This is a genomic window from Agromyces sp. Root1464, assembly GCF_001427265.1.
GTDB classification, from domain to species: Bacteria; Actinomycetota; Actinomycetes; order Actinomycetales; family Microbacteriaceae; genus Agromyces; species Agromyces fucosus.
Genome location: NZ_LMFU01000003.1, coordinates 398859 through 512839, shown reverse-complemented (window position 1 = coordinate 512839; position 113981 = coordinate 398859). Strand labels below are relative to the sequence as shown.

The following is a 113981-nucleotide window of genomic DNA, read 5'->3' as shown; positions in this document are numbered from 1 at the left end:
CCGGGCGACCAGGGCGAGAAGATGAACCCCTGGGGCCAGGCCGTGTTCGACACGCTCGGCTCGGTGGTCTCCGACAACGTGCTCGAAGAGGTCGTCGAACGCGGCATCCTCGAGGTGCTGCCGCTCACGCACATCCGCGGGCGTTCGCTGCACGACGCGTTCGTGATCGTCGACGAGGCGCAGTCACTCGAGCGCAACGTGCTGCTGACCGTGCTCTCCCGCATCGGCCAGAACTCTCGGGTGGTGCTCACCCACGACGTCGCCCAGCGCGACAACCTGCGGGTCGGCCGCCACGACGGCGTCGCGAGCGTGATCGAGACGCTGAAGGGACATCCGCTCTTCGCCCACATCACGCTCACCCGCTCGGAGCGCTCGGCGATCGCCGCCCTCGTGGCCGAGATGCTCGACGGGCACGAACTGGCGTAACCGTACGTCCTCGAGCCGCTCCCGGTCCGTGGAGCGGCTCGAGGCTACCCGTACAGCTTCGCGTCGTAGGTGCGCCCGTAGTACGCGTCGAGCGCTTCGATCGACTCGTTCGGGCGCTCGAGGGTCTGCGCGATGACCGCGCGACGAGGTGCAGCCCCCGGGTTCCAGGACTCGGGCTTCCACATCTGCGACCGCAGGAACGCCTTCGAGCAGTGCGAGAAGACCTCGTCGATCGCGACCTCGAGGACGATCTCCGGTTCGTGCCCCCGCACCTGCATGCGATCGGCGTAGGGCGCATCCCGCAGGAGACGGCCCCGGCCGTTGATGCGAAGGGTGTCGCCGCGACCGGGGATGACGAACAGCAGCCCGACGTTCGGGTTCTCGAGCACGTTGTGGAAGCCGTCGGCCCGTCGGTTGCCCGGACGTTCGGGGATCGCGATCGTCGTCTCGTCGAGCACGATCGCGAAACCGGCGGGGTCGCCCTTGGGAGAGACGTCGGCGTTGCCGGCGGCATCCGCCGTCGAGACGAAGCAGAGCGGGGATGCCGCGAGCCACTGCCGATCGAGGTCGTGCAGCCGGGCGCGCGACTTGTCGCGAGCAGCGGGCAACGGTCGGCCGATGATCTCCTCGAGCTCGGCGGCGGTCGTGACGGGGATGCCTCCATGATCCATGGCTCCACGCTACGCCCGCAGTCGAAGTGGATTGCGCCCGCTATCTCTATATAGCTAGAGTTCGGACATGGAATCACTCAGTCGCATCACGGATGCCACGGTCGACGTGCTGCGGGCGCTGCTCGACGCTCCAGGCCCGACCTGGGGGCTCGCCCTCGTCACGGCCTCGGGGCGACCTGCGGGCAGCGTCTACCCGATCCTCGAACGGCTCGAGCGGGCGGGTTGGCTCGAGAGCGAGTGGGAGCAGGACGCCTCGCGCCCCGGGCCGCGTCGCCGGTACTACGCGATGAACGAGGACGGGGTCGCTGCGGCGAGGCAGGCGATCGCCGTGCGGTCGGCGCGCCGAGCGACTCGTCCTGCTGGATCGATCGCGACGACGAGCACGTCCCTCGTCGCGGGCGGTTCCGCATGAGCGGGCGGGTCGCGCGAGGCGCGCTCGCCGTGGCAGCGAGGCTGCTGCCCGACGGCCGACGCGAGCGCTACCGAGAGGAATGGTCGGCCGACCTGCGCGACGCACCGGCGGCGGGCATCTCGAGCACGCAACTGGTCTCGGGCGCATTCGGCGTCGTGCTGCGCACCCCGCGATCGGCGAAGGCGTTCGGGCTGACGCCGAGTGCCCTGGCCGGTCGGCGGCTGCGCTGGTCGGTCGCCTGGATCGCGGCCGCAACGGCATTGGCGCTCGGCAGCCTGTTCACGAGGCCGTTCCTCGCCGGTGGCCCGATCGGAGGCACGCCTGCCGTCGACCTCGTGGTCGTGGCGCTGGTCGGGTGCGTCGGTCTGATCTGGCTCGCAGCGGCGACGCACGGACTGCTGGCAGCAAGCGGACCAGCTCTCCGCTGGGGCGGGACACTCTGCGTCGCCGTCGTTGCCGTGCCCGCGCTCGCGGTGGTGGCCGTTGCGGTGATGCCGATGATGATGCTCGGCGGCATGTTCGCCGGCGTCGCGACCTTCGTGTTCGCATGGGGACTCCCCGCCGACGCCGATCCCGAGCGGCGCCGCACCTGGCCGGGCCTGCCCGCGCGTCTCGGCACCCGCGTGACGGCCCTCGTCGGCGCGCTCGTCGTGCTCGGCGGTGCCGCGCTCGCCGTCGCCCACATCCTGGTCTGGAACCCGTCGGCGAAGGTGCCGGGCCTCACCGTCCCGGAGATCTACGCGCAGATGGCCGCGCGAAGCGAACCGGCCGGGGACGCTGTCATTTGGGCGGTCGTCTGGGGCGCCACGTGGGTGCCGCTCGGCCTGCTGTTCCTCGCGACGGCGATCTTCGGAAACCGCGGCCCGCTCCGTCGCCTCGACGCGCGTCGCGTCGCTCGTGCCGCGCTCGTGGCCCTCATCGGCATCGGGTTCACGCAGTGGGTCGCCGGCTTCTCGATGGGGATGTCCGTCGCCGACGCGTTCGCCGTGAGCGGCGGCGACAGCGCGCTCAGCGGATTGCTGCTCACCGCGGCGGCGACGGTCGCGGGCGTCATCGTCGCACTCCGTGTGCTGCCGCCGGCATCCGTCGCCGCAGCACCGTCCGCGACCGGCTGAGGCTCCGCGCCTGAGAAGGCCGCGCGCCTGCGATGATCGGATCATGCGGGTGAATCGGGCGGTGCTCTTCGATGTCGACGGCACGCTGATCGATGCGATGGCGGGCCAGCGACGGGTTTGGCACGAGTGGGCCGAGCGGTTCGACCTCGACCCGTCGGTCGTGTACGAGACGGCGTTGCGCACGCGGCCGGTCGAGACTGTCGCCGAGCTGCTGCCGGGGCGCGATCCGTCTCCGCTCGTCGCCGCGTTCGATCGACTCGAAGATGCGGAGGCCGAGCATGGGCCGCTGCATGCGATTGACGGAGCTGCGCTGCTCCTCTCGTCGCTCGAGCCGCAGACCTGGGCCCTCGTGACCTCGAACGCCGAACGGCGGGTGACGGCGCGGTTCAGACGGCTCGGACTGCCGTTGCCCGAGGTCATCATCGACAACCTCGCGACCCGCGCAGGCAAGCCGGCCCCCGACCCCTACCTGCTCGCGGCGCGGCGTCTCGGAGTCGATCCTCGCGACTGCCTCGTGATCGAGGACGCCCCCGCGGGCGTGGCCGCCGGTCTCGCCGCCGGCATGACGACCTGGGGCGTCAACGGCGAGGTGCCCGTCGCGGGTGCCCATCGGCATTTCCGCACGCTCGCCGAGGCGGCCGCCGACATCCTCGCCTTCGTCGCGGGCCACGGCGTGCACGCGACATCCGCCTGACGTCGTCGACCCGTCGACGACGAAGCGCCCCACCGGATCGGAGGGGCGCTTCGGTTCGGCACAGGTGCCGAGCGACTACTTCGCCTGCGGCGGACGCGTCATCGACAGCAGGTCGAGGGCCGTGTCGAGCTGCTCGACCGTGAGGTCGCCGCGCTCGACGTAGCCGAGGTCGATGACGGCCTCGCGCACCGTGATGCCCTTGGCGACCGAGTGCTTCGCGATCTTCGCGGCGGCCTCGTAGCCGATGAGCTTGTTGAGCGGGGTCACGATCGAAGGCGACATGCCCGCGAGGGCGGTGGCCCGCTCGACGTCGGCCTCGAGGCCGTCGATCGTCTTGTCGGCCAGCACCCGCACCGAGTTCGAGAGGAGGCGGATCGACTCGAGGAGTGCGGTGCCCATGACCGGGATCTGCACGTTGAGCTCGAAGGCACCGGATGCACCGGCCCACGCGATCGTGGCATCGTTGCCGATGACCCGCGCGCAGACCATCAGCACGGCTTCGGGAACGACGGGGTTCACCTTGCCCGGCATGATCGAGGAGCCCGGCTGCAGGTCGGGGATGCGGAGCTCGCCGAGACCCGTGTTCGGGCCGGAGCCCATCCAGCGGAGGTCGTTCGAGATCTTCGTGAGGCTCACGGCGATCGTGCGCAGTGCGCCCGAGGCGTCGACGAGTCCGTCGCGGTTGGCCTGCGCCTCGAAGTGGTCGGCGGCCTCGGTGACCGGCAGTTCGGTCTCGGCCTGCAGGAGCGAGATGACGAGCTGCGGGAACCCGGCCGGCGTGTTGATGCCGGTGCCGACGGCGGTGCCGCCGAGCGGGACCTCTGCCACGCGGGGGAGCGCCGTGCGCACGCGCTCGATGCCGAGGCGGATCTGGCGGGCGTAGCCGCCGAACTCCTGGCCGAGCGTGACGGGGGTCGCGTCCATCAGGTGGGTGCGGCCGGCCTTGACGACGCCGGCCCACTCGACGGCCTTCGCCTCGAGGGCGACGGCGAGGTGGTCGAGCGACGGGATGAGCTCGTCGATGAGCGCCGCCGTGACGGCGATGTGCACCGAGGTCGGGAAGACGTCGTTCGACGACTGCGAAGCGTTCACGTGGTCGTTGGGGTGCACGGGGCTGCCGAGCTTGCCCGTCGCGATGGTGGCGAGCACCTCGTTCATGTTCATGTTCGAGGAGGTGCCCGAGCCCGTCTGGTAGACGTCGACCGGGAAGTGCTCGGTGAAGCCGTGCACGCCCGAGATGACCTCGTCTGCGGCGTCTTCGATCGCCTTCGCGATGGCGGGGTCGAGCACTCCGAGCTGGGCGTTCGCCTGCGCGGCCGCCTTCTTGATGCGTGCCAGCGCCTGGATCTGCTGCGGCTCGAGACCGGCGCCGGAGATCGGGAAGTTCTCGACGGCGCGCTGGGTCTGCGCCCGGTAGAGCGCCGATGCGGGGACCCGCACCTCGCCCATCGTGTCGTGCTCGATGCGATAGTCGGCGGCGTTGTCCACCACGGTGTGATTCCCTTCGATGTGCGGTGCCGGATGTCCCGGCCTTGCCGCTGGTTCAGTCGGCTCGAGTCGTGGGCCCGCGCCAGTCAGACCGAACCGACGACGATGTCGGTCTCGACACGACCCTCGAAGAGTCGGTAGTTCGCTCCGACGATAGCCAGCGTACCCGCTGCGATCGCGTCGCTGATCATCTCGGACGCGGCCACGAGTTCGGTCACGGTGTTGCGCAGGTGCTCGCGGCCGACGAAGCCGGTGTCGACGTGGGCGGGGTCCACCGGCGCGTCTTCGGCGCCGCCCGCGACCTTGCGCACGGCGGGCACGATCTTCTCGACCAGGCCGGCGATGTGCACGGGCAGCGGTGCGGCGTCGGCGGCCTCGGAGTCGATGGCGGCGCGCACGGCACCGCACTCGTCGTGCGCCAGCACGATGACGAGCGGCACGTTCAGCAGGCCGACGGCGTACTCGAGCGAGCCGAGCGACGACGGCGTCACGACCTGGCCGGCGTTGCGCACCACGAACGCGTCGCCGAGCCCGACGTCGAAGATGATCTCGGCGGCGAGACGCGAGTCGCTGCATCCGAAGATCGCGACGAGCGGGCGCTGCGAGTGCGCGAGCGACGCACGGCGGTCGACGTCTTGACGGGGGTGGAGCGGCTTGCCGGCCACGAAGCGGGCGTTGCCGCTGCGCAGCTCGCGCCACGTCTCAGCCGGAGTCTGCGGACGTTCTTTCGGCTGCGTGGTCACGTGGTGCCCTTTCAGTCCTGTGCCTCGATCGTCGGCGTGAGCGCCGACGCGAGGGTCTCGAATTCTTCGGGAGTCGCGGTGCCGAGCAGCACGAAGGTGCTGCCGCCCGCTTCGGTGGTGAGGCCGTAGCGGGCGTTGCCGACGTCTTCGGGGGAGTCGCGGTTGTCGTAGACCGTCCACTCGACGCCGTCGACCGTGGTGGTGCCCACGGCGAGCGTGCGGGCGAGGAGGCCGGCGACCCAGGTGGGGTTCGCGTCGAGACCCTGGTAGAGCCCGATGAACTCGTCGCTCGGAGTGAGGTAACCCACGTACCACGCGGTCACGTCGTCGGCCTGGCTGACGCGGAGCTCGGCGGCGTTGGCGCGCCAGCCCTCGGGCAGCTCGGGGACCGCGAGCGGGTCGGAGCTCGTGGCCTGCGCCTGCTCGGCGAGGGATGCCACGTCGATGTCTCGCTCGATGGGGGTGTCGCTGCGCGGCACGAGCAGCACGATGACGAGCATGATGGCGAGGCTCGCGCCGAGCGCGAGCAGGAGGTTGCGCAGCGTCTGGCGCTGGCGGTGCTTCAGCGAGTTCTCGGCCTTGCGGGCCGCCGTCTCTTCGGGGGTCTCGGGTCGGCCGAGCTCGGCGACGACCCTGGGTGCGCGCTCCGCCATCAGCGGTCGCCGCTGTCGTCGGACGCCGCGCGGGATGAGCCGGCGCGCGCCGCCTCGAGACGGGCCTTCGCACCGATGAGCCACTCCTCGCAGCGGGCCGCGAGGGCCTCGCCGCGCTCCCAGAGGGCGAGCGACTGCTCGAGCGTCGCGGAACCCTGCTCGAGCTCGCCGACGACCTGCACGAGTTCGTCGCGCGCCTGCTCGTAGCTCAGCTCGGAGACATCGGTGGGGGAGGGCATGGCGTCCATTCTATTCGGCGTGTTCGTGAGCGTTATTCAGCGAGGTCGTACACCGAGGCCACCGCTCCGCGGGAGACGGCCGCGAAGGCCCCCTCGGCCAGCGTGACCGTGAGCTCGGCGCCGTCGGGTGCCCCGGCCGGGCCGCGCACGACATGGCCGTCGGCGCGCTGCACGATCGCATAGCCGCGGTCGAGGGTCGCCTGCGGCGAGAGCGCCCGCAGGTGCCCGCGCAGCTCGGCGACCCGGTGCGTCTGCCGGTCGATCGTGCGCTCGACGAGTTCGGCGCCGCGCGCGACCCACCGGGTCAGGTCCTCTGCGCGGCGGTCGACGATCCACGAGGTCTCGGCGAGCGCCGGGCGGGAGCGCAGGTGACCGATGCGGTCGATCTCGCGGTGGAGGATCGCCTGCAGCCGCATGCCGAGCCGGGCGCGGGCCTGCTCGACCCGTACGAGCTCCTCGTTGACGTCGGGCACGACGCGCTTCGCGGCGTCGGTCGGGGTGGAGGCCCGCAGGTCGGCGACCTCGTCGAGGAGGGGCCGGTCGGCCTCGTGCCCGATCGCCGAGACGATGGGGGTGGAGGCGGAGGCCGCCGCGCGCACGACCCGCTCGTCGCTGAACCCGAGCAGGTTCTGGAAGTCGCCGCCGCCGCGGGCGATGATGATGACCTCGACCTCGGGGTCGGCGTCGAGCCGCTCGATCGCCGATACGACCTCGGAGACCGTGCGGTCGCCCTGCACGGCGGCGTGCACGACGCGGAAGTCGACGGCGGGCCACCGGAGCCGAGAGTTCCGCAGCACGTCCTTCTCGGCATCGCTGTCTTTGCCGGTGATGAGCCCGACGACGCCCGGCAGGAACGGCAACCGTCGCTTGCGCGCCGCGTCGAACAGTCCCTCTGCCGCGAGCTGGGTGCGCAGGCGCTCGAGGCGCTCGAGCAGGTCGCCGAGGCCGACGTGCTTCAGCTCGAAGACCTGCATCGAGAGCGAACCGCCTTTGACCCACCAGTTGGGCTTCACGAGCGCGACGACCCGGTCGCCCTGCTTGAACTGCTCGTCGAACCGTGCCCGCACCGACGACCACACCTGGAATGAGAGTGTCGCCTCGGCGTCGAGGTCTTTGAGCTTGCCGTAGACGTTGCCGCCCGAGACCCCCCACTGGGTGATCTCGCCCTCGACCCACACCGTGCCGAGCCGGTCGATGTATTGCTTGAGCTTGCCCGAGAGGAGCCCGACCGGCCACGGGGTTTCACGCGTCGCCGGTGCATCCGTCATGTGTGGCCTCCCAGCCGTCTGCCCGCGTCAGCCGCGTAGGATGGGGACCGTGACGAGCACTACGGAAACCCCGCGAATCGGCCTTGGCATGCCCCGAGTTCCGGGCGTGCGCGGCCGGCTCAAGGATAACCCGGTCCCCGGACAGAAGCGGGTGCTGCTCGCGGCCCCGCGCGGCTACTGCGCCGGCGTCGACCGCGCCGTGATCGCGGTCGAGAAGGCCCTCGAGCACTACGGCGCCCCCGTGTACGTGCGCAAGCAGATCGTGCACAACATCCACGTCGTCACCGAGCTCGAGGCGCTGGGCGCGATCTTCGTCGAGGAGGTCGACGAGGTGCCCGAGGGCGCCAACATCGTCTTCAGCGCGCACGGCGTCTCGCCGGCGGTCGTGAACGCCGCCGCCGACCGCGGCCTGCACGCGATCGACGCGACCTGCCCGCTCGTGACCAAGGTGCACCGCGAGGCCGTGCGCTTCGCGCGCGACGACTTCGAGATCCTGCTCATCGGCCACGAGGGCCACGAAGAGGTCGAGGGCACCGCGGGCGAGGCGCCCGATCACGTGACGATCGTCAACAGCCCCGACGACGTCGACAACATCGTGGTGCAAGACCCCGACAAGGTCGTGTGGCTCTCGCAGACCACGCTCTCGGTCGACGAGACCATGGAGACCGTGCGCCGACTCCGCGAGCGGTTCCCGAACCTGCAGGACCCGCCCTCCGACGACATCTGCTACGCGACCCAGAACCGCCAGGTCGCGATCAAGAAGGTCGCGCAAGACGCCGACCTCGTGATCGTCGTCGGCTCCGCCAACAGCTCGAACAGTGTGCGCCTCGTCGAGGTCGCGCTCGAGTACGGCGCCAAGGCCGCCTACCGGGTCGACTACGCGAGCGAGGTCAAGCAGGAGTGGCTCGACGGTGTCGAGACGGTCGGCGTGACGAGCGGGGCATCCGTGCCCGAAGAGCTCGTGAAGGAGCTGCTCGACGCGCTCTCCGATGCCGGCTACGGCTCGGTCGCCGAGGTGAAGACGGCTGAAGAGGACCTGATGTTCTCGCTGCCGAAGGAGCTGCGCAAAGACCTCCAGGGCAAGACCGACGAGCGCGCGCTCGGCGGTCGGGGTCGCGCGCAGCGCTGATCGTCGTTCGGCGACCGGCCGCTGGGTGCCGGTTTCCGACGCGCGAGCGAGCGGATGTCGCGGCACCGCGTTCCGCCGTCGGCGAACTTCGCGTCGTGGGGCCCATTTCTGACGCCTGCGGTGATGGAGTGAGCGCTCACTCCGCGTAATATCGCCCGCATGACCTCGAGTACCGAGCGCACGATGCGCGCGAAGCCGATGCCGGTCGAGGAGCGTCGAGCGGCGATCGCGCAGGCGACCCTGCCGTTGCTCGTGGCACACGGCCGCGACGTCACGACCCGGCAGATCGCCGATGCATCCGGTGTCGCCGAGGGCACGCTGTTCCGCGTGTTCGACGACAAGGAGGCGATCATCGACGCCGCCGTCGAGCACTTCCTCGACCCCGAGCCGTTCCGCGCGGCGCTCCGCAGCATCGACCCGTCGCTGCCCCTCGAGCTGAAGGTCGAGCTCGTGCTCGCCCGGTTCCTCGACCGCTTCAGCGGCATCTTCGGCGTCTTCGCAGCCCTCGGCAATCGACCCCGACCGCCCGCGCAGAACCTCGAGATCATCACGGGCATCTTCGACGAACTGCTCGCCCCCGACCTCGAGGCGCTGCGCGTGCCGCCCGCCCAGGTCTTCAAGTTCGTGCGCCTCGTGGCATTCTCGTCGGCGATGCCGCAGTTCGGCCCGACCATCGGGCTCGACACCGACGAGCTCGCGCACCTCATCGTCCACGGCATCGCGGCACCAACGGGCGCACCCGCGCCCGCAGCATCCGCTGCCGCAGCTGCCGACGCATTCGCCGAACCGAATCTCCAGACCGCCTCGACCAGCCCGATGGGAACCACTCCATGCTGATGAAACTGCTGCGCCGGCATCTCCGGCCGTACTGGGCGCTGCTCCTCGGCGTCATCGTGTTCCAGCTCGCGCAATCGATCGCCTCGCTGTACCTGCCGACGCTGAACGCCGACATCATCGACGACGGCGTCGCCACGGGCGATACCGCGTTCATCATCTCGACCGGCGGCGTGATGCTCGCCATCACGCTCGCCCAAGTCGCGTGCGCCATCGCGGCGGTCTACTTCGGCGCGAAGGCGGCGATGGCGTTCGGCCGCGACCTGCGCGTGGCCGTGTTCCGCAAGGTCGCCGACTTCTCGGAGCAGGAGGTCTCGCGCTTCGGCGCGCCGAGCCTCATCACGCGCTCGACGAACGACGTGCAGCAGGTGCAGATGCTCGTGCTCATGTCGTGCACGATCCTGGTGTCCGCGCCGATCCTGGCGATCGGCGGCGTCTACATGGCGCTCCGCGAAGACCTCGCCCTCTCGTGGATCATGGTCGTCGCCGTGCCCGTGCTGCTCGTCTCGGTCGGGCTCATCATCAGCCGCATGGTGCCCCTCTTCCAGTCGATGCAGAAGCGCATCGACGCGGTGAACCGGGTGCTCAGGGAGCAGCTCACCGGCATCCGGGTCATCCGCGCGTTCGTGCGCGAGGGCGTCGAGAGCGAACGCTTCGACGAGGCCAACGACGCGCTCACCGACACCGCGCTGAAGGCGGGCCGGCTCTTCGCGCTCGTCTTCCCGGTCGTGATGCTCGTGCTGAACGTGTCGAGCATCGCGGTGCTCTGGTTCGGCGCCTACCGTGTCGAAGACGGCTCCATGCAGATCGGCTCGCTCACCGCCTTCCTCAGCTACCTCATCCAGATCCTGATGGCCGTCATGATGGCGACGATGATCGCGTTCCTGCTGCCCCGAGCCGCGGTCTCCGCCGGCCGCATCGGCGAGGTGCTCGAGACGTCGTCGAGCGTCGTCGATCCCGAGCAGCCCGTCTTCGCGCTCACGGCGTCCGGCACGGTGGAGTTCCGCGGCGTCGACTTCGCCTACCCCGGCGCAGAGGAGCCCGTGCTGCACGACCTGAACTTCGTGGCCGAGCCCGGCCAGGTCACCGCGATCATCGGTGCCACCGGCTCGGGCAAGACGACCATCGTCAACCTCGTCGCGCGGCTCTTCGACGCCACCGGCGGCTCCGTGCTCGTCGGCGGCGTCGACGTGCGCGAGCTCGACCCCGAGGTGCTCGGCGCCCAGCTCGCCCTCGTGCCGCAGAAGCCCTACCTCTTCGCCGGTACCGTCGGCTCGACGCTGCGCTACGGCGACCCCGACGCGAGCGACGCCGAGGTCTGGAACGTGCTCGAGACCGCTCAGGCGCGGGACTTCGTCGCCGCGATGCCGGGGCAGCTCGAGGCACCGATCGCGCAGGGCGGCACGAACGTCTCAGGCGGGCAGCGACAACGACTGTCGATCGCCAGGGCGCTCGCGAAACGACCGCCGATCTACCTCTTCGACGACTCGTTCTCGGCCCTCGACACGGCGACCGACGCCCGCCTCCGTGCGGCGCTGTCGCGCTCGGTGTCGGAGGCCACGATGATCGTCGTCGCCCAGCGCGTCGCCACGATCGTCGGGGCCGACAAGATCCTCGTCGTCGAAGACGGCCGGATCACGGCCCAGGGCACCCATGAAGAACTGCTCGCGAGCTCCGAGGCGTACGCCGAGATCGTCGAGAGCCAGCTGAGCGTGGAGGAGGCGGCATGAGCGCGTCGCAGGGACAGTCCGAAGGACCCGCCGACCAGCAGGAGACCCCGGTGGCCCAGGAGGCCTCCGCAGCCCCGGCGCGCCCGGTCGGCCCGCCCCGCCGCGGCCCGATGGGCGGCGGCCCGATGGGCGGCATGGGCATGCCCGCCGAGAAGTCGATGAACTTCTGGCCGTCGGCCAAGCGACTGCTCCGCCGGCTCAAGCCCGAGCGCGCACTCGTGGTCGCCGTCGTGCTGCTCGGCGTCGTCAGCGTCGTCTTCTCGGTGCTCGGCCCGAAGATCCTCGGCGAGGCCACGAACATCATCTTCGAGGGCTTCCTCTCGTCGCAGATGCCCGCGGGCGCAACGCAGCAGCAGGTCGTCGACCAATTGCGCGCCTCGGGCGACACCCAGCAGGCCGACATGGTGTCGTCGATGAGCCTCGTGCCCGGGCAGGGCATCGACTTCAGCGCGCTCGCGACCGTGCTGCTCTGGGTGCTCGCGCTCTACGTGCTCGCGTCGGTCTTCGGCTGGGCGCAGGGCTACGTGCTGAACGGTGTGACGCAGCGCACCGTCTACCGCCTGCGCCAGGAGGTCGAGGACAAGCTCCACCGCCTGCCACTGTCGTACTTCGACAAGATGCAGCGCGGCGAGCTGCTCTCTCGCGTGACGAACGACATCGACAACGTCTCGCAGTCGCTGCAGCAGACGATGAGCCAGTTGCTGACGTCACTCCTGACGGTCATCGGCGTGCTCGTCATGATGTTCGTGATCTCGCCGCTCCTCGCCGCCATCGCGCTCGTCACGATCCCGCTCACGATCCTCATCACGACCGTCATCGCGAAGCGCTCGCAGAAGCTCTTCGTCGCGCAGTGGACCCACACCGGCACGCTCAACGCGCAGATCGAGGAGGCGTACTCGGGGCACGCCCTCGTGCGCGTCTTCGGCCGCCGCCGCGAGGTCGAGCGCGGCTTCGACGACAAGAACGACCAGCTCTACGAGGCGAGCTTCGGCGCGCAGTTCGTGAGCGGCATCATCATGCCCGCCATGATGTTCGTCGGCAACCTCGTCTACGTCGCGATCGCCGTCGTCGGCGGGCTCATGGTCGCCGCGGGCGGCATCAGCCTCGGCGACGTGCAGGCCTTCATCCAGTACTCGAGGCAGTTCACGCAGCCGCTCAGCCAGCTCGGCTCGATGGCGAACCTGCTGCAGTCGGGCGTCGCGAGCGCCGAGCGCGTGTTCGAACTCCTCGACGCCGACGAGCAGGTGCCCGACCCGGTCGAGCCCGAGGCCGCGGCCGATGCGGACGGCGCGGAGGGCGCGGCATCCGGCCGTCTCGTCTTCGACGACGTCGCGTTCAGCTACGACCCCGAGAAGCCGCTCATCGCCGACCTCTCGCTCACCGCGGAACCCGGGCAGTCGATCGCGATCGTCGGCCCGACCGGCGCGGGCAAGACGACGCTCGTGAACCTCATCATGCGCTTCTACGAGCTCGACTCCGGCCGCATCACCCTCGACGGCGTCGACATCACGCGGATGACCCGCGACGAGCTGCGCGGCCGCATGGGCATGGTGCTGCAGGACACCTGGCTGTTCACGGGCACGATCCGCGAGAACATCGCCTACGGGCGACCGGATGCCTCGGAGGACGAGATCCTCGAAGCGGCCCGCGCGACCTACGTCGACCGGTTCGTGCGAACGCTCCCCGACGGCTACGACACCGTGCTCGACGACGAGGCGTCGAACCTGTCGGCCGGTGAGAAGCAGCTCATCACGATCGCCCGCGCGTTCCTCGCCCAGCCCGCCGTGCTCATCCTCGACGAGGCGACGAGCTCGGTCGACACGCGCACCGAGCTGCTGCTGCAGCACGCGATGAACGCGCTGCGGAAAGACCGCACGAGCTTCGTGATCGCCCACCGGCTCTCGACGATCCGCGACGCCGACCTCATCCTGGTGATGGAGGACGGGCACATCGTCGAGCAGGGCGACCACGCGGAGCTGCTCGCCGCCGGCGGCGCCTACACGCGCCTCTACGAGGCGCAGTTCGCCGCACCGGTCGACGCTGCGGCGCTCGTGGACCCCGAGGACGTCGGCGGCCCCGGCCCCTCGACGGGTGGCATGGAGGCGGTGCCGGAGGGCGCCGCGACCTGAGGCCCGCCGTCGAACGAAGAAGTCCGCCCTCCGGTGATCGGAGGGCGGACTTCGTTCGTTCGGTGCGGAGTTCCGGGTCGGGACCGACGGCGCCTACTGCGGGGCGGGCGTCAGGGACTGCATGAAGCCGGGATCGCTCGCGAACACGAGCATGCCGACGACGACCACCACGATGAAGGCCGCGACGCCCGCGACGAGCGGGATCCACCAGGCCAGGCGACCGGCGCGAAGCCGCGCGCGCGACCAGAGCAGCGCCCCGAACCACAGCACGAGCTGGAGGGCGATGCCGACGAGGACGAACGTGGGAACGGCGGGACCGGGAACGAATTCGGCCGGTGCATCGATGCCGAGCATCGACGCCGAGAGCTTCGCCGACTCGAGCGCGGTCGTCGGCAGCTGGAAGATCGCCAGGCTGTTGTAGAGCGCGCCGAACACGCCGATGACGAGCAGCGCGATCGTCCACATGCGGTCGACCGGGTGCGCGCGGCCGGTACCGGACCGCTGGGCGTCCGCCGGTGCCGCGGGCGACACCGCAGCCGCTGCGGCGGCGTTCGCCTCAGCGGCGGCTGCGGCCGCGCGCTCATCGACGGGCGGCGTCCACGTCCACCCCTCGGGGGCGTACTCGCCGTACTGCGGACGAGGCCGCTCGTCGCGCGACGACGGCGCGGCGGGCGGGTTCGCCCCTCCGCGCGTCGACTCGGCGCCGCCCGACTCGGCGGCACCCGACTCGTCGGGTGTTCGAGCGGCCTCGTGCTGCGACATCCGTGCCCTACGCGCTGATCGACTGCGCGGCGGAACCGAGCTGACGCGTCGACTCGCCGACGCGCACCGCCATGGCGGTCTCCGCGACCTTGCCCCACGCGCGCGGGTCGTACTGCTTCTTGTTGCCGACCGAACCGTCGACCTTCAGCACGCCGTCGTAGTTCTTCAGCATGTAGTCGGCGACGGCCCGCGTGTACGCGTACTGGGTGTCGGTGTCGATGTTCATCTTCACGACGCCGTTCGCGACGGCCTCGGCGATCTCAGCGTCGGTCGAGCCAGAGCCGCCGTGGAAGACGAGGTCGAGGGGCTTCGGGGCCGTGCCGTACTTGGCCTGCAGGCCGTCCTGGATCTCCTTCAGGAGCGCGGGGCGCAGCTTCACGTTGCCGGGCGCGTAGACGCCGTGCACGTTGCCGAACGTGAGGGCGGCCATGTAGCGGCCCTGCTCACCGAAGCCGAGCGCCTCGACGGTCGCGATCGCGTCGTCGAGCGTCGTGTAGAGCGCGTCGTTCGAGCCCTCGTGCTGCACACCGTCCTCTTCGCCGCCGACGACGCCGATCTCGACCTCGAGGATCGCGTTGATCGCCTTCATGCGGGGGAGGATTTCCTTCGCGATCTCGAGGTTCTCGGTGAGCGGCACGGCCGAGCCGTCCCACATGTGGGACTGGAAGATCGGGTTGCGGCCGGCCTTGACCTCGGCCTCGGAGGCCTCGATGAGCGGGAACACGAAGTCGGCGAGGGCCGGCTTCGGGCAGTGGTCGGTGTGCAGCGCGACCGTGATCGGGTAGTTCTTCGCGACCTCGTGGGCGAAGCGCGCGAACGCGAGCGCGCCGGTGGCGCGGGCCTTGACCGTGTGGCCGGCGAAGTAGTCGGCGCCGCCGGTGGTGACCTGGATGATGCCGTCGGAGCCAGCCTCGGTCAGGCCCTGCAGCACCGCGTTGAGCGTCTGCGAGGAGGAGACGTTGAAGGCCGGGAACGCGAAGCCCTTGGCCTTCGCGGTGTCCAGCATCTCGGCGTACTGCTCGGGGGTGGCGATGGGCATGGTGCTCCTTCGGACGACGGTGGGGTGTGGAGTCGAGTCTATCGACTAGCCGAGGGGTGCTCAGGTGTCGGATGCCGCGGCGCCCGCAGCACGGCAGGATGGACGCGTGCCGACCGACCAGACCGACCAGCTCCGCCTCGCCGACCTCGGCCTCGTCGACGGCTTCCGTCGTGCCACGGCCCTCGCCGCGCTCGCCGCAACGCCGCTCGTCGGCTCGGGCGACGGCCACGCCGTCGACGCGCTCGCCGTGCAGGCGCTGCGGGCGGCGCTCGGCGAGCTCGACGTCGACGGGGTCGTCGTGGTCGGCGAAGGCGAGAAGGACGAGGCGCCGATGCTGTACGTCGGCGAGCGGTTCGGCCGCGGCGGCGGGCCCGCCATCGATCTCGCCGTCGACCCGGTCGACGGCACCCGACTCGCTGCGGCGGGCGCACCGGGCGCCATGGCCGTGATCGCGGTCGCGCCGCGCGGCACACTCGCGGCGCTCGGCGCGGCCCACTACCTCGAGAAGCACGTCACGTGGCTTCCGGATGCCCCGGCCGGCGCTTCCGTCGGCGAGCTCGTCGCACGCATCGCCGCGGCGCGCGGCGCTGCTCCGGCCGAGGTGCGGGTCGCCGTGCAGGAGCGGCCGAGGAACGAGGGGTTCGTCGCCGAGGCGCGGGCGGCAGGGGCATCCGTCGAGCTCTTCGTGCACGGCGACGTCGAGCGGAGCCTCCGTGCCGCGGGTGGCCGCGCGGGACTCGACCTCGTGTCGGGCATCGGCGGAGCCCCGGAGGGCGTGCTGACCGCGGCGGCGGTGCGGGCGCTCGGCGGGTCGATGTGGGCCCGACCGGCACCGCAGTCGACGAGCGAGCGGGAGCGGGTGATCGCCGACGGTCTCGACCTCGACCGCGTGTGGTCGCTCGGCGATCTCTGCGGCGCCCCCGCCTGGGTGTTCCTGAGTGCCGTGACCGAGTGTGCACCCGGGGACACGGTGCTGCCAGGCGTGCGAACGGTGCCGGGCGACGGCGCCCGCGTGAACACCTGGCACGCGGGGCCCGGCGTCGGGGCTGCGACCGGCGAGGTGCTGCTGGCGTGAACGCCGGCTTAAGAATGCACATTCTTTCATCGCCCTCGACCTGAAAACCGGCGAGATCGGCGGGCGTGCTGCATAGGCTGGAACCATCGTTCCAAGGCCGCCACGACTGGCCGGCCGCCCTAGCGTCCGGGAGGACCCTCGATGGTGAGCACCGATACGGCAAGCCTGTTCTTGCACCCCGACCGAAACATCGCGATCGAGCTCGTGCGTGCCACGGAGGCTGCGGCGATCCGCTCGTATCCGTGGATCGGCAAGGGCGACAAGCTCGGCGCCGACGGCGCCGCGGTCGACGCGATGCGCGCGTTCCTCGGCACGGTCGACTTCGAGGGCGTCGTCGTCATCGGCGAGGGCGAGAAGGACGAAGCGCCCATGCTCTTCAACGGCGAGCGGGTCGGCACGGGCCGCGGCCCCGCCTGCGACATCGCGGTCGACCCGATCGACGGCACCTCGCTCACGGCAGCCGGTCGCCACAACGCCCTCTCGGTCATCGCGGTGTCCGACCGCGGCACGATGCTCGACGCCTCGACGGTCTTCTACATGGACAAGATCGTCACGGATGCCTCGGGCATCGGCGTCGTCGACATCCGTAGGCCGATCGGCGAGAACCTGCGGGCGCTCGCCGCAGCGAAGGGCAAGGACGTGAGCGAGCTCCGCGTCGCCGTGCTGAACCGCGAACGCCACGAGCAGCTCATCGCCGACATCCGCGAGGCGGGCGCCGGCACTCGCCTGATGAGCGACGGCGACGTCGCCGGCGGCATCAACGCGGCCCGCTACGAGTCGCGCATCGACATGTGCGTCGGCATCGGCGGCAGCCCCGAGGGCATCACGACCGCGTGCGCGATCAAGGCGCTGGGCGGGTTCATGCAGGGCGTGCTCGCACCGAAGGACGACGCCGAGCGCGCGCGCGGCGAGGCCGCAGGACTCGACTGCGACCGGGTCTACGAACTCGACGACCTCGTGCGCGGCGACAACACCTTCTTCGTCGCAACGGGCGTGACCGACGGCGAGCTGCTCGACGGCGTGCGTCGCAAGGGCCCTGTCGTGCGCACCGAGTCGATCGTGCTCCGCGGCAAGTCGGGCACGATCCGCCGCATCGTGGCCGACCACCTCGTCGACAAGTGGCTCGTCGACGACGTGCTCTGACGCTCGTGCGCGGGTGACCGTGTCGGCGGGCGTTGCCATGATGGACGAGTGACCGCCGCCGCTCGACTCCCGCGCGCCCTCCGCCCATTCGGATCGGGCCAGTACCGCCTGCTCACGGCGGCACTCGCTGCGTCGCTCCTGAGCGCCGGGGCCTGGATCGTGTCGGCCGTCTGGCAGGTCGTAGAACTCGGCGGTACGCCCGTCGACCTCTCGTTCGTCGCCGTCGGATCGAGTCTCGGGCTCGTACTCGCGGTGCTGTTCGGCGGGGTCGCGGCCGACCGCATCCCGCAGCGGCGCATCCTGCTCACGGTCGAGGTCGTGCGGGGTGTCGCGTTCTCGGTCGCCGCCGTGCTCGCCGCCACCGGGCTGATCGAGGTGTGGCATCTCGCCGTGCTCTCGTTCGTGCTCGGGCTCGCCGACGGGTTCTTCTACCCGGCGTACTCGGCGTGGCTGCCCGCGATCCTGCCCGAGGGGCAGCTGCTCGCGGCCAACGGCATCGAGGGGGTGCTGCGTCCCTCCGTGATGAACGCCGCCGGCCCGGCGGTCGCGAGCGCCCTCATCGCCGTGCAGGGCCCCTGGCTCGCGTTCGCGGTGGTCGCGGGGCTGCAGGTCGTCGCGGCGGCGGTGCTGGGCGTGATGCGCACGACACCCGTGCGTCGCGTGCTCGACGGGCCGCCGGTGCATCCGGTTCGGCAGACCTTCATCGACCTGCGCGACGGGTTCTCGTACCTGCTGCGCACGAAGTGGCTGCTGGCGACGCTCGTCTTCTCGATCCTGCTGGTCTTCGTCATCATGGGCCCGATCGAGGTGCTGCTGCCGTTCGCCGTGAAAGACCAGACGGGCGGCGGCGCCGGCGCCTTCGCCCTGGCGCTCGCCGCCTTCGGCGTGGGCGGGGCGATCGGGTCGCTCGCCGTCGCCTCCATGCGACTGCCGCGGCGCTACCTGACGCTCATGATCCTGGCCTGGGGTTTCGGATGCCTCCCGCTCGCGATCATCGGCTATACCTCCTGGCTCTGGGTGATGGTCGTCGCGCTCTTCATCTGCGGGTTGCTCTTCTCGGGTGCCAGCGTCGTTTGGGGCACGTTGCTGCAACGCCGGGTGCCTCCCGCCATGCTCGGCCGGGTGTCGAGCCTCGACTTCTTCGTGTCGCTCGCCCTCATGCCGATCTCGATGGCGGTCGCCGGGCCCGTGGGGGAGTGGATCGGCATCGCGCCGGCCTTCCTCATCGCGGGTGTCGTGTCACCGCTGCTCGCGATCGGCACGCTGGCGATCGCACGCCTCGGCACAGACGAGCTGGCACATCCGCTCGACGACATGGTCGATGCCGAGCCGGTGACCGGTGCCGGCGCGGCCGCCGGGTTCGAGTCGGGGCCTGCCGCGTAGCAGGCCCCGACCAGATCACTCCTGGCAGCTCGCGGCGTCGTAGGCGGCGCCCACGGTCGCCGTGACCGGCGCGCCGTCCTTCATCGCCTGCACCTGGACCTCGACGGTGCCGGCCGGCACCGAGACGGCGCGCGTCGTGAACACGTGCACCGCGTTCTTGCCGGGTTCGACCGTGGCGAAGGACTTGGTGCCGTATTCCGACGCGAGATCGATCGATACCGGCACCTGCTCGTCGTTGACGGCGCGAACCGTGACCATCGCCTTGCCCGCGATGCACCGCGTTCCGGCGGTCGCCGTCACGTCGAGGGCGACCGGCTCGGGCAGGTCGATGACCCAGCCCTGGGCTGTCAGCCCGCCGAACACGTCTTCGGCGGTGCGGTCGCCGAAGGTCGGTGCGACCTCGCCGCCCGAGAGCGAGACGGTGATCGGCGCATCCGTCGTTCCGTAGCCCCAGAACGGCGTCGTCGAGTCGGCGCAGCTCGTGCCCGACGCCAGGTGCACGTTCGCGCCGGCGGCGAGCTCAGCGGTGCGGAACTGCTCGAGCGACGAGAAGGGGTGCTCTGCGCTGCCGTCGCCAGCGGTCGCCGCCGAGCAGTCGAGGTGCACCTCGTCGAGCTTGCCCGGGTCACTGGGCAGCTGATCGTAGAGCGCCAGCGTGGCGAGCGAGTACGGCGCACGAGCCTTGTCGATCGAGACCCGGAACTTCTGGGCCGTCACGGCGTTCGGCAGGGTGACGATGCGGCTGACGCCGATCGTGCCGGCCTTCGCCACCTCGACCCAGGCCCCGTCGACCTCGGCGTCGATCGAGAAGGCCTCGACGACCTGGCCGTGCTCGAGCACGCCTTCGCCGAGCGCGATGCGCCGCACGGACTTCGGCGAGCCGAGGTCGATCGTCACGTCGCCGGCGTCGGCCGTCGGGCTCAGCCACGACGAGCGCGTGTCGCCGTCGGTCAGCGCAGCGGATGCCTCGCCGGCACCGACCGCGACCGGGACACCGAGCGCGTGGTCCTTCGAGAACGCCTTCCGTCGCTCGGCGGCGAAGCCGTCGAGTGCGGCGACCGAGGCAGGAGCGAACGAACCGGCAGTGGTGGGCGGGGTGTTCAGCAGCATCACGGAGTTGCGGCCGGTGGTGCCGAGGTAGTGGCCGAGCAGCGTCGACGGCGACTTGGGGGTGTCGGTCGGATGCGCGAACCAGCCCTGCGTCAACTTCATGTCGGCCTCCGTGGGCCACCAGTGCAGGGCGTTCGCCCCACTCGCGGCGGCGGCCTGAAGGGCAGCCGCCGAGCCGACCTGTTCGAACGTTCCGCCGTCGACGGCACCGATCTTGCCGCCGTCACCGGCGTCGCTGATCGGGACGGGGCCCCATTCGTCCTGCCTGGCCACGCCGGACTCGTTGCCGACCCAGCGCACGTCCCGGCCGCCGACGGCGACCACGGCCCCCGGCTGGAGCTTCGAGATGAGGTCGTAGAACGCCGGGTAGTCGTAGAACTCCTGCTTGCCGGTGTTGCCGTTCGACCCGTCGAACCAGACCTCGTCGACCTGGCCGTACTCGGTGAGGATCTCGTAGAGCGTGTTGAGGAAGTAGGCGCCGTAGTCGGTGGCCGAGTACTCGAACGTCTGCAGCTCGCTGCCAGCGCGGTCATCGCCCTCGACGAGGGTCGGGATCGTGCGCGGGGTCTTCGCGCTGCCGTTGCCGAACACACCGAACTGCTCTTCGTGCGAGTCGGCCGGTGACATGTAGAGGCCCACCTTCATGCCGTACTTGCGCGCGGCGTCCGTGAACTCTCGCACGATGTCGCCGTCCCCGTTCTTCCAGGGCGTCGTCCCCACGTCGTAGTCGGTGTAGCGCGAGGGGTAGAGCAGGAAACCGTCGTGGTGCTTGAGCGTCAGGATCGCCATGCGGTGGCCGCTGTCCCGCAGCGACTTCACCCAGGCATCGACATCGATCTCCCCGGTGGGCTGGAAGCGCGAGAGGTCTTCGGTGCCGTGGCCCCATTCCTGGTTGTAGAACGTGTTGATGCCGAAGTGGATGAACGCGGTGAGCCCGAGCTCCTGCCACGCGAGCTGCTGCTCGGTGGGGCGCACGAGCGCCGCCTTCGCGAGCAGGTTCGCGGGGCAGTCGGCCGACGTCACCTGGATGTAGTTGGCCGGAGAGAGGTCTCCGAGCGGCTCGCACGGCATCGGCACGTCGAGCTCCTGGTAGCGGAACGCCGAGCCGTCGAAGGCGCCGTCGAGGAGTGCGAACCGCGCTCGGTCGATGCTGCCCTTGAATCCGCGGTTGCCGATCGCCGGCACCTCATTGCCGAGCGCGAGCGTCGTGGTCGTCGCCTGGTTGCGCGTGGCGGGCGCAGCACCGACCACTTCGGGCAGTTCCTTCCCGTCGAGCCACGCCACGACCTTCGTCTCGGAGGCACTGGGCACGTAGGCGAGCGAGAGCACGTGAGGCTGGCCGCCGGCCGGCAGGGCCACCTTGCTCAGGTAGTCGTGCCAGGTGCCGTTGATCAGGGCACTGAACCCGTACTGGAGGCCATCCGAACGGTACCGGGCGGTGAAGTTGCCGCCGACGGCGGCGATCGTGCCGAGGTCGACCTGCGTGCCCGAGGCGGTGAACTCCGTCTCGATCACGAAGGCGCGGTCGAGGGATGTCCCGGTGAACAGGTTCTCGGTCGCCGTGAAGTCCGCGGCCTGGTTGCCGCCGCCGAGGTTCAGTCGGCTGTCTGCGATGCTCGCGGTGCCGCGAAGGGCGAGGGCTCCATCGAGCCGTTCGCCCGCCGCGGGAGTGTATGCGGAGGCGGCCGTCGTGCCGTTGAACTGCACGTCGAGCAGGCTCGTCGTGATCTGCGCGGGCTGGAACTCGAAGAGCTCGGGGTCGTATGCCGTGACATCTCCGACGACGCGCACCCTGGACAGGTCGCCCTTCAGGCCCCGAGACGCCCCCGAGAGGTGCACTTCGTGACCGAACCCGAACGCGTTCACCGCCGAGGCGCTCACGCCGACCGGGGCATCGGCGGTGACGGTCGTGAGCTCCTCGCCGTCGAGCCAGACGTGCATCTGCGCGCCGTCGCCCTGCAGGTACTGGATCGACAACTGGTGCGCCACGCCGGCCGCAGGCAGGGGTGCGTCCGTGCGATGCGATGACCAGCTCGTACCGTCGTGCGACTCGAATCCGTAGACCAGCTTGCCGCCCTGCACGCGAGCGAAGAGGTTGCCCGCCGCTGAGAAGATCGTCGCCAGGTCCGTCTGGACGCCGGTGGGCGTGAATTCGACTTCGGCGAGGAATCCGCTCGTCGGCGTCGCCCCTCCGATCGCGAACTCGGATGCCTCGTAGCGGATGCCCTGCGTCCCGCCGGCGAGGCGCACCCCACCGCCAGGCAACTGTTCTTCGCCGCCGGCGGTGCGGCGGACGACGCCGCGCATCGATTCGCCCTCGGTCGTGGTGTAGGCCGTCGTGCCCACGAGCGATCCGCCGAAGCGGATGTCGAGGTCATCGCTTGTGGCCGCTGCCGCGAGACTCGCCGGTGCGATGCCGACGGCGATCGTGCCGACCGCCGCGACGATCGCGAGGAGTCGTCTCGCCCGCCGCTTGGAAGTAGGGATCGGCCGTGGCGGCAGGGTCGCTCGTCGCATGATCAACGTCACTCCATCGGTTCGTTGTGGCAGCGTGGCTGCAGTTGTCGGCAGCGTATTGGATATTCGATCTTCGTACAACCATCTAAAGAAAGTCGAGTCGAGATGCACTGAGCGTGGCTGGATGATCGCGAACGCCGCTCGTGTTTCGAAGGGGTCGACGTCGGCACTTCCTCGTGCAAGTCTGGGCGACGAGGTGCGCCCGCGCACGAGTGGCGCACACCGGTGAGAGGGATCCACGATGGTCACGATTCGAGATGCGTTTCCGGGGTTCAGTGTCGACGACGTCGACGCGGCTCGAGAGTTCTACGGCACGAGACTCGGGTTGCCGGTGGCAGACGAACCCGGCGCCGGAGCCCTGCGCGTCACATTGCCGTCGGGACAGGGCGTCTTCATCTACCCGAAGCCGAATCACGAACCGGCCAGCTTCACGGTCCTGAACCTCGTGGTCGACGACATCGATCGCGCGGTCGACGAACTGAACGCAGCCGGCGTGGTGACGAAGATCTACACCGCCCCTGATGATTTCGGCACCGACGAGCGCGGGATCGCCCGCGGCTCGGAGACGGGTCAGGGACCCGACATCGCCTGGTTCACCGACCCCGCCGGCAACGTCATCAGCGTGCTCACCGCCTGAGCGGTTCGGGAGCCAGGCCAGCGACTCAGATCGAGCGGATCTCGGGGTCGATGTCCGCGACGAAGCTGAGGTCGTCGGCTCCGATCTCCAGTTCGGTATCGCCTGCCGTCGCTTCGGGTGCGGTCGCGGGTTCGAGCGTCGTGAGTTCGGCGGGCTCGGACGCGAGGGTCGAGGTGAACTCGTAGGCGGTGAGCTCGCGGGGGCTCTCGTCGATGCCTTCGAGCTGTGCGAGCACCTTGGTCTCGTCGAGCGCCTTGAGCTTTCGTGCGGTGGGCATGACTCGGGTTTCGAGCGAGCCGACGAAGGAGTTGTAGTCCTTGACGGTGCGCTCGATCGTGCGGCCGAGCTTCTCGATCTGGCCGGCGGTCACGGACAGCCGGGTATAGAGCTCACGGCTGAGGTCGAAGAGCGTCTTGGCCTCCTTGGTGAGCACGTCTTGCTGCCAACTGAAGGCCACGGTCTTCAGCACCGACCACAGCGTGACGGGCGAGGCGAGCGCGACGCGCTTCGAGAAGGCGTAGTCGAGCAGGGCGGGGTCGGTCTCGAGAGCGCTCGAGACGAGCGACTCGCTGGGGATGAAGGCGATGACCATCTCGGGTGAGGCGCCGAGGCCCGCCCAATAGGTCTTGCCACCGAGGGCCGTGATGTGGTCGCGAACCGCCTTGACGTGCTGCTTCATGAGCGACTCGCGGCGTGCGGCCTCGGCGCCTGTGGCCGTGAGGGGGATCTGGCTCGCTTCGAGGTAGGCGTTGAAGGGAACCTTGGCATCGACGGCGATGTTCTTGCCTCCCGGCAGGTGGATCACCATGTCGGGGCGACCCGCCCCGGAGTCCGTCGTGATCGAGTGCTGGGTGTCGAAGTCGACGCGTTCGAGGAGACCCGCCGCCTCGACGACGCTCTTCAGCTGCGTCTCGCCCCAGACGCCACGCGTGCTGTTGGAGCGGAGGGCGGAAGCGAGCGTCTCGGCGGTGGAGCGCAGGCGCTCTTCGTTCTCGGCCGCGATCTTGAGCTGCTGGCTCAGCTCACCGTGCTGCTGGTGGCGCTGCGCCTCGAGCTCGGTGACCTTGGCCTGCATCTCGGTGATGGTCTGCTTGACGGGCGCGAGCGCCGTCAGCACCTTGCTGTCGGCGGCCTCGCGAGCCTCGCGCTGCTGCTGCTCGGACCGCTGGCGCTCGACGATCTCACGGTACTGAGTGCGCGCCGACTCGATCTGCTCGCGCAGGCCCACGGTCGTCGCCTGGGCCGCCGCGATCTCGGCGCGGAGTCGGGCCTGCACCTGCTGCTCCTCGGAGCGGATTCGCGCCTGCTCGGCGGAGTTGTCAGCCTGCAGCGCCGCGATCGCCGCCTGATGCCGCGCCTCGACCAGCGCGGGATCTTCGACCGGGTTCGCGTCGGACGGGGCCTCGGCAGCGCGCTTGGAAGCGAGGAACCAGGTCGCGAGCGCACCCAGCGCGATGCCCACCACGAGGCCGATCACGAGCAGCAGAATCTCCATGCCCACAGTGTCGCAGTGGCCGCAGACATCGGCCGGTTGGGAGCCCGGCGGGCCGTTACTGCAGGGCCATCGGGCCGTGCGCTGCACGGTCGTCGCGTGTGGCGACGGGCCCGATCGCACCGATCTTCACGCGAGTGATGTGCGCGAGCCGGTCGAGGTCGTCGACCTCGTGGCGCGCCGCGGCGTGCACGACAATCGCGGCGCACGCCTCGGCGTCGGCGAGCGCGTCGTGGTGCGAGAAGCCCTCGAAGCCCGCGGCCATCGCCGCGACGGGCAACCGGTACGAGTCGAGGTGGTAGGTGCGACGGGCCACCTGCAGGCTGCAGAGGTAGCGGAAATCGGGCACGTCGAGACCGAGCGCCGTCGAGGTCTTGGCGATGACGCCCATGTCGAAGCCCGCGTTGTGCGCGACGAGCATGTCGTCGCCGGCGAACTCGCGGAGGCGGGGCAGATGCACCCGCCAGTCGTCGGCGTTCGCCACCATGTCGGGAGTGATGCCGTGGATGCGCACGTTCCACTCCGAGAACTCGTTGTGCGGGAACGGCGGACGGATGTACCGGTGCTCGCGCTCGACGACCTGGCCGTCTCTCACCTTCACGAGGCCCACCGAACAGGCGGAGGCGCCAGAGGAGTTGGCGGTTTCGAAGTCGATCGCGGTGAAGTCCACTGGCACACAGGCATCGTCGCATGCCGCGCCGACACCGCCCGTCGCCCGCGCCGCGAACGCCGAGGTTGACGGATGCCCCGGGCTGGGCGTGGAATGGCGGTGGCCGGCGCCCGTTCGTGCGGCGGGGGAGAACGTGCCACGTGAGGAAGAGGATGGCGATGAACGAACGACCCGAGGCGGCGGAGCCGCTCGAGCACGGCCTGGTCGCCGATCCCTCCGACCCCGCGACGCAGGTCAGTGCGCGCTCGTTCGGCGCCGCGGCATCCGTCTACCATCAGGCCCGGCCCGGGTACCCGGCCGAGGCGATCGCCTGGCTCATCGGCGACGCGACCCGCGTGCTCGACCTCGGCGCGGGCACCGGCAAGCTCACCGAGGCGCTCGTCGCCCTCGATCGCGAGGTCATCGCGGTCGACCCGGTCGAGGAGATGCTCGAGGAGCTCGAGGTCGCCGTGCCCGGCGTGCCGCGAATCCTCGGCACGGCCGAGGACATCCCGATCGAAGACGACGCCGTCGACGCCGTGGTCGCCGGCCAGGCGTGGCACTGGTTCCAGCCCGATCGCGCGATCCCCGAGATCGCGCGGGTGCTCCGGTCGCATGGCATCCTCGGGCTCGTCTGGAACAGCCGCGACACCCGCGTCGACTGGCTCCGGCAGGCAGGGGAGATCATGCACGAACGGCACGACGCGAGCGCCACGTTCGAGAGCTACGTGAACGTCGGGCCCCCGTTCGGCGAGATCGTCGAGCACACGGTGGAGTGGGGTGCACGGATGTCCCGTGAGGCGTTCCTCGACCTCGTGCGGTCGCGCAGCTACTTCATCTCCTCGACGCCCGAAGAGCAGCGGGCGACCATCGGCGCGCTCGAGGCCCTCCTCGCGACCCACCCCGACCTCGCGGGTGCCGAGGAACTCGTCGTGCCCTACGTGACCCGCTGCTTCCGCACTTCGCTCGTCGACTGAACGGGGCGTGCCCGTATCCTGACCTGATGCATCGCGGACGGGCGTACCTGGCACTCGCGCTCGCCAACCTCTTCTGGGCGGGCAACTACGTCTTCGGCGAGATGGTCACCACCGAGATCACGCCGATCTCGCTCACCTTCTGGCGCTGGGTGTTCGCCGCGATCCCGCTGCTCGTGCTCGCCTGGGCGATCGAGCGACCCGACTGGCGCGCGGCAACGCGCGAGTGGCCGCTGCACTTGCTGCAGTCCGCGCTCGGACTCACGGGCTACACGTTGTTCCTCTACAGCGCGCTGGGTCTCACCGGGGCGGTGAACGCCGCCGTCATCTCGGCGATCAACCCGGCGACGATCGCGCTCGCCGCGGCGATCTTCCTGCATCAGCGGTTGCACGGCCTGCAGATCGTCGGCCTCGTCGTCGCGTTCGCGGGGGTCACGCTCGTGCTCACGGGCGGCGACGTGCTGGCCGTGCTCGAGCAGGGGTTCCGCATCGGGGACCTGCTCGTCGTGGCATCCGTCATCGCCTGGACCGCGTACTCGATCGTCGCCCGCCGGATCCGCACGCCGCCGATCACGGCCACCGCCGTGCAGGCCGTACTGGCGGTGGCGACCATGCTGCCCTTCGTCGCCGTCATCGGCGTCACCCTGCCGACCACGGCCGGCGGAATCGCGGGCCTCGCCTACATCGTGATCTTCCCGTCGATGCTCGGCTACGCGCTCTGGAACCTCGGCTCTGGCGCGGTCGGCCCAGCCCGCGCCGGCATCTTCCTGAACCTGCTGCCGGTGTTCACGGTGCTGATCGCCCTGGCGTTCGGGCAGTCGCTCGAGCCGATCGCGATGGCGGGCGGCGCGCTCGTGCTGCTCGGCGTGTACCTGACGCTCAGAGTCGGGCGGGCGAAGCGAGCGGATGCCTCGACCGACCTGCCGGTACGATAGACCCCCGTGGCTCTCACTATCGGTATCGTCGGTCTGCCCAATGTCGGCAAGTCCACCCTCTTCAACGCCCTCACCAAGAACCAGGTGCTCGCGGCGAACTACCCGTTCGCGACGATCGAGCCCAACGTGGGCGTGGTGAACCTGCCCGATCCGCGGCTCGAGACGCTCGCCGGCATCTTCGGCTCCGAGCGCATCCTCCCCGCAGCCGTGTCGTTCGTCGACATCGCCGGCATCGTGCGTGGCGCGTCCGAAGGCGAGGGCCTCGGCAACAAGTTCCTCGCCAACATCCGCGAGGCCGACGCGATCGCGCAGGTCGTGCGCGGCTTCGAGGACTCCGACGTCGTGCACGTCGAGGGCGCCGTCGACCCCAAGGCCGACATGGAGACGATCAACACCGAGCTGATCCTCGCCGACCTCGAGACCCTCGAACGCGCCATCCCGCGCTTCGAGAAGGAGATCAAGGGCAAGAAGCTCGACCCGTCGGTGCTCGAGGCCGCGAAGGCCGCTCTCGACGTGCTGCAACGGGGCACGCCGCTCTCCGCGGCATCCGTCGACCTCGCTCCCGTGAAGGAGCTCGGCCTGCTGACCGCGAAGCCCTTCATCTACGTCTTCAACGTCGACGAGTCCGTGCTGACCGACGATGCGAAGAAGGCCGAGCTCGCTGCGCTCGTCGCGCCGGCCGAGGCCGTGTTCCTCGACGCGAAGATCGAATCCGAACTCATCGACCTCGACCCCGCGGATGCCGCGGAACTGCTGGCCTCGACCGGCCAGGAGGAGTCGGGACTCGACCAGCTCGCCCGCATCGGCTTCGACACGCTCGGGCTGCAGACCTACCTCACGGCCGGCCCCAAGGAGTCGCGCGCGTGGACGATCCACAAGGGCGACAAGGCACCCCAGGCCGCCGGCGTGATCCACACCGACTTCGAGCGCGGCTTCATCAAGGCCGAGGTCATCTCCTTCGCCGACCTCGTCGAGACCGGCTCGGTCGCCGAAGCCCGTGCGAAGGGCAAGGCCCGCATGGAGGGCAAGGACTACGTCATGCAGGACGGCGACGTGGTGGAGTTCCGCTTCAACGTGTAGTGAACCCTCCCGCGGTACTGTTGGCCGGCATGAGGAGACTTCGCCTGCTCGGCGTCGCCGCTGCGGTGGCCATGAGCTCGACGGTGTCAGGCTGCTCGTGGGCATGCACCACCATCGGGTGGATCGATGCGGTCAACGTCGAGCTCGACGGGAATGCGGGTGAGGTGGCCGCGGTCGAGCTGTGTACCGACGGCGTCTGCGCTTCGGCGGCTCCGCTTCTGCCGGCGAGCGATGAACCGCTGCACGTGATGACTGCGCTGCCCGAAGCATCCGCAACGCCCTCGAGCGCACCGGCCGATGTGGCGTTGCTGTTCTCCACCGAGCGCGTCGACGAGGACACCTGGCGGATCTTGTTCCCCGCGCAGCAGCCGGACTCGCTCACCGTGCGTGCCGTCACGGCGACCGGCGAGGTGCTCGCCGAGCGCGAGGCCCCCATCGAGTGGCGGCGCGTGGGCGGAAGCGAGCAGTGCGGCGGCCCGAGCGAGGGCGAGCCGATCAGCCTCGACATCCCGTGACGCGGCGCCGTCGCCCTCGTCGACTCAACCGAGCTCCTCGGCAAGGCCGATGAGGATGCCCTCGGGCCCGCGCACGTAGCAAAGCCGGTACACGTCCTCATATCGCACGACTTCGGTGCTGACGAGTTCCACGCCGTGCTCGCGCAGGCGGTCGAGGGTCGCATCGAGATCGTCGACGGCGAACATGACGCGCAAGTAGCCGAGCGCGTTGACCGGCGCGTTCCGATGATCGGAGACGACGGCGGGCTCGATGAAGCGCGAGAGTTCGATCCGGCTGTGGCCGTCGGGGGTGCGCATCATCGCGATCTCGACACGCTGGCGCCCTAGGCCGGTGACTTGTCCGGCCCACTCGCCCTCGACGACGGTCTGCCCTTCGAGCTCGAGTCCGAGTTCGCGGAAGAACGCGATCGCCGCGGCGAGATCCTCGACGACGATGCCGACATTGTCCATCTTCACGGTCATGGCGCCCACCCTACCGAGACCAACACGCGCCCGGGAGGTGCATCGTGGCGTTCCGTGGGAGCCTCCTGCGAGGATGACCTGGTGACGCTGCCGACCCCGACCCTGCACACCGAGCGCCTGCGACTCCGTCCGTTCACCGACGACGACGCCGATGCCCTCTTCGCGTTGCAGAGCGACGCGGACGTCCTTCGCTACTGGGATTCTCCGCCGTGGACCGACCGGGCCTCGGTCGCACGCTTCATGGACGGATGCCGACGGATGGCGGACGAGGGCAGTGGTGCGCGCGTCGCGATCGAGCGCACCGCCGATCGGGCTTTCGTCGGCTGGTGCACCTTCAACAGCTGGAACTCCGACTTTCGCAGCGCCTCCCTGGGGTACTGCCTCAACAGGGCGGCGTGGGGCCACGGCTACGCGACGGAGGCAGCGCGTGCGTTGCTGCGATGGGCCTTCGACACGATCGATCTGAATCGAGTCCAGTCCGAGACCGATACCCGCAACCTGGCGTCCGCCCGAGTGCTCGAGAAGCTGGGCTTCGTGCGCGAGGGGACGCTGCGCGAGGACTGCATCGTCGACGGCGACGTGTCCGACAGTTGGGTGTACGGCCTGCTGAGGCGTGACTGGACGCACTGAACGTCGTCACCGCGCTCAAGCGCAGGGTGCCGCCGTCAGCGGCCCTGTCGCTTCTTGTAGGGCTTCGGCTTGCCCTTCACGATGGGCGCGCGACCCTTGCCCTTGGAGGCCTTCGCCTTGCCACCGGCCTTCACCACGGGCTTCTCGACGGGAGCGGGCGCCGCAGCGATCTCCGCCCTGGCCTCGTCGAGCAGCAGGAGCCCGACCTTGGTGAGCCGGGTGTCGCCCTGCCGGGTGAAGAGCGGGTGCCCGACCTCGGCCTCGAGCTTGTCGATCGAGGTGTAGAGCGACGCGAGCGGGATGCCGAGGGCTTCTGCGGCACGCGGGAAGTGCAACTCCTCGGCGACTACGACGAATCGTCGAAGCAGGGTGATGTTCACGGGGAGCCTCTCGTCGGCCGCGCGAATCGCGGCCCGCTCCTCAGGGTACGTGAGTCGGCGCGCCCGAAGCTGCTTGTCACGCAGCGCGACGCGGATTGGACTGGATGCACCGGCACCGGGATACTCGTTGCGGGCTCCGCACGCTGCGCGTCCACCGCCGACAGAAACGAGTCGCCCTGATGATCACCGTGCACCTGCGCTACGAGATCGATGCCGACAAGCTCGCCGAGTTCCGCGAGTACGGGGAGCGCTGGATCCGCCTCGTCAACAAGCTCGGCGGCATGCACCACGGCTACTTCCTCCCGAGCGAGGGGGACAGCGACGAGGCGTTCGCACTCTTCACCTTCCCGTCGCTCGCCGACTACGAGCAGTATCGGCTCGCAGCCGCTGATGATCCCGAGTGCATCGAGGCGTACGAGTACGCGGTCGAGACGAAGTGCATCCGGCGATACGAACGCCGGTTCCTCTCGCCGGTCTTCAACTGACGCACCGCGCCAGTTCAGGCGACGTGCTGCGCGTGCGCGCCGCTGACGTCGCCGAGCACGCGACAGACCGCTTCGGGAGCGGCCGTGAAGCGCCCGGCGGTGCCGTCGTCGGCGAGGTAGTGCACGCGGATGCCGCGGCCGACGCGCACGAGCTTGGTGACCTCGAAGCTCCGGCCGGAGACGCTGACGAGCGTGTCGCCCACGGCGAGGTGCCGGGTCTCCCGAAGTTCGATCGTCGTCATAGTGAGAGTGTCTCAGCACCCACCGACATCCGCGCGCGACCGTAGGTGCCCCCGGTGGGCTTGTCAACCCGTTGTCGCAGGCCGGGTGCCTTGCCTAGCGTGGAGGAGCCGACGTACTGAACTGGTGCGCCGGCCAGACCGATTCCCGAGGAGGAAGCCATGAACGCCAAAGACGATCTGGGCAACGCCGCCGAACGAATGACCGGCAAGGTCAAGGAGGGCATCGGCAAGATGACCGACAACGAGCGGCTCGAGGCGGAGGGCAAGGCCGACCAGGTCAAGGCCGACGCCAAGAAGGCCGCCGACAAGGTCAAGGACGCCTTCGACGACGGCACGAAGTAGCGGGACCTCGATCTGATCCCACGAATGAATCGGAGGGTACGAACATGAGCATCGGCCTCGGCATTCTGCTCGTGGCGATCGGCGCGGTCCTCACCTTTGCGCTGAACGTCACCGTCGACTGGATCGACCTCGATCTCGTCGGCTACATCCTGATGGTCGCGGGTGCGATCGTCATCATCTTCGGTCTGATCTTCATGATGCGACGTCGTCGGAGCATCTCCACGACGAGCTCGACCGCCGATCCGGTGGTGGGCCAACGCGTCACGCGGACCGAGGACCAGGCTGCGCCTCCCGAGGTGTAGTCCTGCAGGGGAGCGGATGCCGCGCCGGGGGGCGCGGCATCCGCGGGCCCATGCTCGCCGCGCTGCATGCGGTGAGCCGCCGCTGTCGCAAGGGCTGGCAGCCACGAGGGCTACCCTCGCCGCCGGCCGATGTGCGAGGCTGGCGTCATGCCCGAGTCGCCCGAGGTGCAGGCGCTCGTCGAAGATCTGGGCACGCGCTTGGCGGGCCGCGAGATCACCGACGTCGACGTCGTGGAGTTCCGTGCGGCCAAGACGCGCAGCCGCCCGCCGTCGTCCCTGCGCGGTGAGCGCGTCAGCGGGGCGACCCGCCACGGCAAGCACGTCGACCTCGCGGTCGGCGACGCGCACCTCGTGATCTCACTCGGCCGGCACGGCTGGGCGCGGTATGCGAAGGGCGAGGTCGATGCATCCGAGTCCGAGGGGCCCGACGCCGACGCCCCGCCGACGCTCGTGGTGCTGACGTTCGACGACGGCACCGTCGTCGAGCTGACGGATGCCGGTGACTGGGTGTCGCTCGGCTGCTGGGTCGTCGACGACCCGCGCGAAGTGCCGGCGGTCGCGAAGCTCGGAGCGGATCCTGCCGATCCCGGGTTCACGCGGGCCGACTTCGACCGTGTCGTCGCCGGGCGCCGCAAGCAGGTGAAGGCCGTGCTGCAGGAGCAGGAATCGCTCGCGGGCATCGGCAACGCGTACTCCGACGAGATCCTGCACCTCGCAAAGATCTCCCCAGTGACCCACGCTGCGGCGCTCACCGACGACGAGCTCGATCGCCTCTTCGACGCAACGGTCGGCACGATCACGAGTGCGATCGAGCACCAGCGCGGAGTGCCGATCGACCAGCTCAAGGCTGCGAAGGTCGCGTCGATGCGCGTGCACGGGCGTGCCGGCGAGACGTGCCCTGTCTGCGGCGACACCGTGCTCGACTTCTCGTTCGCGAGCACGACGGCCCAGTACTGCCCGACCTGCCAGACGGGCGGCGAACGCCTGCCGCTGCGGGCCGCCGGATAGATCGCCCGCCGGGCGTGCAAGACTCGCGGCTGACGCGACATAAACGTGGTGTGAGGATCGCCAGCACCGCAGCACCCGCCGATGCAGCCGAGGAGGTGGCGATGCCCGAGCCCGCAGACACGTCCGCGACGAGCGCCGAGACGGCCTGGTTCACCGAGGTCGTCCGTGAGCACTCGACCGCCCTCGTCCGATACTTCGCCAGGCGGGGACCCCGCCAGGACGCGGAGGACCTCGCCGCGGAGGTCTTCGCGACCGCGTGGCGTCGCCGGGCCGACTTGCCGCGCGAGGCGGTGTTGCCCTGGCTCTACCGCACCGCGGGCTTCATCCTCGCGAACGGTCGTCGCAAGCACGTCGACCTCCCGGTGGAAGAGGTGCCGGAGTCGGGGACGGTGCGCATCGAGCACGACCCCGAGCTCAGCGCGCTCTTCGACGCCGAGCTGCGCGGGGCGCTCGCGAGCGTCGGCGAACGCGACCGGCGGATCCTGCTCCTGCACGCGTGGGAGGGCCTCGACGGACAGGAGCTCGCCGAGGTGCTCGGCATCTCGCGCTCCGGAGCGGATGCCGCGCTCTCCCGTGCGCGCAAGCGCCTGCGCGAAGCCTGGGGCGAGCGCCTGTCGTTCTAGTCCGGTGCCCGGCCCCCGCTGCAAGATCTCGCCCGCTCCGGACATATCCCCAGTGAACCGCACGCACGAAGGGTGTCCGACATGAACGACGACAACGAGCTCGACCCGGTCGCACGACTGCGTGCCGCCGACCCCGCAGCGGGTGTCGAACCCCGCCCCGGATTTGTCGAGGACGTCATCGCGCAGAGCACGGCTGAGACACCGGATGCCGCAGCTGACGATTCCACCTCGGCCGCTGTGACCGACCTCGGTGCCGAGCGCGCGCGGCGCCGTCCGCGCTGGCTCGTCGTCGCCGCGGTGGCCGCCTCGGTCGCCATCGTCGGCGGTGCCGGGTTCGGCATCGGGACGCTGACCGCCGGATCGACCGAGCTCGCCGCCGCACCGATTTCGCTGGGCACCGCGCAAGAGGGCGCCACGCAGGAGTCCTCGGCATTCGACGCCGCCAGCGGCAAGATGGCGGGGCCCGGTGTCAACGACACGATGATGCCCTACGGATACGGTCGCAACGTGTTCAGCGCCTCGGGGCTCTCCACCGACGGCGGCACGGCACCGGCGTACGCCTACGACGCGCGAGCAGCGTCGAACACCGAGACCGTCGCCGCGCTCGCCGCGGCGCTCGGCGTCGAGGGCACCCCGGTGCTGAAGGACGGCAGCTGGACCGTCGGGCCACAGGACGGCTCCGGCCCGTCGCTCTTCGTCGGGCTCGACGGCACGCTCGGCTTCTCGTACTCCGACCCGGCGATCAACCCGTGGAACTGCGGGCCGATGACGGTCGAACCGGCGACTCCGGACGATGCGGTGATTCCCGAGATGCCGGCGTGCGAGCCTCCCGTCGCCGACCTGCCGAGCGAGGCCGCCGCGATCGATGCGCTCCGGTCGCTCATCACGGCCGCGGGCCGCGACGCCGACGCGTTCGAGTACACCTCCGAGACCTGGGAGGGCGCGGTCACGCGCATGGCGCAGGCGTGGCCGGTCGTCGACGGCCAGCGCATCGACCAGTCGTGGTCGGTCGAACTCGCCAAGGCCGGCATCGTCAGCGCGTCCGGGGCGCTCGCCGGCCTCGTGGCGTTGGGCGACTACGAGATCGTCAGCGAGCAGCAGGCCTTCGAGCGGCTCTCCGATCCGCGGTTCGGCGCCCAGATGACCGCGATGCCGTTCGCCGCGACCGAGGGGCCGGCCGGGCTCATGACCGAGGAATGGGTGCCTCCGACCGAACCTCCGGCGACGCCGACGGCCGGCAGTTCCGTCGCGTGGCCCGTGAACGATGTGAAGATCGTCAGCGCGCGCCTCGGGCTCTCGAGCCAGTGGCAGCCCGACGGCAGCGTGATCGTCGTTCCCGCCTACGAGTTCACCGACGCCGACGGCGGCACCTGGTCGGTCGTCGCGGTCACCGACTCGAAGCTCGACTTCTCGACCGAGTAGGGCCGATCGGGGCCCTCGAAGGGTGCGACGGTCGGCGGCAAGGTGCAGGATGTCAGTGTGCCCGAGCTTCCTGAAGTGCAGGCGCTCGCCGCGTTCCTCGACGAGCGCGCGGCGGGCCACGCCTTCGCCTCGCTCCGGGTCGCGGCGATCTCGGCGCTCAAGACCTTCGACCCGCCGCTCGCCGCGCTCGAGGGGCAGCGCATCGAGCGGGTGCGTCGTCATGGCAAGTTCGTCGACCTCGACACCGGTGCCCTCCATCTCGTCTTCCACCTCGCACGGGCCGGCTGGCTCCGCTGGTACGACGAGGTGCCGTCGACGCCGGTCAAGCCCGGTCGCTCACCGCTCGCGCTGCGCGTGCGCCTCGACGACGGTTCGGGTTTCGACCTGACCGAGGCCGGCACCAAGAAGTCCCTCGCGGTGTACGTCGTGCACGACCCCGCCGAGGTGCCGGGCATCGCGCGACTCGGGCCCGATCCGACCGCACCCGACTTCACCCTCGCCGACTTCGCCGCCGTGCTCGACGGCCGCCGCACGCAGATCAAGGGGGTGCTGCGCGACCAATCGGTGTTCGCCGGCATCGGCAACGCCTACTCCGACGAGATCCTGCACGCCGCGAAGATGTCGCCGTACGCGCTCGCCGCGAAGCTCGCGCCCGAGCAGGTCGAGACGCTCTACCGGGCGATGCGGGACACCCTCGCGGAGGCGGTTGCCGTGGCATCCGGTCGCCCGCCCGCCGAGCTCAAAGACGCCAAGCGTCGCGGGATGCGCGTGCATGGACGCACCGGGGAGACCTGCGAGGTCTGCGGCGACACGATTCGGCAGGTCATCTTCGCCGATTCGACGTTCCAGTACTGCCCGGGATGCCAGACCGGCGGCAAGCCGCTCGCCGACCGGGTGCTCTCGCGACTCGTGAAGTAGCAGCAGGTCCCGACTCGTGCACCGGGCGCTCGCCTGCTAAGCAGGAGGCATGACGACACCCGACGTGCACTGGCCGCGGTCCGCCGGACCGATCACCCTGCGGCCGCCGACGAACGCCGACCTCGACCAGGTCCTCGAGTGGCGCAATCGCCCCGAGGTCACCCGCTGGCTGTTGCGCACCGAGGTCGAGCCCGAGGCCTTCCGCAAGGTCTGGCTCGACGGGATCGACGACCCGAACGATCACTCGGCGATCGCCGTCGTCGGCGACGAGGTCGTGGGCACCGGGTCGCTCTGGATCACCGATGCGATGGGGCAGAACCACGTCGATCCGGGTCCATGGCGGCGCGCGGAGGGCGGAATCGGCTACGGGGTGGCGCCCGCGCATGCCGGCAGGGGGTACGCCACCGAGATCGCCCGGGCGCTCCTCGACCTCGCGTTCGGCGAGCTCGGCGTGCACCGCGTCACAGCCGGCTGCTTCGCCGACAACACGGCGTCGTGGCGCGTCATGGAGAAGCTGGGAATGCGGCGCGAGCAGCACGGTGTGCGCGATTCCTGGCATGCGGACCTCGGCTGGGTCGACGGCTACACGTACGCGATCCTCGGCGAGGAGTGGCGGGCGTCGCGAGCCGGCTGACCACCGATCTCGCGGACCGCCTCGAGCCCGCCGGGCGGTCCGACGTTCCGCGAGCAATCCTCAGAAGGTTGCTTTCTGCAACCATTCCCCCCAGTATGGGGGCCATGATCCTCGCCGACGAGTGGCTGCGCGCCTACGACGACCAACTCCGCACCGACGCTGAGACGCCGAGTGCGATCGCGGTCGAACGGCTCGGCCCGTTGCGGTTGGTCACCTTCGCCGGAGGCCGCGGGTTCGTGACGTATCGCGACCTCGACGGGGCGACCGCGACCGAGATCGCCGGCCTCGTCGTCGGCGCGCTCGCCCACTACCTCGCTGATCCTGAGATCACCCGGGTGGAGTGGAAGACCCGTGGCCACGATGCCGCCCCCGGCCTGCACGGCACCCTCCTCGCCAACGGCTTCGAGGCCGATGAAGCCGAATCGATCATGATCGGCCAAGCGAGCGCACTCGTCGTGGACGTTCCACTGCCCGACGGCGTCACCGTGCGCCGGGTGACCGAGGAATCCGACGTCCGTGCGATGTGCCGCATGCAGGGCGAGGTGTTCGGCGACGAGTTCTCCGACGCGACCGCCGATGCCGTGCTCGCGCGGCTCGCCCGCGGCGACGGCATGGAGCTCTGGGTCGCCGAGGCCGACGGGGGCATCGTCAGCGCAGGGCGGCTCGAACCGGTGGCCGGCACCGACTTCGCGGGCATCTGGGGCGGCGCGACCCGTGAGGAATGGCGCGGTCGCGGCGTCTACCGCGCGTTGACCTCGGCACGCGCGAAGTCGGCGATCGCGATGGGCAAACGGCTCATCAATTCGGACTCGACCGAGTTCTCGCGGCCCATCCTGGAGCGGTCAGGGCTCGTGCGGGTCTCGACGACGACGCCGTATCACTGGCGGCGCTGAACTCCCAGCAGCTGCTGGCTAGGGTTGACCGGTGACTGCAACACTCGTGGCCCAGGGCCTCGCCGGGGGCTACGCCCACCGCACACTCTTCGACGGCCTCGACCTCACGGTCGCCCCGGGTGATGTCGTTGGCATCGTCGGTGTCAACGGCGCCGGCAAGTCGACACTGCTCCGCATTCTGGCGGGCGAGCTCGAACCCCAGGCCGGTGCCGTGCATCTCTCGCCCGCCGATGCCTTCGTCGGCTGGCTGCCGCAGGAGCACGAGCGGGTGGAGGGCGAGACCATCTCGGCCTACGTCGCGCGGCGCACCGGTGCGGCCGAGGCATCCGCTCGTCTCGACGCGGCCGCGCTGGCACTGGGGTCGACGGATGCCCCGGCGCCCGGGGCTCCCGACCCCGCCGACGAGTACTCGGTGGCCCTCGAGCGCTGGCTCGCGTCGGGCGCCGCCGACCTCGACGAGCGCCTCCCTGCCGTGCTCGCCGACCTCGGACTCAGCCTCGGCGGCGGCGACGCCCACCTCTCCGCCGAGTCGACGATGACCTCCCTGTCGGGCGGACAGGCTGCACGCGTCGGGCTCGCCGCCCTGCTCTGCTCCCGCTTCGACCTCGTGCTGCTCGACGAGCCCACGAACGACCTCGACCTCGACGGGCTCGAACGACTCGAGGCGTTCGTCCGCGGCATCCGCGGCGGCGTGGTGCTCGTCAGCCATGACCGGGAGTTCCTCGCCCGCTCGGTCACCCGGGTGCTCGAACTCGACCTCGCCCAGCACTCCAACCGCATCTACGGCGGCGGCTACGACGCGTACCTCGAGGAGCGGGCGACCGCCCGGCGCCAGCAGCGCGACGACTACGAGGAGTTCGCCGCGAAGAAGGCCGACCTCGTCGGCCGGGCGCGCACCCAGCGCGAGTGGTCGAGCCAGGGCGTGCGCAACGCGATGAAGAAGTCGCCCGACAACGACAAGATCCGGCGCAAGGCCGCGACGGAGTCGAGCGAGAAGCAGGCCCAGAAGGTCCGCCAGATGGAGAGCCGCATCGCGCGCCTCGACGAGGTCGAGGAACCGCGCAAGGAATGGCAGCTCGAGTTCACGATCGGCCAGGCGCCGCGTTCGAGCTCGGTCGTGTCGACGCTGAACGAAGCCGTGGTGCAGCAGGGCGACTTCACGCTCGGCCCCGTCTCGCTGCAGGTCGATGCGGGGGAGCGCATCGGCATCACCGGCCCGAACGGAGCAGGCAAGTCGACGTTGCTCGCCCTCCTGCTCGGGCGGCGCGCGGCCGATGCGGGAACCGCGAGCCTCGGGACATCCGTCGCCATCGGCGAGATCGACCAGGCTCGCACGCAGCTCACCGGGGCGGCGCCGCTCGCGGACTCGTTCGAGGCCCTCGTGCCCGAGTACTCGGCCGGCGAGGTGCGAACGCTGCTCGCGAAGTTCGGGCTGAAGGCCGACCACGTGCTGCGCCCCGTCGACGCGCTCTCGCCCGGTGAACGCACGCGCGCGGGCCTCGCGCTGCTGCAGGCGCGCGGCGTCAACGTGCTCGTGCTCGACGAGCCGACGAACCACCTCGACCTCGCGGCGATCGAGCAGCTCGAAGAGGCCCTCGACTCGTACGAGGGCACGCTCCTGCTCGTGACGCACGACCGCCGCATGCTCGAGCATGTGCGTCTCGACCGGCGCTGGCATGTTGAAGCAGGTCGGGTCGCCGACAGCTGAGTGTCGGCTGGCGCTGCGAGACTTGGAGGCGATGATCGACGAACTCCGCACCGAACGCCTCCTCCTTCGCCCGCTGACCCTCGACGACGCCGACGCGTACTACCGCGTCTACGGCGACCCCCGAACCTGGGAGCACCTTCCCAGCAGCAGGCATACGAGTCGTGCCATGTCGGTGGATGCCATCGAACGGGCGATGGCCGGACGGCTCGAGTACGGGTTCTCCCACAACGCGGTGATCCTTCGAGAACCCGTCGGCGCCCTGCCCGCCGGGGCGTTCCTCGGTTCGGCCGGAGCGAGAATGCTCGACTTCGACGCCTGGAACCTCGGCTATCGCTTCGCTCCCGAGGCCTGGGGCCGCGGATTCGCGACCGAGGCCGCGAGGGCGTCGCTCACCGCAGCGCAGGCGACCCGGCCCGACACCCCGGTCACGGCCAGAGTGCTCGGCGACAACGCCGCCTCCATCCGCGTGATCGAGCGCATCGGGCTCGAGTTGCAGTGGCGGGGGCGTGCTGCACGCCTCGGCGGCTCCGACGACGAGCACTCCTCGACTCCCGGCACCACGACGCACCTCGATCGGGTGATCTACGCCGACCGCGCGCTCGGCGACGAGATGCTCGACGCGGTCATCGAGCTCGGCTGACCGGCCGCCGAGGCGCGCTCGAGCCGACCCGCGGCCGTGCCGCAGAGTCGGGCTCGAGCGCGCGACGTCGGGCCGACCTCAGGCCGAGGTCGATGTGCCGTGCCTGCCGCGGCCCGTCTCGACGTCGGCATCCCGTGCCGTGGTGTCGACGTCGGCATCCCGTGCCGTGGTGTCGACGTCGGCATCTCGTGCCGTGGTGTCGACGTCGGGGTCCAGCCGGTCGGCCTTCTTCAGGCGGTCGTCGGCCTCGGTGTGCAGGTCCGCCGCGTCGGCGTTGCGAGCCTCGCTCTCACGGGCGAGTCGCTCGGAGTCGAGTCGGGCCTGCGCGGCTGCGGCTTCGGCTCGCTTCGCGTCGGCGGCAGCCGCTGCGGCATCCGCTTCACGCTGACGCGCCGCAGCGTCGGTTTCGGCCGCGCTCTGCCGAAGGTCGGCCGCGCGCCGGCGATCGGCCTCGAGACGGGCCTCGCGCCGCCGATTGCCCGTCGCCATGACGATGATGACGACGACGATCGCGATGACGACGACGATGCCGACGATGATCCAGACGATTGTGCTCGTGTCCACAGTGATCCGCCTCCTCGGGGTCGGGTTGCCCCAGCCAACCGCGCGCGGTCGACGGCGGCAACGCCTTGCGGATCGCGACCGAGTGCGGGATGATCACGCCCGCGAAGACGCCTCGCGCAGCCCTCCGGCTGGTACGTCGACGGCGACCGGGCCGAGGAGCACGTCGAGGAGCCGCGCCAGCACCTCGAGCCCATCGGGTGAGAGCACCGATTCGAGGTGTCCCTGCACCGAGGCCACCCGCGGTCCGCGGAGCGCATGCACCACACCCGTCGCGGCATCCGATGCCGCCTCGAGCTCGAGGGCCGGGGTGATCGAGCCGTTCGGCGCCATCGCCGCGAAGGTGTTGTAGAAGCCGACCGCCGCCGGCTCGCCGAACAGGTCGACGTCGAGTTGCACGCCCTGCCGCGGCGCGGGCAGCGGCGCGATCGGCAGGCCCGCGAGGGTCGCGAGCACCTGGTGGCTGAGGCAGACGGCGAGCATCGGCGCGCCGCTCTCGAGCCGCTCGACCATCAGCTCGCGCAGGCGCGCCAGCCGAGGATCGGTCGAGCTGCGCGGGTCGCCGGGCCCCGGGCCGAAGACCACCAGGTCGTCGGATGCCTCGGGCACGGCCTCGTTCCACGGCACGACCCGCGCCTCCAGGCCGAGGTGCCGCAACTGGTGGGCGAGCATCGTCGTGAAGTCGTCGCCGGCGTCGATGACGAGGGCCTTCGCGCCGCGCGACGGGTGCGCCGCCTGCGGCGCGCTCCAGAACCGCGCGAGGTGGTCGTTGCGCGAGTCGAGGAGCGTGGCGATGCGGTCGTCGTCGCGAGCACCGTCGCCGAGGGCCGATGCGCCGACCGTGCTCGACGTCGGCGTCGCGTCCGCTCGCGGAATGACCCCGAGCGCCGTCAGGACGCCGGCCGCCTTGGCGTGCGTCTCGGCCACCTCGCCGTCCGGGTCGGAGTGCCGCACGAGCGTCGCCCCGACGGGCACGCGCACCCCGCCCTCGCCGTCGACGTAGGCCGTGCGGATGAGGATGGGCGCATCGAGGTCGTAGCCGCCGGCTCCCGGCGTGAAGCGCGCCAGCACGCCCGCGTAGTATCCGCGGGCGGTCGACTCGTGGCGCGCGATCACCGTGCAGGCGTTGCCCATGGGTGAACCCGTCACGGTCGGCGCGAACATCGTGAGCCGCAGCACCTCGCGGGGGTCGAGGTCGCTGCGTCCCTCGAGCAGGTACTCGGTGTGCGTGAGCCGCGACATCCGCTTCAGGAACGGACCCCGGATGCGCCCGCCGTCGGGGCACACCGCGCTCATCATCTTGAGTTCTTCGTCGACGACCATGACGAGCTCCTCGCGCTCCTTCACGTCGCCGAGGAATGCGACGAGGTCGTCGTCGGCGGGCGGCCCCGCGAGATGGCGGAAGGTGCCGCTGATCGGATTCATCGAGACGACCCCGTCGATCGACGACACGTGACGCTCGGGTGTCGCACCGACGGTCGAGAGACCTGGCGTGTGCATCGCGAACGTCCAGTAGGCGCCGGCCTCGTGCTCGAGCAGGGCGCGCAGCCAGCCGAGCACCGCATGCGCGGCGGATGCCTCGATGCGCCCCGTGAACTCGCGCCGGATCACGAAGTTCGCGCCCTCGCCCCGACCGATCTCGTCGTCGATCACCCGCCGCACCCGATCGGCGTACTCGGCATCGCTCACGTCGACGGCGAGGTCGTCGACGGCGATCGGATGCTCCGGCAGCATTCCGATCGCCACGTCGAGGCCGATCGTCTCCCGCTCGCGCACGACGAGGCAGCGGAGCGGAGCCCCATCGTCGTGCGCGACGAAGCCGCGCTCGCGCACCTGGCGGAACGGCACGAGCGCCAGCACCTCGGCACCGTCGAGCGGGATGTCGGCGAGGCGGTCGACGTCGACGACGTCGCCGACGAGCACGTCGAGCGTCGGTTCGTGCTCTCGGCGCACGACGGCGAAGGGCGCGGGGTCGGTCGCGGCGAGCAGTGAGGCGAGCAGTCGCGTCATGGGATTCTCCGGTCGGGCCCTCGGGCGCCACCCTCCGCATACGCGAAAAGACCGCCCTCGGGCGGTCAAAGTACGTCGAAACGCGTGGCCGCCTAGGAGGCGGGCCACCAGTTCTGGTTCGACGAGGTCATGTCGAGGACTCTAGCATCGGCTCCGCCCCGGACGTCGCGCCGATACGATTCCGAGTGATGACCACAGAGACTGGATTCGAGATCGTGGCCCGCCTGCGCGCCGCCGGATGCGTGTTCGCCGAGGACGAGGCGGCCCTGCTGCTCGAGACAGGCGCAACGGGTGCCGAACTCGAGGAGCTGGTCGAGCGCCGTGTCACCGGCGAACCCCTCGAGCAGGTGCTCGGCTGGGCGGAGTTCGCGGGCCTCCGCATGCGCGTGCTGCCCGGTGTCTTCGTGCCGAGGCGCCGTACCGAGTTCCTGGCAGCAGAAGCTGCGAGCCTCGCGAAGCGCGCCGCGGAGGCCGCGCCGGTCGGCTCCGAGCACCCCCCTGTCGTGGTCGACCTCTGCTGCGGCGTCGGCGCCATCGGTGCGGCGATCGCGGATGCCGCCGGGCCGCTGCACCTCGTCGCGGCCGATCTCGACCCCGTGGCGGTGCAGGCGGCGCGGCTGAACCTCGAACCGATCGGCGGGCTCGTCTTCGAGGGCGATCTCTACGACGCGCTGCCCGCCGAACTGCGGGGCCGCGTCGACGTGCTCGCCGTCAATGCCCCGTACGTGCCGAGCGAGGCGATCGCCACGATGCCGCCCGAGGCGCGCGACCATGAGGCCCGCATGGCCCTCGATGGCGGCGGAGACGGGCTCGACGTGCATCGCCGGGTCGCGGCATCCGCTCGCTCGTGGCTCGCTCCCGGTGGTGCACTGCTGATCGAGACGAGCGTGGGTCAGGCTCCCCTCGCCGCCGCATTCTTCGACCTGGCCGGCCTCGATGCTCGAATCCTGCACGATGACGAGGCCGACGCGACCGTCGTGGTCGGGGTGCGCGCCGCCGATCGGGCATAGGGAAGCCCGACCGAGCGGCCGATCAGTGGCCGTCGCCCGCGCGCCTCAGTCGCCGGCCCGCGCCGCCGCGAGCAACTCGGCCACCTGGGCGTCGGTGGTCTGCGCGAAGTCGAGGTAGTGCATGCCGACGGCCATGAAACCCGGCGGCACCGACAGGCAGACGATCTCGTCGACCGCCGGGTCGGCGGCGAGCGATCCGATCGAGTCGGACGCGCCGACCGGAACGGCGAGCACCACTCGAGTGGCCCCGCGGGCTTTCGCGACGACCGCCGCGACTCGTGCGGTGGCGCCCGTCGCGACGCCGTCGTCGACGATCACCGCCGTGCGGCCCTCGAGTGAGATCGGCGGCTCGCCGCCTCGGAACCGGGCGACCCGAGCGTCGAGTTCGGCCCGCTCGACGCGTTCGATGTCGCGCAGTTCGCCGGGGGAGACGAACACGGAGTCGACGATGTCGTCGTTCAGCACTCGAGCGCCCTGTTCGCCGATCGCGCCCATCGCCACTTCGGGTTGTCCGGGGACCCCGAGCTTGCGCACGACGAGCACGTCGAGCGGGGCGCCGAGCGCCGCCGCGATCGGTGCCGCGACCGGCACTCCGCCGCGAGGCAGGCCGAGCACCACCGGCTGCCCGAGATCGACGCCCGCGAGTGCCGCGGCGAGTCGCCGCCCGGCGTCGGTTCGATCCTTGAAGTGCTCCATGTCGTGCGCCCGTCGAGCCGTGCACCGGCCCGTCGATCGCGACCGTTCGGCTCCCTTCCATGCTCCCACCACTCCGCCGCACCGCCAAGGGGATCCGGACCGCCCCGGGTGGAACGCAGTCCGCCAGTGGCCCGTGAACACGGGGCGAATCCGAGTGAAGTTCGCGTCTTGCAACTCGTCGCTTACACTGAACCAAATCCCTCCCCGATCTGGGGAACCCGAACTGAGGATTCGACGAGGCCCCCACTCGTCGGCTTGGAGTGTCCGTGGGACGTCACAGTGAAGCGGCAACGGCGAAGCAGCCGGGCCGCAGACTCATCCTGTCCATCATCGGTGCAGTCGTCGTCGTCGGACTCGTGTCATCCGGCGTCTTCCTCTGGGTCGGCGGCTACCTGAACCCCCTCTTCGCGTCGGCCGAAGCCGGTTGCACCGAGACCGAGCAGCTCTCCGTCGTGGCCGACACGTCGATCGCCCCCGCGCTGACCGAGATCGCCGAGAAGTTCGACGCGAACTCCGATCTCTGCGTGACGACGGAGATCACCGCGCAGGACTCGGCCGACACCGCCGCCGTCGTCGCCTCGGGCGGCGAGGAGTCCGATGCCTGGATCCCCGAGTCGAGCGTGTGGCTCGACCGCATGAACGCCACCGCCACCTCGCTCGGCCAGTCGCCGCCCGAGGTCGACGTGCGCGAGTCGATCGCCTCGTCGCCCGTCGTCTTCGCCGGGGCCTCGACGAAGGCCACGGAGCTCGCGGCCGAACCGGTGAGCTGGGCCCGAGTGCTCGGCGGCACCCTGCCCACGATCCTGCCCGACCCCGAGGCGTCCGCTGCGAGCCTCGCCGGGCTGCTCGCCCTGCGCGGCCACTCATCGCCCGACGACCCGCGACAGTTCGCCGGCGCGATGATCGAGCTCGGCAAGTCCATCCCCGCATCGACGGGCGCCGCGTTCGGCACCGTGAGCGCATCCCAAGATCCCGCGGTCGTCGTCACAAGCGAGGCGCAGGTCGCCGCGTACAACCTCGACGACCCCGCTGAGGCGCTCGTCGCCGCCTATCCCGTCGACGGCACGGTGTCGCTCGACTATCCGTTCGTGAGCATGTCGGCGCGTGACGACGCGGCCGAAGACGATGCGGCCGCCGAAGCCGATGCCGACGCCGCCCCGGCGGAGACGCCGGTCGCGACGCGCGGCGAACTGCTCGACGCCTTCGAGGCCGCGGTCCGCGAGAGCGCGAAGACGCTGGCGGCCGCCGGCTTCCGGGCGCCCGACGGCACCGGCGAGCTCGACATCACCGGCCTCGGTGCGGAAGCCCCCTCGGCGACGGCGGCGCTCGACGGCGCGGCCCAGCTCGAGATCCTTCGAGCCTGGTCGGTGCTGACGCTGCGCTCGCGGATGCTCGCCGTGATCGACGTGTCGGGATCGATGGAGGAACCGGCCGAGAACGGCCTGCGCCGCATCGACATCTTCCAGCAGGCCGCCGTCGGCGCGATGCAGAAGTTCTCGGGTGAAGTCGAACTCGGCGTCTGGGTGTTCTCCACCGCACGCAACGGCGACCTCGACTACGAAGACCTCTCGCCCATCGCACCGCTCGGCGATGCCGCGCACTCGCAGGAGATCGCCGGCATCATCCAGTCGCTGCCTGCCAGGCTCGGCGGTGCGACCGGCCTCTACGACACGACGCTCGCCGCAGTGCAGCGGGTGCGCGAGACGTACGACCCCGAGAAGGTCAACTCGGTGCTGCTCTTCACCGACGGCAAGAACGAAGACGAGAACGGCATCGACCTCGACACGCTCCTCGCCGAGCTCGCGAAGATCGACGACCCCACCAAGCCCGTGCCCGTCATCATGATCGGCTTCGGACCCGACACCGACCTCGCCGCCATGCAGCGCATCGCGCAGGCGACGAAGGGAGCCGCGTACTCGGCCTCGAAGCCCGAAGACCTCGGCACGGTGCTCGTCGACGCCCTCTCGCAGCGCAGCTGCCGCCCGAACTGCGGCTGACCACCTCGCAGCGCGGCTGCCGCCCGAACTGCGGCTGACGTTGGTGTTCGCGAAGGCGGAGTTCACGCCGACGCGGTGAACGACGAAGGGGGCCCGGCAGATGCCGGGCCCCCTTCGTACTGCGTGGAGGTCAGTGCGCCGCCGGGGCGCCCTCCATCATGTCGGCCGGCTTGCGCACGAAGAACGCGCCGACGATCGCCAGGAGCGAGAGGATCGCGCCCACCATGAACGCCGAGCGGATGCCGGACGCCGCCGCGGCCTCGGCCGTCGCGCCGGCCGTGGTCGCGGTCAGCGACTGCGTCGCCATGATCGTCACGAACAGCGCCGTGCCGGCCGCGCCGGCCACCTGCTGCACGGTGCCGACGATCGCGGATCCGTGGGAGTAGAACTTCGGGTCGACCGAGCCGAGCGCCGAGGTGAAGAGCGGCGTGAACATGAACGCGAGACCGGCCGACAGCACGATGTGGGCGACGAGCAGCAACCACGGCGAGGTCGTGTCGGTCACGAGCGTGAGCGACCAGAGCACGCCGCTGACGACGAACGCACCGGGTACGAGCAGCGGCGTCGGGCCGAGGCGATCGAAGAGCCGGCCCACGGTCGGACCGAGCAGGCCCATCGTGAGACCGCCCGGCAGCAGCAGCAGGCCGGTCATGATCGGCTCGAGGTGCAGCACGTTCTGCAGGTAGATCGGCAGCAGGATGATCGTGCCGAACAGCGCCGCCATCATGATCGTCATGAGGCCGATCGAGATCGAGAAGTTGCGCGACAGGAACGTGCGCAGGTCGAGCAACGCCCGGTCGTGCTTCTGCAGGATCAGCTGTCGCCAGATGAACGCGCCGATGGCGATCGCGCCGACAGCGAAGGCGATCCACATCGGCGCAGCGCCGAAGCTGCTGCCGGCGGTCTCGGCGCCGATCTGGCTGAGCCCGTAGACGAGCCCGCCGAAGCCGAAGGCCGACAGCACCACCGAGAACACGTCGATCGGGATCTTGCGGGGCTCGCTGACGTTCTCGACCCGGCGGATGCCGATGATGAGCATCGCGAGCGCGATCGGCAGCACGAGCCAGAACATGAACCGCCACGAGAGCGAGTTCAGGATGAGGCCCGAGATGGTCGGGCCGATCGCCGGAGCCACCGACATCACGATCGCGACGCGGCCCATGAGTCGGCCGCGGTCGCTCGGGGCGACGAGGGTCATGAGCGTCGTCATGAGCAGCGGCATCATGATCGCCGTGCCGCTCGCCTGCACGACCCGGCCGACGAGGAGCACCTCGAAGCCCGGAGCCATGGCCGCGATGAGTGTGCCCGTCGAGAAGAGGCTCATGGCGGCGATGAAGATCGGCCGCGTTGCGAAGCGCTGCAGCAGGTAGCCGGTGATCGGGATGACGACGGCCATCGTCAGCATGAACGCGGTGGTCAGCCACTGCGCCTGGGAGATGGAGATGCCGAGGTCGACGACGAGGTGCGGGATCGCCACGCCCATGATCGTCTCGTTGAGGATGACGACGAAGGAAGCGGCGAGGAGGAGCCAGATCACCCGGTTGTTTCGGGCGCCGTGCAGCGCCTCCACATCGGAGTGCTCGTGCATGGTGAGGTCGCCGGCAGGGGCGACCTCGAGGTCACGGAGTTCAGGAACGGCGCGTTCGGTCAAGGAATATTGGTCCAATCGATGTCGGCGCAGGGCTGCGCCGGAGAATTGCGTCGAATACGTTGGTCAACCCGCGTCGGGTGACTCGCTATTCCCCGATTCCGACATCGATCGGAACGCATGGAACCGAGCGCTCTCGACGAGCGCCGGCCTGCTGGGAAACTCGGTCGCGCGGGGCGGCTTACGGAGCCGGAGCCGGGCCGTCGGTGGGAGTCGGCCGGGGGAGCCAGCCCTCGAGGAGCTGCTCTTCGGGAGCGAGCTCGTTCTCGATGCGCCGCTCGTCAGCCTTGTCAGCAGGTGTTTCGCTCATGTCGCCACGATACCGCGCACCGCAGACACGGCACGAGCGACGGATGCCGCGGCATCCGCCAGCTCTTCGGCCGTGTTCTCCGCGCCGAGCGTGAAACGCACCGCTGTCTGGGCGAGTTCGGTCGGCAGTCCGACGGCAGTGAGCACGTGGGAGGCCTCGTCGCTGCCGGCCGCGCACGCCGATCCGCTCGAACAGACGATGCCGTCGCGCTCGAGCTCGAGGAGCACGGCCTCGCCGCTGGTGCCCGGGAAGACGAACGAGACCGTGCCCGGCAGGCGGTGCTCGGGATCGCCCGTCGGCTGCGCGCCCGGAACCGTCGCCGCGATCGTCGCCGTGAACGCCGAGCCGAGTGCGGCGACGTGCGCCGCGGCATCCGCTCGCTCGGCCTCGGCGAGGCGCAGCGCCGTCGCGAAGGCGACCGCGCCCGCGACATTCTCGGTGCCCGACCTGCGCCCGCGTTCCTGCCCGCCGCCGTGCAGCACCGGCTCGAGCTGGAGCCGGCCGCGCACGATGAGCGCGCCAGTGCCCTTCGGAGCGCCGACCTTGTGACCGGCGAGCGAGAGGGCGTCGACGCCGAGCACGTCGAGTGAGATGGGGAGCCAGCCGGCCGCCTGCACGGCATCGGTGTGCATGAGGGCCCCGGCGGCGTGCGCGACCGCGGCGAGTTCCGCGATCGGCTGCACCGTGCCGATCTCGTTGTTCGCGAGCTGCACCGAGACGAGGGCGGTGTCGGGCCGGATGACTCGGCTGAGCGCCTCGGGCGAGACGAGGCCGCCCGCGTCGACGGCGACCTCGGAGACCTCGAAGCCGTGCACGCGGTCGAGGAATGCCGCGGACTCGAGCACCGCCTCGTGCTCGATCGGGGAGATCACGAGGTGGCGCCCGCGGGGGTTCGCGAGCGCGAGGCCCTTCACCGCGAGGTTGTCGGCCTCGGTGCCGCCGCTCGTGAAGACGACGTCGCCCGGTCGGCATCCGGCGACCGCGGCCACCGTCGCGCGAGCCGCGGCGAGGGCGCGGGATGCCTCCTCGCCCAGCGCATGGTGGCTCGACGGGTTGCCGAACGAGCCCGAGAGGAACGGCCACATCGCCTCGAGCGCCTCTCGGCGCACGGGCGTCGTTGCCGCGTGGTCGAGGAAGATCACGTCGAGACCGTCACGTCGAGGCCGAGGTCGAGCGAGCGCACCGAATGGGTGAGGGCACCGACCGAGATCACGTCGACACCGGTCGCCGCGATCTCGCGCACCGTGTCGAGGGAGACGCCGCCGGAGGCCTCGACGATCGCCCGGCCCGCGATGAGGGCGACGCCCGCGCGCAGCCCATCGGGAGTGAAGTTGTCGAGCATGACGGTGTCGGCCCCGCCTGCGAGCACCGCCTCGACCTGGTCGAGCCGGTCGACCTCGACCTCGAGGTGGGCGGTGTGGGGCATCCGCTCGCGTGCGGCCCGGAGCGCGGTCGCGAGGTCGTGGCCGCCGGCTGTCAGCACGGCGAGGTGGTTGTCCTTCGCCATCACCGCGTCGGAGAGCGAACGGCGGTGGTTGCGGCCGCCGCCGTCGCGCACGGCCTGACGTTCGAGGCTGCGCAGGCCCGGCGTGGTCTTGCGGGTGTCGACGATGCGCGCACTGGTGCCGATCGTCTCCGCGACGTACCGGGCCGTGAGCGTCGCGATGCCCGACATGCGCTGCACGAGGTTCAGGCCGACGCGCTCGGCGCGCAGGATGCCGCGGGCCGGACCGCTCACGCGGGCGAGCACCGCGCCTGCCTCGAACGGCTCGCCGTCGACCGCGAGAGCCTCGACGACGATGGCCGGATCGATGAGGCGGAAGGCCGCGGCGAAGACCTCGATGCCGCTCAGCACTCCCGGCTCGCGCGCCACGAGCTCGGCCGCCGCGGGGGCCGTCACCGGGATCAGCACCTCGGAGGTCAGGTCGCCCCACGGGGCGTCCTCGTCGAGCGCCGCGCCGACGATGCGGTCGATCTCTCTCAGGTCGGTCATCAGGCGGCCTCTCGTTCGAGTGCGGTGGGTTCGTGCAAGGTGGCGGGGACGACGACGTTCGGGTCGTCGGTGCGGAAGTGCGCGCCGCAGCTCGTGCGCCGGGCCCGGGCGGCGGCGACGGTCAGGCGGGCGAGATCGAGCAGGTTGCGATCCTCCGCACTGCGGCGGTCGACGGGGTCGAGTGCGTGCCACGCATTGAGCCGAGCGGATGCCGCCGCCAGCCCCTCCTCGTCGCGCTCGAGTCCCACGTGGCTCCACATGAGGGCCTGCAGCTCGTCGCGATCGACGGGCGCACCGTGCACGACCTGGGCGGATCGTGCAGGCGTTCCGGCCACCGCGGCCTCGGACGCAGCGGCTGCTCGCGACGCCTCCGACGCGGTGATCGCCCGAACCGCTCGGTCGGCGAACACCGCCGCCTCGAGCAGCGAGTTCGACGCGAGTCGGTTGGCACCGTGCACGCCGGTGCGGGCGACCTCGCCGATCGCGAAGAGTCCGGGCACGCTCGTGCGCCCTTCGAGGTCGGTCGCGATGCCGCCCATCGCGTAGTGCGCGGCCGGCGTGACCGGCACGGGCTCACGGGCCCAGTCCAAGCCGGCAGCTCGTACGACGGCGTCGAGGCCCGGGAAGCGGCGGGCCAGCTCCGCGCCGCCGAGCGCCGTGGCGTCGAGCACCACCGGTGCACCGCCCTGCTCGAGCGATCGCCGCCAGACCGCGCGGGCCACGACGTCGCGCGGGGCGAGTTCGCCGCGTGCGTCGACGTCGAGCATGAAACGGCGACCGCTCTCGTCGCGCAGCACCGCGCCCTCGCCGCGCACGGCTTCGGAGATGAGCGGAGTGCCGGGGGCGGCGAGCGCCGTCGGGTGGAACTGGGTGAACTCGAGGTCGGCGACGCGCGCGCTGGCACGCCAGGCCGCGGCCACTCCGTCGCCCGTTGCGACCGCCGGGTTCGTCGTATGCCGGAAGAGGCATCCGCTGCCGCCGGTGGCGAGCACGACCGCGTCGGCGCGGCGCTCGACGACGGCTCCTGAAGCCCCGAGCAGCTGCGCCCCGACGACGTGCCCGCCCTCGACGAGGAGGTCGACGAGCATCGTCTGCTCGTCGATCGCGACGGCTCGGCGCCGCACGGTGGCCACCAGGGCGTGCTCGATGGCCGCGCCGGTGGCGTCGCCGCCGGCGTGCAGCACGCGGGCGCGCGAGTGTGCGGCCTCGAGTCCGCGCTCGAGTCCCGACTCGCCCCGATCGAATGCGACACCGAACCGGATGAGGTCGCGCACGCGGTCGGGGCCCTCGTCGACGAGCACGCGCACGGCGGCCGGATCGGCGAGCCCGGCCCCGGCCTCGATCGTGTCGGCGAAATGACGCTCGGCGGAGTCGTCGGGGAAGAGCGCTGCAGCGATGCCGCCCTGGGCATAGCGCGTATTGCCCTCGGCGAGCTCGGCCTTCGTGACGAGCTCGACGGTGTGCCCGGCATCGGTGGCCTTCACGGCGGCCCAGAGGCCGGCGATGCCGCCCCCGATCACGAGCACGCGCGCCATGTCAGGCTCCCGCGACGGGCTGCGGAGCCGCTGCCGGCGGCTTCGCCGCGAGCATCCGCTCGAGGGCCACCCGCGCGGGCTCGGCCACGTCGTCGGCGACGGTGATGCGGTTGACGACGCGGCCCGCGACGAGCTCCTCGAGCACCCAGGCGAGGTACCCGGGGTGGATGCGGTACATCGTCGAGCACGGGCACACGACGGGGTCGAGGCAGAAGATCGTGTGCTGCGGGTACTCGGCCGCGAGGCGCTGCACGAGGTTGATCTCGGTGCCGATCGCGAAGGTCGAGCCCGCGGGGGCGGCTTGGATCGCCTTCACGATGAAGTCGGTCGAACCCGCGGCATCCGCTGCGTCGACGACGGGCATGGGGCACTCGGGGTGCACGATGACCTGCACGCCGGGGTGGTCGACGCGGGCCTGCGCGATCTGGTCGACCGTGAACCGGCGGTGCACCGAGCAGAAGCCGTGCCACAGGATGACCCGGGCTTCGCCCAGTTCGCCCGCCGTGTTGCCGCCGAGCGCCTTGCGCGGGTTCCACATCGGCATCTGCTCGAGGGGCACGCCCATGGCCTTCGCGGTGTTGCGGCCGAGGTGCTGGTCGGGGAAGAAGAGCACCCGCTGCCCGCGCTCGAACGCCCACTCGAGCACCGTCTTCGCGTTTGAGGAGGTGCAGACGATGCCGCCGTGGCGCCCGACGAAGCCCTTGAGGGCCGCCGACGAGTTCATGTAGGTCACCGGGATGACGGGCACGCGCCCCGAGGCATCCGTCGCCGTCAGGTCGCCGTAGACCTCTTCGAGCTGCTCCCAACACTCCTCGACCGAGCTCTCGTCGGCCATATCGGCCATCGAGCAGCCGGCGGCGAGGTTCGGGAGGATCACGGCCTGCTCGGGCGTCGAGAGCAGGTCGGCGGTCTCGGCCATGAAGTGCACGCCGCAGAACACGATCGCCTCGGCGTCGGGCCGGGTGAGGGCGGCGTTCGCGAGCTGGAACGAGTCGCCCACGAAGTCGGCGTGCTCGATGACCTCGTCGCGCTGGTAGAAGTGGCCGAGCACGACGGCGCGGTCGCCGAGGGTCGCCTTCGCGGCGCGGATGCGCGCGTGCAGCTCGTCTGCGGAAGCCGTGCGGTACGACTCGGGCAGTGCGCCCTGCCGGGGCGAGCCCGTGGGGATGACGTCGCCCATCGACGACCCGGGCCCGTACGAGACGGGGCCCGCGTCGAACTCCCAGGGGCCCTTCGCGAGTTCGGGCGAGCACGATGCGCCTGTGGCGGCACCCGCCTCGATGAGGCGGATGGTGCGGTCGACGGATGCCGCCGCTCGCGTGTCGTCGGTCTGCAGGTCGTCGATCGAGATGGTCATGATGCCGGTCGCTCTCTCAGGGATTCGGTTCGCACGGTCGGGTCGGGGTTCGCCCCGGCGAGGGCGGTGGAGTCGTAGCGGTAGAGCTTCGGTGGTCGGTTGCGTGCGCCGGCCAGTCGCTCGCCCGTCTCGCGCAGCCGGCCCGAGGCGAGCATCGTGCGTCGGAAGTTCGCGGGATCGAGCGGGCGCTGCAGCACCGCTTCGACGACCTCGCGGAGCTCGGCGAGCGTGAAGGTCTCGCCGAGGAAGGCGTGCGCGATCTGGGAGTACTCGACCTTGGTGCGCAGCCGCCAGAGGGCGTACTCGATGATGCGGTTGTGGTCGAACGCGAGCCCCGGCAGCGTGTCGGCCGGCACCCAGCGGACGTTCGGCCCTGCGGTCGCCCGGGCTGCCTCGTCGCTCTGCACGAGCGCCCAGTAGACGACGGAGACCACGCGCACCCCGGGGGAGCGGTCGACCTCGCCGAACGTGTACAGCTGCTCGAGGTAGGTAGGGGCGAGGCCGGTCGTGAGCCGCAGGGTGCGGGCAGCTGCCGCTTCGAGTTCTTCTGCGGGCGGCAGCCAGCCGCCGGGCAGGGCCCAGAGGCCGAGCTGGGGTTCGCGAGTGCGGCGCACGAGCGGGGTCCAGAGCACCGGGTGGCCCGAGCGGTCGGGTCGCAGCGCGAAGATCACCGTGGAGACGGCGAGTCGCGTCGGCGCGTCGCCATCGGGCTCGGTCGGGTGCGGCATCCGGCACCTCCGCTCTTTTGGTCAGACTGACTCGAACTCGGTCGACAGCAGCTTACAGTCATCCTGACCAGAACACGAACCCGCTGTCGTCGGATCACAGCCGATGCCCAGCCGCCGCGGAAGCGCCCCGCTGCTAGGATCGGAGCACAATCTCATACCGGGCCATCGACGCGTCGCGGGAGAGCCGGTCAGCGCCAACCGAAGTACGAACGGACAGCGCCCGACCGGCACCGAAGGAGCAAGCCTCCCCGCCAATCTCTCAGGTCACCACACCGCGATGACGAGGCCGCTCTGAAAAGTGGATTCCGCGACGGCTCGCGGCCTCCCGCCCACGGTGAAAGCGCGCCAGCGTGAAACTCTCAGGCTCATGACAGAGGGGGAGTTCCCACACGGCACGCTTCCGCGACCGTGACAACGCCGGCGTTCGCCGGCACGTCTGGAGAACTCTCGTGACCAACGAACCCGGTACCGCAAGCCTCGAATCGTCGAGCTCCGAGCGCCGCAGCCCCCTCGACGCCGTGCATCGCGCCGCAGGCGCGAGCTTCACCGACTTCGCGGGCTGGCAGATGCCCGTGCGCTACTCCAGCGACCTCGCCGAGCACCACGCCGTGCGCACCGCGGCCGGGCTCTTCGACCTCTCGCACATGGGCGAGATCGTGCTCATCGGCCCGCAGGCCGCCGCCGCGCTCGACCACGCGCTCGCCGGCAAGCTCTCGGCCATCGAGATCGGGCAGGCCAAGTACTCCCTCCTGCTCGCCGACGACGGCGGCATCATCGACGACCTCGTCGTCTACCGCACCGGTGACGACCGCTACATGGTCGTCGCGAACGCCTCGAACGCGGCCGTCGTCGCCGACGAGCTCCGCACCCGCGCGACGGGCTTCGACACGATCGTCTCCGATGAGAGCGACGACGTCGCGCTCATCGCCCTGCAGGGCCCCGACGCCCGAGCGGTGCTGCTCGAGACGCCGGGATTCGGCGTCGAGGGGCCGGGCAACGACGAGGAGGACTTCGACGCGAAGCTCGAGGGCCTCAAGTACTACCGCGCCTTCCCGGCGACCTTCGAGGGCGAGCCCGTGCTCGTCGCGAGAACGGGCTACACCGGCGAAGACGGCTTCGAGCTCTACCTCGCCCCCGAGCGCGCGACGCGTCTGTGGGAGGCGCTCGCCGAGACCGGCGGGCCCCGAGTCACGCCCTGCGGCCTCGCGAGCCGCGACACGCTGCGCCTCGAGGCGGGCATGCCGCTCTACGGCCACGAGCTGAGCCGCGACATCCTGCCCGTGCAGGCCGGCCTCGGCCGCGTCGTCGCCCTCGCCAAGCCCGACGAGTTCGTCGGTCGCGCCGCGGTCGAGCAGGGCCCCGCAGCGGATGCCCCGGTGCTCGTCGGCCTCGCGGCGGAGGGCCGCCGGGCGCCCCGCGCCGAGTACGAGGTCTTCGACGGCGCCGATGCCGATGCCGCGCGCGTCGGTGTCATCACGAGCGGGGCGCTCTCGCCGACGCTCGGCCACCCGATCGCCATGGCCCTCGTCGCGCCCGACGCCGCCGAGCCGGGCAGCGAGCTCTTCGTCGACGTCCGCGGCACGCGAGTCGCGGCATCCGTCGTCGCCCTTCCCTTCTACAAGCGCACCGCCTGACCGCCGGCCGGCTCGACCGGCACCACGCACACCGCACTCACCGCACGACTCACAAGGAGCACGCCATGACCGACCAGACCGCACTGCACTACACCGAAGAACACGAGTGGATCGCCCTCGACGGCGACGTCGCGACGATCGGCATCACCGACTACGCCGCCGAGAAGCTCGGCGACGTCGTCTTCGTCGAGCTGCCCGCGGCCGGCACGACCGTGACCGAGGGCACCGTCGTCGGCGAGATCGAGTCGACGAAGTCGGTCGGCGAGCTCTTCGCCCCCGTCAGCGGCGAGGTCGTCGAGGCCAACCAGACCGTCGTCGACTCGCCCGAACTCGTCAACAGCGACCCGTTCGGCGAGGGCTGGCTCATCAAGGTGAACGCCTCGAGCCTGCCGAAGTTCCTCACGCACGCCGAGTACCGCGCACTGGTCGGAGAGTAAGCACCACGATGACCACCCCCATCTCCTCCGCATTCGACCTCGACGCCTTCGGGCGCCGCCACATCGGCACGAGCCCGAGCGACCACGGGCTCATGCTCGCCGAGCTCGGCTACGACTCCCTCGACGCCCTCATGGCCGCCGCGGTGCCCACGTCGATCCGCATGGGGGAGGTGCTGAACTCGGCGATCCCGGCCGCAGCCACCGAGCGCGAAGCGCTCGCCGAGCTCGCGGCGCTCGCCGAGCAGAACACCGTGCGCACCTCGATGATCGGCCTCGGCTACTACGGCACCGTCACGCCGTCGGTCATCCAGCGCAACGTGCTCGAGAACCCGAGCTGGTACACGGCCTACACGCCGTACCAGCCCGAGATCTCGCAGGGCCGCCTCGAGGCGCTCATCAACTTCCAGACGATGGTCACCGACCTCACGGGCCTCGACACCGCCAATGCGTCGATGCTCGACGAGGGCACCGCGGTCGTCGAGGGCATGCTGCTCGCGCGCCGCGCCTCGAAGTCGACCTCGAACCGCTTCGTCGTCGACGCCGACGCCCTGCCCCAGACGCTCGCGCTCCTACAGTCGCGCTCGGAGGCGGTCGGCATCGAGCTCGTCGTCACGTCGCTCGACGAGCAGACGGATGTCGCCGCCTTCGGCGAGCACTTCGGCCTCTTCGTGCAGTACCCGGGCGCATCGGGCCGCGTGTGGAACCCGGCATCCGTCATCGCGGCCTCGAAGGCGCAGGGCGGCCTCGTCGTCGCCGCCGCCGACCTGCTCGCGCTGGCACTCATCACGAGCCCGGGCGAGCTCGGCGCCGACGTCGCCGTCGGCACCTCGCAGCGCTTCGGCGTGCCCATGGGCTTCGGCGGGCCGCACGCCGGCTACATGGCCGTGCGCAAGGGCCTCGAGCGGCAGTTGCCGGGCCGGCTCGTCGGCGTCTCGAAGGACGCCGTCGGCGCGCCCGCGTACCGCCTCACGCTGCAGGCGCGCGAGCAGCACATCCGCCGCGAGAAGGCGACGTCGAACATCTGCACCGCCCAGGTGCTGCTCGCCGTCATGGCGTCGATGTACGCCGTCTACCACGGGCCCCGCGGCATCCGTCACATCGCGGTCTCGACTGCGGCGAAGGCGACTGCGCTCGCCGAGGTGCTGACCGGCTACGGCCTCACCCTCGCGCACGACAGCTACTTCGACACGATCCGCGTGCACGTGCCCGGACTCGCCGGCAACATCGTCGAGCGCGCCCGCGCCCTCGGGGTCAACGTGTGGGAGGCCGACGAGGCGACCGTGCACGTCGCGGTCGACGAGACGACGACGGAAGCCGAGCTCTCGCTCGTGGCACAGGCGTTCGGGCTGCCCGAGCGCACCGCGGTCGAGATCGAGACCTCGAGCCTGCCGGCCGTCGCGAGCGGCGAGCTGCGTCGCACGAGCGGCTACCTCGAGCACCCCGTCTTCAACACGCACCACTCCGAGACGCAGATGATGCGGTACCTGAAGACCCTCGCCGACCGCGACTACGCGCTCGACCGCGGCATGATCCCGCTGGGCTCCTGCACGATGAAGCTCAACGCCGCGACCGAGATGCAGTCGGTCACGTGGCCCGAGTTCGCGAACCTGCACCCCTTCGCACCCGAGGCCGACGTCGTCGGCACGCTCGGCCTCATCGAGCAGCTCGAGACCTGGCTCGCCGAGGTCACCGGGTACGACACGGTCTCGCTGCAGCCGAACGCGGGCAGCCAGGGTGAGCTCGCCGGCCTCCTCGCGATCCGCGGGTACCATCACGCCAACGGCGAGACGGAGCGCACGGTGTGCCTCATCCCGTCGAGCGCCCACGGCACCAACGCGGCATCCGCCGTGCTCGCCGGCATGCGCGTCGTCGTGGTGGCGACCGACGAGCTCGGCAACGTCGACCTCGACGACCTGCGCGCGAAGATCGCCGAGCACGCCGAGAGCCTCGCCGCGCTCATGATCACCTACCCCTCGACGCATGGCGTCTACGAGCACGAGGTGAAGACCATCACGCAGGCCGTGCACGACGCCGGCGGCCAGGTCTACGTCGACGGCGCGAACCTCAACGCCCTGCTCGGCTTCGCCCGCTTCGGCGACTTCGGCGGCGACGTCTCGCACCTGAACCTGCACAAGACGTTCTGCATCCCGCACGGCGGCGGCGGCCCCGGCGTCGGCCCGGTCGCGGCCAAGGCGCACCTCGCGCCCTACCTGCCGGGCCACCCGATGGCTCAGCGCGCCGACCACTCAGGCGGGGTCACGCACGACGGCGGGCCGGTCTCGGCGGCGCCGTACGGCAGCCCGTCGATCCTGCCGATCTCGTGGGCCTACGTGCGCATGATGGGCTCCGAGGGGCTCAAGCAGGCGACCGCGTCGGCGGTGCTCGCGGCGAACTTCGTGGCCTCGCGCCTGCGCGACCACTACCCGGTGCTCTACACGGGCGACAACGGCCTCGTCGCGCACGAGTGCATCCTCGACCTGCGCCCCCTCACGGCGGCGACGGGCGTGACCGTCGACGACGTGGCGAAGCGCCTCGTCGACTACGGGTTCCACGCGCCGACGATGTCGTTCCCGGTCGCGGGCACGCTCATGATCGAGCCGACCGAGTCCGAAGACCTGGCCGAGCTCGAGCGCTTCGTCGAGGCGATGGTCGCGATCAAGGCCGAGGCCGACGCCGTCGCCGCGGGTGAGTGGCCCGCTGATGACAACCCCCTCGTGAACGCACCGCACACCGCGGAGTCGGTCATCGCCGGGGAGTGGACCCACGCCTACACCCGCGAGCAGGCCGTGTACCCGGTGCACTCGCTCGTGCGGGGCAAGTACTGGGTGCCCGTGCGCCGCATCGACCAGGCCTTCGGCGACCGCAACCTCGTGTGCGCCTGCCCGCCGGTCGAGGCGTTCGCGTAGCGAGCGGAGCGGATGCGTCGAGGAAGCAGAGTGGCGGCGCTTTCGCCGTTTGTGGTCACGGCGTTCGCGTAGCGAGCGATTCGGAGCCGATCGCCCCCGCACTGGAGGCATCGGCGGATGACGTGCTCGCGACTATGCGGGGCGCGGTGCCGCGTGGCGGCCGCGCTCCGTGTACGCGCGAGGGGCGCGAGCGGGCGCTGACGGTGCGCCTGCGACCGTCACGAGGGCAGTGCGACGCGCGGTGACGCGTTCGTGCGCCGCGGTGATCTCGGCTTCGGTCGCGAGGAAGCGACGATCCGAGGCGCGTGCGGCGAGACGGCCTGCGGTGAAGGCGGCGGCGAGTGACATGATTCAGCTCCGACTCTGTGTGCGGCGGTGCCGGTCGGCGCCCGCGTGGCGAGGGATGGCCCCATGCTCTCGAGCCGCACGATCCGCCGGATCAGGGCGACCCCGATGCGCACCCCCGGGAGTACACTGAGGTTCTCTCGAATTCACCCACGGGTTCGTCAGGGCCCGGGTTCTCTCGAAGCGGAGGGGGCATGATGTCCGTCGATCTCTTCACGGTGCTCACGACCGTCGGGTTCGTTGGGTTCCTCGTCGGCACTTCGATGCTCGCGGGCCGCGGCCTCGGGCTCGAACAGCGCGCGGGCCTGCTCGAACGACGCGACCCCGCCACGGCGGAGGCGCTGCGACGCGCCCAGTCGATCACCGACTTCTCGAGCGGCAGCGTCTTCGGCGACGAGGGCTTCTACTCGCCGGTGTGCACGCCGTCCCGGCGCAGCGGTCTCGACATGGCGCGGGTGCGGGGCACCGACTCCGACTTCCGCGTCGAGGTCGCCGAGGAGGCCCTGCCGCCGATGCCGACGACCGTGGTGGCGCTCGGGAGGAGCGAGCACGTGCCGCGAACACCGCGCACGTGGCATCCGGTGCGCACGGACCAGCCCGCTCGACCGGCTCAGCCGGCCGAGACGGCGAAGAGCTCCGGCCACCAGCCGACCGCGAGCGGGTAGCCGATGAACGACGCGATGTCGAGGATCCAGTGCGCGATGACGAGCGGCATCGTGCGACCCCAGCGCTGGTAGCACCACCCGAAGACGACGCCCATGGCGACGTTTCCGACGAACGGCCCGAATCCCTGGTACAGGTGGTAGGTGCCGCGCAGCACGGCGCTCGAGAGGATCGTCGCCCACGGGCCGACGCCGAGCTCCCTGAATCGCGTGAAGAGGTAGCCGACGACGATGACCTCCTCGGTCAGCGCAGCTTCGAGCGCCCGGAACACGAGGATCGGCACCGTCCACCACAGCCAGTCGGCCGGTGAGGCCTCGACCGCGACGGTGATGCCTCCTGCGCGGCCGAGCGCGTAGAGCGCGAGCCCCGGCACGCCGATGGCGAGCACCAGCAGCACACCGGATGCCGCGTCGCGACCCGGCCTCGTCAGGTCGAGGCCGATGCGGCGGAACGGGTTCGTGCCGGGTGCCCAGAGCAGGTACAGCACGAGTGCCACGGCGAAGAGACCGAAGAAGACGTCGAGGAACTGGTACGTGAAGTCGAGCCATTCGCGCGGTGCGCGAGACGGGTTCAGTGCGACCGTCTGCTCGCCGAGCGGCGTCTCGGCGGTCACCTTCGCGACGATCGACACGATCGAGTAGACGGCGGATGCCCCGAGCGAGAGACCGAGCACGATGACGACCTCGAGCCGCAGCCGCCATGCAGAAGACATGCGGCAATCATCGCATGAGCGGCTCAGACGCAACATTCGTGCGGATTCGCGACGGAATCCGCCGAGGTCCGTGTCGCTAGGTTGCGCGTCGGTAACGGTTTGCCCTTCTGGTTTGCTTACCGGGGGTCCGGTTCATAGTCTCGATCTACCAGCGCTCCAGCGCGGCCACGAGCCGTGTTGTCGTCGCATATCTCACAGGAGGAACATTGAAGATCAAGAGAATCGGCGTTGCAGCCATTGCTCTTGCTGCCGCCGGCGCATTGACGCTGTCTGGCTGCACGAGCGGCGGTGCTGACCCGTCGGCCCCTGCTGGCGATGCCACCGCGGTCATCACGACCAACGGCTCCGAGCCCCAGAACCCGCTGATCCCCACCAACACCAACGAGGTCGGTGGCGGCAAGATCCTCGACGCGATCTTCGCGGGCCTGGTCTACTACGACGCCAAGGGTGCTGCGCACAACGACGTCGCCGAGTCGATCGAGACCGACGACGCGCAGAACTACACGATCAAGCTCAAGGCCGACCAGAAGTTCACGAACGGCGAGCCCGTCACCGCGAACTCCTTCGTCGACGCCTGGAACTACGGCGCGGACACGGCCAACGAGCAGCTCTCGCAGTACTTCTTCGAGTCCATCGACGGCTTCAGCTACGAAGAGTCCGTCCCCGAGCTCCCGGGCCTCGAGGTCGTCGACGACACGACCTTCACGGTCAAGCTGAAGCAGCCCGAGTCGGACTTCCCGCTGCGCCTCGGCTACTCGGCCTTCTACCCGCTGCCCGAGTCGGCATTCGAGGACCTCGCGGCCTTCGGTGAGAGCCCGGTCGGCAACGGCGCGTACATGCTCGACGGCGAAGACGCCTGGAAGCACAACGAGAAGATCGACCTCGTCGTGAACCCCGACTACGACGGCCCCCGCAAGGCGGTCAACGGCGGACTCGACATCATCTTCTACGCCTCGCAGGACGCCGCGTACGCCGACCTCCAGGGCGGCAACCTCGACGTGCTCGACGCGATCCCCGACTCGGCTCTCGCGACGTTCGAAGACGAGTTCGGCGACCGTGCGATCACCCAGGCGGCTGCGATCTTCCAGTCGTTCACGATCCCCGCGCGTCTGCCGCACTTCTCGGGCGAAGAGGGCAACCTCCGCCGCCAGGCGATCTCGATGGCGATCAACCGCGACGAGATCACCGACGTGATCTTCGCCGGCACCCGTACCCCGGCGCACGACTTCACGTCGCCGGTCATCGACGGCTACTCGGAAGAGATCCCCGGCTCCGAGGTTCTCGACTACAACCCCGAAGAGGCGAAGAAGCTGTGGGCCCAGGCCGACGCGATCGCTCCGTGGGACGGCACCTTCAAGATCGCCTACAACGCTGACGGTGGCCACCAGGCCTGGGTCGACGCTGTGGCGAACGGCCTGAAGAACGACCTGGGCATCGACGCCGCCGGCGACCCGTACCCCACGTTTGCTGAGGCTCGCACGAAGATCACCGACCGCACCATCCAGACGGCATTCCGTTCGGGCTGGCAGGCGGACTACCCGGCGCTCTTCAACTTCCTCGGCCCGCTCTACGGAACCGGTGCCGGCTCGAACGATGGCGACTACTCGAACCCCGAGGTCGACACGCTCCTGAAGGAGGGCCTCGCGGAGACCGACATCGCCGCCGCGAACGAGAAGTTCCAGGCTGCACAGGAGATCCTGTTCCAGGACCTCCCCGCCGTTCCGCTGTGGTACTCCACGGTCAACGGTGCTTGGAGCGAGGTCGTCAACGACGTCGAGTTCGGTTGGAACTCGGTGCCGCTGTACTACCAGATCACCAAGAGCGAGTAATTCCCGATCAAGGACGACTCGGGGTTAGACTCTGAGGCGCCCGTGGGGCGGCAGCCGAGCAGGCTGCCGCCCCACTCCCACGTATCCACGGTGTTCACCTGATCGGCGTAGCATCGTGGAGTCGAACTCGCACAACGGTGAGGTTTCTTTCAACATGTCCACATTCGCAGAACGCAGGGCCTGATCCATGGCCGGCTATATCCTGCGCCGACTGCTGCAGGCGATCCCTGTCCTGCTCGGCACCACGTTCCTGATCTATTTCATGGTCTTCGCCATGCCCGGCGATCCGATCGTCGCGCTGTTCGGCGACAAGACCCCGCCCCCGCAGGTCATCGAAGCCCTGCGCGAGCGCTACCACCTGGACCAGCCGTTCATCGTCCAGTACTTCATCTTCCTCGGCAACATCTTCAAGGGTGACCTCGGCGTCTCGTTCTCGGGTCAGCCCGTCTCCGAGATCCTGATGGCCACGTTCCCGGTGACGTTGCGACTCGCAGCGATGGCCGTGTTCTTCGAAATGGTCGCCGGCATCTCGATCGGCCTCATCTCGGGCCTTCGCAAGGGCGGCATCTTCGACGCGAGCGCACTCGTCGTGAGCCTCATCCTCATCTCGCTGCCGATCTTCGTGCTGGCGTTCGTGATGCAGTGGTTCTTCGGCATCTATCTGGGGTGGTTCAGAACCACCGTCGGCCCGGGCGCGCCAACGCAAGACCTGATATTGCCGGCCATCGTGCTGGCCACCATCAGCTTCGCCCAGATCGTCCGACTGACGCGGGCGTCGGTCATCGACACCGACGGTCAGGACTTCGTTCGCACTGCCGCGAGCAAGGGCCTGACCCGTGGGCGCATCGTCCCCGTGCACATCCTGCGCAACTCGCTCATCCCCGTGGTCACCTACCTCGCCGTCGACTTCGGCACCTTGATGGTCGGCGCCACGGTGACCGAGGGCATCTTCAACGTGCCGGGTGTCGGCCGCACGCTCTACCAGGCGATCATCCGAGGCGAGGGACCGACCGTCGTCTCCTTCGTGACGATCATGGTGCTGATCTACCTCGTGGTGAACCTGCTGGTGGATCTCCTGTACGCCGTTCTCGACCCGAGGATCCGTTATGCCAAGTAAGACCAGACCAGACCAGCAGCACTACGTCGCTCCGCTCGAAGAGACGCCGCTCGTCGCCATCGACTCGGTCAAGGCCGAGGGCAAGCCCTCGAACCTGTGGACCGACGCCTGGAACGACGTGCGCAAGCGCCCGATGTTCTGGATCTCCTCCGTGCTGATCCTCCTCGTCGTGGTCGTGGCGCTGTTCCCCGGCCTGTTCACGCAGACGCCGCCGAACAACGACTGCCTCCTCGCGAACAGCAACGCGGGTCCGACCGAGGGACACCCGCTCGGCTTCACCAAGCAGGGTTGCGACATCTACTCGCGCATCATCCACGGCACGTCGACGTCGCTGGCCGTCGGCCTCATCGTCACGTTCCTCGTGGCGCTGCTCGGCATCGTCTTCGGTGCGTTCGCGGGCTTCTACGGCGGATGGCTCGACTCGGTGCTCTCGCGCCTGGGCGACATCTTCTTCTCGATCCCCTACATCCTCGCCGCCGTCGTCATCATGTCGGTGCTCTCGGCCTACCGGAACGTGTGGGTGATCTCGCTCGCGATCGGATTGTTCGCGTGGCCGGCAACCGCCCGTGTGCTCCGAGCCGAGATCCTCCGGGTGAAGAACGCCGACTTCGTCATGGCCTCCACGGCCCTCGGCGTCTCGCGATTCCGCATCCTCGTGCGCCACGTGCTGCCGAACTCGATCGCACCGGTCATCGTCATCACGACCATCTCGCTCGCCTCGGCGATCGTCGCGGAGGCGACCCTGTCGTTCCTCGGCGTCGGATTGCCGACCGACATCATGTCGTGGGGCAACGACATCAGCCAGGCCCAGACCTCGCTGCGCACGGCGCCCCAGACGCTGATCCTGCCGTCGATCGCGCTGTCGGTCACCGTGCTGAGCTTCATCATGCTCGGCGAGGTCGTGCGCGATGCGCTCGACCCGAAGGCGAGGGCACAGCGATGAGCCAGTCCTCGAACGCGACGAACCAGGCTTCGAACGGATCGAACGTGCAAGCAGAACGCGCCGACGGCGCAGAGCGACCGCTCCTCGAGATCAAGGATCTCCAGGTCGGCTTCAACACCCAAGACGGTCTCGTGAAGGCCGTCGACGGGGTGAACATCACCCTCTACCGCGGGCAGAGCCTCGCGATCGTGGGGGAGTCGGGTTCGGGCAAGTCGACGACCGCGCACGCGATCATCAACCTGCTCCCCGGCACCGGGCACATCTCGGGCGGTCAGATCCTCCTCGACGGCCAAGACCTCACGAAGGCCTCGGCGAGAGAGATGCAGACCGTCCGCGGTCGCAAGATCGGCTTCGTCCCGCAGGACCCGATGTCGAACCTCAACCCCGTGTGGTCGATCGGCTTCCAGGTCGAAGAGGCGATCAAGGCCAACGGCATCGCCACCGGCCGCAAAGAGGTCAAGAAGCGCGCCATCGAGGTGCTGAAGCAGGCCGGCCTCGGCGATGCCGACCGTCGCATGCGTCAGTTCCCGCACCAGTTCTCGGGCGGCATGCGCCAGCGCGTGCTGATCGGCATGGGGCTCGCGGCCAACCCGCAGCTCCTCATCGCCGACGAGCCGACCTCGGCGCTCGACGTCACGGTGCAGCGGGTCATCCTCGATCACCTCGAATCGCTCACGCGCGAACTCGGCACGACACTGCTGTTCATCACGCACGACCTCGGCCTCGCAGCCGAGCGCGCCGAGCAGCTCGTGGTCATGTACAAGGGCCGTGTCGTCGAATCCGGTCCGTCGGTCGACATCCTGCAGAACCCGCAGCACCCGTACACGCAGCGACTCGTCGCCGCGGCGCCGAGCCTCGCCTCGCGTCGCATCCAGGCGACGGGGTCGATCTCCGCGGCCGAGTCCTCGATGACCGAGGGCGCGGCAGCCGTCGCGGGCGACTCGATCGACCTGATCGCGACCGCCGAGGCTCGTGCCGAGGCCCTCGCGGCCGCTCCGGCGGCGCCCCCGGCGATCGTCGTCGAAGACCTCACCAAGGTCTTCAAGATCCGCGGCTCGGGCGACTTCACGGCGGTCGACAAGGTCTCGTTCCAGATTCCCAAGGGCTCCACCATGGCGCTCGTCGGCGAGTCGGGCTCGGGCAAGTCGACCGTCGCGAAGATGCTGCTGAAGCTCGAAGACGCGACGAGCGGCAAGATCGTCGTCGGCGGCAAAGACCTGGCGAGCGTGACCGGCAAGGAGCTCTTCAACCTCCGCAGCCGCATGCAGCCGGTCTTCCAGGATCCGTACGGTTCGCTGAACCCGCTGCGCAACATCGGCAACACCATCTCGGAGCCGCTCTTCACGCACAAGGTCGGCACCAGCGCCTCGCGTCGCGAGCGGGTCTACGAGCTGCTCGACCAGGTGTCGCTGCCGCGCACGCTCATCAGCCGCTACCCGAACGAACTCTCGGGCGGCCAGCGCCAGCGCATCGCCATCGCGCGTGCGCTCGCGCTGAAGCCCGAGATCGTGGTGCTCGACGAGGCCGTGTCGGCGCTCGACGTGCTCGTGCAGGCGCAGATCCTGCGCCTGCTCGCCGATCTGCAGGCCGAGCTCGGGCTGACGTACCTCTTCATCACGCACGACCTCGCCGTCGTGCGCGTCATCGCCGACCACGTCTGCGTGATGCAGAAGGGTCGCATCGTCGAGGCGGCGACCACCGACGAGGTGTTCGACAACCCGCAGGAGCAGTACACGAAGGATCTCCTCGCGGCGATCCCGGGTGCGGGCATCGAGCTCGGCGCCTAGCCACCGAGCAGTTCGAGAACGACGCGAGCGCCCGGCATCCGATCACTCGGAGGCCGGGCGCTTTCGCGTTCTCAGCTTCACAGGCGCGCGACAGGGTACGCTTGAGGGGCGCACGCCGTCACTGCGGCATCCTGCGCTCCCCACAGACCTTCACACAGCGCTTCCACGCTGTCTCCGTGCGCTGATCTCGCCGCCCGGGGGCGACGGGGGGCCGGCACCCTCGAGGACCAAACATGGCCAACGCCACCCGGAACGATCTGCGAAACGTCGCGATCGTCGCTCACGTCGACCACGGCAAGACCACGCTCGTCGACGCGATGCTCAACCAGACGAACTCCTTCGATGCGCACGCGCACGTCGAGGAGCGCGCCATGGACTCGAACGAGCTCGAGCGCGAGAAGGGCATCACGATCCTCGCCAAGAACACGGCGATCTCGTACAAGGGCGCGCACGCCACCGATGGCCCCATCACGATCAACGTGATCGACACGCCCGGCCACGCCGACTTCGGCGGCGAGGTCGAGCGCGGCCTGTCGATGGTCGACGGCGTCGTCCTCCTCGTCGACTCGAGCGAGGGCCCGCTGCCGCAGACGCGCTTCGTGCTCCGCAAGGCGCTCGAGGCCCGCATGCCGGTGATCCTCCTCGTCAACAAGACCGACCGTCCCGACGCTCGCATCGACGAGGTCGTCGCCGAGAGCCAGGACCTCCTGCTCGGCCTCGCCTCCGACCTGGCCGACGACGTGCCCGACCTCGACCTCGACGCGATCCTCGACGTGCCGGTCGTCTACGCCTCGGGCCGCAACGGCGCCGCGAGCCACAACAAGCCCGGCAACGGCGAGCTCCCTGACAACGACGACCTCGAGCCGCTCTTCGAGGCGATCCTGCAGCACATCCCGGCGCCGGTCTACGACGACGAGCACCCCCTGCAGGCGCACGTCACGAACCTCGACGCCTCGCCGTTCCTCGGCCGTCTCGCCCTGCTCCGCGTCTTCCACGGCACGATCAAGAAGGGCCAGACGGTCGCCTGGGTCAAGCACGACGGCTCCGTCCAGAACGTGCGCGTGACCGAGCTCTTCCTCACGAAGGCGCTCGACCGCTACCCGGCCGAGAGCGCCGGTCCCGGCGACATCGCCGTGGTCGCAGGGTTCGAGGACATCATGATCGGCGACACGCTCGCCGACGCCGAAGACGTGCGCCCGCTCCCGATCATCGCGGTCGACGAGCCCGCGATCTCGATGACGATCGGCACGAACACCTCGCCCCTCGTCGGCAAGGTCAAGGGCCACAAGCTCACCGCCCGCATGGTGAAGGACCGCCTCGACCGCGAGCTCGTCGGCAACGTCTCGCTCAAGGTCCTCGACATCGGCCGCCCCGACGCGTGGGAGGTGCAGGGCCGCGGCGAGCTCGCACTCGCGATCCTCGTCGAGCAGATGCGCCGCGAGGGCTTCGAGCTCACCGTGGGCAAGCCCCAGGTGGTCACCAAGCAGGTCGACGGCAAGGTGCACGAGCCCTACGAGCACCTCACGATCGACGCTCCCGAGGAGTACCTCGGCGCGATCACGCAGCTGCTCGCCGCTCGTAAGGGCCGCATGGACAACATGTCGAACCACGGCACCGGCTGGGTCCGCATGGAGTTCATCGTTCCGAGCCGCGGCCTCATCGGCTTCCGCACCGAGTTCATGACCACTACGCGCGGCACGGGAATCGCGAACGCGATCTCGCACGGCTACGACGCGTGGGCCGGCCAGATCGTCACCCGCAACAACGGCTCCATCGTCGCCGACCGCTCGGGCGTCGTCACGCCGTTCGCGATCATCGCCCTGCAGGAGCGCATGACGTTCTTCGTGAACCCGACCGAAGAGGTCTACGAGGGCATGGTCATCGGCGAGAACTCGCGCAACGACGACATGGACGTGAACATCACGAAGGAGAAGAAGCTGACGAACATGCGTCAGTCGACCTCCGACACGTTCGAGTCGATGACGCCCTCGCGCCAGCTCTCGCTCGAGGAGTGCCTCGAGTTCGCCCGTGAAGACGAGTGCGTCGAGGTCACGCCCGCCGCGGTGCGCATCCGCAAGGTCGAGCTCGACGCGACGGCTCGTGCCCGCACGACGTCGCGACTGAAGAAGCAGAACTAGCAGCGCACCTGCACGACGAGCGGATGCCCCGGGGTCGATCGACCACGGGGCATCCGCTCGTCTGCGTTTCGCCGAGCGTTTCGCCGAGATGCGCGTGGAGTCAAGGGGAGACCGCTCTCACGTTTCGCGGGGAATATGCATGCGCATCGGAGGTTCTTCCCAGAGTCGGTGCGTACCGTAGCTGAGGTTGTCTCGCACCTGACTCGGAAAATACGTAACGCACCCCACATATATGACTCCCCCCAAGCACGGCCGCAGAGCGGCCACACCCAGCCCTGCCCGCCCCGCCCCCGTACCTCGCACCGCCACCATCGGATCCCAGCACCGCCGCACCCGCGTGGCCGCAGCCCGTTCCGGCTCCGCGGCCCTGCGCCCGGCCTTCGCGGTCATCGCCATGTCGTTCGCCGCGGCCATGATGGTCGCCACGAGCGTTCCCGCGCTGGCGATCACCGCAACCGACACCGTCGCCCGCGCCTCGGTCTACGCGCCTGCCGAAGACACGATCGAGTATGCACCGCAGACCGTCGAGGTGGGCAGCGAGGGTGTCATGTCACCGCTCGCCGCCGAGCAGTACCTCGTCGAGGCCGCGCCGCCACCCATCATGTCGCAGGTCGCGAGCCTCGGCAGCGTGGCGCTCATCGACACCGACGCGATCGTGTGGCCGGTGCAGAACCCGACGAAGCGCAGCGACGGCTTCGGCCCGCGGTCGGCGCCCTGCAGCGGCTGCTCGAGCTCGCACGACGGCGTCGACTTCAACCCCGGCAACGGCACGCCCGTGATGTCGATCGCCGACGGCGTGGTCGTGCTCGCCACCGAGAACGGCGGCGGGCTCGGCGTCAACGTCGAGGTGCAGCACAACATCGGCGGCGAGCTCATCACGAGCTCCTACGCGCACATGCAGTCCGGCTCGATCGCCGTCTCGGTCGGCCAGCAGGTCACGGCGGGCCAGCAGCTCGGACTCGTCGGAACGACCGGGCAGTCGACCGGCCCGCACCTGCACCTCGAGATGTTCGGCGCCGACGGTGTGCGGTTCGACGGCTTCGCCTGGCTGGCGGCTCGAATCGGCTGAACCGGTCCCGGCCCACCGGCCGGCCTGACACGTGGCGCGACGCCTCCTGAGTACTGGCTTGGCCTCAGGCCCCCATGAAGGACTCAGGCCCCCATGAACGATGGATCGCGCTTCTCGACGAACGCCGCGACGCCCTCGCGCATGTCGTGGGTGCGGAACGCGTCGCCGAAGGCGGCGATCTCGAGGTCGGTCGCCGATTCCGTGCGGCGCCCGGCGGCGTCGACGAGCACTCGCTTCGCGAGGCCGACGGCCGGTGCGGCGTTCGCGCCGACCTCGTCGAGGGTCGCCCGTGCGCCCGCGAGGAGCGACTCGCGGTCGGGGAACGACCGCACGACGAGTCCGATCGAGACGGCTTCCGCCGTGTCGATGCGCCGACCCGTGTAGATGAGCTCCTTGGCCCGCGCGAGACCGACCGCTCGGGGGAGGCGCACGGTGCCGCCGAAGCCCGGGATGAGGCCCAGGTGCACCTCGGGCTGGCCGAAGCTCGAGGCATCCGTCGCGTAGATGAAGTCGCAGGCGAGCGCGAGTTCGAGGCCGCCGCCGAGCGCGAAGCCGTCGACGCAGGCGATGACGGGCGCCGAGAGCCCTTCGATCGCCGCCGCCACCCGATGGCCGAGTCGTGACGAGTCCTCGCCCTGTTCGGGCGTGAGGCCCGCCAGCGCACGGATGTCGGCGCCGGCCACGAAGGCGCGACCGCCGGCGCCAGTGAGCAGCACACCGCGCACGGCACTGCCCTCGGCGGCGAGGGACTCGAATACGGCGAGCAGGGCCGAGAGCACGTCGGGGGAGAGGGCGTTCAGTGCCTTCGGGCGATCGATCGTCACGATCGCGAGCCTGCCGTCGCGCTCGACGCGCACGTCGGGCCCGTTCTCCTGGGTGCTGGGCTCGGCCATCATCGGTCCTCTCCGCACGGCCCGTTCCGTGTCCCGCCCCACGCTACGCCATCCCCTCGCGACGGCCGGGCGGTAGGATCCGATGTGGGGCGAGCGGATGCCGCGTGGTGTCCGCCACCCCGCCCCAGACCGCTGCACACGAGGAGCCGGCCATGCGACCGTCCACCATCCACCGTCGGATGGGCATCGCCGCGGTGATCGCCGTGCTGACGGCGACCACGCTCTCGGGCTGCTTCCCGAACCCCGGCGACCTCGTCAACCAAGGCGTCGAAGACGCCATCGAAGAGGCGACCGGGGGTGACGTCAGCCTCGGCGGGGAGCTGCCGGCCGACTTCCCCGAATCGGTCGCGCTCATCGACGGCGACATCAGCTTCGCCGGCGGTGCTCCTGGCGGCGAGGGCTGGGTCGTCATGATCTCGTCGAGTGCGGCCGATCCCGTCGCCGACGCGGCCGCGAAGCTCGAGGCCGCGGGCTTCACCGAGGACACCACGCTGAACGGCGACACCGCGAGCGCCGTCGTGTACTCCGACGGCGAATACCTCGTGCTGATCGCCGGCGACGGCGACGTCGTCTCGTACACCGTCACCCCGCAGCCGAAGTGATGGGTCGAACCAGCCTCGGCACCATCCTCGTCGCCTTCCTGGTGGGTCTCGCCTACGGCGCCCTCGGCACGGTCGGTCACCGCGCGGTGCTGCGCATCGGCGAGGTGGCCATCCCGTGGGGCCTCGCCGCGGCGCTCATCGGCGTCGCAGCGCTCCTGCTGGGCATCCGGCTCGTCGCCGGAGGCCGCACCGCGGCGGCCGCGGCCGGTGCCGGCATCGTCGTCGCGGTCGCCGTGCTCACCCTCCCCGGGCCGGGCGGTTCGGTGCTGATCGTGGGCGATCTGACCGGCACGATCTGGTCGGTCGCCCCCGCGCTCATCGCCGTGCTCGTCGTCGCATGGCCGAAGCTGCCCTCGCCGCGCCCGCGCGACGCCTAGACTGGAATCTCAGCCTTTCGAAGGGACAGCGAACACCGTGACCTATGTCATCGCCCTTCCGTGCGTCGACGTCAAAGACCGCGCCTGCATCGACGAATGCCCCGTCGACTGCATCTACGAGGGTGAGCGCTCGCTCTACATCCACCCCGACGAATGCGTCGATTGCGGTGCGTGCGAGCCCGTCTGCCCCGTCGAAGCCATCTACTACGAAGACGACCTGCCCGACATGTGGGCCGACTACTACAAGGCCAACGTCGAGTTCTTCGACGACATCGGCTCGCCCGGCGGCGCGGCCAAGATCGGCGTCATCCCGAAGGACCACCCCGTGATCGCGGTGCTCCCTCCCCAGGCGCACTGAGCATGGCGCGCGGCGAACTGCCCGACTACCCCTGGGATCTGATGGCGCCCTTCCGTGTGCGCGCCGCGGCTCACCCACAGGGCGTCGTCGACCTGTCGATCGGCTCGCCGGTCGATCCCACGCCCGACCTCGTGCGCGCGGCTCTCGCGAATGCCACCGATGCCCACGCGTATCCGCAGACGACGGGCACCGACGAACTGCGCGGCGCCATCATCGACTGGTTCGCGCGCCGGCGCGGCGTCACGGGCCTCACCGAGGCGAACGTGCTGCCGACGGTGGGCTCCAAAGAACTCGTCGCGCTCCTGCCCTTCCTCCTCGGCCTCGGCGAAGGCGACGTCGTCGTGCACCCCAAGGCGGCGTACCCGAGCTACGAGATGGGTGCCGTGCTCGTCGGCGCCACCTCGATGGCCTCCGACGATCCGGCTGAATGGCCCGCCGCGACGAAGCTCGTGTGGCTGAACAGCCCCGGCAATCCCGACGGGCGGGTGCTGACGATCGACGAGCTGCGCGCGGCCCGCGAACGGGCGCTCGAGATCGACGCGATCATCGTCGGCGACGAGTGCTACGCCGAGCTCGGCTGGGAGGGCGAATGGGCGGATGCCCCGATCCCGAGCCTGCTCGATCCCCGCGTCGTCGGCGACACCCGTCGCAACACGCTCGTGGCCTACTCCCTGTCGAAGCAGTCGAACATGGCCGGTTACCGCACCGCCTTCATCGCGGGCTGCAGCACCGTCATCGGGCGGATCACGACCGTACGCAAGCACGCGGGGCTCATGCTCCCACAGCCGCTGCAGGCGGCGATGATCGCCGCGCTCCGCGATGACGAGCACGTCGCCGAGCAGAAGGCGCGGTACCGCGCACGGCGCGAGCTGCTGAAGCCCGCGCTCGAGGCGGCAGGGTTCCGCGTCGACCGCAGCGAGGCCGGGCTCTACCTCTGGGCGACCGAGGGCCGCGACGGCTGGGACTCGATCGGCAGGCTCGCCGATCTCGGCATCGTGGCCGGACCGGGGCACTTCTACGGCGTGCACCACCCCGAGCACGTACGGCTGTCGCTGACCGCGACCGACGACCGCATCGCGGCCGCGGCCGAGCGGCTCCGGGCCGCCGCTGCGGCGTGACATCCGCAGATTCTCGGGGGCGCCCTCTCGAGCGACTGTGACTCTCGCCAACGGATAGGATGATCTGTTGGCGGGTGCGACAGTGTGTTCGGAGCCCGTCTAGGCTGTATTCGGATCGAGGCCGCCAGAGCGGCTGAGACCGGAAAGCAGGTGACCGCGCAAGTGACGATCACAGGAGGCGCCGTGAGCGACGTCCGGAACAAAGCGGCTGGAGAGAACCCCCAGACCGCGACCCTGCAGTTCGGCAGCACCACCGCCGAACTGCCCGTCCACCGTGCGGTACAGGGCAACTCGAGCATCGACGTGTCGACGCTCACGCGGCAGACCGGGCTCACCGCGCTCGACTACGGGTTCGTGAACACCGCGTCGACGCGGTCGGCGATCACGTACATCGACGGTGAGCAGGGCATCCTGCGGTACCGCGGGTACCCGATCGAGCAGCTCGCGGCGAACTCGACCTACCTCGAGGTCGCCTGGCTGCTCATCTACGGCGAGCTCCCAACGGCAGACCAGCTCGGCGAGTTCGACGAGAAGATCCGTCACCACACCCTGCTGCACGAAGACCTCAAGCGCTTCTTCTCGTCGCTGCCGCACACGGCGCACCCGATGGCGGTGCTCTCGAGCGCGGTGTCGGCCCTGTCGACGTACTACGAGGACTCGACCGACTCGAACGACCCCGAGCAGGTCGAGCTCACCATGGTGCGCCTGCTCGCGAAGCTCCCGGTCATCGCGGCCTACGCGCACAAGAAGTCGATCGGCCAGGCGTTCCTGTACCCCGACAACTCGCTGTCGTTCGTCGACAACTTCCTGAAGCTCAACTTCGGCAACATGGCCGAGCCCTTCCAGGTCGATCCGGTGCTCTCCACCGCGCTCGACCGCCTGCTGATCCTGCACGAGGACCACGAGCAGAACGCGTCGACCTCGACCGTCCGCCTCGTCGGCTCGACCGGTGCGAACCTCTACGCCTCGATCTCCGCGGGCATCCAGGCGCTCTCGGGACCGCTCCACGGCGGCGCCAACGAAGCCGTGCTGCAGATGCTCGCCCGCATCCGCGACTCCGGCGAAGGCGTCGAGAAGTTCGTCGAGCGCGTGAAGAACAAGGAAGACGGCGTGAAGCTCATGGGCTTCGGACACCGCGTCTACAAGAACTACGACCCCCGCGCGACGATCGTCAAGCAGTCGGCCGACGAGGTGCTCGCCGGCCTCGGGGTCGCCGACCCGCTGCTCGACATCGCCAAGGAGCTCGAGCAGTTCGCGCTGCAGGACGACTACTTCAAGGAGCGTCGCCTCTATCCGAACGTCGACTTCTACACCGGCGTGATCTACAAGGCGATGGGCTTCCCGACGCGCATGTTCACCGTGCTCTTCGCGATCGGTCGCCTGCCCGGCTGGATGGCGCACTGGCGCGAGATGAACCTCGACCCGCAGACCAAGATCGGCCGCCCGCAGCAGCTCTACATCGGCGAGCCCGAGCGGCACTACCCCTCGGTCTGAGCCGCAGCACTCGATCGAACGCCGGTCCCGCCTTCAGGCGGGGCCGGCGTTTCATCTCCCGTCGCCGTGCCGGCCGTGCCGGCATCGTGCACGCCAGGTGAGCGCAGGGCCCGTCCCGGCTCACCCGGCGGGAGTCAGCCTCAGGGTGTTCGTCGCGCCGGCATCGACCGCGTCGCGCGTGAACGCCCAGTCGCGGAGCTGCCCGTGCTGCCAGAGCGGTGCCTGGTCGGCGTAGTTCGCGTGGAAGGCGTGGCCGGAGGCGCCGGTCAGGTTGATCCAGCGTGAGGCGTCGCGGTCCGCCAGGTCGACGACCATGCGCATCGACGGCACCCAGTCGACGCCGTAGCCGACGGTCGCATCCCAGCCGATGGCGTTGACGATCGAAGAGCCGCCGCCGAGTTCGTAGGGACCCCGGTTGAACAGCCACTCGATCGGCGCGATGCCGGACTCGCCGAAGCTCTGGTTCGTGAGCGTGAGCGTGTGCAGCCGGCCCCAGCGCCAGGAATCGGGGTTGCCGCCCATCGAGTCCTCGGACTCGGCCCATGCCGCGTCGAGCGCGTTCGCGATCATCGCATCCCTGCCGGCGACGCCGAGCTCGTCGTTCGTCCACCACGTGGAGTCGGGCTCACCGAGCAGCGTGCCGACGACATTGAACCAGCGGTCGCCGCCCTGCGGCTGCGTCGACTCGGGCAGCCCGCCGAACATGTCGTCGAGCAGCGTGCGCCAGAACACGGCGAAGTAGGCCGCCTGCGCGCTATCGACGTCGGCGCTGCCGTTCCAGCCGGCGAGCAGTTCGGCGCCGCGAGCGGCGTCGCCGTCGAGATCGAGTTCGGCGATCACGGGGAGGAAGGCGTCGGCGTTCGCATCGCCGGTGTCGAGCTGGATCTCCGCGAGCGAGTCGACCGTGAACTGCTCGCCGGCGTCGATGCGTTCGCGGATCAGTCGCTCGATGCCGGCGGCACGATAGCCGTAGTCCCAGTCCTTCGTGAGCATCGGGCCGGCAGGGCCGGCGGCCGCGTTGTTGGCCGTGACGAGGTAGCCCGCGGGTGGGTTCAGCACCGAGGGCAGCTGATCGAAGGGGATCGTGCCGGCCCAGCCGTTCGTGCTGGTCCACCCGGGCAGCGGCAGCGTGCCGTCGCCGGTCTTGCGCACGGGGATGCGGCCCGGCGCCTGGTAGCCGATGTTGCCCGAGGCATCCGCGTAGATGAGGTTCTGCGCAGGCACGTCGAACAGTGCGGCGGCCGCCCGGAACCCCTCCCAATCCTGTGCTCGATCGAGGGCGAAGATCGCGCCCGCGGTCGTGCCGGGCGACAGCGCGGTCCACTGCAGCGACACGGCGTAGTCGCCCTGCGGCTCGCCCGCGGCCGCCGGGTACTGGGCGGCGACCTCGGCGAAGTCGTCGCGGATGTCGGTCACGATCGGACCGCGCGCCGTCGAGCGCACCGTGATCGTGACGGGGTCGCCGCCCGCGACCTCGATGACCTCGTCACGGGTCGTGAGCGGCACCTGGACGCCGTCGAGCTCGTAGGTGTCGCCGCTCACCCGTTCGAGGTAGAGGTCGGCGACATCGGGCCCGAGGTTGGTGAAGCCCCAGGCGATCGAGGCGTTCTGCCCGATCACGATGCCGGGCAGCCCCGAGAACGAGTACCCGGCGACGTCGAACCCGCACGTCTCGGTGACCTCGACGCAGTGCAGGCCCATCTGGGTCCAGATGGAGGGCATGGCGGGGCCGAGGTGCGGGTCGTTGGCCAGCAGCGGGAGGCCCGACTCGGTCAGGGCCCCGCCCACGACCCACGAGTTCGAACCGAGGTCGCCGCCCTCGGGGCCGAGCAGCTCGGGGACTCCGTCGATCGCCGCGCGCAGGGTGGCGAGGGCGGCGACGTAGTCGGAGGCAGGCTCGGATGCCGCCGCGGCATCCGTCTCGATCGTGTCGGTCTCGTCGGGGAGGGGCGTCACCGACTGCGCCGCGGTGGCCGCCACAGGCTGCCCGCCGACGATCGTGGGCATCGTCTCCCAGGGGAAGTCGGGGTGCAGGCGCGCGACCTCTTCGGGTGGCAGTGCGGTCGAGAGCATCGCGCGGTCGATCTCGTCGCCGAGGTTCGAGCGCAGGTCCCAGGCCATGGCCTTCAGCCACGCGATCGAGTCGACGCCCGACCAGGGCTCGGGGGAGTAGCCCGGGTTCTGCAGCCCGAGCACCGCGTACTCGAGCGAGAGGTCGGCACCGCTGCGTTCCTCGAGGTAGGCGTTGACGCCCTCGGCGTACGCGTCGTAGTACGACCGCGGCACCTCGCCGAGCGCGTCGTACTCCTGCTGGGCGATGCCCCGCCAGTCGAGCGTGCGGATGAACGTGTCGGTGCCCACCTGCGACTCGCCGAACATCTCGGCGAGTCGGCCGGCGGTGACGTGCCGGCGGAAGTCCATCTCCCAGAAGCGGTCCTGCGCGTGCACGTACCCCTGCGCGACGAACAGGTCGTGGTCGGTCTCCGCATACAGCTGCGGGATGCCGGCGTCATCGCGGATGACGGTCACCTCTGCGCTCAGCCCCGGAACGTCGACCGCGCCGTTCATCGTCGGGAACGAACGCTGCACGGTCCACCAGCCGAGTCCGGCCGCGACGACCGCGAGCACGAGCACGGTGATGAGCAGGCCGATGACGAATCGCATCACTCGATGCCGACTGGTTCGCGGTGCGTCGGTACCCACGCCACTCCTTCGTGCTGCGCAGACGAGGGCCGCCCAATGGCGGCCCGGGCCACCAACTGTAGCCGAGAGGGAGGGCCCTTCGACCCGGTCGTTGCAGGGCTGTGATGTGGGCGGATCCGCAAGGCAGGAGCTGCGCGGTCGCGAGTGCTACGCGTGCAGTGCGGCGTTCAGCTGCACGCCCTCGCCCGAGCGCGAGAGCGCCTCGACCTGGCCGTTCAGCGAGTTGCGTCGGAAGAGCAGGTTCGGCACTCCCGAGAGCACGACGGCCTTGACGGTGTTCGGTCGTTCGCCCGGCCCGCCCTGCAGCACGACCTTCGTGCCGGCGGTGACGTAGAGGCCCGCCTCGACGACGCTGTCGTCGCCGATCGAGATGCCGATACCCGAGTTCGCGCCGAGGAGCGCGCGCTCGCCGATGACGACGCGCTGCGTGCCGCCGCCCGACAGGGTGCCCATGATCGAGGCCCCGCCGCCGATGTCGGCGCCGTCGCCGACGACGACGCCCTGCGAGATGCGGCCCTCGACCATCGAGGCGCCGAGCGTGCCGGCGTTGAAGTTGACGAAGCCCTCGTGCATGACGGTCGTGCCGGGCGCGAGGTGCGCGCCGAGGCGCACACGGGCGGCGTCGGCGATGCGCACCCGATCGGGGGTGACGTAGTCGAGCAGGCGCGGGAACTTGTCGACGCTGACGGCGTGGATGCCGGCACGCTGCAGTGCGGGGCGCAGGCGGTCGAAGTCGGTCGGATGCACCGGACCCGCGTTGGTCCAGACCACGGCGGGCAGGTGCGCGAAGATGCCGTCGAGGTTCACCGTGTTGGGTGCCGCGAGCAGGTGGGAGAGCACGTGGAGGCGCAGGTAGGCGTCACTCGTGCCGGTCGGAGCGGCGTCGAGGTCGATCGTGAGCCCGACGACCTCGACATGCACGTTGCGGCGTGCGTCTTCGCCCGCGAGCGCAGCATGCTCGGCTGCGAGGGGGGATGCCTCGGCCCCGAGCTTCGGCGCGGGGAACCACGCGTCGAGCAGCGTGCCGTCGCCGGCGATCGTCGAGAGGCCGGCGGCGGAGGCCGTGCGGGGAGAAGTGATGGCGTCGTCGTTCGCAGGCATGTCTCAAGGGTAGCGAGGCAGCCGGGCATGTGACGTGGAGCGTCGGCAGGGTCGTGATCGAGGAGGCATGGCGGAGTTCACGAGCGCGCCCGAGTCGTGTGCTACTGTCCACCGCATGACAGCGCTGCCATATCCGGACTCGGCCCACGTGAAGACCGCCTCGCCGATCCGCGCCTCCCGCCCGCGACTCGTCGCCCTGACCATCGCGCTCGCGCTGGGGTCGTCTGCCCTCCTGCCTCTGGCAGGGCCCGTGAACGCGGCACAGGCCGCGACCGACCCGACGGACTACACCCAGTACGTCAACCCCTTCATCGGCACCGAGGGCGATCACGGCCAAGACGGCCCCGGGGCGTTCGCGCCCTACGGGCTGGCGACGGTCACTCCGACGACGACGCCCGGCAACCACGTGGGCTACGAGTACACGGCGGGCACCCTCCGGGGCTTCACGAACATCGCCCTCGACGGGGTCGGCGGTGGAGGCGGCGCGGGCGACGTGCTCGTCGTGCCCACCTACGGGAGCTACACGTCCCGGCCATCGACGAGCACCTACGCCAAGTCGATCCGGACGATCGACGGCGTCAAGGACGAGTCGGCCACGGCGGGCTACTACCGGGTCGGCCTCGACGAGTCGGGCGAGGACATCGACGCCCAGGTGACCGCCGCAACGCGTACCGGCGTTCACGACTACGCCTTCGACGCCGGAGGCCACGCCGCCCTCGTGGTCGACCTCAAGCACACCGGGAACGGTCGCAAGGCGACCGACCTCGTGATCGGGACGAGCGCGGACGGCAACACCACGATCTCGGGATCCTTCACCGGATTCTTCTACAACTCGTCGTACAAGCTGTTCTACTACGCGGAGACCACGGCACCGACGTCCTCCGTGCAGACGTGGGGGGCCGGAGGGCTCAGCTCCACCGCCACGACGCAGGACGGCACGGACATCGGGGCGATTCTCAATTTCGACGCCGCCGCCGACGAGCACTTGGGCCTCCGGTTCACGCTCTCGCCGGTGAGTGCCGCGCAGGCTGAACGCGACGCGGCCGTCGAGGTTGGCGGGAGGACGTTCGACGAGATCCGCTCCGCGACGAAGGACGAGTGGAACGATCGCCTCGGCAAGGTCGAGGTCGACGCCACCGAGACGAACGACCCCACCGGCGACCTGAAGGTCCAGTTCTACACGCACCTCTACCGCCTCGGCGGCACCCCGATGAACGCGACGTCCACCGATGGCACGTACCGGGGTGCCGACGGCGCCATCTACGAGGCAGACGGGTACACGCACTACGATTCGTGGTCGCTCTGGGATGACTTCCACAAGTACGCGGCGGTGGCATCGGTCTTCCCCGACGTCTATCGCGACGTCGTCCAGTCGCTCGTCGACCTCTACGCCAGCGTCGAATCGAGCGGCAAGAGCTCGGTCGGGGGTCTGCTGCAGTCCGTGCCGACGGTGCGGTGGGAGCGCGCTCCGGTCGTCGTGGCGGATGCGATCTCGAAGGGCGTCGAGTTGCAGGGCCTCGAACAGGCCTACCCGGCGCTCGTCGCACAGACCGGAACCTCGGCGAGCCTGACGAACCTCAACTCCGTCGGCGGGGGACTCCTCGGCTACTCCTACGACGCATACGGCCTCTCGGTCATCGCCGACGCGATAGGTGAGACGGCCGACGCCGAGCACTACCGCGTCGAGGGCGCGCGCTGGGCGAAGGCGTTCGACGAGAACGCCCTGAAGCAGGACGCCAACGCGGTGGCCGCAACCGGCGTCGCCGCAGGCGTCGACGAGGTCGGCCTCCTCATGCCGCGCTCGAGCAACGACCAGTCGGCGAGCTTCACGTACAAGAACCCGGAGAGCTGGAGCAGCGGGCTCTACCAGGGTACGTTCTGGCAGTACAACTGGTACGACGCGCAGGACCTCGGCGGCATGGTCGATCTCATGGGCGGCAAGGCGGGCGCGGCGAAGGCCGTGAACTACTTCTTCGGCAACCAGGCGCCCGACGACTGCTCGCGCAACCTCCACCTGTTCGCCAATGAGATCTCGGTCCACGCCCCGTTCCTCTTCAACTACGTCGGGGAGCCCGCGAACACGCAGGACTGGACGTACCGAGCGGTCACCGAACCGGTGTGCGTCCGGTACACCGCCGACGGCAGTGGAACCACGCCGTCGAAGCGCATGGTGTTCCAGAACGATCCCAAGGGTTTGCTGCAGACCATGGACAACGATGCAGGGACGATGTCGGGCTACTTCGTTTCGAGCGCGATCGGGCTGTACCCCGTGATGGCGGGAGGCGACTCCTTCCAGATCACGACGCCGATCTTCGACCGCACGACGATCAACTACCCCGGTGGCAAGGACTTCGTCGTCGAGGCGCCCGGCGTCAGCGCGACGAATCACTACATCCAGAGCGCGACGCTCAACGGCCGGCCCCTGAACCGTACGTGGCTCACCGCCGCGGAGATGAACGCGGGAGGGATCCTGCACTTCGTCATGGGCCCGAACCCGTCGTCGTGGGGAGCCGACGGTGTCGCGGCGGATTCGCTCAACGACCATGTCAGCAGCGCTCTCTATCACCCGGCCGACGCGGTCTCCACGACGTCGCAGGTGTTCGAGGAGTCCGGCGCGAACGACGGCTCGGTCGACGACGCGATCTCCGTGCAGGTGAGCGGGGCGACGTTCGCCGGCGAGATCGGTTCGGACCTGTCCTCCCAGGTCGACGCCACCGGCGTGCCGACGGGCCTGACTCTCGTCGCGACGAAGTCGGGTGAGAACTCGATCGACCTGACGTTGGCGGGCGCGGCCGCGCGGCACCTCCTCGATGATTCGACCGACGCCCTCGCCGTGACCTTCGCGCCGGCTGCCTTCTCGGGCACGGTGCCCAGCGCCGCGGAGCGTGCACTCTCGCTCAAGGTCCGCTACACCGGAGACCAGCTCACGCCGAGTACCACCACCCTCACGGCTGACGCGAAGGGCGCAGTGAAGACCACGATCGATCTCACCCTCAGCGGCGGCGCGACGTTCACCGGCAAGAACCGGCCTGCTCTCTCGAACGGCGAGATCACGTTCCCCGGACTCGATCAGGGCATCACGGCCGCCGTCAGACGGATGAGCGACACCACCGCGCAGGTGACGTTCAAGGGAACCCTGCAGAGCCCGACGAGCACGAACTTCACGCTGCTGCTCGCCGACTCCGCACTCGAGGGCGCTACGGCGGCCCAGGTGACCGGTGCCGGGACGACAGCACTCGACCCGTTCACGTTGTCGCCGTCCTCGAGCACGCGCGCGGAGCTGCAGACGCTGTTCGACGACGCACGCCTCGTGACCGCTGACGGGTACTCCGCGGCGACGTTCGCGAAGCTGCAAGAGGCGGTTGCGAAGGCGACGTCGGCCCTGGATGACGAGAACTCGTCGGAGCGGACGCTGTCCTCGGCCGCTGCCCTCCTGCGGGTCGCTGCCGACGGCCTCGCGATCGCCGGCGACAGCTACCGCGTGCTGCAGGCCGAGAGCTTCGACCAGTGGTCCGGTGGTTCGCTCAAGACCGAGAGCGGCGGCAGCGGCACAACCGTGGGCGGGGTTTCGCCCGGGGCATGGCTCGCGTTCCGCGGGCTCGACTTCTCGGCAGCCCCGCTCAAGTCGCTCGTCGTCGACTACTCCCACAACCCGGGTACGGCCTCGGCGAGTTCCGCGGTCGAGATCCGCACCGGCTCGGCGACCGGTCCACTGGTCGCCACGATCCCGCTGCCCACCACGAACGGCTGGGCGAATTACACGAAGCTCACCCGCGAGCTCACCGCGGACGAGATCGGGAAGCTCGCCGGTGTCAACGACGTGTACTTCGTGTTCACCGGTGCACTCGCCTCCGGCCAGAGCTGGGTCGCGAACGTCGACTCGCTGCGGTTCACCTCTGCGGCGGATGCTGCGGCGACGTCCAAGACGGTTCAGTTCGAGTCGATCCGCACGGGCTACGGCATGCTGAACGGCGCCGACACCGGGCTCACGGAGGGGACGGACTTCTCGGGCGCCGACCTCAAGACCGAGGCCGGATCCGTGGGTGGCCAGCTCGCTGGTACCAAGAACGGCGCGTGGATCCGATACGGCGATGTCGACCTCGGTGATCGCAGCGCGATCACGCTCAATGTGCGGTACGACGCGCCGGCGACCAAGGTGGCCGACGGCCGTCTCGCCGTCTACCTCGATGAGATGGCCGGCGACCCGTTCGTGACCGTGCCGCTCCAGCCCACCGGTTCGAGCTGGGGCACCTACAGCACCGCGACAGTCGCACTCCCGTCTGCGATCACCGGCTCGAGAGCCGTCTACTTCGCACTCGAGAGCACTCCGACGCCGACCCAGCCCTATGTCGGCAACCTCGACTGGTTCTCGTTCGAGTTCGCCGTCGACAAATCGGCGCTGCAGACGGCGATCACGACGTACTCGGCGCTCTCCGCGGATGCCGGCCTGTACCTCGTGACCGACTTCGCAGTCGTCACGCGAGCACTGGACGCGGCGCGGGGCGTCGATGCGGACCCCGCCGCGACCACGGGCGGAGTCACGGAGGCGCTGCGCGTGCTGAACGCCGCAGCCGGCCACCTGCAGTGGAAGGTGACCAAGCAGGTCGCCGACCTGCGCGCGAAGGCCGAGGCCGTGCAGGCGGACGACGTCACTGCGGTGTCGTATCGCAAGCTCCAGAACGCGGTGGCCGCAGCCGATGCACTCGATGCCACGAGCACCCACGACGAGTACGTGGCGGCGCTGGCTCGTCTCGTCTGGGCGTACGAACGCCTGGTCGACGCGAAGTAGCCGTTCGGCGGGTCGGCTCTCGAGCCGACCCGCCGAACGGCGCTCCGCCGAGCGCTACACGGTTCGCTGATGTCCTGGATGTTCGTCGCTCGCCGTCGACCGGCGGGGCGTGAGACGCATCTGGAGCACAACGTGTTCCGTGGGGCGAGTGCGGTCGGTCAGCCGTGCGATGGCCAGACGGGCTGCGTGGCGGCCGACCTCTTCGACGTCACCTGCCACGGTGGTGATCCCCATGACGCGCGCCCATTCGGGTTCGTCGATGCCGATGACGGCGGGGACATCGGCCATGCTCATCGCCGACAGTTCCTCGAGCACGCCGAGGAGAATCCGGTTGTTGCCCGCCACGATCGCCGTCGGCGGATTCGGCAGCGCCAGGAGTTCTCGGATTCGGGCCCGGGATGAGGTGACATCGTGCGCATCATCGCGAAGAAGATCGCGCCACGACGACGATGGGCCTCCGTCGAGGACCTCCGCCATGCCCTCGAGGCGCTCCCGATACGTGGGAAGCCAGGCGTAGTCGCCGACGAACGCGATCCGGGTGTGGCCGGTGTCGAGGAGGTGGCGGGCCGCGAGGCGGCCGCCCTGGCGATTGTCGAACACGACGGAGTCGGCATCGAGATCCACCGGAGGACGGTCGACGAAGACGATAGGCACGCCGCGCGCCTGCACGCGTGCGTAGGGGGCATGATCCGCCATGGCCGAGACCACGACGAGAGCTTTGGCCTGGCGGCTCGTGAGGTCATCGACGATGCGCCGCTCGCGCGTCCCGGACTCCCCGGACGTGGCGACCGTCAGGTGCATCCCCTGACGCCGGATCTCGTTCTCCATGCTCTGCGCGAGCACGGAGTAGAACGGATTGGTGAAATCGCCGCCGATGAGTCCGATGGACTCGGCGAGCTGCCCGCTCGCCAGCATGCTCGCCGCGGCGTTGCGCTGATAGCCCAGCGCTGTTGCCGCGGCCAGCACTTTCGAAAGAGTGTCCTCGCGCACGTACTGTTCTCCGCCGAGCGCGCGCGAAGCCGTCTTCAGGCTCACTCCAGCGCGATCGGCCACCTGGGCGAGCGTGACCCTCTGTTCGCGTGCCTCCTGCATGACCCTCCTCGACGTGCCTCGCGGCAAGGAAACACGATATCTGCTGCGGCGTCGAGCGGCCCGAGCCCCGCCGTGCAGCACGCCGCGCCTAGACTCGGAGAATGCCCGCCGCCTCGCCGTTCACGCTCGACCTGACCGCAGATTCCGTCGCCATCACGCAGGCGATCTGCGATGTGCCGAGTGTGTCGGGGGATGAGTCGCTGCTCGCCGACCTCGTCGAGCAGGCGCTCGCCGGGGCATCCCACCTCGAGGTGATCCGCGACGGCGACACGATCGTCGCGCGCACCAACCTCGGCCGCGAGCGCCGGGTCGTGATCGCCGGACACATCGACACCGTGCCGATCAACGAGAACCTGCCCACCCGGTTGGAGACCGAAGACGGCGTCCACTACCTCTGGGGCCGCGGAACGGTCGACATGAAGGCGGGCGTCGCAGTGCAGCTGAAGCTCGCCCTCGAGCTCACCGACCCCATCGTCGACCTCACCTGGATGTGGTACGACAACGAGGAGGTCGCCTCCTCGCTCAACGGCCTCGGGCGGCTCTCGCGCAACCGCCCCGACCTCTTCACCGGTAACTTCGCCATCCTCGGCGAACCGTCGAACGGGCAGGTCGAGGGCGGCTGCAACGGCACGCTCCGTGCCGAGGTGTGGACCACCGGGTTGCGGGCGCACTCGGCGCGCAGCTGGGTCGGCGACAACGCCATCCACAAGCTCGCACCGGCGCTCGCGAAGCTCGCCGAGTACCAGGCCGAGACCGTCGAGGTCGACGGGCTCGACTACCGCGAAGGGCTGAACGCCGTGCTCGTCTCGGGCGGCATCGCGGGCAACGTGATCCCCGACGAGGCCGTGCTCACGGTCAACTACCGCTTCGCGCCGAGCCGGAGCGTCGCCGAGGCATCCGCCTTCGTCACCGAGTTCTTCGACGGCTTCGAGGTCGCGATCGTCGACAGCGCCGAGGGCGCGCGGCCCGGGCTCGACGACCCGCTGGCGCAGCAGTTCGTGCGCGCCGTCGGCGCCGAGGCTCGCCCCAAGTACGGCTGGACGGATGTCGCGCGCTTCAGCGCCCTCGGCATCCCGGCGGTGAACTTCGGACCCGGCGACCCGCTCAAGGCGCACGCCGACGACGAACGTGTCGACGTCGCCCAGATCGTGCACACCGAGGTCGCGCTGCGGGCCTGGCTGACCGGCGCCACCGTCTGAGGCCCGGCCCGAGCGAGGACCCCAATGACCACGTCGTCGGCCGCGGTGCGCGAACCCGACCCGTTCCGCGCGACGCGCTGGTCGCCGCGCGTTCGCTGGCGGATCGCCCCGTGGTGGGCGAAGGTCGCCCTGATCTTCCTCGGTGCACGCGCGATCACCACGACGATGGTGCTCGTGATGGCGAGCCTGCAGGGGTCGAATCCGTGGACCCAGGCTCGCCCGGGCTACTTCGAGTACGCGAACCTCTGGGACGCCCGGTGGTACCAGATCATCTGGCTGGGCGGGTACCCGGCAGACCTTCCCGTGACCGAGGCCGGGCAGGTCGCCGAGAATGCGTGGGCGTTCCTGCCCGTCTACCCGATGTCCGTCGGCCTCGTGAGCTCGTTCGGGGTGCCGTGGAACGTGGCATCCGTCATCGTGTCGCTCGCCGCGGGCCTCGGGGCCGCTCTCGTCACGTACCGACTCATGTCGCGCTTCCTCGAGCCCGACCGCGCCCTCTTCGCCGTCGTGCTGTTCTGCGTCGCGCCGGTCTCGCCGATCATGCAGTTCGGCTACGCCGAATCCCTCGGCCTGCTGTGGCTCTCGCTCGCCCTGCTGCTGCTCGTCGATCGACGGTACGGATGGCTCGTGCCCGTGCTCGCCGTGTGGGCGTTCACGCGGCCCGGTGCGCTCGCTTTCGCGCTCACGCTCGGCCTGCACTGGCTGTGGCGGTGGTTCTCACGGCGGACGGACCCGTTCCCCATGCGGGAACGCGTGCTCGCGGCATCCGTCGCGGTGTTCGCGGGACTCGTCGGCCTCGCCTGGCCCGGCGTCGTCTGGGCGGCGACGGGGGAGCTGCACGGGTACACGGCGACGGAACTCGCGTGGCGCTCGGCGTACATCGGCTACCAGGAACTCGTGCCGTTCACGGCGTGGTTCCAGTCGGCCGACTGGTGGCTCGGCCAGCCGCTCGGCCCGATCGTCGTCATCGCGCTCATCGTCGGTTTCGCGATCACGCTCTTCCTGCCGGCGGTCCGCCGGCTCGGCGTCGACCTGCGACTCTGGCTCGCGAGTTACGCGCTGTACCTGCTCGCGGTGTTCTTCCCGCAGTCGAGCACGTTCCGGCTGCTCGCGCCCATGTTCCCGCTCGTCGGCGCGATGGCCCGGCCACGGGCGCGCTGGTACCGCTGGGGGATGGTCGCGCTCTCCATCGTGCTGCAACTCGGATGGCTGCTCATCGCATGGGGGATCGACGGCCGCGACTGGACGCCTCCCTGATGGGAAGGGGAATCCGGGCTATCGGAGGATGCCCTCCGTCTGTGGGAAGTCGTCAATCGGCTTGTCCACAGGCTCGCGGCGATTTCCCAGCGCCGCCTGTGTTAGCAGATAATGGAATCTCAGCCACGAAAGGGGAGCTCAATGGCGGCCATGAAGCCACGCACCGGAGACGGGCCAATGGAGGCTGTGAAGGAGGGTCGACTCATCATCGTTCGAGTTCCACTCGAGGGTGGCGGGCGCCTCGTCGTCTCGGTGAACGATGCTGAGGCCAAGGAGCTGTACGACGTCCTCGGCGGCGTCGTGAATCCCGCCTGAGTCACATCACTCGAATCGAGCCCCGATACTCTCGGGGCTCGAGTCGTTTCCGGCGTCAGACGCCGAGCTTGACGATCTGCAGCAGCCCGTCGCCGGCTGGCGAGATCGCCGTCGCGACCGCGGTCGAGGTCGAGAGCTCCGAGATGAGGGTGCGGTAGGCGCTCGCCGATTCGTCGCGGCGAGCCGGGTCGGCGACTCGGCCCTTCCAGAGGGCGCGTGCGACGAGGACCATGCCCCCGGGCTTCGCGAGGCGCAGTCCGTGCTCGGCGTACTCGATGACCGACGGCGCGTCTGCGTCGATGAAGACGATGTCGTACGAGCTCTCGTTCATGCGCGGCAGCACTTCGCTCGCACGCCCGGCGATGAGTCGCACTCGCGCTGCGGCGATGCCGGCGTCGGCGAAATGCTGGCGCGCATGCTGCTGGTACTCGTTCTCGGTGTCGATCGAGGTGAGCAGTGCTCTGCGGGCAGCCTGGAGCATCCAGAGGCCCGAGACGCCGACTCCGGTGCCGACCTCGATGATCGACTGGGCGCGCGAGGCGGCGGCGAGCACGGCGAGTTGCGCGCCCACGGCGGGCGAGACCGGCTCGACGCCGAGCTCGAGCGATTGCTGACGGGCCTTGGCGATCGACTCGGTCACGGCGACCGAGTCGTCGACGTACTTCCAGTTCAGGTCGTGATCGGACACGTGGCGGCTCCCGGATGGATCTCTCAGCCCTCAGCCTACGGTGAACACGCAGTGGCGTTTGCACGCCTCGCCGCCCACTATCCTGTAGGGGTGTTCGGTCTGACGTTCGAGAAGCTCCTCATCATCGGGGTGATCGCTGTCTTCCTGCTCGGGCCGGAGCGGCTGCCGCACTACGCCGCGCAATTGGGTCGGTTGGTGAGATCACTGCGCGACATGGCCAACGGCGCGAAAGACCGCATGCGCGACGAGATGGGCCCCGATTTCGACGACGTCGACTGGAAGAAGCTCGACCCGCGTCAGTACGACCCGCGTCGCATCATCCGCGAGGCGCTCACCGACGTCGACCCGTTCGCCGAGGAGGCGCCGGCGCCCGTCGTCGCCAGGGCATCGGTCAACGAGAACTCCGCCTACCTGCAGCGCAAGCGCCAGCGTGACGCGCTCGGCGCCGACGAACCCGCGCCGTTCGACTCCGAAGCGACCTGAGCCGCCCGCTCGACGTCGCCTGCGCCGCCCAGAGGCACGCGCGGCGGTGAGCGGATGCCTCGTGCCGGGCGCTCAGCGCAGCCGCAGCACCTTCAGCGCCTGCGCGAGCAGCACGAGAAGCGGAGCCTTCTGCTCGTACTCCTTCGCGGTGCGCGGCAGTTGCAGGAGCCCGGTGACCGATGAGATCGTGACGGGCTCCACGAAGCGCAGGAGTCCCGCCTCGCCGTTGCGGCGTCCGAGGCCCGATTGCTTCACGCCACCCATCGGTGCCGCCACGGATGCGAACGAGCCGCGGTATCCCTCGTTGATGTTGACGCTGCCGGCGTCGAGGGCGTCCGCGACGCGGCGCGCACGCCCGGCGGATGACGTGAAGACGGCGGCGTTCAGGCCGTACTCGCTCGAATTGGCCGCGAGCACCCCCTCGTCGTCGCTGTCGATGAGGTAGAGCGAGGCGATCGCGCCGAAGGTCTCCTCGGCGTAGACGTCCATGTCGGGAGTGACGCCGGTGAGGATCGTCGGCTCGAAGAACCACGGCCCGATGTCGGGCCGGTGCGTGCCGCCGACGAGCACGACGGCCCCCTTCGCGACGGCGTCGTCGAGGTGCGCCTGCACCCGCTCGAGCTGCGCGGCACTCGCGAGCGACCCGAAGTCGGCGCTGAAGTCGAGGCCGGAGCCGAGCTTGGCCGACCGCAGTCGCTCGACGAGCGCCCGCTGGAACGGGCCCGCGACCTTCTGGTGCACGTAGATACGCTCGACCGAGACGCAGAGCTGGCCCATCGCCGAGAACGCGGCGTGCGCGGAGTTCGCCGCGGCCTCTGCGGGGTCGACGTCGTCGAGGACGAGCAGGGCGTTCTTGCCGCCGAGTTCGAGCGAGGAGCCGATGAGACGGCGGCCCGCCTTCTCGCCGATCTTCCGGCCGGTCGCCGTCGATCCGGTGAAGCAGATGTAGTCCGCGGCATCCGTCAGCGCCTCGCCGACCTCGGCGGCCGGGCCCGCCACGACGGCCCAGAGCGCTGCGGGCACGCCGGCATCGATGTAGGCGCGACGGAGGGCGAGGATCGAGAGCGCACCCTGGTCGTCGGCCTTCTGCACGACGCCGCATCCGGCGGCGAGGGCGGGCACGACGTCCATCGCGGCGAGGCTCAGCGCGAAGTTCCACGGGGTGATGACGCCGACGACGCCCTTCGGCCGGAACTGCACCCGGCTCGTCGCCACGGTCGGGAGGCCGGAGCGGATGGGACGCCCGTGCAGCACCTTGCGGGCGGCGAGCGCGTTGTACCGGGTGACGGAGACGGCCTCGAAGATCTCCTCGAAGGCCTGACCGCGGGTCTTGCCGCTCTCGAGCTGGATGAGGTCGAGCAGCATCTCGCGTCGCTCGAGGATGAGGTCGTGCGCCCGCAGCAGCACGCGGCGGCGCTCGGCGAAGCCGGCACGGGCCCACGCGAGCTGGGCGAGCTTCGCGCGGGCGAACGCGTCGAGCACGTCGTCGGCGCTCGATCGCGGCAGCTCGTGCAGCGTCTCGCCCGTCGAGGGGGTCGGGACGGCGATGGTCTCGGAGCCGGAGGCGACGACATCGTCGGCGAGGCTCGCGTACAGGTCGGGGGAGGCCGTGGGGGCGCGCATGCGCACAGTCTAGGACAGTCGACCCAGTTCTAGGTCAGTTGACCCAGTTCGCGGTCCGAAGCGTGCCGACAGGTGAGTACACTGCCTCCATGACCGCATCGGTGCGTCCCCTCTCCCGCGGTGTCGTGGCCCGCTATGCGATCGGCTCCATCGGCACGGGCGGCTTCGCCACGCTGCCCGGTCTCGTGCTCGTGTACTACCTGACCGACACCCTCGGCGTGACGGCGCTCGTCGCGGGACTCGTCGTGACCGCCGCCAAGGTGTGGGACGTCGTGATCGACCCGTGGATCGGCGAGCGCAGCGACCGCGCCCTCGCGCGCACCGGCACTCGTCGCACGTGGATGATCGTGGGTGCCCTCGCGCTGCCCGTCGGCTTCATCGTCACGTTCGCGGTGCCGGCGGGCCTCGACCCCGGGGCATCCGGCATCTGGGTGTTCCTGGCCTTCCTCGCGACGGCGACGGCGTTCAGCCTCTTCCAGGTGCCCTACATCGCACTCCCGGCCGAGCTCACCGCCGACTACGACGCACGCACGCGGCTGCTGACCTGGCGCGTCGTCGTGCTCACGATCGCGATCCTGCTCTTCGGCGCCGGCGGCCCAGAGGTGCGTGCGGCGTTCGACGACGAGCACACGGGCTACCTCGTGATGGCGATCGTCGCGGGCCTCGTGATCGGGGCGGGCATGTTCGTCGCGACCTCGACGGCGGCGAAGGCCGGTGCGCCCGTGCCCAGTCCGTCGACGGATGCCGCGCCGCGCCGCGACATCCGCGCCGGGTACGCCGAGGGCTTCGCCGCCCTCAAGCGCAGCCCCGCCTTCCGCGCGCTGCTCGCGGCATTCGTGCTGCAGGGCCTCGCGACGGGGCTCATGCTCGCGGGCGCCCAGTTCGTCGCGACCTGGGTGCTCCGTGACGAGCGCGCGGTGACCTACCTCTTCGTCGCGCTCATCGGCCCGGCGGTGCTCTTCGCGCCCGTCTGGCAGGCGATCGCCCGCCGCGTGGGCAAGGAGCGCGGGTTCGCCCTCGCGAGCACCCTCTTCGGCATCGCCGCCCTCACCCTGGTCGGCATGATCTGGGCGCCGGGCGCGTGGGTGTACGTGCCCGTCGCGCTCGCCGGCGCCGGCTACGCGGGCATGCAGTCGCTGCCGATGGCCATGCTGCCCGACGTGATCTCGCACGACGCCCGCACGCACGGCATCGGCCGCGCCGGCAGCTTCGGCGGCGTCTGGACCGCGGGGGAGACCGCCGGCATGGCGCTCGGCGCCACGGTCCTCACGATCGTGCTCGCGTTGACCGGCTACGTGGAGTCGATCGGCTCCCAGACGGTGACCCAGTCTCCGGCCGCGATCGCGGGCATCGCGATCAGCTTCAGCGCGATTCCCGCGCTGCTCGTCGCCGCGAGCCTCGTGGCGCTGCGCAAGTACCCGCTCCGACGCGCGGACATCGAAGCCGATGCCGCCGCCACGACCGCAGAGACGGTGGCATGATGACCCACTTCCGCCGCGAGGCATCCGAGATCCTCGCCGAGCTCGAGGCGATGCGCGCCCTCGACGCCCCGACGCACGGTGGCCGGGTGCTCTCGTACGTCTACGACTCGGGCCTCGCCGAGCTCGACGAGCTCGCCGCCGGCGCGGCCCGTCTCGTGCAGCCCGTGAACGGACTCGACCCGACGACGTTCACCTCGGTCGCCGCGATGGAGGCCGGCGTCGTCGGCTTCGCGCGACGCGTGCTCGGCGGCGCGGGCGACGACGACATCGTCGGGTCGGTCACCTCGGGGGGCACCGAGAGCTGCCTGCTCGCGGTGAAGTCGGCACGCGACCTCTGGCGATCGGTGCGAGCGGGCAGCCCGCGCGTGCCCCGCATCGTCGCCCCGGTCACCGTGCACGCCGCATTCCACAAGGCCGCCGAGTACTTCGGGCTCGAGCTCGACCTCGTGCCGGTCGACCCGCTGACGGGCGTCGTCTCCGCCGCCGCGATCGAGGAGCGGCTCGGCGACGACGTCGCGCTCGTCGTGGTGAGCGCGCCGTCCTATCCGTTCGCGGCGCTCGATCCGGTCGCGGATGTCGCGTCGATCACCGGCCCGCGCGGGATCGCGCTGCACGTCGACGCCTGCATCGGCGGTTTCGCCCTCGCGTTCTGGCCCGACGAGCTGCCCGCGTGGAACCTCGCTGTTCCCGGCGTCACGAGCCTCTCCGCCGACCTGCACAAGTACGGGTACGCGCCGAAGGGCGTCTCGGTGCTGCTCACGCGCGGCCGCGACCGCCAGCGGTTCCAGTACTTCGCGACGACCGCCTGGCCGGGGTACCCGGTCGTGAACCCCACGCTCACCGGCTCGAAGCCCGCCGGGCCCCTCGCCGCCGCCTGGTCGATCATCGAGGCGCTCGGCGAAGAGGGCTTCGCCGGACTCACCGCGCAGGCGGCGCGAGCGACCGATGCGCTGCGCGGCGTCGTCGCGGGCATCGACGGGCTGAAGATCGTCGGCACGCCGACCGGCCCGCTCTTCGCGGTCGCCGTCGACGAGTCGGTGCCGGCCGACCGGAGAGTCGACCCCCACCACTGGGCGGATGCCGCGCGCGCATCGGGATGGCACCTGCAGCTGCAGCCCGCGCTCACCCAGGCCGACGGCACGCGACTGCCCCACACGACCCACCTCACGGTGACGCCGGTGACGGAGGCCGTGATCGGCGAACTGTCGAAGGCGCTCGTCGCCGCCGCCGATGTCGTGCGGGGCGTGCCACCCGTCGACGGTCGTGCGCTCGTCGCCGGGCTGGCTGAGACGTTGCCCGGTGGCCTCGACGCGCTCGCCGGGGCATCCGCCGGCCTCGACTCGGAGGGCGCTGCGGGCCTGCTGCGAGCGTTCGGGCTGCTCGGGGGTGCCGTTGCCGATGACGAGGCTGCCGGCGCCGATGGTGCGCTGCCCGACCGGCTCGCGCCGGTGCTCGCGCTCGTCGGTGCGCTGCCGCCGCAGCTCACCCAGCGTCTGCTCGTGGAGCTGCTCGCCCGGGTCGTGGAGCCGGCCCCCGGCTTCTGAGGTGGGTCCGTCGATCAGGCGTCGAGGATGAACGCGCGCTCGCCCGTCAGCGGGCGCAACTCGTCGGTGATCGGGAACGGCACCACGTGCTCGATCGCGGGCGCATCGATCGCGCCGAAGTCGTCCTTCTTCACGCGCACCGCGGTCGAGGAGACCTCGGTGATGCGCACGCGGAGCCACGTGCCGTCGTCGAGCCGCAGTTCGTACAGGTCGGCGAGGTAGCCGATTCCCGTTTCCTCGAGCGTCTCTTCGGCGCTCAGCCAATCGAGCGCGTCGGTCAGGGGCCGACCGAGGAGGTCGATCACGACGAAGCCCTCGCCATCGGGGCGCATCCACCCGAGCAGTTCACCGTCGCCGCGACGATGCTCGATCCAGCCAGCAGGTGTCGTCATGCTTCGAGGCTACCGAAGGCGGCGGTCGCACCTCAGGTCGTACGGATCCTGCCCGTGGGGTCGACCGTGATGACGACCGTCTGCACCTTGCGGTTGAGCGCCCGGTAGACGACGTAGATGAGCCACAGGCCGCCGGTCAGGATCACGAGGATGAGGTTCCAGAACCAGCCGATGCGCTTGTTCTTGGAGACGACGGCCTGGCCCGCGGCGACGGACTGCACCGTCCAGCCGCGCTGCGCGTACTTCGCGACCTCGGCATTGAGCAGTTGGGCACGCGACTCGTCGGAGAGCGCGGCAGGGGATGGATTCGGGGTGCTCATGCCGGGATTCTATCGAGCGAACCACGGCCGCACCGGTGCGAAGGCGTCAGGCGGTGCCGGTCATTCGAGCCCGCACCGCTCGCCGTAGTAGGCGTAGAGCTCGGCCTTCAGCGTGTCGCCCGACGATCGGTCGAGCCGACCCTCGCGGCCGTCGGCCGTGCGGATCTCGAAGGGCAGGATCGTGCCGCGCTTGTCGTCGGCGATCGCGTGGGCGTCGCAGCGGGCAGGTCTCACCGGGAGGATGATCGTCAGCGGGTCGCCGCCCACCGCCACCTCGATGCCGAGCGGCCAGTCGATGCCGCCCTCGGCGTTCAGCAGCGTGGTGCCGTACACGCGGTCGATCACGAACGAGCCCGCGGCGTCGGCGTCGGCATCGGATGCCGCGGGCACGACTTCCACGTCGATGAACGCGCGCTGCTCGGCGCCGGTGCCCGTCGTGCGCAGATGCTCCGGCATCTCGATCGTGGCGACGCGTTCGACCGACTCGGCGAGGCAGTCGGCGTTCGCGACGCGCGCCAGCGTGCCGTGCGGATCGTCGGCGGTGAGCTCGCCGGAGGCCCGGCCCGAGGGCACCGCCACCTCGAGCAGGATCGTCGCTTCGGGATCGGGCGTCGTCGAACCATCGCCGCACTCGCTCGCCGACAGCGGGAGCCGGATCTGCAGAGCGTCGCCGGGCCCGACCTCGAACGGGTCGCTCCGTACCATGCCGGGAACGAGCGTCGGCGAGTCGACCTCGAGCCGCTCGACCGTCACCGGCTCGTCGCCGCCGTTCTCGATGCGCACGACGAGCCGGTGCGCCTCGATGTCGAGGCGGCCCTGCTGCACGCGCGCGGAGAGGCCCTCGGGCAGCTCGGCTGCGGGAATCCGGGCCAGCGGGCCGCATGCGGAGAGCCCGAACGCGATCGAGGCGACCGCGAAGACGGCGGCGACGGGCGTCGCGAGCCGGCGGGTCAGGCGGGCGCGCGACATCCGCTCACCGGACCGTCACGTCGAGTCGTCGACCCGCCAGCGAGCGGGGCACGGCGGCGAGCTGCGCCGCGACCTGCTCGATCGCACGGGCAGCGGGATCGTCGGGCTCCGCGAGCACGACCGGCATGCCGTCGTCGCCGCCGCGACGGAGGGCGACGCTGAGCGGCACGCTCGCGAGCAGCGGCACGGGTGCGGGCTGACCCGCTGAGAGTCGCTCGGCGACGATCTCGCCGCCGCCAGCGCCGAAGAGGTCGAAGATCTCGCCGCCGGGCTGCGCGAAGCCGGCCATGTTCTCGACGACGCCCACGATCTTCTGGCCGGTCTGGCGCGCCACGACGCCCGAGCGCTCGGCGACGTCGGCCGCCGCGGGCTGCGGGGTCGTCACGACGACGACCTCGGCGTTCGGCAGCAGTTGCCCGAGCGAGATCGCGACGTCGCCCGTGCCGGGCGGCAGGTCGACGAGCAGCACGTCGAGGTCGCCGAAGTACACGTCGGTGAGGAACTGCGAGAGCGTGCGGTGCAGCATCGGTCCGCGCCACGCGACGGCGACGGATGACGCGCGCCCGCCCGCTTCGCTTGGTTCGACGAACATGCCGATCGAGATGACCTTCACGCCGTGCGCGACGGGCGGGAGGATCATGTCGTCGACCCGGGTGGGCCGGGCAGCGAGCCCCGACGCGTCGACGAGTCCGAGGAGCCCCGGGATCGAGAAGCCGTGCACGTCGGCGTCGACGAGCCCGACCGACAGGCCGCGGGCGGCGAGCGCGACGGCCAGGTTCGCGGTGATCGTCGATTTGCCGACGCCGCCCTTGCCACTCGTGACCGCGATCACCCGGGTGAGGCTGCCCGGGCCGAAGGGGTTGCCGCGCGCCGCCTTGCCGCCGCGGAGGCGTTCGGTGAGCGCAGCACGCTGCTCGGGCGTCATGACGCCGAGCACGACCTCGGCGTTGCCGGCGCCGACGACCGTCTCGGCCGCCTGCCGCACGTCACGTTCGATGCGGTCGGAGGCGGGGCATCCGACGATCGTCAGGCGGATGCCGACCTCGACGCGGCCGTCGTCGCCGACGACGACGCGGTCGACCATGTCGAGCTCGGTGATGGGCTTTCGGATCTCGGGGTCGATGACGCCCGTGAGCGCCGCGCGAACGGCGGTCTCGAGGGCGGCCGGGTCGACCGCGGCGGGGTCAGCGGCCGGCATGCTCCGCGTCCTCCTCGTCGCGTCGGTCGAGCTCCTCGATGATCGAGCGCAGCTCCGAGCGGATGAACTCGCGCGACGCGAGGTCTTTCATCGCGAGGCGCAGCGCCACGACCTCGCGGGCGAGGTACTCGGTGTCGGCCAGGTTGCGCTCGGCGCGCTGGCGATCCTGCTCGATCTGCACGCGGTCGCGGTCGTCTTGACGGTTCTGCGCGAGCAGGATGAGGGGCGCGGCGTACGACGCCTGCAGCGAGAGCACGAGCGTGAGGGCCGTGAAGCCGATCGCGATCGAGTCGAAGCGCCACTGCTCGGGTGCGAACGTGTTCCAGACCATCCAGCCGATCGCGAACACCGAGAGGGCCAGCAGGAATCCGGGCGTGCCCATGCCGCGGGCCACCAGCTCGGTGAAGCGACCGAATCGGTCGCTGTCGCCCGAGCCCCGGAAGGACGGGGCGCGGCGCGTGCCCTTCGGGGTGTCGAACCGCCGGTCGTCTGCGTCAGCGCGTGCCATCTCCTGCCCTCCTTCCGTTCGAGATGGGGATACTCCCCGTCGTCAGCTGGGCTCGCGCGGCTGCGCGGCGCCCCACCTCGGTATCTTCGGGATGACTTCGCCAGTCATCGGGCAGGAGGTAGTCGAGCACGTCGTCAATCGTCACCACCCCGACGAGTCGATGCTTCTCGTCGACGACCGGCACCGAGACGAGGTCGTAGCTCGCGAGGATGCGGCTGACCTCGGCGGCCGACGTGTCGGCGCGCACGGGTTCGAGGCCCTGGTCGATGAGCGTGCCGAGCCGCTCGTGCGGCGGGTAGCGCAACATGCGCTGGAAGTGCACGATGCCGAGGAATCGCCCGGTCGGCGGCTCGTACGGCGGCAGCGTCACGCAGACCGCCGCACCGAGGGCGGGCGGCAGGTCGTGCCGACGGATGAGCGCGAGACCCTCGGCGACCGTGGCATCGGCCGAGACGATGATCGGCTCGGGGGTCATGAGGCCGCCGGCGGTGTCGGGCCCGTACGAGAGCAGGAAGCGCACGTCGTCGGCCTCTTCGGGCTCCATGAGCTCGAGCAGGTGCTCGCCGCGGCCCTCGGGGAGCTGCGCGATGAGGTCGGCGGCGTCGTCGGGCTGCATGTGGTCGAGCACATCGGCGGCGCGGTCGTCGCCGAGACCGGCGAGGATCACCACCTGGTCGGACTCGGGCATCTCTTCGAGCACATCGGCCAGGCGGTCGTCGGAGAGCTCTTCGGCGACCTCTTGGCGGCGCTGGGCCGGCAGGTCGAGGAGCGTGTTCGCGAGGTCGGCGGGCTTCAGTTCGGAGTACGACGCGATGAGGTGCTCGGCGGACTGCGCCTCACCCGGAGGGTTCACCTCGCGCACCTCGCGCCAGGTGACGTACGCCGACTGGCCCTTCGAGAACGGGGAAGCGCCCTTGGGCCGGCGCACGAAGAGCTGGTCGACCTGCCACTCGCCGGGCTCGAGTTCCTCGATCGCGACGTCTTCGATCGAGGCCGTACCCGAACCGTCGATGAAAGCGACCTTGCGACCGAGCATCTCGGCGATGACGCGCACCTCGCCGCCGCGCTGCTCGAAACGGCGGAGGTTGATGAGACCCGTCGTGATGATCTGGCCGCCGCCGATCGAGGTCACGCGGCCGATCGAGAGGAAGACGCGGCGCTTGCCGGGGATCTCGACGATGAGGCCGACGACGCGCGGAGGGTCGCTCTTGCGGTACACGACGAGGACGTCGCGCACCTTGCCGACCCGATCACCGGCGGGGTCGAAGACGGCGCACCCGGCGAGTCGGGCGACGAAGACTCTCGTGGCGCTCACGCCTACCAACTTAGTCCCGGATGCCTCGTGCGCGGCCCGCTTCCCGGCCTCGGACGTGCGCGTCGTGGGAGAATGGCCGGGTGAGCACTCAATCCCCGTTCGGTGGCCGAGTCGGCCGTGCCTACCCGATCCTGCCCAAGGGCGAGACGGTGGCGAGCTTCGAGACCTACGCCGAAGCGCAGGCCGCGGTCGACGCCCTCGCCAAGGCTGAGTTCCCCGTGAAGGAGCTCGCGATCGTGGGCACCGACCTCACGAGCGTCGAGCGCATCACCGGCAGGCTCACGTGGGGCCGCGCCGCCGGCGCCGGCGCCCTGTCGGGCGCCTGGTTCGGCACCTTCCTCGGCCTGCTGTTCTTCATCTTCGCGCCGACCGGCGCCTCGGTGGGCATCCTCATCTCCGCGGTGCTCATCGGAGCCGGGTTCGGCATGATCTTCAGCGTCGTCTCGTACTCGTTGAACCGGCGCCGCCGCGACTTCACCTCGGTCGGGCAGGTGCTCGCGACCCGGTACGCCATCATCGCCGAGAGCGCGCACGTCGACCGTGCGCGCAGCGTGCTCGGCGTCGACGCGCCGGCACCCGAGCGCCCGGCCGCGAACCTGCCGGTCGAGAACGGCGGGCGACCGCTCAGCTACGGCGAGGCGACGGATGCCGCGAAGCGCGCCGCCGCCGAGGCGGCCCGGGGTGCGCAGGCGCCTGTTCGCCCGCGCTACGGGGAGCTCGCGCCGACGGCCGAAGCCGGCGACGCGGCATCCGCTGCGCCCCAGGCTGACGGTGACGGCGCCGAGGCGTCGACGGCCGCCGAGCCGCCCGCCTCAGAGCGCTGAGCTCGGCGCACCACGTTCCTTTCGAGGTCGAGGTGACTTCTCAGACTCGCGATATATCGTGACTGCATGGTGACGCAGGACGAGCTCGCGAGCGAGATCGCCGAGGGTGAACGACCCGATCGACCGATCATGCGGATGCTCCGCGCCATCCGCCGCCGCATCGAACGCAGGCCGGGCCTGCGCCGCGCCTTTCGCGTGGCGGTCGCCGTGCTCGGCGGTCTGATCGCGACCGTGGGACTGCTGCTCGTACCGCTGCCGGGCCCGGGCTGGCTCATCGTCTTCCTCGGCCTCGCGATCCTCGGCACCGAGTTCGCGTGGGCGAAGCGGGTCGCCGCGTTCGTCAAGCGTCAGCTCGCCCACTTCTGGGCCTGGTGGCAGGCGCGCCGGGCCGCTCGCCCGGTCGTCGGCGACTGACGGCTACCAGGCGTCGATGGCGGCAACCGACAGCGTGAAGCCGTGACCGCTCGACGCGTCTTCGCAGCGCATGGCGTCGCCGACCGGCTCGCACGACACGTCGCCCACGGTGATGCGCTCGCCGGCAGCGAGAACGTGCGAGGCCTGCATCCCGCCGAAGTCGGCGTCGGTGTTCCGCCGGGGAGTCGGAGCCTCCTCACCGCGCACGACGAGGCCGCCACGACAACCGACCTCTGCTGATTCGAGCGGCTCGCAGAACTCCGCGAACTCCGTGTCCTCCCACTGCCAGGTCGGGATGACGTGCACTGCGCATCCCCACCTGGGAACGGCGGGGTCATCCCAGGCGTCCCTGATCTGACAGTTCACGTCTCCCGTACCGACACCGAACACGACGCCGGAGACGGACTGGTCCGTGTAGAGCGCGGGGTCGACCTCGATGGGCGCCGCCGGCTCGGGTGACGGCGACGGCGTCGGCTCGGCCTCGACCGTGGCGGTGGGCGAGGCCGTGTGCTCGTCGGGAGCGCCCGACGCGCCCGTCACGCAGGCGGTCAGGACGAGGGGGATCGTCACCACTGCGAGGACGGCGGCCGTGATCGATTGCATCCGGGTCATTCCCGGAATCTAGCGGACGGGCGGGCGCGATCGATTCCGGGAACGCCCTGATGCTGTCACCGCTCGCTACCGAACGCCGCCGCGCACCCACGCCTCGACCTCGTCGGCCGTGCGGGGGATGCCGGCGGAGAGGTTCTCGGCGCCGTCGGCCGTGACGAGGATGTCGTCTTCGATGCGCACGCCGATGCCGCGGAACTCCACGGGCACCGTGAGGTCGTCTGGCTGGAAGTACAGGCCGGGCTCGATCGTGAAGACCATGCCCGCCTCGAGCACGCCGTCGAGATACATCTCGCGTCGCGCCTGCGCGCAGTCGTGCACGTCGAGGCCGAGGTGGTGGCTCGTGCCGTGCACCATGTAGCGGCGGTGGAACTGGTTCTCGGGCTCGAGCGACTCCTCAGCCGAGACCGGGAGGAACCCCCACTCGGCGGTCTTGCGCGCGATGACCTGCATCGCCGCGGCGTGCACCTCGCGGAAGACGATGCCGGGCCGCACGATCGCGAACGCGGCATCGGCAGCCTCGCGCACGGCCTCGTAGATCTTGCGCTGCACCTCGGAGAACGTGCCGTTCACCGGGAACGTGCGGGTGATGTCGGCGGTGTAGTAGGAGTCCATCTCGACGCCGGCGTCGAGCAGCACGAGGTCGCCGGGCACGACGGGGCCGTCGTTGCGGGTCCAGTGCAGGATCGTCGCGTGCGGGCCGGCGGCGGCGATCGAGTCGTAGCCGACGTCGTTGCCGTCGAGCCGGGCGCGCGTCGCGAAGACGCCCTCGATGACGCGCTCGCCGCGAACCTCGGCGGTGATGCGGGGCAGCTCGCCGATGACCTCGGTGAAGCCGCGCTGCGTGGCATCGATCGCGGCTCGCATCTCGGCGATCTCGAACGCGTCCTTCACGAGGCGGAGCTCGGAGAGCACGCGGGCGAGCTCGGCGTCGGGCTCGTGCGAGCCGCCGACCTCGAGCGAGAACGGGGCGTCGGTGGCGTTCGTCGACAGCGCCTGCTCGGCCGCGAAGCGGATGCGGGCGTGGTCGACGCGCTCGGTGACGGATGCATCGGCCTCGCGCAGCACGAGGGTCGCCGTGTCGACGGCGTCGATGACCCGGTCGAACTCCTCGAGGCCGCGGGTCGCCACGTCGAGGTTGGCGGCGACGTGCGCGAGCGAGGGGCGCGCGCCGATCCAGAACTCGCCGATGGCGGGGTTCGCGTAGAACTCCTCGGAGTCGCGGCCGGCGCGCTCGCGGAAGTAGACGGTGGCCTCGTGGCCGCCGGTGGTCGGCTCGAAGACGAGCACGGCCCCGGGCTCGGAGTCGGAGCCCCAGCCGGTCAGGTGCGCGAACGCCGAGTGCGCGCGGAACGGGTAGTCGGTGTCGTTGGCGCGCTGCTTCATGTCGCCCGCGGGCACGATGAGTCGCTGGCCCGTGAACGCCGCCGAGACCTTCGCACGGCGGGCGGCGGCGAAGGAGGCCTGCTCACGCGCCTGCGGGAGGGTCTCGTCGCGCTCGGCCCAGCCGGTGCCGATGAAGTTCTTGAAGCCCTCGGAGCCGGGCGTCGTCGAGCGGTTCGCGTTGCGGCCGCCCTCCTCGCTCGCGGTCGTGACGGACGACGTCGTCTCGGTCGTGGAAGTGTCGCTGGTGTTGGCCATGCGACCATTCTCGCACCGTCGGCTGATGGTCGGATCAGGCTCTCGGCGGCTCAGCCAGCCGCGACGAGCGTGGACACGATGGGCCGGTGATCGCTGCCCGCGTCGTCGTAGCCCTCGAGCACCTCGAACGCCTCGACGCTCCAGTTCGGCGTTGCCATCACATGGTCGATCGGGCTGCCGAAGAACGGCGGCACGTCGGTCGGCCAGGTGCCGAGGCCTGCGGCACCGGCCTGCGCCGCGGCATCCGTGCACTGGCCCATGTCGCCGCCCTCGATGCCGTGACCGGCGAAGTGATCGACCGTCGCGTTGAAGTCGCCCGCCATGATCACGTCGTCGCCGGCGCACTGCTCGGCGAGCCAGTCGAGGTCGCTGCGCCAGTTGCGCAGCTCCCACCGGATGGGTGCCACGGCGTGCACGGCGACGATGCGCGGGCCGTCGCCGTCGGACGGGTCGGCCACCACGCTCGGCACGGTGTTCGTGTTGCCGGGCGGGCCCGGGACCTCGGGCGTGATCACGTCGTAGTCGCCGAGGTCGGGGCTGATCAGGATCGTCGTCGACCGTGCCTTCGCGATGTCGTCGTAGGCGGCGGTGTGCACCCACATCGGGCTGCCGCCCTCGCGCATCGCGATCGCGACCTCCTCGCCGAGCGGCTCGGTGGTCTCGGGCAGCACGACGATGTCGGCACCGCGCTCGATCGCGAGATCGGCGATCGTCGACGCCTCGGGCACCTCGCCGAGCGTGTTCCACGAGAGCACGGTCACGGTGTCGGGACCGGACTCGGCGGCGGATGCCCCGAACCCGCGCGCCGTCAGCACTGCCACGTTGCCCGCGGCGAAGAGTGCGAAGACGGCCGCCATCGCGAACGCGAAGGCCCGGATCGGCCGCACGAGGGCGAGCAGCAGGAAGAGGACCACGGCGAGGAAGCCGCCTGCGGCCGCGGTGCCCCTCAGCGCGACGACGTGTGCAGCCACCCACTGGTTCTGCAGGCCGAATGCCTGCGGCCACACGAGCACGAGCGCAATGGCGGCGGTGCCGAGCACGATGGCCCAGCCGAGGATGCGGGGGAGCATTCCACCAACCCTAGGCGAGCAAGTCGAGCGGATGCTGGTCGAGCCGCTGGGAGTCGCCGGTGAGGTGGCTCGACGTACTCGTATCTGTTCCGCATACGAGGCGCAGCGCGTGTCGGCTGTCGCCGATAGCCTGAGAGTCGGCGTCGGGATTCCGAACGCGAGTGCCATTGCGCGATCGTCGAAGACCGAAAGGGAGCGACTGGATGACCGATCCGATTCAGAGTCAGATCGAGCTATACCAGTCTGCAGATGGCGCGATCACACTCGGCGTGCGCACCGACGCCGAGAGCGTGTGGCTCTCTGCCGACCAGATCTCCGAGCTCTTCGGCCGTGACAAGTCGACGATCTCCCGCCATCTCCGAAACCTCTTCGCCGACGGAGAACTCGAGCGCGAGGCAGTTGTTGCAGAATTTGCAACAACTGCGAGCGATGGCAAGACATATCTGGTCGCCCACTACGACCTCGACGTCGTGATCTCGGTCGGGTATCGGGTCAAGTCAGCCGAGGGCGTCCGCTTTCGACAGTGGGCCACACAGGTGCTCCGCCGGTACGTGCTCGAGGGTGTTGCACTGAATGAGCAGCGGCTCACGCAGATTGGTCGAATCGTACGTGTGCTCGCGCGCTCGACCGATGAGCTCGTGTCAGGCGTCGCGGACGTGCTCTCGGGTTACCTACCGGGTCTCCAGACGCTCAGGGATTACGACGACGGCACGATCGTTCCGCCAGCCGGTGATGCGCCGACCTGGACGTTGAGCTATTCCGACCCTCGGGCGGTCATCGACCATGTGCGCGCGGAGTTTCCCGATGACCATCTCTTCGGCCGCGAGCGTGGCGACGCGCTGCGTGGCATCGTCGCAACCGTGTACCACGGATTCGCCGGCCGAGACCTGTACCCGACGGTTCAAGACAAGGCGGCGAACCTGCTCTACCTCGTCGTGAAAGACCACCCCCTCTCCGACGGCAACAAGCGCAGCGCGGCCGCGCTCTTCGTACACTTCCTTGCACACAACGGCGTGCTCGCCGACGACCTCGGGCGACCGCGCATCACGAACAACGCTCTCGCCGCGATCACCCTCATGGTCGCGATGAGCGATCCGAAGGAGAAGGACCTCATGATCGCGCTGCTCATGCGGATGCTCGCGGGGGAGGGTTCGTGAATCGCGCCCACGACCGGGGCGCGGCAGGCGAAGCCGACCTGCACACGCACTCGACGGTCTCCGACGGCACCGAGGCTCCCGCCGAACTCATGCGGCAGGCGGCGCGCGCCGGGCTCTGGGGCGTCGCACTCACCGACCACGACTCGACGAGCGGATGGGCCGAAGCCGCCGCCGCCGTGTCCGAGACGGGTGTCGCGCTCATCCCCGGCATGGAGCTCTCGACCCGCGAGGGCTACACGAGCGTGCACATGCTCGCGTACCTGATCGATCCGCTCGACGAGGCGCTCATCGCCGAGACTGCGCACATCCGCGAGTCCCGGTTCACCCGGGCAGAGGCGATCGTGCGCAGCATCGGACGCGACTACGCGCTCACCTGGGACGACGTGCTCGCACAGACCGTCGAGGGCACGACGATCGGGCGCCCGCACATCGCCGACGCGCTCGTCGCCCGCGGCCACGCCTCCACGCGATCGGCGGCGTTCGACGGCATCCTGCACCCGCGTGCGGGCTACGCGCAGCCGCACTACGCGCCCGATCCGCTCACCGGCGTGCGGCTCATCCGCGCGGCAGGAGGGGTGCCCGTGCTCGCGCACCCCGGCACCCGCGGCGCCGAGCGGGTCATCCCGCCTGCGCGCCTCGAACAGCTCGTCGAGGCCGGCCTCTTCGGGCTCGAGATCGACCACCCCGAGAACCGCGAGGACGCGAAGCCCCGATTGCGGGCGCTCGCCGCACGCTTCGGCCTGCGCATCACGGGCTCCAGCGACTATCACGGCACCGGCAAGCCGAACCGGCTCGGCGAGTGCCGTACAGCTCCCGATGTCGTCGAGGCGATCATCGCCGAGGGTCGGGGGTCGACGCCGGTGCTGCCTTAGCCGATCACTCGCCGCGGAGCAAGACGCCGATCATGGCGCGAGCGTGCGCTGCAGGATCGACTTCAGCGTGCCGAGTTCGTCGGAGCTCACCGCGTGGAACAGCTCTGCCGAGACGCGCTTGGTGTGCCGCTGCGCAGTTCGGAGGGCGTCTTCTCCGTCGTTCGTGAGGGCGAGGATCGTCACCCGGCGGTCGAGCGTCGATGGCGTTCGGGTGACGTAGCCGAGCCGTTCGAGGTCGTCGACCACACGCACCATGCCGGTCTTGTCGGTGTTCAGACGCGCGACGAGGTCGCGCTGGGTCTGCACGCCATCTCGGATCAGGAACATCACCGTGACGTGGCGGCTGGTGAGTTTCATCGGACGCAACGCGTCGTTCAGTCGTTGCGTCGCCAGTGAGTAGACCTGGTGGAGCAGCAGCCCCACCTCGATCGAGACCTGCCCGCTGTCATCGCTCATGGCTCGATTCTCTCAAATTCGATCCAAATGCAATTGATCCATTTGGATCTATTCAGTAGGCTCCGATCATGTCCTCCATCAACGAAACGGCCCGCGAACCGCGCCGGTGGCCGATGCGGTTCCTGCGGATCTCACTGACGGTCACCGCCCTGCTCATGTTCGGCCAGGCGGTGCTCGCCGGCCTGTTCATGGGCGGGCAGTCGTCGGCATTCGGATGGCATCGCGAGATGGCGACGGTCGCAGGCATCGCCTTGATCGTGAGCATCGTCGCCGCGATCCTCGCGAGACGCCTCGGGAAGGCTCCGATGTGGCCGATCTGGGCGACGACCGGATTGCTCGCGCTCATGTCGCTGCTGGCGTTCGCCGGGTTCCGTTCGCTGCCCGCCCTGCACGTGCCGCTCGCGGTGATCACGATCCTCCTCGCCGTCGCACTGGCCGCGTGGGCGTTGAGGTATCAGCCGACCGCGACCGCTTCGAGCGAGCAGAGCGCGCCCGACGACGACCGCGTGCGAACCGAATCGCCGACCTCTGCTTCGGTGTCCTGAACCTTCCGGAGCGGCAACGCACAGCGGCAACGCACAGCGGCAACGCACAGCGGCAACGCACAGCGCCCGCCCGGCCGAAGCCGAGCGGGCGCTGAAACGTGACTGCCGGGGTTACGCCTGGGGCGTGGTGCCCCCGGTGCGCGGGCCGCGGCGGCGGCGGCGACGCGGGGGAGCGGCGTTGCCGTCGTGGTGCTCGTGGCCCTTGCCGTCGTGCGTGCCCGTACCGGGCTCCTTGACTGCCACGGCCTCGGCAGGGGCAGTGTGAGCAGCGGATGCTGCGACAGCCTCGGTCGGTGCGGACTCGGGGGCGACGCCCGCGGTCTCGCCGGCCGGCTTGCCGCCGCGCGTGCGGTTGCGGCTGCGGGTGCGGGGGGCGCGCTCAGCGCCGGCATCCGCTCGCTCGGAACCGCCCTCGGAACGGCCGCCAGAACGACCCTCCGAACGACCGCCGGAGCGGCCCTCGCTGCGACCGGCCGTGGCGGAGCGCGTCGGAGCGGCGACCGCGGACGACGGCTTCAGGCGGCCCTTGGTGCCGGCGGGGATGTCGAGGTCGCTGAAGAGGTGCGGGCTCGACGAGTAGGTCTCGGTCGGCTCGGGCTGGCCGAACTCGAGGGCGCGGTTGATGAGCGCCCACTTGTGCAGGTCGTCCCAGTCGACGAACGTCACGGCGATGCCGGTCTTGCCCGCGCGGCCGGTGCGGCCGACGCGGTGCAGGTACGCCTTGTCGTCGTCGGGGATGGTGTGGTTGATGACGTGCGTCACGTCGTCGACGTCGATGCCGCGCGCCGCGACATCCGTGGCGATGAGCACGTCTTTCTTGCCGGCCTTGAACGCGGCCATGGCGCGCTCGCGCTGGTCTTGGTTCAGGTCGCCGTGCACGGCGGCGGCGTTGAAGCCACGGTCGTTGAGCTCCTCGACGAGCTTGGCCGCCGCACGCTTCGTGCGCGTGAAGATGACGGTCTTGCCGCGACCCTCGGCCTGCAGGATGCGCGAGATGACCTCGTCTTTGTCGAGCGAATGGGCCCGGTAGACGAGGTGCTTGATGTTCGCCTGCGTGAGGCCCTCGTCGGGGTCGGTCGCGCGGATGTGGATGGGGCGCACCATGAAGCGGCGCGCGAGTGCCACGATCGGGCCCGGCATGGTCGCCGAGAACAGCATCGTGTGGCGGGTCGCGGGCGTCTGCGCCATGAGCTTCTCGATGTCGGCGAGGAAGCCGAGGTCGAGCATCTTGTCGGCCTCGTCGAGCACCATCTCCTGAACGTTCTTCAGGGAGAGGAGTCGCTGCGAGGCGAGGTCGAGGAGGCGGCCGGGGGTGCCGACGACGATCTGCGCGCCGGCCTTCAGCTGCTCGATCTGACCTTCGTAGGCCTTGCCGCCGTAGATCGACACGATCTTGGTCGGGCGATTGGATGTCGCGAGCTCGAGGTCTTCGGTGACCTGCACGCAGAGTTCGCGGGTCGGCACCACGACGAGCGCCTTGACGCCGCCCTCGGGGTCGTCGCCGAGGCGCTGGATGATCGGGAGGCCGAACCCGAAGGTCTTGCCCGTGCCGGTCTTGGCCTGGCCGATGATGTCCTGGCCCGCGAGGGCGAGGGGGATGGTCTGTTCCTGGATGGGGAAGGCATCGATGATGCCCTTCCCGGCGAGGGCGTCGACGATGTCGGACGCGATGCCGAGGTCGGTGAATGTGGTCAAAAGTCTGCCTGTTCGTGTTGCTCGAGGTGGCGGTCGGATGCGCGCCCCGTTCTCAACTCCAGGCGCACGGCTGCGGATCCATCGCCCGCATGCACCCTCTACCCTATCCGAGACTCCCTGAACGCCTCGGAAGCTGCCTTCGTCGCCGTCCGGAGCCGAGTCCGGCGGCACGCGTCGGTAAGCTGTCTGCGTGGTCTTCTGGTCGAATCGGCGCATCGCGCGCCCCGAGTTGCCTCGCCTGCGCCCGCGCGTCGCTCCGACCGACCTCGCGAAGGTGGACTTCACCGAGCTCGTGCCCGAGCCCGTGCCGTTCCTCGGCCAGGCCGCGTACATCCAGCTCGAGTTCTTCGAGTCGCTCGCGCGTTCCGTCGCGACGGCCCCCACGCTCTCGGCGAAAGAGGGGCTCAGTCGCGCCGCCGGCGGCGCGCTGCGTCAGCACCACGCCCTGATCGCCGAGCTCCGACGGCTCGGAGCCGAGCCGGTCGAGGTGATGGCGCCGTTCGCGCCTGCGGCCGAGCGATTCCGCCAGGCCAGCGCGGGCGCCGACTGGTACGAGCTGCTGCTCGGCATCCACGTGACGTCGGGCATGCTCGACGACTACTTCTCCAGGCTCGCCGAAGGCCTGCCCGGCGAACTCGCGACGCGGGTGCGCGCCATCCTCGCGGAAGACGAGGCGTCGGCGGGCGTGCTGCACGACGAGCTGTTCGCCGCGATCGAGGCCGAGGCCGAGCCCGGTCTCGCCGACCGACTGGCCCTCTGGGGGCGCAGCCTCGTCGGCGACACGCTGCTCATCGCGCGATCCGCGCTGCGCGCGTCGGACTCGCGTGATCGCGGTGCCGATGTCGAGCCGGTCTTCACCGAGCTCATCGCGGCGCACACGCGGCGCATGGACGCGCTCGGCCTCACGGCCTGAGCGTGCAGCGACTCATCCTCTGAGTGGGCGCCGAACCACCACCTGCGCGCGCTCGGGCGCATGCCCGACCAGCGCAGTGCCCCGGTTCGCGTCAGGCGCGAACGACTCCCGGACGGGAGAGGCGCTCGAAGAGCACGGCATCCGCTCGCTCGCGGCGCGGCGAGATGACGTACAGCACCGCGGCCGGCACGAGTGCCGAGGCCACGAGGGCAGCGACCCAGATCCATCCGCCGTCCCATGGCCAGCCGAGCCAGGTCAACGCGACCCACACGACGGCGGCGACGCCGGCGCCGATCGCCGAGCCCACGGCCACGCCGCGGAGGTGCCGGAGCGGCACCACGAACTGCGTGGCGAGGCCGAGGATGGCGCCGCCGACGACGACGAAGATGAGCTCCATGTCAGGCGACGAATCCGACGCGGCGCGACTCCTCTGAACCGATCTCGACGTACGCGAGTGCGGCCGAGGGCACGACGTAGCGGGTGCCCTTGTCGTCGGTGAGGGTCAGCAGCGGCGACTGGCCGGCGAGGGCCGCGGCGACCGCCTGCTCGACCTCCGCAGCTGACTGCGAGGTCTCGAAACCGAGTTCACGGGGGGAGTTCTGAATGCCGATGCGAACGTCCACGGTACGCCTTTCTGCTCTTGCGCCAACCCTACGACACCGGCTCGCGGGGCCGGTGCAGGTTCACTGTCGGCGGAACCCGTTAGCGTTGCCGACATGCAGGTCTCCGCGACATCCGACACCCCCGTTTCGAGGCTCGCGGCAGACGGGAACGTGGCGGTCTTCGGGGCCCCCGGCAGCGGCAAGACGACCTTCGCGATCGAGCTCGTGGCCGACCGCATCGAGCGTCTCGGCCACGCCACCGACGAGGTGCTCGTGCTCTCGGCGACGCGTGTCGCGGCGACCGCGCTGCGCGACCGGCTCGCGGTGCGCCTGGGGGTCACCACGCGGGGGCCGCTCGCCCGCACGGCGAACTCGCTCGCCTTCCAGCTGGTGCGCGCGTTCACGGGTGCCCCGGTGACGCTGCTCACGGGTGCCGAGCACGACCAGATCATCGGCGAGCTGCTCGAGGGCGGCATCCGCGACGGGTTCGGGCCCGTCTGGCCCGAGCCGCTGACGCCCGAGGTGCGCGTGCTGCGCGGCTTCCGTTCGGAGCTCCGCGACCTCCTCATGCGGGCCGTCGAGCACGGGGTCGACGGGCCCGCGCTCGCCGAGCTCGGCGAGCGCACCGGTCGCCCCGAGTGGGTCGCGGCCGCGGCGTTCCTCGAGGAGTACGACGAGGTCAAGGCACAGTTGCGACCCAACCAGTACGACTCCTCCGAACTCGGCGCGTTCGCGGCCGCGATCGTGCGCCGCAGCACGACGGATGCCTCGGCAGAGGCGGCGCTCGGCCTGCTCGCGCGCGTGCGGCTCATCGTCGTCGACGACGCGCAGGAGGCGACCGAGTCGACGGCCGCGCTGCTCGGGGCGTTCGCGGCCCGCGGCGCCGCGGTGATCGCGCTCGGCGACCCAGATGTCGCCTCCAACGGATTCCGCGGCGGTCGCGCCGAGCTGCTCGGTTCGCTCGGCTCGGTGCTCGGTGCCGGGGGGTCCGGTGGGGGCGTGGCCGTGCAGCGCGTGGAGCTGCCGGTCGTGCACCGGGGTCGACCCGAGCTGCGCTCGATCGTGCAATCGGTGAGCAGCCACATCGGCACCGCACTCGGCGGCACGCACCGCTCGGCGGGGCGTGAGACGCCGGCCGACGCCGAGATCGATCCGCTCGCCGCCGTGCTCGGCATCGAGGCGCCCTCGCATGCCGCCGAATGCCAGGCGGTCGCTGCCGTGCTGCGCGAGCGCCACCTGCTCGACGGCGTGCCGTGGTCGTCGATGGCCGTCGTGCTGCGCTCGGGTGGCGACGTGCCCGCCTTCGAGCGGGGTCTCGCGCTCGCCGACGTGCCCACCGCCGGCAACGCCGCGCGCACCGCGCTGCGCGACGCCCCTGCCGCCGCAGCGCTGCTCGCCGCGGCCTCGCTCGTGCTCGACCGGGAGCCGCTCACGCCCGAGCTCGCGGTGACGGTGCTGACCGGGCCGATCGGCCGGCTCGACAGCGTGGGCCTCCGCCGGCTCCGCCTCGCCCTGCGGCACGAAGAGCTTGCGAATGAAGGCTCGCGCACGGCCGATGAACTGCTCGTCGAGGCGCTCGGCGCGCCAGGCGGATTCGAGACGATCGACGCCGCGCCCGCACGACGTGCCGCACGACTCGCGAAGCTGCTCGCGACGGCGCGAGGCGTCGCGCTGCGCGGCGGCACGATCGAAGAGGTGCTCTGGTCGATCTGGGAGGGCAGCGGTCTCGCGACGGAGTGGGCCGCGCAGGCCGCAGGCACGGGCGTGCTGGCCGAAGAAGCCAACCGAGCGCTCGATGCTGCGGTGGCCCTCTTCGCCGCCGCACAGCGCTTCGTCGAACGCGAGCCCGACGCGCCGCCCGTGCGATTCGTCGACGAGGTGCTCGCGAGCGAGCTTCCCGAAGACTCGCTCGCGCCGCAGCGCTCGGCCGAGACCGTCGTCGTGACCACGCCGCCCGCCGTCATCGGCCGGGAGTTCGAGGTCGTCGTGATCGCGGGACTGCAAGACGGCGTCTGGCCGAACCTCCGACCGCGCGGCACCCTGCTGCATGCCGCCCTGCTGCCGCGCGTCGTCGCCGCGGCCCGCGCCGGTGCGCCGCTTCCCGCGCCCGAGACGGTCGCCGAGGCCCGTGCCTCCGTACGCGGCGACGAGCTGCGGCTCTTCGTGCTCGCGGCGTCGCGGGCGAGCCGGCAGCTCGTGCTGAGCTGCACGGCCAACGACGACGAGCAGCCGTCGATGCTCATGGGCTACGCGAGCGAGCGCATCAAGACCTCCCGTCGTCGGCCGCTGCACCTGCGCGGACTCGTCGGCGCCCTGCGCGAAGAGGCGACGAGCTCGGGCGGCGGTGAGGCCCCCGCCGCGCTCGCGCTGCTCGCCGAGCAGGGCGTACCCGGCGCCCACCCCGACGAGTGGTACGGACTCTCCGAGCCGTCGACCACGGCACCGCTCGTTGACCTCGAAGGCGATCCCGAGGCGCTCGTCTCGGTCTCGCCGTCGCAGATCGACCGCGCAGAGGAGTCTCCGCTCGGCTGGTTCATCGACCACGTGGCCTCGCCGCCGTCGGGGCTGGCCGCCTCGATCGGCACGATCGTGCACGCCGTCGTCGAAGAGGCCGGCGCCCGCGACGACGGCGACACGAGCATCGAGACGCTGTGGGCTGCGGTCGAAGAGCGCTGGCGCGAACTGCGGTTCGAGGCGGGCTGGGTGGCCGAGCGCGAACGCCGCGGTGCGCGGCGCATGGCCGAAGGCGCATCCGACTACCTCGCGAACTTCGTCGATGACGGAAAGGTGCTGCTCGGCGCAGAGGGGCGCTTCACGCTCATCGTCGACCGGGTGCGCATCTCGGGCACGATCGACCGCGTCGAGGCCTCGGCCGACGGCACCACGGTCATCGTCGACCTGAAGACGGGTCGCACGCCGCCGTCGGCTGCCGAGACGGCCGCGCACCCGCAGCTCGCCGCGTACCAGCTGGCCGCACGGGCCGGCGAGGTGCCGAACAGCGGCACGCTCGGCGGTGCCAAGCTCGTCTACCTCGCCAAGCCGACGCGCGGCAACGCCTTCACCGAGCGGGCCCAGCAGCCCTTCGACGACGACGCCGAGGCGGAGTTCCGCGAGCGCCTCGGCGACGTCGCCCGCACGATGTCGGGCAGCGAGTTCGAGGGGCCGGCCGAACTCGGGTACCGCTCGAGGTTCAATGGCTGGCAGTATCGCGTGCACCTCGTTCCGGCGGTGTCGGCATGACGGCGGCGGGCGGTCTCGCCGCGGGTGTCGTCGCCGCGGGTGGCACCGCGGCGGGCGGCATCGCCGCCGCCGACATCGCCACGCGGCTCGGCCTGCATGCGCCGACGGCCGAGCAGCGAGCGGTGATCGAGGCCGACCCGCGCGGCCAGAGCATCGTCGTCGCGGGCGCCGGCAGCGGCAAGACCGAGACCATGGCCAACCGCGTCGTGTGGCTGCTCGCGAATGGCCATGTCGCCGTGCCCGAGGTGCTCGGGCTCACGTTCACCCGCAAGGCGGCGGGCGAGCTCGCGGAGCGCATCCGCGAGCGCATCGCCCAGCTCGTCTCGCTCGGCATCGCCGACGTCTCGCTCGACCCGCTCGAGTCGGCGTCGGTCGGCACCTACAACGCCTTCGCGAGCGCCATCTACCGCGAGCACGCGATGCTCATCGGGCGCGAGCCCGATGCGGCGGTGCTCGGCGAGGCATCCGCCTGGCAGCTCGCACGATCGGTCGTGGCGGCCTCGGCCGACCCGCGGCTCGTCGAGCTCGACGCCTCGCTCGACAAGGTCACCGGCGCGGTGCTGTCACTCAGTCGCGCGCTCGCCGAGAACGTCGCCAACAGTCGCGACGTGCGTGCGATGACCCGCGACTTCCTCGCCATGGAGGGGCTGCCGATCGAGGCGCCGCGCAAGCGCACCGACTTCGCGTCGTTCGTCGACGCCCTCGGCATCGTGGGGGCGCTGCCGCCGCTGCTCGAACTCGCCGACGCGTACGCCGAGGCGAAGCAGCAGCAGGGCTTCGTCGAGTTCTCCGACCAGGTCGCCCTCGCCCTCGCGATCTGCGAGCGCCACCCCGAGGTCGTCGCCGCTCACCGCGAGCGCTACCGCACCGTGCTGCTCGACGAGTACCAAGACACGAGCGTCGTGCAGACGCGCCTGCTCTCGGCCCTGTTCGGCGCACAGTCGGTCATGGCGGTCGGCGACCCCGACCAGTCGATCTACGGATGGCGCGGCGCGAGTGCAGCGAACCTCGCACGTTTCGGCCGCGACTTCGCGCCCGGGGGCGACGCGGCCGTCTACGACCTCTCGACGAGCTGGCGCAATCCGAAGATCGTGCTCGAGGGCGCGAACACGCTGATCCTGCCGCTCGACGCGGGCATTCCGAAGGCCCCGCTCGGGGCGTCACCCTTCGCCCAGCCCGGCCGGCTCGAGGCCGCCTGGGCCGAGACGATCGAAGAGGAGGCCGACCTCGTGGCCTCGTGGTTCGCCGAGCGCCTCGGTCGTGCAGGGCGGGGCGTGACAGCCGAATCGGGTGCCCGGAGCGGTGCGCTGCTCTGCCGTACCTTCGCGAACGTCGGCATCTTCACCGCCGCGCTCCGTGCGCGGGGCGTGCCCGTGCACGTGCTCGGCATGGCGGGCCTCCTCGACCAGCCCGTGATCGCCGACCTCGTGTGCGTGCTGCGGGTGCTGAACGACCCGACCGCCGGCTCCGAGCTCGTGCGGGTGCTCGGCGGCGCTCGTTGGCGCATCGGGCCGGCCGATCTCGCCGCGCTGCACTCGCTCGCGAAATGGCTCGCCGATCGCGACCTCTCGACGAGGCGACTCGGTGACGAGGTGCGTGCCGGTCTCCGCGCCTCGATCGCCCCCGACGAGTCGCCCTCCATCGTCGACGCCCTCGACTTCCTGCTCGTCGCACCCGATTCGCACTCGGCGCTCGCCGCGTTCAGCGAGATTGGTCTCGCCCGCATGCGGCGAGCCGGATCGCAGCTGCAGTCGCTGCGTCGCCGGGCCGGGCTCGGCCTCGTCGACTTCGTCAGCCTCGTGCAGCAGGAGCTCCTGCTCGACATCGAGGTCGCCGCGAACTCCTCGCAACCCCTCGGGGCGCCGAGCCTCGAGGCGTTCGACGAGCTGCTCGCGGGATTCGCCGAGGTATCGGAGCACGCCACCCTCGGCGCCTTCCTCGGCTGGCTCACCGAGGCCGAGCAGCGCGACCGCCTCGCGCCGCGTCAAGACGAGCCCGAGCCGGGCGCGGTGCAGGTGCTCTCGATCCATGGATCGAAGGGTCTCGAATGGGACGTCGTCGCCATTCCCCGCATGGTCGACGACGAACTGCCCTCGAAGCCGCGCTCGTCGAAGGGGTGGCTCTCGTTCGGCGAGCTGCCCAACGAGTTCAAGGGCGACGCCGACGAGCTGCCCGAACTGCAGTGGCGAGGCGCGGCGAGCCAAGCCGACTTCGACCGCGCGGTCGGCGACTTCGCTGAAGAGAACAAGCAGCGACATGCCGAAGAGGAGCGCCGCCTCGCCTACGTCGCGCTCACCCGCACGCGCAGCGACCTCCTGTTGACCGGGTCGTGGTGGGCGAGCCAGAAGGCGCCCCGCAAGCCGAGCCCGTTCCTGCGCGAGCTCGTGACGGCCGGGGTGATCGATGCCGGCGTGCTGCCCGGCGCGCCCGAACACGACGAGAACCCGCGCGCCGGCTCGACCGAGCGCGTCCGCTGGCCGCTCGACCCGCTCGGCGTGCGCCACCACGCGGTCGTCGCCGCCGCCGAGGCCGTGCGGGCTGCCGCTGCCCGCCCGAGCGGAGAGGGCATCGGTCCCGTGCTCGCCGATCGCATCCGGCTGCTCCTCGAAGAGCGTCGACGTCGCGCCGAGGGGCCGGCGACCGCCGAGGTGCCCGTGCGCGTGCCCGCCTCTCGATTCAAGGACTACGTCGACGATCCCGCCGCCGTCGCCGCGCAGTTGCGCCGGCCGATGCCCCAGCGGCCGTACCGGGCGACCCGTATCGGCACGCTGTTCCACCAGTGGGTCGAGCAGCGCTCGACGGGCGAGCTCGAGGCCGCCGCCATCGATGCCCTCGACGGGCTCGAGGCGTACGCCGAACTCGACATCCCGCCGGGCGAACGGGTGGCCGACCCGACCGCCGAGCGGCTGCGAACGCTGCAGGCCACGTTCGAGGCGTCGGAGTGGGGTGGTCGCAAGCCCTCCGCCGTCGAGATCGAGTTGCACCTGCCGATCGGCGACAACGTCTTCGTCTGCAAGCTCGATGCCGTGTTCGACGTCGAGCCGTCGAGCGAAATCGGTCGGCGAGGCATCCGTCATCAGGTCGTCGACTGGAAGACGGGCAAGGCACCGCGCGACGCACACGATCTCGAACTGAAGCAGACGCAGCTCGCCCTCTACCGGCTCGCCT

At 70.4% G+C, this 113981-nt stretch carries 105 protein-coding genes and 1 riboswitch (2 of these 106 cut by a window edge); of the genes, 60 read left to right on the top strand and 45 right to left on the bottom strand.

All coding sequences use genetic code 11. From position 1 onward, the window contains the following. On the top strand, window positions 1-426 hold the 3' portion of the coding sequence (locus ASD23_RS17950) for a PhoH family protein (RefSeq protein ID WP_056014684.1). 933 nt of this gene lie to the left of the window's left edge; only the last 426 of its 1359 coding nucleotides appear in the window; its start codon lies off the left edge, out of view; the stop codon is at window positions 424-426. Window positions 427-470: 44 nt separating this feature from the next. On the opposite strand, the gene ASD23_RS17945 is transcribed toward ASD23_RS17950, so the two are convergent. Continuing rightward, window positions 471-1097, bottom strand: a complete 627-nt coding sequence (locus tag ASD23_RS17945; protein ID WP_056014681.1) for an MSMEG_1061 family FMN-dependent PPOX-type flavoprotein — start codon at window positions 1095-1097, stop codon at window positions 471-473. A 67-nt stretch (window positions 1098-1164) separates the two neighbouring features. On the opposite strand from ASD23_RS17945, the gene ASD23_RS17940 reads away from it, so the two are divergent. Genes ASD23_RS17940 through ASD23_RS17930 form a run of 3 tightly spaced genes read left to right on the top strand, consistent with a single transcriptional unit; the run spans window position 1165 to window position 3318 of the window. After that, window positions 1165-1509 (top strand): PadR family transcriptional regulator, encoded by a 345-nt coding sequence (locus ASD23_RS17940; protein WP_056014678.1) that lies wholly within the window; start codon window positions 1165-1167, stop codon window positions 1507-1509. Between the two features lie 29 nt (window positions 1510-1538). Continuing rightward, a complete protein-coding gene (locus ASD23_RS17935) occupies window positions 1539-2624 on the top strand; it encodes a hypothetical protein (RefSeq protein ID WP_157377157.1) in 1086 nt (361 codons plus the stop codon). Between the two features lie 43 nt (window positions 2625-2667). Beyond that, window positions 2668-3318 (top strand): HAD family hydrolase, encoded by a 651-nt coding sequence (locus tag ASD23_RS17930; protein ID WP_056014672.1) that lies wholly within the window; start codon window positions 2668-2670, stop codon window positions 3316-3318. A 75-nt stretch (window positions 3319-3393) separates the two neighbouring features. On the opposite strand, the gene ASD23_RS17925 is transcribed toward ASD23_RS17930, so the two are convergent. The 5 genes from ASD23_RS17925 to xseA all read right to left on the bottom strand — a co-directional run bounded on the left by ASD23_RS17925 (window position 3394) and on the right by xseA (window position 7709). Then, on the bottom strand, window positions 3394-4809 hold the full coding sequence (locus ASD23_RS17925) for a class II fumarate hydratase (RefSeq protein ID WP_442854329.1): 1416 nt from the start codon (window positions 4807-4809) through the stop codon (window positions 3394-3396). Window positions 4810-4892: 83 nt separating this feature from the next. Beyond that, window positions 4893-5549 carry a carbonic anhydrase gene (locus tag ASD23_RS17920; protein ID WP_056014666.1) on the bottom strand — a complete coding sequence of 219 codons (657 nt, stop codon included), beginning with the start codon at window positions 5547-5549 and terminating at the stop codon, window positions 4893-4895. Between the two features lie 11 nt (window positions 5550-5560). Continuing rightward, window positions 5561-6202 carry a DUF4245 domain-containing protein gene (locus ASD23_RS17915; RefSeq protein ID WP_056014663.1) on the bottom strand — a complete coding sequence of 214 codons (642 nt, stop codon included), beginning with the start codon at window positions 6200-6202 and terminating at the stop codon, window positions 5561-5563. Next, a complete protein-coding gene (locus tag ASD23_RS17910) occupies window positions 6202-6450 on the bottom strand; it encodes an exodeoxyribonuclease VII small subunit (RefSeq protein WP_056014659.1) in 249 nt (82 codons plus the stop codon). Before ASD23_RS17910 ends, ASD23_RS17915 begins: the two co-directional genes overlap by 1 nt. A gap of 23 nt (window positions 6451-6473) precedes the next feature. Continuing rightward, on the bottom strand, window positions 6474-7709 hold the full coding sequence (gene xseA / locus ASD23_RS17905; protein ID WP_056014656.1) for an exodeoxyribonuclease VII large subunit: 1236 nt from the start codon (window positions 7707-7709) through the stop codon (window positions 6474-6476). An 88-nt stretch (window positions 7710-7797) separates the two neighbouring features. Here xseA and ASD23_RS17900 point away from each other — a divergent pair, with 88 nt between their 5' ends. From ASD23_RS17900 to ASD23_RS17885, 4 genes are all read left to right on the top strand, one after another. Then, on the top strand, window positions 7798-8838 hold the full coding sequence (locus ASD23_RS17900) for a 4-hydroxy-3-methylbut-2-enyl diphosphate reductase (protein ID WP_056014654.1): 1041 nt from the start codon (window positions 7798-7800) through the stop codon (window positions 8836-8838). Between the two features lie 159 nt (window positions 8839-8997). Then, window positions 8998-9675 (top strand): TetR/AcrR family transcriptional regulator, encoded by a 678-nt coding sequence (locus ASD23_RS17895; RefSeq protein ID WP_056014651.1) that lies wholly within the window; start codon window positions 8998-9000, stop codon window positions 9673-9675. Then, the gene (locus ASD23_RS17890) at window positions 9669-11402 is read left to right on the top strand and encodes an ABC transporter ATP-binding protein (RefSeq protein WP_056014648.1); all 1734 of its coding nucleotides are present in this window, start codon (window positions 9669-9671) and stop codon (window positions 11400-11402) included. The genes ASD23_RS17895 and ASD23_RS17890 overlap by 7 nt, the downstream gene beginning before the upstream one ends. A 110-nt stretch (window positions 11403-11512) precedes the next feature. Beyond that, window positions 11513-13531 (top strand): ABC transporter ATP-binding protein, encoded by a 2019-nt coding sequence (locus ASD23_RS17885; protein ID WP_235507819.1) that lies wholly within the window; start codon window positions 11513-11515, stop codon window positions 13529-13531. A 93-nt stretch (window positions 13532-13624) separates the two neighbouring features. Here the strand turns inward: ASD23_RS17885 and ASD23_RS17880 are convergent, their stop codons facing one another. Further along, window positions 13625-14293: a DUF6264 family protein gene (locus ASD23_RS17880; RefSeq protein WP_056014643.1), complete on the bottom strand. Its 669-nt coding sequence runs from the start codon at window positions 14291-14293 to the stop codon at window positions 13625-13627. A 7-nt stretch (window positions 14294-14300) separates the two neighbouring features. Then, window positions 14301-15332 (bottom strand): class II fructose-bisphosphate aldolase, encoded by a 1032-nt coding sequence (gene fbaA, locus ASD23_RS17875; RefSeq protein ID WP_056014640.1) that lies wholly within the window; start codon window positions 15330-15332, stop codon window positions 14301-14303. Between the two features lie 106 nt (window positions 15333-15438). On the opposite strand from fbaA, the gene ASD23_RS17870 reads away from it, so the two are divergent. The 3 genes from ASD23_RS17870 (at window position 15439) to ASD23_RS17860 (ending at window position 18933) form a co-directional block, all read left to right on the top strand. Beyond that, window positions 15439-16407, top strand: coding sequence for a fructose-bisphosphatase class II (locus tag ASD23_RS17870; protein WP_056014637.1), 969 nt, complete (start codon window positions 15439-15441; stop codon window positions 16405-16407). 141 nt (window positions 16408-16548) lie between these two features. Continuing rightward, complete coding sequence (glpX, locus tag ASD23_RS17865; protein ID WP_056014634.1) at window positions 16549-17550, top strand: class II fructose-bisphosphatase; 1002 nt, start codon at window positions 16549-16551, stop codon at window positions 17548-17550. A gap of 48 nt (window positions 17551-17598) precedes the next feature. Beyond that, complete coding sequence (locus tag ASD23_RS17860) at window positions 17599-18933, top strand: MFS transporter (RefSeq protein ID WP_056014632.1); 1335 nt, start codon at window positions 17599-17601, stop codon at window positions 18931-18933. A 15-nt stretch (window positions 18934-18948) separates the two neighbouring features. Here the strand turns inward: ASD23_RS17860 and ASD23_RS17855 are convergent, their stop codons facing one another. After that, window positions 18949-22560 (bottom strand): alpha-L-fucosidase, encoded by a 3612-nt coding sequence (locus ASD23_RS17855; protein ID WP_157377156.1) that lies wholly within the window; start codon window positions 22558-22560, stop codon window positions 18949-18951. A gap of 241 nt (window positions 22561-22801) precedes the next feature. On the opposite strand from ASD23_RS17855, the gene ASD23_RS17850 reads away from it, so the two are divergent. Further along, window positions 22802-23197, top strand: a complete 396-nt coding sequence (locus ASD23_RS17850) for a VOC family protein (protein ID WP_056014629.1) — start codon at window positions 22802-22804, stop codon at window positions 23195-23197. Window positions 23198-23222: 25 nt separating this feature from the next. On the opposite strand, the gene rmuC is transcribed toward ASD23_RS17850, so the two are convergent. After that, on the bottom strand, window positions 23223-24692 hold the full coding sequence (gene rmuC, locus ASD23_RS17845; protein ID WP_056014626.1) for a DNA recombination protein RmuC: 1470 nt from the start codon (window positions 24690-24692) through the stop codon (window positions 23223-23225). A gap of 55 nt (window positions 24693-24747) precedes the next feature. After that, window positions 24748-25365 carry a 3'-5' exonuclease gene (locus tag ASD23_RS17840; RefSeq protein ID WP_056014623.1) on the bottom strand — a complete coding sequence of 206 codons (618 nt, stop codon included), beginning with the start codon at window positions 25363-25365 and terminating at the stop codon, window positions 24748-24750. A 152-nt stretch (window positions 25366-25517) separates the two neighbouring features. On the opposite strand from ASD23_RS17840, the gene ASD23_RS17835 reads away from it, so the two are divergent. The 4 genes from ASD23_RS17835 to ASD23_RS17820 are packed head-to-tail and all read left to right on the top strand — an operon-like array spanning window position 25518 to window position 28842. Next, complete coding sequence (locus ASD23_RS17835; RefSeq protein WP_082571673.1) at window positions 25518-26315, top strand: class I SAM-dependent methyltransferase; 798 nt, start codon at window positions 25518-25520, stop codon at window positions 26313-26315. 26 nt (window positions 26316-26341) lie between these two features. Beyond that, window positions 26342-27247 (top strand): DMT family transporter, encoded by a 906-nt coding sequence (locus ASD23_RS17830; RefSeq protein WP_056014620.1) that lies wholly within the window; start codon window positions 26342-26344, stop codon window positions 27245-27247. Window positions 27248-27253: 6 nt separating this feature from the next. Beyond that, window positions 27254-28327, top strand: a complete 1074-nt coding sequence (gene ychF / locus ASD23_RS17825; protein ID WP_056014617.1) for a redox-regulated ATPase YchF — start codon at window positions 27254-27256, stop codon at window positions 28325-28327. Between the two features lie 29 nt (window positions 28328-28356). Beyond that, window positions 28357-28842 carry a hypothetical protein gene (locus tag ASD23_RS17820; RefSeq protein ID WP_147305681.1) on the top strand — a complete coding sequence of 162 codons (486 nt, stop codon included), beginning with the start codon at window positions 28357-28359 and terminating at the stop codon, window positions 28840-28842. Between the two features lie 24 nt (window positions 28843-28866). Here the strand turns inward: ASD23_RS17820 and ASD23_RS17815 are convergent, their stop codons facing one another. Continuing rightward, a complete protein-coding gene (locus ASD23_RS17815) occupies window positions 28867-29304 on the bottom strand; it encodes a VOC family protein (protein WP_056015014.1) in 438 nt (145 codons plus the stop codon). An 81-nt stretch (window positions 29305-29385) separates the two neighbouring features. Between ASD23_RS17815 and ASD23_RS17810 the strand changes: the two genes are divergently transcribed. Continuing rightward, a complete protein-coding gene (locus tag ASD23_RS17810; protein ID WP_056014608.1) occupies window positions 29386-29934 on the top strand; it encodes a GNAT family N-acetyltransferase in 549 nt (182 codons plus the stop codon). Between the two features lie 35 nt (window positions 29935-29969). Here the strand turns inward: ASD23_RS17810 and ASD23_RS17805 are convergent, their stop codons facing one another. Then, window positions 29970-30314, bottom strand: a complete 345-nt coding sequence (locus ASD23_RS17805) for a LysR family transcriptional regulator (RefSeq protein ID WP_056014605.1) — start codon at window positions 30312-30314, stop codon at window positions 29970-29972. 179 nt (window positions 30315-30493) lie between these two features. Here ASD23_RS17805 and ASD23_RS17800 point away from each other — a divergent pair, with 179 nt between their 5' ends. After that, complete coding sequence (locus tag ASD23_RS17800; RefSeq protein WP_056014602.1) at window positions 30494-30799, top strand: NIPSNAP family protein; 306 nt, start codon at window positions 30494-30496, stop codon at window positions 30797-30799. Window positions 30800-30813: 14 nt separating this feature from the next. Here ASD23_RS17800 and ASD23_RS17795 read toward each other — a convergent pair whose 3' ends face one another. Continuing rightward, a complete protein-coding gene (locus ASD23_RS17795) occupies window positions 30814-31041 on the bottom strand; it encodes a hypothetical protein (protein WP_056014599.1) in 228 nt (75 codons plus the stop codon). 159 nt (window positions 31042-31200) lie between these two features. On the opposite strand from ASD23_RS17795, the gene ASD23_RS17790 reads away from it, so the two are divergent. From ASD23_RS17790 to ASD23_RS17745, 10 genes are all read left to right on the top strand, one after another. Beyond that, entirely contained in the window at window positions 31201-31383 is a 183-nt protein-coding gene (locus ASD23_RS17790; protein ID WP_056014597.1) for a CsbD family protein, read from the top strand. A 44-nt stretch (window positions 31384-31427) separates the two neighbouring features. Then, window positions 31428-31685: a DUF6458 family protein gene (locus ASD23_RS17785; RefSeq protein ID WP_056014595.1), complete on the top strand. Its 258-nt coding sequence runs from the start codon at window positions 31428-31430 to the stop codon at window positions 31683-31685. A gap of 147 nt (window positions 31686-31832) precedes the next feature. Beyond that, window positions 31833-32693: a DNA-formamidopyrimidine glycosylase family protein gene (locus tag ASD23_RS17780; RefSeq protein WP_056015012.1), complete on the top strand. Its 861-nt coding sequence runs from the start codon at window positions 31833-31835 to the stop codon at window positions 32691-32693. A gap of 101 nt (window positions 32694-32794) precedes the next feature. Then, window positions 32795-33316 (top strand): RNA polymerase sigma factor, encoded by a 522-nt coding sequence (locus ASD23_RS17775; RefSeq protein ID WP_056015010.1) that lies wholly within the window; start codon window positions 32795-32797, stop codon window positions 33314-33316. A gap of 81 nt (window positions 33317-33397) precedes the next feature. Further along, on the top strand, window positions 33398-34738 hold the full coding sequence (locus tag ASD23_RS17770) for a hypothetical protein (RefSeq protein WP_157377155.1): 1341 nt from the start codon (window positions 33398-33400) through the stop codon (window positions 34736-34738). Between the two features lie 57 nt (window positions 34739-34795). Then, entirely contained in the window at window positions 34796-35656 is an 861-nt protein-coding gene (locus ASD23_RS17765) for an Fpg/Nei family DNA glycosylase (RefSeq protein ID WP_056014589.1), read from the top strand. Window positions 35657-35705: 49 nt separating this feature from the next. Beyond that, window positions 35706-36290 carry a GNAT family N-acetyltransferase gene (locus tag ASD23_RS17760; RefSeq protein WP_056014586.1) on the top strand — a complete coding sequence of 195 codons (585 nt, stop codon included), beginning with the start codon at window positions 35706-35708 and terminating at the stop codon, window positions 36288-36290. Between the two features lie 104 nt (window positions 36291-36394). Further along, entirely contained in the window at window positions 36395-37183 is a 789-nt protein-coding gene (locus ASD23_RS17755) for a GNAT family N-acetyltransferase (protein WP_056014583.1), read from the top strand. A 31-nt stretch (window positions 37184-37214) separates the two neighbouring features. After that, complete coding sequence (locus tag ASD23_RS17750) at window positions 37215-38891, top strand: ABC-F family ATP-binding cassette domain-containing protein (protein WP_056014580.1); 1677 nt, start codon at window positions 37215-37217, stop codon at window positions 38889-38891. A 31-nt stretch (window positions 38892-38922) separates the two neighbouring features. Next, window positions 38923-39531 (top strand): GNAT family N-acetyltransferase, encoded by a 609-nt coding sequence (locus ASD23_RS17745; RefSeq protein ID WP_056014577.1) that lies wholly within the window; start codon window positions 38923-38925, stop codon window positions 39529-39531. 78 nt (window positions 39532-39609) lie between these two features. Here the strand turns inward: ASD23_RS17745 and ASD23_RS17740 are convergent, their stop codons facing one another. Then, window positions 39610-40095, bottom strand: coding sequence for a hypothetical protein (locus ASD23_RS17740; RefSeq protein ID WP_056014575.1), 486 nt, complete (start codon window positions 40093-40095; stop codon window positions 39610-39612). A gap of 93 nt (window positions 40096-40188) precedes the next feature. After that, window positions 40189-42102 carry an anthranilate synthase family protein gene (locus ASD23_RS17735; protein WP_056014573.1) on the bottom strand — a complete coding sequence of 638 codons (1914 nt, stop codon included), beginning with the start codon at window positions 42100-42102 and terminating at the stop codon, window positions 40189-40191. Between the two features lie 188 nt (window positions 42103-42290). Between ASD23_RS17735 and ASD23_RS17730 the strand changes: the two genes are divergently transcribed. Next, window positions 42291-43112, top strand: coding sequence for a putative protein N(5)-glutamine methyltransferase (locus tag ASD23_RS17730; RefSeq protein WP_056014570.1), 822 nt, complete (start codon window positions 42291-42293; stop codon window positions 43110-43112). A 45-nt stretch (window positions 43113-43157) separates the two neighbouring features. Here ASD23_RS17730 and ASD23_RS17725 read toward each other — a convergent pair whose 3' ends face one another. After that, on the bottom strand, window positions 43158-43808 hold the full coding sequence (locus tag ASD23_RS17725; RefSeq protein WP_056014568.1) for a phosphoribosyltransferase: 651 nt from the start codon (window positions 43806-43808) through the stop codon (window positions 43158-43160). A gap of 266 nt (window positions 43809-44074) precedes the next feature. Between ASD23_RS17725 and ASD23_RS17720 the strand changes: the two genes are divergently transcribed. Next, a complete protein-coding gene (locus tag ASD23_RS17720; protein ID WP_056014565.1) occupies window positions 44075-45805 on the top strand; it encodes a substrate-binding domain-containing protein in 1731 nt (576 codons plus the stop codon). Window positions 45806-45935: 130 nt separating this feature from the next. Here the strand turns inward: ASD23_RS17720 and ASD23_RS17715 are convergent, their stop codons facing one another. From ASD23_RS17715 to ASD23_RS17690, 7 genes are all read right to left on the bottom strand, one after another. Continuing rightward, window positions 45936-47393, bottom strand: coding sequence for a DHA2 family efflux MFS transporter permease subunit (locus tag ASD23_RS17715; RefSeq protein WP_056015008.1), 1458 nt, complete (start codon window positions 47391-47393; stop codon window positions 45936-45938). A 241-nt stretch (window positions 47394-47634) separates the two neighbouring features. Beyond that, window positions 47635-47763, bottom strand: a complete 129-nt coding sequence (locus ASD23_RS19405; protein ID WP_268753238.1) for a hypothetical protein — start codon at window positions 47761-47763, stop codon at window positions 47635-47637. Then, window positions 47760-48905, bottom strand: coding sequence for a cysteine desulfurase family protein (locus ASD23_RS17710; RefSeq protein ID WP_056014562.1), 1146 nt, complete (start codon window positions 48903-48905; stop codon window positions 47760-47762). Before ASD23_RS17710 ends, ASD23_RS19405 begins: the two co-directional genes overlap by 4 nt. Beyond that, complete coding sequence (gene nadC, locus ASD23_RS17705) at window positions 48902-49756, bottom strand: carboxylating nicotinate-nucleotide diphosphorylase (RefSeq protein ID WP_056014554.1); 855 nt, start codon at window positions 49754-49756, stop codon at window positions 48902-48904. The genes ASD23_RS17710 and nadC overlap by 4 nt, the downstream gene beginning before the upstream one ends. Further along, window positions 49756-51291, bottom strand: a complete 1536-nt coding sequence (gene nadB / locus ASD23_RS17700; RefSeq protein ID WP_056014552.1) for an L-aspartate oxidase — start codon at window positions 51289-51291, stop codon at window positions 49756-49758. The genes nadC and nadB overlap by 1 nt, the downstream gene beginning before the upstream one ends. Window position 51292: 1 nt before the next feature. Continuing rightward, a complete protein-coding gene (nadA, locus tag ASD23_RS17695; protein WP_056014549.1) occupies window positions 51293-52648 on the bottom strand; it encodes a quinolinate synthase NadA in 1356 nt (451 codons plus the stop codon). Continuing rightward, entirely contained in the window at window positions 52645-53376 is a 732-nt protein-coding gene (locus tag ASD23_RS17690) for an NUDIX hydrolase (RefSeq protein WP_056014546.1), read from the bottom strand. Before ASD23_RS17690 ends, nadA begins: the two co-directional genes overlap by 4 nt. Window positions 53377-53542: 166 nt before the next feature. Further along, window positions 53543-53661: riboswitch (glycine riboswitch) on the top strand. Window positions 53662-53825: 164 nt separating this feature from the next. Here ASD23_RS17690 and gcvT point away from each other — a divergent pair. The 3 genes from gcvT (at window position 53826) to gcvP (ending at window position 58353) form a co-directional block, all read left to right on the top strand. Then, window positions 53826-55010: a glycine cleavage system aminomethyltransferase GcvT gene (gene gcvT / locus ASD23_RS17685; protein WP_056014543.1), complete on the top strand. Its 1185-nt coding sequence runs from the start codon at window positions 53826-53828 to the stop codon at window positions 55008-55010. Between the two features lie 65 nt (window positions 55011-55075). Then, window positions 55076-55447 (top strand): glycine cleavage system protein GcvH, encoded by a 372-nt coding sequence (gcvH, locus tag ASD23_RS17680; RefSeq protein WP_056014540.1) that lies wholly within the window; start codon window positions 55076-55078, stop codon window positions 55445-55447. 8 nt (window positions 55448-55455) lie between these two features. Continuing rightward, entirely contained in the window at window positions 55456-58353 is a 2898-nt protein-coding gene (gene gcvP, locus ASD23_RS17675) for an aminomethyl-transferring glycine dehydrogenase (protein WP_056014537.1), read from the top strand. 132 nt (window positions 58354-58485) lie between these two features. Here gcvP and ASD23_RS17670 read toward each other — a convergent pair whose 3' ends face one another. After that, the gene (locus ASD23_RS17670; RefSeq protein ID WP_056014534.1) at window positions 58486-58701 is read right to left on the bottom strand and encodes a hypothetical protein; all 216 of its coding nucleotides are present in this window, start codon (window positions 58699-58701) and stop codon (window positions 58486-58488) included. A gap of 194 nt (window positions 58702-58895) precedes the next feature. On the opposite strand from ASD23_RS17670, the gene ASD23_RS17665 reads away from it, so the two are divergent. Further along, window positions 58896-59363 (top strand): hypothetical protein, encoded by a 468-nt coding sequence (locus ASD23_RS17665; RefSeq protein WP_157377154.1) that lies wholly within the window; start codon window positions 58896-58898, stop codon window positions 59361-59363. On the opposite strand, the gene ASD23_RS17660 is transcribed toward ASD23_RS17665, so the two are convergent. Further along, window positions 59309-60073 carry a CPBP family intramembrane glutamic endopeptidase gene (locus tag ASD23_RS17660; protein WP_082571634.1) on the bottom strand — a complete coding sequence of 255 codons (765 nt, stop codon included), beginning with the start codon at window positions 60071-60073 and terminating at the stop codon, window positions 59309-59311. The two genes, ASD23_RS17665 and ASD23_RS17660, sit on opposite strands and share 55 nt — an antisense overlap. A 206-nt stretch (window positions 60074-60279) precedes the next feature. Between ASD23_RS17660 and ASD23_RS17655 the strand changes: the two genes are divergently transcribed. The 6 genes from ASD23_RS17655 (at window position 60280) to ASD23_RS17630 (ending at window position 68956) form a co-directional block, all read left to right on the top strand. Continuing rightward, a complete protein-coding gene (locus ASD23_RS17655) occupies window positions 60280-61902 on the top strand; it encodes a peptide ABC transporter substrate-binding protein (RefSeq protein WP_056014523.1) in 1623 nt (540 codons plus the stop codon). Window positions 61903-62089: 187 nt separating this feature from the next. Beyond that, a complete protein-coding gene (locus tag ASD23_RS17650) occupies window positions 62090-63019 on the top strand; it encodes an ABC transporter permease (RefSeq protein WP_056014520.1) in 930 nt (309 codons plus the stop codon). Beyond that, on the top strand, window positions 63009-63962 hold the full coding sequence (locus tag ASD23_RS17645) for an ABC transporter permease (RefSeq protein WP_056014517.1): 954 nt from the start codon (window positions 63009-63011) through the stop codon (window positions 63960-63962). The genes ASD23_RS17650 and ASD23_RS17645 overlap by 11 nt, the downstream gene beginning before the upstream one ends. Beyond that, window positions 63959-65749 carry a dipeptide ABC transporter ATP-binding protein gene (locus ASD23_RS17640; RefSeq protein ID WP_056014514.1) on the top strand — a complete coding sequence of 597 codons (1791 nt, stop codon included), beginning with the start codon at window positions 63959-63961 and terminating at the stop codon, window positions 65747-65749. Before ASD23_RS17645 ends, ASD23_RS17640 begins: the two co-directional genes overlap by 4 nt. A gap of 233 nt (window positions 65750-65982) precedes the next feature. After that, complete coding sequence (gene typA / locus ASD23_RS17635; RefSeq protein WP_056014511.1) at window positions 65983-67887, top strand: translational GTPase TypA; 1905 nt, start codon at window positions 65983-65985, stop codon at window positions 67885-67887. 337 nt (window positions 67888-68224) lie between these two features. After that, the gene (locus ASD23_RS17630; protein WP_056014508.1) at window positions 68225-68956 is read left to right on the top strand and encodes a M23 family metallopeptidase; all 732 of its coding nucleotides are present in this window, start codon (window positions 68225-68227) and stop codon (window positions 68954-68956) included. A gap of 83 nt (window positions 68957-69039) precedes the next feature. On the opposite strand, the gene ASD23_RS17625 is transcribed toward ASD23_RS17630, so the two are convergent. Beyond that, complete coding sequence (locus tag ASD23_RS17625; RefSeq protein WP_056015006.1) at window positions 69040-69849, bottom strand: enoyl-CoA hydratase/isomerase family protein; 810 nt, start codon at window positions 69847-69849, stop codon at window positions 69040-69042. A gap of 152 nt (window positions 69850-70001) precedes the next feature. Here ASD23_RS17625 and ASD23_RS17620 point away from each other — a divergent pair, with 152 nt between their 5' ends. The 5 genes from ASD23_RS17620 (at window position 70002) to ASD23_RS17600 (ending at window position 73798) form a co-directional block, all read left to right on the top strand. After that, a complete protein-coding gene (locus ASD23_RS17620) occupies window positions 70002-70451 on the top strand; it encodes a hypothetical protein (RefSeq protein WP_147305682.1) in 450 nt (149 codons plus the stop codon). Next, complete coding sequence (locus tag ASD23_RS17615; RefSeq protein ID WP_056014502.1) at window positions 70451-70828, top strand: hypothetical protein; 378 nt, start codon at window positions 70451-70453, stop codon at window positions 70826-70828. Before ASD23_RS17620 ends, ASD23_RS17615 begins: the two co-directional genes overlap by 1 nt. A 37-nt stretch (window positions 70829-70865) precedes the next feature. Then, window positions 70866-71186, top strand: coding sequence for a ferredoxin (gene fdxA, locus ASD23_RS17610; RefSeq protein WP_056014499.1), 321 nt, complete (start codon window positions 70866-70868; stop codon window positions 71184-71186). 2 nt (window positions 71187-71188) lie between these two features. Continuing rightward, a complete protein-coding gene (dapC, locus tag ASD23_RS17605; protein WP_056014496.1) occupies window positions 71189-72304 on the top strand; it encodes a succinyldiaminopimelate transaminase in 1116 nt (371 codons plus the stop codon). Between the two features lie 183 nt (window positions 72305-72487). Continuing rightward, window positions 72488-73798 carry a citrate synthase gene (locus ASD23_RS17600; RefSeq protein ID WP_082571671.1) on the top strand — a complete coding sequence of 437 codons (1311 nt, stop codon included), beginning with the start codon at window positions 72488-72490 and terminating at the stop codon, window positions 73796-73798. A 120-nt stretch (window positions 73799-73918) separates the two neighbouring features. Here the strand turns inward: ASD23_RS17600 and ASD23_RS17595 are convergent, their stop codons facing one another. Further along, window positions 73919-76462 (bottom strand): penicillin acylase family protein, encoded by a 2544-nt coding sequence (locus tag ASD23_RS17595; protein WP_056014493.1) that lies wholly within the window; start codon window positions 76460-76462, stop codon window positions 73919-73921. A gap of 186 nt (window positions 76463-76648) precedes the next feature. Continuing rightward, the gene (gene dapD / locus ASD23_RS17590) at window positions 76649-77602 is read right to left on the bottom strand and encodes a 2,3,4,5-tetrahydropyridine-2,6-dicarboxylate N-succinyltransferase (RefSeq protein ID WP_056014490.1); all 954 of its coding nucleotides are present in this window, start codon (window positions 77600-77602) and stop codon (window positions 76649-76651) included. Between the two features lie 115 nt (window positions 77603-77717). Here dapD and ASD23_RS17585 point away from each other — a divergent pair, with 115 nt between their 5' ends. Further along, on the top strand, window positions 77718-82391 hold the full coding sequence (locus ASD23_RS17585) for a GH92 family glycosyl hydrolase (RefSeq protein ID WP_056014487.1): 4674 nt from the start codon (window positions 77718-77720) through the stop codon (window positions 82389-82391). A 54-nt stretch (window positions 82392-82445) separates the two neighbouring features. On the opposite strand, the gene ASD23_RS17580 is transcribed toward ASD23_RS17585, so the two are convergent. Further along, window positions 82446-83483 carry a LacI family DNA-binding transcriptional regulator gene (locus tag ASD23_RS17580; protein WP_056014484.1) on the bottom strand — a complete coding sequence of 346 codons (1038 nt, stop codon included), beginning with the start codon at window positions 83481-83483 and terminating at the stop codon, window positions 82446-82448. A 101-nt stretch (window positions 83484-83584) separates the two neighbouring features. Between ASD23_RS17580 and dapE the strand changes: the two genes are divergently transcribed. The 3 genes from dapE to ASD23_RS18700 all read left to right on the top strand — a co-directional run bounded on the left by dapE (window position 83585) and on the right by ASD23_RS18700 (window position 86254). Next, the gene (gene dapE / locus ASD23_RS17575) at window positions 83585-84682 is read left to right on the top strand and encodes a succinyl-diaminopimelate desuccinylase (RefSeq protein WP_056014481.1); all 1098 of its coding nucleotides are present in this window, start codon (window positions 83585-83587) and stop codon (window positions 84680-84682) included. 24 nt (window positions 84683-84706) lie between these two features. Beyond that, the gene (locus ASD23_RS17570; protein ID WP_235507806.1) at window positions 84707-85939 is read left to right on the top strand and encodes a hypothetical protein; all 1233 of its coding nucleotides are present in this window, start codon (window positions 84707-84709) and stop codon (window positions 85937-85939) included. A 141-nt stretch (window positions 85940-86080) separates the two neighbouring features. Further along, window positions 86081-86254, top strand: coding sequence for a DUF3117 domain-containing protein (locus ASD23_RS18700; protein ID WP_067875042.1), 174 nt, complete (start codon window positions 86081-86083; stop codon window positions 86252-86254). A gap of 55 nt (window positions 86255-86309) precedes the next feature. On the opposite strand, the gene ASD23_RS17565 is transcribed toward ASD23_RS18700, so the two are convergent. Next, entirely contained in the window at window positions 86310-86942 is a 633-nt protein-coding gene (locus ASD23_RS17565; RefSeq protein WP_056014478.1) for an O-methyltransferase, read from the bottom strand. Window positions 86943-87032: 90 nt separating this feature from the next. On the opposite strand from ASD23_RS17565, the gene ASD23_RS17560 reads away from it, so the two are divergent. Further along, entirely contained in the window at window positions 87033-87425 is a 393-nt protein-coding gene (locus ASD23_RS17560; RefSeq protein ID WP_056014474.1) for a sec-independent translocase, read from the top strand. A 72-nt stretch (window positions 87426-87497) separates the two neighbouring features. Here the strand turns inward: ASD23_RS17560 and ASD23_RS17555 are convergent, their stop codons facing one another. After that, entirely contained in the window at window positions 87498-89048 is a 1551-nt protein-coding gene (locus ASD23_RS17555; RefSeq protein ID WP_056014471.1) for a succinic semialdehyde dehydrogenase, read from the bottom strand. 89 nt (window positions 89049-89137) lie between these two features. Here ASD23_RS17555 and ASD23_RS17550 point away from each other — a divergent pair, with 89 nt between their 5' ends. After that, a complete protein-coding gene (locus ASD23_RS17550; RefSeq protein ID WP_056014469.1) occupies window positions 89138-90529 on the top strand; it encodes an MFS transporter in 1392 nt (463 codons plus the stop codon). Continuing rightward, a complete protein-coding gene (locus tag ASD23_RS17545) occupies window positions 90529-92073 on the top strand; it encodes a pyridoxal phosphate-dependent decarboxylase family protein (RefSeq protein WP_056014466.1) in 1545 nt (514 codons plus the stop codon). The genes ASD23_RS17550 and ASD23_RS17545 overlap by 1 nt, the downstream gene beginning before the upstream one ends. A gap of 14 nt (window positions 92074-92087) precedes the next feature. Here ASD23_RS17545 and ASD23_RS17540 read toward each other — a convergent pair whose 3' ends face one another. Genes ASD23_RS17540 through ASD23_RS17515 form a run of 6 tightly spaced genes read right to left on the bottom strand, consistent with a single transcriptional unit; the run spans window position 92088 to window position 96775 of the window. Further along, complete coding sequence (locus tag ASD23_RS17540; protein ID WP_056014463.1) at window positions 92088-92465, bottom strand: hypothetical protein; 378 nt, start codon at window positions 92463-92465, stop codon at window positions 92088-92090. Window positions 92466-92497: 32 nt separating this feature from the next. Further along, the gene (locus ASD23_RS17535; protein WP_056014460.1) at window positions 92498-92785 is read right to left on the bottom strand and encodes a hypothetical protein; all 288 of its coding nucleotides are present in this window, start codon (window positions 92783-92785) and stop codon (window positions 92498-92500) included. A gap of 60 nt (window positions 92786-92845) precedes the next feature. Next, window positions 92846-93754 (bottom strand): hypothetical protein, encoded by a 909-nt coding sequence (locus ASD23_RS17530; protein WP_056014457.1) that lies wholly within the window; start codon window positions 93752-93754, stop codon window positions 92846-92848. Window positions 93755-93758: 4 nt separating this feature from the next. Then, a complete protein-coding gene (locus ASD23_RS17525; RefSeq protein ID WP_056014454.1) occupies window positions 93759-94952 on the bottom strand; it encodes an Mrp/NBP35 family ATP-binding protein in 1194 nt (397 codons plus the stop codon). After that, window positions 94939-95460 (bottom strand): DUF1003 domain-containing protein, encoded by a 522-nt coding sequence (locus tag ASD23_RS17520; RefSeq protein ID WP_056014451.1) that lies wholly within the window; start codon window positions 95458-95460, stop codon window positions 94939-94941. The genes ASD23_RS17525 and ASD23_RS17520 overlap by 14 nt, the downstream gene beginning before the upstream one ends. After that, window positions 95447-96775: a magnesium transporter MgtE N-terminal domain-containing protein gene (locus ASD23_RS17515; RefSeq protein WP_056014448.1), complete on the bottom strand. Its 1329-nt coding sequence runs from the start codon at window positions 96773-96775 to the stop codon at window positions 95447-95449. The genes ASD23_RS17520 and ASD23_RS17515 overlap by 14 nt, the downstream gene beginning before the upstream one ends. A gap of 80 nt (window positions 96776-96855) precedes the next feature. Between ASD23_RS17515 and ASD23_RS19140 the strand changes: the two genes are divergently transcribed. Together ASD23_RS19140 and ASD23_RS17505 are read left to right on the top strand one after the other, a co-directional pair. Then, window positions 96856-97599 (top strand): general stress protein, encoded by a 744-nt coding sequence (locus ASD23_RS19140; RefSeq protein ID WP_200941753.1) that lies wholly within the window; start codon window positions 96856-96858, stop codon window positions 97597-97599. Between the two features lie 66 nt (window positions 97600-97665). Continuing rightward, on the top strand, window positions 97666-98013 hold the full coding sequence (locus ASD23_RS17505; RefSeq protein WP_082571631.1) for a TIGR02611 family protein: 348 nt from the start codon (window positions 97666-97668) through the stop codon (window positions 98011-98013). Window positions 98014-98016: 3 nt separating this feature from the next. Here the strand turns inward: ASD23_RS17505 and ASD23_RS17500 are convergent, their stop codons facing one another. The 3 genes from ASD23_RS17500 to ASD23_RS17490 all read right to left on the bottom strand — a co-directional run bounded on the left by ASD23_RS17500 (window position 98017) and on the right by ASD23_RS17490 (window position 101333). Beyond that, window positions 98017-98625 (bottom strand): hypothetical protein, encoded by a 609-nt coding sequence (locus tag ASD23_RS17500; protein WP_056014446.1) that lies wholly within the window; start codon window positions 98623-98625, stop codon window positions 98017-98019. Window positions 98626-98691: 66 nt separating this feature from the next. After that, a complete protein-coding gene (locus tag ASD23_RS17495; protein ID WP_082571630.1) occupies window positions 98692-100263 on the bottom strand; it encodes an aminopeptidase P family protein in 1572 nt (523 codons plus the stop codon). 50 nt (window positions 100264-100313) lie between these two features. Then, the gene (locus ASD23_RS17490) at window positions 100314-101333 is read right to left on the bottom strand and encodes an endonuclease/exonuclease/phosphatase family protein (protein ID WP_056014443.1); all 1020 of its coding nucleotides are present in this window, start codon (window positions 101331-101333) and stop codon (window positions 100314-100316) included. Between the two features lie 203 nt (window positions 101334-101536). Between ASD23_RS17490 and rhuM the strand changes: the two genes are divergently transcribed. Continuing rightward, window positions 101537-102490 carry a RhuM family protein gene (gene rhuM, locus ASD23_RS17485; protein WP_056014440.1) on the top strand — a complete coding sequence of 318 codons (954 nt, stop codon included), beginning with the start codon at window positions 101537-101539 and terminating at the stop codon, window positions 102488-102490. Next, window positions 102487-103362, top strand: coding sequence for a PHP domain-containing protein (locus ASD23_RS17480; RefSeq protein WP_056014437.1), 876 nt, complete (start codon window positions 102487-102489; stop codon window positions 103360-103362). Before rhuM ends, ASD23_RS17480 begins: the two co-directional genes overlap by 4 nt. A gap of 30 nt (window positions 103363-103392) precedes the next feature. Here ASD23_RS17480 and ASD23_RS17475 read toward each other — a convergent pair whose 3' ends face one another. Further along, on the bottom strand, window positions 103393-103818 hold the full coding sequence (locus ASD23_RS17475; protein ID WP_056014434.1) for a MarR family winged helix-turn-helix transcriptional regulator: 426 nt from the start codon (window positions 103816-103818) through the stop codon (window positions 103393-103395). A 68-nt stretch (window positions 103819-103886) separates the two neighbouring features. Here ASD23_RS17475 and ASD23_RS17470 point away from each other — a divergent pair, with 68 nt between their 5' ends. Beyond that, complete coding sequence (locus tag ASD23_RS17470; protein ID WP_157377153.1) at window positions 103887-104363, top strand: hypothetical protein; 477 nt, start codon at window positions 103887-103889, stop codon at window positions 104361-104363. 111 nt (window positions 104364-104474) lie between these two features. Here ASD23_RS17470 and ASD23_RS17465 read toward each other — a convergent pair whose 3' ends face one another. Beyond that, a complete protein-coding gene (locus tag ASD23_RS17465) occupies window positions 104475-106058 on the bottom strand; it encodes a DEAD/DEAH box helicase (RefSeq protein ID WP_056014428.1) in 1584 nt (527 codons plus the stop codon). Between the two features lie 190 nt (window positions 106059-106248). On the opposite strand from ASD23_RS17465, the gene ASD23_RS17460 reads away from it, so the two are divergent. Further along, window positions 106249-106971, top strand: coding sequence for a ferritin-like fold-containing protein (locus tag ASD23_RS17460; protein ID WP_056014424.1), 723 nt, complete (start codon window positions 106249-106251; stop codon window positions 106969-106971). A 91-nt stretch (window positions 106972-107062) separates the two neighbouring features. On the opposite strand, the gene ASD23_RS17455 is transcribed toward ASD23_RS17460, so the two are convergent. Together ASD23_RS17455 and ASD23_RS17450 are read right to left on the bottom strand one after the other, a co-directional pair. Further along, window positions 107063-107368 (bottom strand): hypothetical protein, encoded by a 306-nt coding sequence (locus ASD23_RS17455; protein WP_056014421.1) that lies wholly within the window; start codon window positions 107366-107368, stop codon window positions 107063-107065. Between the two features lies 1 nt (window position 107369). Next, the gene (locus ASD23_RS17450; protein WP_056014418.1) at window positions 107370-107594 is read right to left on the bottom strand and encodes a DUF3107 domain-containing protein; all 225 of its coding nucleotides are present in this window, start codon (window positions 107592-107594) and stop codon (window positions 107370-107372) included. Window positions 107595-107687: 93 nt separating this feature from the next. Here ASD23_RS17450 and ASD23_RS17445 point away from each other — a divergent pair, with 93 nt between their 5' ends. Both ASD23_RS17445 and ASD23_RS17440 read left to right on the top strand, forming a co-directional pair. Then, on the top strand, window positions 107688-110813 hold the full coding sequence (locus tag ASD23_RS17445) for a UrvD/REP family ATP-dependent DNA helicase (protein WP_082571629.1): 3126 nt from the start codon (window positions 107688-107690) through the stop codon (window positions 110811-110813). After that, window positions 110810-113981, top strand: partial view of an ATP-dependent DNA helicase gene (locus ASD23_RS17440; protein WP_082571628.1) — the 5' portion only. The gene runs 161 nt beyond the window's last position; the window shows 3172 of its 3333 coding nt (coding positions 1-3172); the start codon lies at window positions 110810-110812; its stop codon lies off the right edge, out of view. The genes ASD23_RS17445 and ASD23_RS17440 overlap by 4 nt, the downstream gene beginning before the upstream one ends.

Bases quoted from the DNA above. Each gene is read 5' to 3' on its own strand.
- nadA (WP_056014549.1), bottom strand. From the start codon at position 52,648: ATGACCATCTCGATCGACGACCTGCAGACCGACGACACGCGAGCGGCG.
- nadC (WP_056014554.1), bottom strand. From the start codon at position 49,756: ATGACCGACCTGAGAGAGATCGACCGCATCGTCGGCGCGGCGCTCGAC.
- ASD23_RS17665 (WP_157377154.1), top strand. From the start codon at position 58,896: ATGTCCGTCGATCTCTTCACGGTGCTCACGACCGTCGGGTTCGTTGGG.
- rmuC (WP_056014626.1), bottom strand. From the start codon at position 24,692: ATGGAGATTCTGCTGCTCGTGATCGGCCTCGTGGTGGGCATCGCGCTG.
- ASD23_RS17735 (WP_056014573.1), bottom strand. From the start codon at position 42,102: ATGACGCGACTGCTCGCCTCACTGCTCGCCGCGACCGACCCCGCGCCC.
- typA (WP_056014511.1), top strand. From the start codon at position 65,983: ATGGCCAACGCCACCCGGAACGATCTGCGAAACGTCGCGATCGTCGCT.
- gcvP (WP_056014537.1), top strand. From the start codon at position 55,456: ATGACCACCCCCATCTCCTCCGCATTCGACCTCGACGCCTTCGGGCGC.
- ASD23_RS17940 (WP_056014678.1), top strand. From the start codon at position 1,165: ATGGAATCACTCAGTCGCATCACGGATGCCACGGTCGACGTGCTGCGG.
- ASD23_RS17830 (WP_056014620.1), top strand. From the start codon at position 26,342: ATGCATCGCGGACGGGCGTACCTGGCACTCGCGCTCGCCAACCTCTTC.
- ASD23_RS17525 (WP_056014454.1), bottom strand. From the start codon at position 94,952: ATGCCGGCCGCTGACCCCGCCGCGGTCGACCCGGCCGCCCTCGAGACC.
- rhuM (WP_056014440.1), top strand. From the start codon at position 101,537: ATGACCGATCCGATTCAGAGTCAGATCGAGCTATACCAGTCTGCAGAT.
- ASD23_RS17455 (WP_056014421.1), bottom strand. From the start codon at position 107,368: ATGGAGCTCATCTTCGTCGTCGTCGGCGGCGCCATCCTCGGCCTCGCC.
- ASD23_RS17585 (WP_056014487.1), top strand. From the start codon at position 77,718: ATGACAGCGCTGCCATATCCGGACTCGGCCCACGTGAAGACCGCCTCG.
- ASD23_RS17820 (WP_147305681.1), top strand. From the start codon at position 28,357: ATGAGGAGACTTCGCCTGCTCGGCGTCGCCGCTGCGGTGGCCATGAGC.
- ASD23_RS17850 (WP_056014629.1), top strand. From the start codon at position 22,802: ATGGTCACGATTCGAGATGCGTTTCCGGGGTTCAGTGTCGACGACGTC.
- ASD23_RS17900 (WP_056014654.1), top strand. From the start codon at position 7,798: ATGCCCCGAGTTCCGGGCGTGCGCGGCCGGCTCAAGGATAACCCGGTC.
- ASD23_RS17545 (WP_056014466.1), top strand. From the start codon at position 90,529: ATGACCCACTTCCGCCGCGAGGCATCCGAGATCCTCGCCGAGCTCGAG.
- ASD23_RS17755 (WP_056014583.1), top strand. From the start codon at position 36,395: ATGATCCTCGCCGACGAGTGGCTGCGCGCCTACGACGACCAACTCCGC.
- ASD23_RS17725 (WP_056014568.1), bottom strand. From the start codon at position 43,808: ATGGAGCACTTCAAGGATCGAACCGACGCCGGGCGGCGACTCGCCGCG.
- ASD23_RS17815 (WP_056015014.1), bottom strand. From the start codon at position 29,304: ATGACCGTGAAGATGGACAATGTCGGCATCGTCGTCGAGGATCTCGCC.
- ASD23_RS17570 (WP_235507806.1), top strand. From the start codon at position 84,707: ATGACCACGTCGTCGGCCGCGGTGCGCGAACCCGACCCGTTCCGCGCG.
- ASD23_RS17770 (WP_157377155.1), top strand. From the start codon at position 33,398: ATGAACGACGACAACGAGCTCGACCCGGTCGCACGACTGCGTGCCGCC.
- ASD23_RS17595 (WP_056014493.1), bottom strand. From the start codon at position 76,462: ATGCGATTCGTCATCGGCCTGCTCATCACCGTGCTCGTGCTCGCGGTC.
- dapC (WP_056014496.1), top strand. From the start codon at position 71,189: ATGGCGCGCGGCGAACTGCCCGACTACCCCTGGGATCTGATGGCGCCC.
- ASD23_RS17745 (WP_056014577.1), top strand. From the start codon at position 38,923: ATGATCGACGAACTCCGCACCGAACGCCTCCTCCTTCGCCCGCTGACC.
- ASD23_RS17880 (WP_056014643.1), bottom strand. From the start codon at position 14,293: ATGTCGCAGCACGAGGCCGCTCGAACACCCGACGAGTCGGGTGCCGCC.
- ASD23_RS17690 (WP_056014546.1), bottom strand. From the start codon at position 53,376: ATGCCGCACCCGACCGAGCCCGATGGCGACGCGCCGACGCGACTCGCC.
- ASD23_RS17555 (WP_056014471.1), bottom strand. From the start codon at position 89,048: ATGCGCGCCCCCACGGCCTCCCCCGACCTGTACGCGAGCCTCGCCGAC.
- ASD23_RS17715 (WP_056015008.1), bottom strand. From the start codon at position 47,393: ATGCACGAGCACTCCGATGTGGAGGCGCTGCACGGCGCCCGAAACAAC.
- ASD23_RS17445 (WP_082571629.1), top strand. From the start codon at position 107,688: ATGCAGGTCTCCGCGACATCCGACACCCCCGTTTCGAGGCTCGCGGCA.
- ASD23_RS17650 (WP_056014520.1), top strand. From the start codon at position 62,090: ATGGCCGGCTATATCCTGCGCCGACTGCTGCAGGCGATCCCTGTCCTG.
- ASD23_RS17625 (WP_056015006.1), bottom strand. From the start codon at position 69,849: ATGGCCGAGCCCAGCACCCAGGAGAACGGGCCCGACGTGCGCGTCGAG.
- ASD23_RS17580 (WP_056014484.1), bottom strand. From the start codon at position 83,483: ATGCAGGAGGCACGCGAACAGAGGGTCACGCTCGCCCAGGTGGCCGAT.
- ASD23_RS17790 (WP_056014597.1), top strand. From the start codon at position 31,201: ATGAACGCCAAAGACGATCTGGGCAACGCCGCCGAACGAATGACCGGC.
- ASD23_RS17885 (WP_235507819.1), top strand. From the start codon at position 11,513: ATGGGCGGCGGCCCGATGGGCGGCATGGGCATGCCCGCCGAGAAGTCG.
- ASD23_RS17760 (WP_056014586.1), top strand. From the start codon at position 35,706: ATGACGACACCCGACGTGCACTGGCCGCGGTCCGCCGGACCGATCACC.
- ASD23_RS17835 (WP_082571673.1), top strand. From the start codon at position 25,518: ATGAACGAACGACCCGAGGCGGCGGAGCCGCTCGAGCACGGCCTGGTC.
- gcvH (WP_056014540.1), top strand. From the start codon at position 55,076: ATGACCGACCAGACCGCACTGCACTACACCGAAGAACACGAGTGGATC.
- ASD23_RS17855 (WP_157377156.1), bottom strand. From the start codon at position 22,560: ATGCGACGAGCGACCCTGCCGCCACGGCCGATCCCTACTTCCAAGCGG.
- glpX (WP_056014634.1), top strand. From the start codon at position 16,549: ATGGTGAGCACCGATACGGCAAGCCTGTTCTTGCACCCCGACCGAAAC.
- ASD23_RS18700 (WP_067875042.1), top strand. From the start codon at position 86,081: ATGGCGGCCATGAAGCCACGCACCGGAGACGGGCCAATGGAGGCTGTG.
- ASD23_RS17890 (WP_056014648.1), top strand. From the start codon at position 9,669: ATGCTGATGAAACTGCTGCGCCGGCATCTCCGGCCGTACTGGGCGCTG.
- ASD23_RS17535 (WP_056014460.1), bottom strand. From the start codon at position 92,785: ATGAGCACCCCGAATCCATCCCCTGCCGCGCTCTCCGACGAGTCGCGT.
- ASD23_RS17930 (WP_056014672.1), top strand. From the start codon at position 2,668: ATGCGGGTGAATCGGGCGGTGCTCTTCGATGTCGACGGCACGCTGATC.
- ASD23_RS17780 (WP_056015012.1), top strand. From the start codon at position 31,833: ATGCCCGAGTCGCCCGAGGTGCAGGCGCTCGTCGAAGATCTGGGCACG.
- ASD23_RS17620 (WP_147305682.1), top strand. From the start codon at position 70,002: ATGCGACCGTCCACCATCCACCGTCGGATGGGCATCGCCGCGGTGATC.
- ASD23_RS17530 (WP_056014457.1), bottom strand. From the start codon at position 93,754: ATGTCGCGCGCCCGCCTGACCCGCCGGCTCGCGACGCCCGTCGCCGCC.
- ASD23_RS17915 (WP_056014663.1), bottom strand. From the start codon at position 6,202: ATGGCGGAGCGCGCACCCAGGGTCGTCGCCGAGCTCGGCCGACCCGAG.
- ASD23_RS17490 (WP_056014443.1), bottom strand. From the start codon at position 101,333: ATGCTCCCCCGCATCCTCGGCTGGGCCATCGTGCTCGGCACCGCCGCC.
- nadB (WP_056014552.1), bottom strand. From the start codon at position 51,291: ATGGCGCGCGTGCTCGTGATCGGGGGCGGCATCGCCGGCCTCTGGGCC.
- ASD23_RS17615 (WP_056014502.1), top strand. From the start codon at position 70,451: ATGGGTCGAACCAGCCTCGGCACCATCCTCGTCGCCTTCCTGGTGGGT.
- ASD23_RS17645 (WP_056014517.1), top strand. From the start codon at position 63,009: ATGCCAAGTAAGACCAGACCAGACCAGCAGCACTACGTCGCTCCGCTC.
- ASD23_RS17520 (WP_056014451.1), bottom strand. From the start codon at position 95,460: ATGGCACGCGCTGACGCAGACGACCGGCGGTTCGACACCCCGAAGGGC.
- dapD (WP_056014490.1), bottom strand. From the start codon at position 77,602: ATGCCTGCGAACGACGACGCCATCACTTCTCCCCGCACGGCCTCCGCC.
- ASD23_RS17795 (WP_056014599.1), bottom strand. From the start codon at position 31,041: ATGACGACGATCGAACTTCGGGAGACCCGGCACCTCGCCGTGGGCGAC.
- ASD23_RS17945 (WP_056014681.1), bottom strand. From the start codon at position 1,097: ATGGATCATGGAGGCATCCCCGTCACGACCGCCGCCGAGCTCGAGGAG.
- xseA (WP_056014656.1), bottom strand. From the start codon at position 7,709: ATGACGGATGCACCGGCGACGCGTGAAACCCCGTGGCCGGTCGGGCTC.
- ASD23_RS17785 (WP_056014595.1), top strand. From the start codon at position 31,428: ATGAGCATCGGCCTCGGCATTCTGCTCGTGGCGATCGGCGCGGTCCTC.
- ASD23_RS17505 (WP_082571631.1), top strand. From the start codon at position 97,666: ATGGTGACGCAGGACGAGCTCGCGAGCGAGATCGCCGAGGGTGAACGA.
- ASD23_RS17470 (WP_157377153.1), top strand. From the start codon at position 103,887: ATGTCCTCCATCAACGAAACGGCCCGCGAACCGCGCCGGTGGCCGATG.
- fbaA (WP_056014640.1), bottom strand. From the start codon at position 15,332: ATGCCCATCGCCACCCCCGAGCAGTACGCCGAGATGCTGGACACCGCG.
- ASD23_RS17910 (WP_056014659.1), bottom strand. From the start codon at position 6,450: ATGGACGCCATGCCCTCCCCCACCGATGTCTCCGAGCTGAGCTACGAG.
- ASD23_RS17670 (WP_056014534.1), bottom strand. From the start codon at position 58,701: ATGTCACTCGCCGCCGCCTTCACCGCAGGCCGTCTCGCCGCACGCGCC.
- ASD23_RS17540 (WP_056014463.1), bottom strand. From the start codon at position 92,465: ATGACGACACCTGCTGGCTGGATCGAGCATCGTCGCGGCGACGGTGAA.
- dapE (WP_056014481.1), top strand. From the start codon at position 83,585: ATGCCCGCCGCCTCGCCGTTCACGCTCGACCTGACCGCAGATTCCGTC.
- ASD23_RS17895 (WP_056014651.1), top strand. From the start codon at position 8,998: ATGACCTCGAGTACCGAGCGCACGATGCGCGCGAAGCCGATGCCGGTC.
- ASD23_RS17495 (WP_082571630.1), bottom strand. From the start codon at position 100,263: ATGGCCAACACCAGCGACACTTCCACGACCGAGACGACGTCGTCCGTC.
- ASD23_RS17775 (WP_056015010.1), top strand. From the start codon at position 32,795: ATGCCCGAGCCCGCAGACACGTCCGCGACGAGCGCCGAGACGGCCTGG.
- ASD23_RS17500 (WP_056014446.1), bottom strand. From the start codon at position 98,625: ATGACCCGGATGCAATCGATCACGGCCGCCGTCCTCGCAGTGGTGACG.
- ASD23_RS17800 (WP_056014602.1), top strand. From the start codon at position 30,494: ATGATCACCGTGCACCTGCGCTACGAGATCGATGCCGACAAGCTCGCC.
- ASD23_RS19405 (WP_268753238.1), bottom strand. From the start codon at position 47,763: ATGAGCGAAACACCTGCTGACAAGGCTGACGAGCGGCGCATCGAGAAC.
- ASD23_RS17640 (WP_056014514.1), top strand. From the start codon at position 63,959: ATGAGCCAGTCCTCGAACGCGACGAACCAGGCTTCGAACGGATCGAAC.
- ASD23_RS17730 (WP_056014570.1), top strand. From the start codon at position 42,291: ATGACCACAGAGACTGGATTCGAGATCGTGGCCCGCCTGCGCGCCGCC.
- ASD23_RS17660 (WP_082571634.1), bottom strand. From the start codon at position 60,073: ATGTCTTCTGCATGGCGGCTGCGGCTCGAGGTCGTCATCGTGCTCGGT.
- ASD23_RS17550 (WP_056014469.1), top strand. From the start codon at position 89,138: ATGACCGCATCGGTGCGTCCCCTCTCCCGCGGTGTCGTGGCCCGCTAT.
- ASD23_RS17475 (WP_056014434.1), bottom strand. From the start codon at position 103,818: ATGAGCGATGACAGCGGGCAGGTCTCGATCGAGGTGGGGCTGCTGCTC.